Origin of the sequence: Lapidilactobacillus mulanensis, from assembly GCF_003946215.1 — a bacterium.
Taxonomy (GTDB): Bacteria; Bacillota; Bacilli; order Lactobacillales; family Lactobacillaceae; genus Lapidilactobacillus; species Lapidilactobacillus mulanensis.
Genome location: NZ_RHOW01000005.1, coordinates 1 through 86,419, shown reverse-complemented (window position 1 = coordinate 86,419; position 86,419 = coordinate 1). Strand labels below are relative to the sequence as shown.

Annotated in this window: 73 protein-coding genes, 1 pseudogene and 1 riboswitch; of the genes and pseudogenes, 4 read left to right on the top strand and 70 right to left on the bottom strand. The window is 43.7% G+C overall.

From position 1 onward, the window contains the following. Positions 1-200: 200 nt before the first annotated feature. The 11 genes from EKM67_RS02340 to EKM67_RS02290 all read right to left on the bottom strand — a co-directional run bounded on the left by EKM67_RS02340 (position 201) and on the right by EKM67_RS02290 (position 11,421). On the bottom strand, positions 201-650 hold the full coding sequence (locus tag EKM67_RS02340) for a Fur family transcriptional regulator (protein WP_125576901.1): 450 nt from the start codon (positions 648-650) through the stop codon (positions 201-203). Between the two features lie 111 nt (positions 651-761). Beyond that, on the bottom strand, positions 762-2,852 hold the full coding sequence (locus tag EKM67_RS02335; protein ID WP_125576899.1) for an LTA synthase family protein: 2,091 nt from the start codon (positions 2,850-2,852) through the stop codon (positions 762-764). 112 nt (positions 2,853-2,964) lie between these two features. Then, on the bottom strand, positions 2,965-4,005 hold the full coding sequence (locus tag EKM67_RS02330; RefSeq protein WP_125576896.1) for a lysylphosphatidylglycerol synthase transmembrane domain-containing protein: 1,041 nt from the start codon (positions 4,003-4,005) through the stop codon (positions 2,965-2,967). A gap of 15 nt (positions 4,006-4,020) precedes the next feature. Further along, positions 4,021-5,040 (bottom strand): glycosyltransferase family 4 protein, encoded by a 1,020-nt coding sequence (locus tag EKM67_RS02325; RefSeq protein WP_125576894.1) that lies wholly within the window; start codon positions 5,038-5,040, stop codon positions 4,021-4,023. Continuing rightward, complete coding sequence (locus EKM67_RS02320; protein WP_125576892.1) at positions 5,037-6,242, bottom strand: glycosyltransferase family 4 protein; 1,206 nt, start codon at positions 6,240-6,242, stop codon at positions 5,037-5,039. The genes EKM67_RS02325 and EKM67_RS02320 overlap by 4 nt, the downstream gene beginning before the upstream one ends. A gap of 388 nt (positions 6,243-6,630) precedes the next feature. Then, positions 6,631-7,122: an S-ribosylhomocysteine lyase gene (locus tag EKM67_RS02315; protein ID WP_125576890.1), complete on the bottom strand. Its 492-nt coding sequence runs from the start codon at positions 7,120-7,122 to the stop codon at positions 6,631-6,633. 78 nt (positions 7,123-7,200) lie between these two features. Beyond that, complete coding sequence (locus EKM67_RS02310; RefSeq protein WP_125576888.1) at positions 7,201-8,001, bottom strand: metallophosphoesterase; 801 nt, start codon at positions 7,999-8,001, stop codon at positions 7,201-7,203. Positions 8,002-8,121: 120 nt separating this feature from the next. Next, on the bottom strand, positions 8,122-8,961 hold the full coding sequence (locus tag EKM67_RS02305) for a hypothetical protein (protein ID WP_125576886.1): 840 nt from the start codon (positions 8,959-8,961) through the stop codon (positions 8,122-8,124). Positions 8,962-9,042: 81 nt separating this feature from the next. Then, on the bottom strand, positions 9,043-9,999 hold the full coding sequence (locus EKM67_RS02300) for an aldo/keto reductase (RefSeq protein ID WP_164506533.1): 957 nt from the start codon (positions 9,997-9,999) through the stop codon (positions 9,043-9,045). Between the two features lie 823 nt (positions 10,000-10,822). Continuing rightward, complete coding sequence (locus tag EKM67_RS10850) at positions 10,823-10,966, bottom strand: hypothetical protein (protein WP_225417281.1); 144 nt, start codon at positions 10,964-10,966, stop codon at positions 10,823-10,825. Between the two features lie 254 nt (positions 10,967-11,220). Then, positions 11,221-11,421, bottom strand: coding sequence for a hypothetical protein (locus tag EKM67_RS02290; protein ID WP_125576882.1), 201 nt, complete (start codon positions 11,419-11,421; stop codon positions 11,221-11,223). 447 nt (positions 11,422-11,868) lie between these two features. Between EKM67_RS02290 and EKM67_RS10840 the strand changes: the two are divergent. Further along, a pseudogene (locus tag EKM67_RS10840) lies at positions 11,869-12,078 on the top strand (hypothetical protein); the annotation flags it as partial. 95 nt (positions 12,079-12,173) lie between these two features. On the opposite strand, the gene sufB reads toward EKM67_RS10840, so the two are convergent. The 12 genes from sufB to EKM67_RS02220 form a co-directional block, all read right to left on the bottom strand. Beyond that, complete coding sequence (gene sufB / locus EKM67_RS02275) at positions 12,174-13,613, bottom strand: Fe-S cluster assembly protein SufB (RefSeq protein WP_125576880.1); 1,440 nt, start codon at positions 13,611-13,613, stop codon at positions 12,174-12,176. Further along, positions 13,610-14,053 carry a Fe-S cluster assembly sulfur transfer protein SufU gene (gene sufU / locus EKM67_RS02270; protein ID WP_125576878.1) on the bottom strand — a complete coding sequence of 148 codons (444 nt, stop codon included), beginning with the start codon at positions 14,051-14,053 and terminating at the stop codon, positions 13,610-13,612. The genes sufB and sufU overlap by 4 nt, the downstream gene beginning before the upstream one ends. Next, positions 14,050-15,276, bottom strand: coding sequence for an aminotransferase class V-fold PLP-dependent enzyme (locus EKM67_RS02265; RefSeq protein ID WP_125576876.1), 1,227 nt, complete (start codon positions 15,274-15,276; stop codon positions 14,050-14,052). Before EKM67_RS02265 ends, sufU begins: the two co-directional genes overlap by 4 nt. After that, complete coding sequence (sufD, locus tag EKM67_RS02260; protein WP_225417280.1) at positions 15,245-16,531, bottom strand: Fe-S cluster assembly protein SufD; 1,287 nt, start codon at positions 16,529-16,531, stop codon at positions 15,245-15,247. Before sufD ends, EKM67_RS02265 begins: the two co-directional genes overlap by 32 nt. Before the next feature lie 11 nt (positions 16,532-16,542). Continuing rightward, positions 16,543-17,331 (bottom strand): Fe-S cluster assembly ATPase SufC, encoded by a 789-nt coding sequence (sufC, locus tag EKM67_RS02255; RefSeq protein WP_125576874.1) that lies wholly within the window; start codon positions 17,329-17,331, stop codon positions 16,543-16,545. 198 nt (positions 17,332-17,529) lie between these two features. Further along, complete coding sequence (locus tag EKM67_RS02250) at positions 17,530-18,735, bottom strand: FtsW/RodA/SpoVE family cell cycle protein (protein WP_125576872.1); 1,206 nt, start codon at positions 18,733-18,735, stop codon at positions 17,530-17,532. Between the two features lie 53 nt (positions 18,736-18,788). Further along, positions 18,789-19,007: a DUF2969 family protein gene (locus EKM67_RS02245; protein ID WP_125576870.1), complete on the bottom strand. Its 219-nt coding sequence runs from the start codon at positions 19,005-19,007 to the stop codon at positions 18,789-18,791. Between the two features lie 3 nt (positions 19,008-19,010). Further along, the gene (gene yidD / locus EKM67_RS02240) at positions 19,011-19,316 is read right to left on the bottom strand and encodes a membrane protein insertion efficiency factor YidD (protein ID WP_125576868.1); all 306 of its coding nucleotides are present in this window, start codon (positions 19,314-19,316) and stop codon (positions 19,011-19,013) included. Between the two features lie 12 nt (positions 19,317-19,328). Beyond that, positions 19,329-19,514 (bottom strand): DNA-directed RNA polymerase subunit beta, encoded by a 186-nt coding sequence (locus EKM67_RS02235; RefSeq protein WP_125576866.1) that lies wholly within the window; start codon positions 19,512-19,514, stop codon positions 19,329-19,331. A gap of 14 nt (positions 19,515-19,528) precedes the next feature. Next, positions 19,529-20,518: a rod shape-determining protein gene (mreB, locus tag EKM67_RS02230; RefSeq protein WP_125576864.1), complete on the bottom strand. Its 990-nt coding sequence runs from the start codon at positions 20,516-20,518 to the stop codon at positions 19,529-19,531. 66 nt (positions 20,519-20,584) lie between these two features. Further along, on the bottom strand, positions 20,585-21,898 hold the full coding sequence (gene murA / locus EKM67_RS02225) for a UDP-N-acetylglucosamine 1-carboxyvinyltransferase (RefSeq protein WP_125576862.1): 1,314 nt from the start codon (positions 21,896-21,898) through the stop codon (positions 20,585-20,587). Positions 21,899-21,907: 9 nt separating this feature from the next. Beyond that, a complete protein-coding gene (locus EKM67_RS02220; protein WP_164506532.1) occupies positions 21,908-22,138 on the bottom strand; it encodes a DUF1146 family protein in 231 nt (76 codons plus the stop codon). Between the two features lie 569 nt (positions 22,139-22,707). On the opposite strand from EKM67_RS02220, the gene EKM67_RS02215 reads away from it, so the two are divergent. Beyond that, entirely contained in the window at positions 22,708-22,926 is a 219-nt protein-coding gene (locus tag EKM67_RS02215) for a hypothetical protein (RefSeq protein ID WP_125576858.1), read from the top strand. A gap of 25 nt (positions 22,927-22,951) precedes the next feature. On the opposite strand, the gene EKM67_RS02210 is transcribed toward EKM67_RS02215, so the two are convergent. The 14 genes from EKM67_RS02210 to EKM67_RS02145 form a co-directional block, all read right to left on the bottom strand. Further along, positions 22,952-23,392: a F0F1 ATP synthase subunit epsilon gene (locus tag EKM67_RS02210; protein WP_125576856.1), complete on the bottom strand. Its 441-nt coding sequence runs from the start codon at positions 23,390-23,392 to the stop codon at positions 22,952-22,954. Between the two features lie 13 nt (positions 23,393-23,405). Beyond that, positions 23,406-24,821 (bottom strand): F0F1 ATP synthase subunit beta, encoded by a 1,416-nt coding sequence (gene atpD / locus EKM67_RS02205; protein ID WP_125576854.1) that lies wholly within the window; start codon positions 24,819-24,821, stop codon positions 23,406-23,408. Between the two features lie 31 nt (positions 24,822-24,852). Next, positions 24,853-25,785 (bottom strand): F0F1 ATP synthase subunit gamma, encoded by a 933-nt coding sequence (locus tag EKM67_RS02200; protein ID WP_125576852.1) that lies wholly within the window; start codon positions 25,783-25,785, stop codon positions 24,853-24,855. Positions 25,786-25,833: 48 nt separating this feature from the next. Beyond that, entirely contained in the window at positions 25,834-27,342 is a 1,509-nt protein-coding gene (gene atpA / locus EKM67_RS02195) for a F0F1 ATP synthase subunit alpha (protein ID WP_125576850.1), read from the bottom strand. 22 nt (positions 27,343-27,364) lie between these two features. Beyond that, complete coding sequence (gene atpH, locus EKM67_RS02190; RefSeq protein ID WP_125576848.1) at positions 27,365-27,916, bottom strand: ATP synthase F1 subunit delta; 552 nt, start codon at positions 27,914-27,916, stop codon at positions 27,365-27,367. Beyond that, a complete protein-coding gene (gene atpF, locus EKM67_RS02185) occupies positions 27,903-28,424 on the bottom strand; it encodes a F0F1 ATP synthase subunit B (RefSeq protein WP_379894386.1) in 522 nt (173 codons plus the stop codon). The genes atpH and atpF overlap by 14 nt, the downstream gene beginning before the upstream one ends. Before the next feature lie 50 nt (positions 28,425-28,474). Further along, positions 28,475-28,690, bottom strand: a complete 216-nt coding sequence (gene atpE / locus EKM67_RS02180; RefSeq protein WP_125576843.1) for a F0F1 ATP synthase subunit C — start codon at positions 28,688-28,690, stop codon at positions 28,475-28,477. A gap of 22 nt (positions 28,691-28,712) precedes the next feature. After that, entirely contained in the window at positions 28,713-29,426 is a 714-nt protein-coding gene (gene atpB, locus EKM67_RS02175) for a F0F1 ATP synthase subunit A (protein WP_125576840.1), read from the bottom strand. Positions 29,427-29,900: 474 nt separating this feature from the next. Further along, complete coding sequence (gene upp / locus EKM67_RS02170; RefSeq protein ID WP_125576838.1) at positions 29,901-30,530, bottom strand: uracil phosphoribosyltransferase; 630 nt, start codon at positions 30,528-30,530, stop codon at positions 29,901-29,903. 68 nt (positions 30,531-30,598) lie between these two features. Continuing rightward, positions 30,599-31,837 carry a serine hydroxymethyltransferase gene (gene glyA / locus EKM67_RS02165; protein WP_125576836.1) on the bottom strand — a complete coding sequence of 413 codons (1,239 nt, stop codon included), beginning with the start codon at positions 31,835-31,837 and terminating at the stop codon, positions 30,599-30,601. A 210-nt stretch (positions 31,838-32,047) separates the two neighbouring features. Further along, positions 32,048-33,073, bottom strand: coding sequence for an L-threonylcarbamoyladenylate synthase (locus EKM67_RS02160; protein WP_125576834.1), 1,026 nt, complete (start codon positions 33,071-33,073; stop codon positions 32,048-32,050). Between the two features lie 48 nt (positions 33,074-33,121). Then, complete coding sequence (gene prmC / locus EKM67_RS02155) at positions 33,122-33,982, bottom strand: peptide chain release factor N(5)-glutamine methyltransferase (protein WP_125576832.1); 861 nt, start codon at positions 33,980-33,982, stop codon at positions 33,122-33,124. After that, complete coding sequence (gene prfA, locus EKM67_RS02150) at positions 33,963-35,057, bottom strand: peptide chain release factor 1 (protein WP_125576830.1); 1,095 nt, start codon at positions 35,055-35,057, stop codon at positions 33,963-33,965. The genes prmC and prfA overlap by 20 nt, the downstream gene beginning before the upstream one ends. Then, complete coding sequence (locus EKM67_RS02145) at positions 35,057-35,659, bottom strand: thymidine kinase (protein ID WP_125576828.1); 603 nt, start codon at positions 35,657-35,659, stop codon at positions 35,057-35,059. The genes prfA and EKM67_RS02145 overlap by 1 nt, the downstream gene beginning before the upstream one ends. A 347-nt stretch (positions 35,660-36,006) precedes the next feature. Here EKM67_RS02145 and EKM67_RS02140 point away from each other — a divergent pair, with 347 nt between their 5' ends. Further along, on the top strand, positions 36,007-37,353 hold the full coding sequence (locus EKM67_RS02140; RefSeq protein WP_125576826.1) for a Mur ligase family protein: 1,347 nt from the start codon (positions 36,007-36,009) through the stop codon (positions 37,351-37,353). Positions 37,354-37,426: 73 nt separating this feature from the next. Here EKM67_RS02140 and EKM67_RS02135 read toward each other — a convergent pair whose 3' ends face one another. The 29 genes from EKM67_RS02135 to rapZ form a co-directional block, all read right to left on the bottom strand. Next, positions 37,427-37,837, bottom strand: coding sequence for a hypothetical protein (locus EKM67_RS02135; protein ID WP_125576824.1), 411 nt, complete (start codon positions 37,835-37,837; stop codon positions 37,427-37,429). Positions 37,838-37,846: 9 nt separating this feature from the next. Continuing rightward, on the bottom strand, positions 37,847-38,050 hold the full coding sequence (locus EKM67_RS02130; RefSeq protein ID WP_125576822.1) for a hypothetical protein: 204 nt from the start codon (positions 38,048-38,050) through the stop codon (positions 37,847-37,849). A gap of 65 nt (positions 38,051-38,115) precedes the next feature. After that, on the bottom strand, positions 38,116-38,307 hold the full coding sequence (locus EKM67_RS02125) for a hypothetical protein (RefSeq protein ID WP_125576820.1): 192 nt from the start codon (positions 38,305-38,307) through the stop codon (positions 38,116-38,118). Positions 38,308-38,411: 104 nt separating this feature from the next. Next, positions 38,412-39,338, bottom strand: coding sequence for a hypothetical protein (locus EKM67_RS02120; RefSeq protein WP_125576818.1), 927 nt, complete (start codon positions 39,336-39,338; stop codon positions 38,412-38,414). Between the two features lie 22 nt (positions 39,339-39,360). Beyond that, on the bottom strand, positions 39,361-39,612 hold the full coding sequence (locus tag EKM67_RS02115) for a hypothetical protein (RefSeq protein WP_125576816.1): 252 nt from the start codon (positions 39,610-39,612) through the stop codon (positions 39,361-39,363). Positions 39,613-41,024: 1,412 nt separating this feature from the next. Continuing rightward, positions 41,025-42,047, bottom strand: a complete 1,023-nt coding sequence (locus tag EKM67_RS02110; protein ID WP_225417279.1) for a serine hydrolase domain-containing protein — start codon at positions 42,045-42,047, stop codon at positions 41,025-41,027. Between the two features lie 126 nt (positions 42,048-42,173). After that, on the bottom strand, positions 42,174-42,914 hold the full coding sequence (locus EKM67_RS02105; protein WP_125576811.1) for a hypothetical protein: 741 nt from the start codon (positions 42,912-42,914) through the stop codon (positions 42,174-42,176). Between the two features lie 19 nt (positions 42,915-42,933). After that, positions 42,934-44,823 (bottom strand): ABC transporter ATP-binding protein, encoded by a 1,890-nt coding sequence (locus tag EKM67_RS02100; RefSeq protein ID WP_125576810.1) that lies wholly within the window; start codon positions 44,821-44,823, stop codon positions 42,934-42,936. Then, positions 44,816-46,552: an ABC transporter ATP-binding protein gene (locus EKM67_RS02095; protein ID WP_125576808.1), complete on the bottom strand. Its 1,737-nt coding sequence runs from the start codon at positions 46,550-46,552 to the stop codon at positions 44,816-44,818. The genes EKM67_RS02100 and EKM67_RS02095 overlap by 8 nt, the downstream gene beginning before the upstream one ends. Then, complete coding sequence (locus tag EKM67_RS02090) at positions 46,545-47,219, bottom strand: TetR/AcrR family transcriptional regulator (RefSeq protein ID WP_125576806.1); 675 nt, start codon at positions 47,217-47,219, stop codon at positions 46,545-46,547. The genes EKM67_RS02095 and EKM67_RS02090 overlap by 8 nt, the downstream gene beginning before the upstream one ends. 686 nt (positions 47,220-47,905) lie before the next feature. Next, the gene (gene mgtA, locus EKM67_RS02085; protein WP_125576804.1) at positions 47,906-50,542 is read right to left on the bottom strand and encodes a magnesium-translocating P-type ATPase; all 2,637 of its coding nucleotides are present in this window, start codon (positions 50,540-50,542) and stop codon (positions 47,906-47,908) included. Between the two features lie 363 nt (positions 50,543-50,905). After that, positions 50,906-51,080, bottom strand: a riboswitch (M-box (ykoK) riboswitch). A gap of 196 nt (positions 51,081-51,276) precedes the next feature. Then, a complete protein-coding gene (locus EKM67_RS02080) occupies positions 51,277-53,568 on the bottom strand; it encodes a glycoside hydrolase family 65 protein (RefSeq protein ID WP_125576801.1) in 2,292 nt (763 codons plus the stop codon). A 1,082-nt stretch (positions 53,569-54,650) separates the two neighbouring features. Next, complete coding sequence (locus EKM67_RS02075) at positions 54,651-56,432, bottom strand: glycoside hydrolase family 13 protein (RefSeq protein ID WP_125576800.1); 1,782 nt, start codon at positions 56,430-56,432, stop codon at positions 54,651-54,653. Positions 56,433-56,615: 183 nt separating this feature from the next. Beyond that, positions 56,616-57,470, bottom strand: coding sequence for a sugar ABC transporter permease (locus EKM67_RS02070; RefSeq protein ID WP_125576798.1), 855 nt, complete (start codon positions 57,468-57,470; stop codon positions 56,616-56,618). A 5-nt stretch (positions 57,471-57,475) separates the two neighbouring features. Continuing rightward, entirely contained in the window at positions 57,476-58,825 is a 1,350-nt protein-coding gene (locus EKM67_RS02065; protein WP_125576796.1) for a carbohydrate ABC transporter permease, read from the bottom strand. A gap of 81 nt (positions 58,826-58,906) precedes the next feature. Further along, positions 58,907-60,127 carry an extracellular solute-binding protein gene (locus tag EKM67_RS02060; protein WP_125576794.1) on the bottom strand — a complete coding sequence of 407 codons (1,221 nt, stop codon included), beginning with the start codon at positions 60,125-60,127 and terminating at the stop codon, positions 58,907-58,909. 259 nt (positions 60,128-60,386) lie between these two features. Then, a complete protein-coding gene (locus EKM67_RS02055; protein ID WP_125576792.1) occupies positions 60,387-62,063 on the bottom strand; it encodes a glycoside hydrolase family 13 protein in 1,677 nt (558 codons plus the stop codon). 1,027 nt (positions 62,064-63,090) lie between these two features. Then, complete coding sequence (locus tag EKM67_RS02050) at positions 63,091-64,083, bottom strand: LacI family DNA-binding transcriptional regulator (protein ID WP_125576904.1); 993 nt, start codon at positions 64,081-64,083, stop codon at positions 63,091-63,093. A 226-nt stretch (positions 64,084-64,309) separates the two neighbouring features. Beyond that, a complete protein-coding gene (locus EKM67_RS02045; protein WP_125576791.1) occupies positions 64,310-64,852 on the bottom strand; it encodes a TVP38/TMEM64 family protein in 543 nt (180 codons plus the stop codon). Between the two features lie 106 nt (positions 64,853-64,958). After that, positions 64,959-65,267: a hypothetical protein gene (locus tag EKM67_RS02040; protein ID WP_125576789.1), complete on the bottom strand. Its 309-nt coding sequence runs from the start codon at positions 65,265-65,267 to the stop codon at positions 64,959-64,961. Between the two features lie 20 nt (positions 65,268-65,287). After that, a complete protein-coding gene (locus tag EKM67_RS02035) occupies positions 65,288-65,548 on the bottom strand; it encodes a PspC domain-containing protein (RefSeq protein ID WP_225417278.1) in 261 nt (86 codons plus the stop codon). 193 nt (positions 65,549-65,741) lie between these two features. Then, positions 65,742-67,259, bottom strand: a complete 1,518-nt coding sequence (gene liaX / locus EKM67_RS02030; protein WP_164506531.1) for a daptomycin-sensing surface protein LiaX — start codon at positions 67,257-67,259, stop codon at positions 65,742-65,744. 511 nt (positions 67,260-67,770) lie between these two features. After that, positions 67,771-68,664 (bottom strand): WxL domain-containing protein, encoded by an 894-nt coding sequence (locus EKM67_RS02020; RefSeq protein ID WP_125576783.1) that lies wholly within the window; start codon positions 68,662-68,664, stop codon positions 67,771-67,773. Positions 68,665-68,913: 249 nt separating this feature from the next. Beyond that, positions 68,914-69,945, bottom strand: a complete 1,032-nt coding sequence (locus EKM67_RS02015) for a WxL protein peptidoglycan domain-containing protein (protein ID WP_125576781.1) — start codon at positions 69,943-69,945, stop codon at positions 68,914-68,916. Next, positions 69,945-70,982: a DUF916 and DUF3324 domain-containing protein gene (locus tag EKM67_RS02010; protein WP_225417277.1), complete on the bottom strand. Its 1,038-nt coding sequence runs from the start codon at positions 70,980-70,982 to the stop codon at positions 69,945-69,947. The genes EKM67_RS02015 and EKM67_RS02010 overlap by 1 nt, the downstream gene beginning before the upstream one ends. Positions 70,983-70,984: 2 nt before the next feature. Further along, positions 70,985-74,236: a lectin-like domain-containing protein gene (locus tag EKM67_RS02005; RefSeq protein WP_125576779.1), complete on the bottom strand. Its 3,252-nt coding sequence runs from the start codon at positions 74,234-74,236 to the stop codon at positions 70,985-70,987. Positions 74,237-74,489: 253 nt separating this feature from the next. After that, positions 74,490-75,434 carry a DNA-binding protein WhiA gene (gene whiA, locus EKM67_RS02000; protein ID WP_125576777.1) on the bottom strand — a complete coding sequence of 315 codons (945 nt, stop codon included), beginning with the start codon at positions 75,432-75,434 and terminating at the stop codon, positions 74,490-74,492. A gap of 304 nt (positions 75,435-75,738) precedes the next feature. Then, a complete protein-coding gene (locus EKM67_RS01995) occupies positions 75,739-76,758 on the bottom strand; it encodes a gluconeogenesis factor YvcK family protein (protein WP_125576775.1) in 1,020 nt (339 codons plus the stop codon). Next, on the bottom strand, positions 76,755-77,645 hold the full coding sequence (gene rapZ, locus EKM67_RS01990; protein ID WP_125576774.1) for an RNase adapter RapZ: 891 nt from the start codon (positions 77,643-77,645) through the stop codon (positions 76,755-76,757). The genes EKM67_RS01995 and rapZ overlap by 4 nt, the downstream gene beginning before the upstream one ends. Before the next feature lie 326 nt (positions 77,646-77,971). Between rapZ and EKM67_RS01985 the strand changes: the two genes are divergently transcribed. Continuing rightward, entirely contained in the window at positions 77,972-78,556 is a 585-nt protein-coding gene (locus tag EKM67_RS01985; RefSeq protein ID WP_125576772.1) for a hypothetical protein, read from the top strand. A 131-nt stretch (positions 78,557-78,687) separates the two neighbouring features. Here the strand turns inward: EKM67_RS01985 and EKM67_RS01980 are convergent, their stop codons facing one another. The 4 genes from EKM67_RS01980 to EKM67_RS01965 form a co-directional block, all read right to left on the bottom strand. Next, entirely contained in the window at positions 78,688-79,398 is a 711-nt protein-coding gene (locus EKM67_RS01980; RefSeq protein WP_125576770.1) for a hypothetical protein, read from the bottom strand. Positions 79,399-79,551: 153 nt separating this feature from the next. Beyond that, complete coding sequence (gene uvrA / locus EKM67_RS01975; protein WP_125576768.1) at positions 79,552-82,413, bottom strand: excinuclease ABC subunit UvrA; 2,862 nt, start codon at positions 82,411-82,413, stop codon at positions 79,552-79,554. 2 nt (positions 82,414-82,415) lie between these two features. Further along, positions 82,416-84,416 carry an excinuclease ABC subunit UvrB gene (gene uvrB / locus EKM67_RS01970; RefSeq protein ID WP_125576766.1) on the bottom strand — a complete coding sequence of 667 codons (2,001 nt, stop codon included), beginning with the start codon at positions 84,414-84,416 and terminating at the stop codon, positions 82,416-82,418. 1,166 nt (positions 84,417-85,582) lie between these two features. Further along, the gene (locus EKM67_RS01965; protein ID WP_125576764.1) at positions 85,583-86,218 is read right to left on the bottom strand and encodes a YfbR-like 5'-deoxynucleotidase; all 636 of its coding nucleotides are present in this window, start codon (positions 86,216-86,218) and stop codon (positions 85,583-85,585) included. Positions 86,219-86,419 lie beyond the last annotated feature (201 nt).

The following is an 86,419-nucleotide window of genomic DNA, read 5'->3' as shown; positions in this document are numbered from 1 at the left end:
AGTCTCCTGTAATGAACCCTGCATATTACGAAACTTTGTTCAGTTTTCAAAGGCCTACAGTGTTGTTAGAACAACGCGTTGAAATCATCAATCGCTGTAACAGCAACTCAATTAGTATAGCATGTTGTTATTTTTAATGTCAACAGGAATTTCAGATATTTGGAAAAATTATCTAGGACGAATCTAGATCTATTCACAAACTACTTACGGGGCTGATCTGCCAATTGTTGCTGGCAGTCTGGACAAATCCCGTAAACTTCAATATTGTTGCCGACCGTTTCATAACCCGTCAAATTCGTCACTAAACGCTCTATCTGTGCCAGATCTGGATAAAATACATCTATTACTTTGCCACAATGCTGACAGACGACGTGAAAATGGCGCACACTTACGTAATCAAAGTGGCTGGGTTCGTTGCTGTACTTCAACTCTTGGATCACCCCGAGATCGGTGAACAGCCGCAAATTATTATACACCGTTGCAATACTAATATCTTCAACCTGATCTTGCAGCTGTTTAAATACAGCTTCTGCCGTTGGATGTGCTCGCGAATCAACTAATATTTTCAAAATGGCGTCGCGTTGTGGCGTCATTCTGATTCGTTTACTCCGCAATAAATCCCGCGCGCGATCGAAACGTGCATTACCCATGACGATCACTTCTATTTTGCGTCAGTGGTTTCACTACTAGACGAACTGCTTGAACTACTGCTTGAACTACTGCTTGAACTACTGTTTGAGCTACTACTTGAGCCACTGCTATCACCCACCATCCCCCGTTGACTCTGATTTTAACTCAGGTGCGTCAGTTTTGTACAAATCTAAGCTTGATTTATTATCATTTTGATACAATAAGCTCGTCTTCAATTGCTTCTGCATTTTCTTCAAAGTCTTTAAGGACGTACTTAGCTTGTAACTATAATCTTTCGGATCAACTTTCTTGAAACCCTTTGGCGTGTAAAAACGTAATAAATCACCGTTGATCACACTACGTGACAACGAAAGTTCCGTCGCTACATGGTTAGTCAACGTTTCTATTGTTTTCTTCGTGGCAGCATCTGGCTTCTTCACTTCTGAGCCATCACTAGTCTTGTAATTCTTGCCAGCATAGCGGGTCAATTCTGGTGTGATGTAATCACCGTTGTAAAAAGCGACGGTCTGATTGCGATTCTGTGCTAACAAATCGCTCCCAAACTGGATGTAATCTTTGTTGTCGATCCCCAATAGGTTCTCGATCGTAGGCAAGACGTCAATCTCGCCACCATACGTGTGATTGATGCCACCCTTTAAGCCATCCATGTGAATCATTAGAGGCACACGTTGCCATTGCGCGACATCAAAATCGGTAACCTTCTTCTTGCCGAGAAGCTTGGCAATTGCAGGCTTGTGATTCCCAGAGATGGCATAGTGATCCCCATAAAAGACAAGCATGCTGTTCTTATCCAAGCCAGTCTCTTTGAGCCAAGCCATGAACTCGCCGATTGCCTGATCCAAATAGTGCGCGGTCTGAACGTAACCATCGACCGTCTTATCACCAGTCGTGGTCTTAGGGATCGATTGATTCGCCTTATCCAATAAATATGGATAGTGGTTAGTAACTGTGATCAGCTTAGCATAGAAGGGCTGTGGTAACTGCTCAATATACTTCATCGAGTCTTTCAAAAAAATCTTATCTTTCAGACCATAACCAACATCGAAATTCTCGCCCGATTGAAAATAGCTCTTACTGAAATAATAATTGTACCCCCAAGACTTATAAGTGTTATCACGATTCCAGAAACTAGGCACGTCACCATGAAAAGCAGCAGAAGTATAACCTTGTTGCTGATCGAAAATTGCAGGTGCTGCCTGCCAAGTGTTAGTCGAACCAGACGTTACCATGGCTGCCCCTTCGGACAAGCCAAATAAAGAGGTCTCCAACATTAATTCAGCATCGGCCGTTTTCCCTTGACCAACTTGATTATAGAAATTATCGAAACTCAACGTATTATTTTCGTGATAGATTTTATTTAAGTTAGGCGTCACTTCTTGACCGTCAACTTTGTAATCGATCAAGAATTGCTGCAAACTTTCTAGATGAATGATAAAAACATTTTTACCTTTGGCCACACCAGTATAGGTTGGGTTTCCAGGTACGTGATTCGCCTTGATGTATTTCTGAACCGTCTTCATGTCGCTAGCATCGGCGTTGGCACGAACGGCGCTCGTCTTGGCCGACTTGACCACATCATAAACGGCGTAAGAATTCAGGCCGAGATATTTAACAATATAATTATTATCGAAAGTCCGCGTCAGCAAACCCGAACGATCCGCGTTGGCTGCGGCTAAATTAAATCCGAAAAAAATCACCGCAAAAACCGTCACTAAACCTGCAACAGCCTTCTTGATCGGTTTAATATCAACTTTTTGAAGACGAAATGCCAGTAATAAAATCAGGATCAGGACATCAATAAACACCAAAAAATCCGTTGGTTCGACGATCCCCATCACACTTTTGCCAAGATTATTCGAAACTGAGCCAGAGCCCTTGATCAAAGTGGTCGTCAAAAAATCCGAAAATTCTCGGTAATACAGGACATTGGCAAACAACCAAAAAGTCGTCAAAAAATCGATCACTAACATGATGATGTATGACTTGCGACCTTTAAAGTATAAGGCAACGCCAAAGAGTAAAATTGTCGTCGGCAATGGATTGAGTAATGCTAATAAATGCTGCATTCCGCCGGAAATACCTAGATTGAATTTCGTGGTATAAGCGTAGTACGTCTTGACCCAGAATAGAACGATAGCCAGAAAGAAAAATCCCCAGCGGCTGTTCCAGAACATTTTTAGGTTTTCAGCGAAACGTTTCATGTAAATCCTCCATGTGTGCAACAAAATTCAACTTCATTCTAGATATTCTAGCAAAAAATAGCGAGTAAGCTTACTTGCTCTTACAAAACGTAAACAATTCTTTACTGATTGTTCACATCTTGTCCTGTTCGCTTTTACGATCAAACATTCGTTTAGGCGGAATACTGGTGGCGATAATCCCTAAGATCATGCCTAAATAGAACGTGATGAAGCGCCACAAAAACATCCCCAAGATCAATAAGGTCTGGCTGGGAATGAAAAGTGAGAATAACGTTTTGAAACTGTATTCTGCACCACCAGCACCACCTGGAACTGGAAAAATCGAGGTGATCATCACGATCATGACGTGCATGCTGAAAACCGTGATCAGATCAACATGAGCAACATTAAGAGCCAATAATACAAAATAAGGAATCAAGTAATACGCCATCAACTGCACTAAGGTCAGGATGGCTGCTCGTAATACTTTTTTCTTCTCGCGTTTTAGCTGAATACTTTCTTGATGGAAAGTTTCAATTTTGAGCATGGCTTGATCAGACCACTTTTGGATTCTCGGCGTTTTGAAAATTTTACCCAGTAATTGGAAAAATCCGCGCGTTAATCCCTTCGTAAAACTGTAATAAAACATGATCATCAACAAGGTGCCGATCGTGATGACGTGAATGGTAAACCCGAACGCAATCAGCCAAGCGAGGCCATGAAACTGCATCACGACTTGGTGGAAACCAATAAACATGGTCAGAATAAAATTTATCAGCACCATTAACTGATAAATCACAAATTTCATTAAGAGCACCGAACTCGCACGACCACCCTCATAACCGATTTTCAATAAGGCAACCAGTTGTGCAGGTTGACCACCCGATGAAAAAGGGGTGATCGCGTTGAAAACGGCCTGAATCGGTGGCACGCGTAATAAATTCCAGCGTGGCTGTTTGGGTTCGCCTTTTTTTTCGAGTAATGTCTTCAATACCGCCGCTTCTGCCACGAACGAGAGGAGCATCAATAAGACCGCGACGACTAACCAGTACCACTGCAAATGCGCCAGCCCTTTTATCACTTGGTGGAAGTTGATTTCTTTGCCCTCATGCCAAAAAATCCAGCCACCCAAAAGGACCATTAGCCCTAATGCTAACTTATTTTTACGATTCATCCTGCCCCTACTATCTCATTGATTTGCTTGTTCTGTGTAAAATTGACGCCAAATAACGGCTAAATGATCCGGCGAATATTGAACCGCCGCAGAACGCGCTAATTTTTGATATTGATCATAATACTCTGGATCCGCGATCAATTGATGCAATTGTTGATCAAAACCGGTCAAATCGTCGGCACCTGCATATTTACCTGATATGATTGCCTCGTACAATTCCAGATTACGCAATAGCACGGGAACGCCGCAACTAAAGGCTTCCAGCACCGACATTGGAAACAATTCGTCATATGATGGCAAGAAAAATAGGTCGGCCAGATTCAAATAGTCGGCAATTTTCGTTCGTTCGACGATGCCTGGAAAAAGCAGATTCTTTGGCGGTTGATCCACAATTTTTTTAAAGTGGTCATAGCCATCCGTCATGGGACCAAATGAAAAACCACCCGCCCAAATAAATTGGACGTCTGGATTTTTAATAGCCAACTGGACAAAATCATCGACGCCCTTACGTTGCTGAACCTGGCCCGACCCAAAAACAATAAACTTATTTTGGGGGAAATGGTACTGTTCACGCAACGCTTGCTTGTCTTGCTCGGATCGATCCGGAAATTCTTGGGGCGAAACGAAATTAGGAATATAACTAATTTTATCATGCGCAATCCCATACGCTTCGATCTTAGGAATGAAGCTCGGATTCACCACAACTAAATGATCCATCCGTTTATAGAACTTGATCATATACCAATAGAAGATCTTCTTGGCAAACTTCGGCATCCGCAATGAGCCCTCAATTGTTTCCGGCAAAAAGTGAACGTAGCCAATTTTGCGGCCACGTTTCTTCGAAAAAGTCGAGATGAAAAATTGTGGATCGATCGTGTGATAATGCGTAATATCCGCGGAGCCATAGTGATTGATCGTCACATCAAATTCACCGGTCAATTTCTCTTTGAGCAAACTCACCAATTCCAAATAGGCACTGCCCACACCTTGACCCGCAACTTTATCTGCAGATGAAAACATATTAATATGGATCATAGTCGCTCCTCACTGCGACCAGTCAAACTCATGCGATTCAAATTGGTCAGCCGATAATTATCTGTGGCATCGTGATAGAAATTCAGAACGGAATCACCAAAATGATCCGCCGAAATCTCAAAAAGTTTACGTTGACGCGGTTGTGGATCTGAAAAAGCGTGCGGATGTAGCAAATAATTCGTGATTTGCGCCTGCATTTCATTCAAATCTCGGAAAGTGGTCCCAATATCTGGATCATCAAACACACTATCCGTATATTCGCCACTGCGAACCGTACACTTCAGGCCAGCAGCCATGGCTTCGATGTATGTCAAGCCTTGCGTTTCCGTATCACTGGAGGAAACAAACAAGTCCGCCAATTGATAGTACGGCGAAATTTGATCGTGTTTAACCTCACCGACAAAGGTCACCACATCGCTGATGCCCAGTGACTGCGCTTGTTCTTCTAATTCTTCACGCTCAGGGCCATCGCCGACGATCATGAATCGCAAATTAGGCACAGATTTGGCCAACTGTGGGAAAACCGACAATAACTGATCAATTCTCTTCTCACTGGCGAGTCGACTTAGCGTCATCATCACGGGAGTTTCGTCGGTATACCCCAATTCAGTGCGCAATTGTGCAACGCGATCGGGTTCTGGTTGATCATACAATTGTAGATCGATCCCCGTAGGAATCACGCGAATTGGAATTTTCACGCCATAACGCCGCAAACTCTCGGTCACCCGCTGACTGGGCGCAACGACACCATCCATATGATTGACAAAAGTGCGCACAAACTGTTTGACATGATAAGGCTTCAGTAAATGGCCATTCAACACATAGTGCAAATAATCCTCGTACATCGTGTGATAAGTGTGTACACAGGGGATTTTTAAATTCTTAGCAACAAACTTGCCGATCCAGCCCATCGAAAATTCAGTCTGCGTATGTACAATATCTAAATCTAATTCCTTAGCAACCTCGAGTGCATGAAATAACCCGCGCACGGCGACACGACGATCCGTAAACGAAATAAACGGCACGCTGCCGAAACGAAAAATATTTGGTTCGACTTCATCCTTGTCGACACCCGGATCGGTCGTGGTAAAAATATAAACATGATGTCCCTTGCGTTCCAAATCATCTTTCAGTGCGCGAATAGAAGTCGCAACACCACTAACCTGAGGAAAATAGGTGTCCGTAAAAATCCCAATATTCATACCTGCTAAATCCTCCATTTTTAAGCTGCGAGTGCCAACGTTTTGGCTGCGTATGCAAATCTCATCAAAAACATCCAATAACACCCGCAGCATAGCTACTTACAAAGTTTTCTTACCCAAATTATAGGGGTAATGCCCAGTTAATGCAATTAACAGCCTTAATTCTAACAATAATGTAAGTTCTGAGTAACGGACCAGAGACCGAAATAACGACGGCAAAAGTCGCTAATGTCATCAGCTAAGATGGAATTTCTTCAAAAAATCTCTCGGGTGACTTTATTTTTCCATGTGACAGTTCTATACTTGAATTACCTTGGCAGGGGCAATTTATTGCTTAAAAAAATCAACAACGCTTAAACGTTGTTGATTTTTTTGTGTTCAAATTTAATTAAATGACTCGACGTTCGAAAGGATCGGTACTAATTCCGCGGCTGAGAATTAATTTAGACCACTCTTTGGCCGACCAAAGACTGTGCCCTTTATAATTACCACAACTCTTGATCGTCGTTCCCGGAACATCTTCCCAAACGATTTCGTTGGCAATGGCTTCTAAGCTACTTTTCAAAGCTTGCGCAACTTTCTCGACGGATGGTGTTCCTAAGATCATCAAGTGAAATCCGGTTTGACAACCGAAGGGGCTGCAATCCAAAACGCGAACCTGCGCGGTCTCATCGTTTAACCGATCGCGCAATAATCCCGCCAACAAATGTTCGATCGTGTGCAGCCCAGCCATGTCGATCGTCGCCGTATTGGGTTGCACGAGTCTCAAATCGAAATTACTGATTTCATCGCCGTGATATCCTTCTTCAACCGTGATCAGGCGCACATATGGTGCCTTAACCGCAGTATGATCTAATTCAAAACTTTCAATTTTTGCCATAATTGCCTCCAACAAAATAAATATTGCATTCATTGTCCGGCAAACTGGGTAAATAGTAAAGTCTATTTCCTAAAAAAATTATAAATGAATCGTGATCGCTGCTATTTCGGGAACCACCCCAAAACGTGCGTGGATCATGGTTGTTCCGATTCCTGAATTGACATACAGTTGCGTTTGATTCGCCAATTGATACTGACCGTTCACATATTTTTTAGATAGCGCATTACGCACGCGGCCTGGCACCCAAATCTGACCACCATGACTGTGCCCCGCTAGAATCAATTGGGCGTTAAAATCGGTCAAGTCGTCCGCAACGTCAGGCTCATGCGTCAATAGCAAGGTATAATCCGCATCATAACGCATGGCCATCATCTGATCGATATCCGGCTGATCAGACAATGAATCCGCCAAGCCCCCGATGAAAATACGTTGACTATCAATGGTTAAGTTAACTCCTTCATTACTCAGCAGCCGAAAATCGCTCGCTTCTAAAACTTTGCGCGCTCTGGTCTTGGCCGAATAATGATCATGATTGCCCAGAATAGCTATTTTTTTGTACTTCGCATTTAATTGACTTAGTTTTTCGATCAATTCTGGTTCTTCGCTGGCACCGAATTTATCGTAATCATCAAACAAATCACCCGTAAAAATAATTAAGTCTGGCTTTTGGGCATTCACCTGCTCGACAACTTTTTCTAAACGCCGAGCCGTAAATGCCTTCGAGATATGAATATCGGACAACTGAACGACTTTCAATTTCGTTTGACTTTGGGCGCTGCCATATTCGACGTGTTCAACGCGCAACAAAAACGGTTCGATTCTAAATGCGTATATCACCAGCGCGACGACCAGCGCGAGTAGACCGAAGATGATCCTCATGGCATTTCCTGCTTTCTAATAAATTGAGCTTATTAAATATTATCGCACAGGCAACTCGGAAACGATAAAAAACGGCTCCGGAAAATGCAATTGATACTTTTTGAAAAAGCACATCACTACTTAGAAATGCCAAACGAATTCGAAATAACTCGGCCACGGTTCTTTTGGTGCCAGCAATTGATCAATTTGTTGATACTCACGACTGGTTTCATCCAGCATCCAAATTCCGGAGGTGACGTGCTGTTTAATTAGTTGTTGATTCAGTGCTTCGAAAACGGTTCGGAGATCTGCCGTGCTATAAGTCGCGAACACTTCAAAGATAGCTCTTTTTTCAGAATAACAGCCACCAACAAACTCGCTGACTCGTTGATGCCGTTGCAACATGAAAATTTCCCATTGCTCAAACTGTGTCAAGATCCGCCGACTATTCCAAAAAGTATCCGAAAATTCCGCATCGTACCACTGACTGATCGCTTCAAACTCGCTTCTGGTACAACTAGATAATTTTTGCGCAGTACCCTGAGAAACTTGTTCCGATTGCCACTGAACCACTTTTGCCGTGAATGCAGGCTTGTGTTGAATACTTTTCAGAAAATCCACCAGCTGGTGATTGTGACTGCGCAACGAAACGACCAGTTCATACCCCGAATATTGAATTGCGAGCCATTTCAACAAGTCTTGAAAACTTGAGACGACTGAATTGATCGCAAAAATTCCGGAGACGAATGACAATTGCCGCCCTTCCACTGAAACGCCCAGCAGCACACAACCAAGTGGCATTGCGCGCGCATCATAAAAGATCAGTGGCACCCAATCATCAAACTTAAAAGAACGCTCAAACTGATCGATCACATCCGCGCGCGTTAAGTTCGGCTGCACACACTGATCGTCGAAATCACACGTATTGATGATCTGACGCATTAAGGTCACGTCGTCAGAGTTCAATTCCCGAATTATCATCTCGATTTCTCCATTCGATTTGTATTTAAAAAGAATAGCCCTGCAATTGCGCGGCTATTCTCTTCTAGATCGAAACTATTATTATTTTGCGTTCACGATATGATCGATCTTTGCTAATTCTTCCTTGCTGAATTCAAGATTGTTCAACGCTGCCACATTATCTTTCAATTGAGATAAACGACTCGCACCAACAATCACCGAAGTCATGCGCTTGTCTTGCAACAACCAAGCAATCGACATTTCTGCCAAAGTTTGTCCACGTTGAATGGCAACTTCGTTTAACTGACGCACAATATTCAGATTCTTTTCAACCCCATCGACATTTAAAAAGACACTGTCACTTTTAGCACGTGAATCTTCGGGAATGCCATGGAGATACTTGTTCGTCAATTGACCTTGTGCCAACGGCGAATAAGCGATGCAACCAGCACCATGCTGACTCAAAATTTCTTTCAATTGATCATTGTCGCCTTGATTCAACAAACTATAATTCGTCTGGTGTAAAACAAACGGCGTCTTCATCTCTTCGAAGTAACCGATCATTTCTTTCGTATCAGCCGGCGAATAATTCGAGATACCCACATACAAGGCACGGCCACTGCGCACAATATAATCCAGCGCCTCAGCAGTTGCGGCAAGAGGAGTTTCTGGATCGCGACGATGAGAATAGAAAATATCGAAGTAATCCAATCCAGTGCGAGCTAAACTCTGATCACAGCTCGCCACAATATACTTCTTCGAACCGCCATCTCCATAAGGTCCCTGCCACATATCGTAGCCAGCCTTACTAGAAATAACCAGTTCATCACGATAAGGACGCAGATCCTGCGCATAAATTTTGCCAAAATTTTCTTCAGCAGCACCAGGACGCGGACCGTAATTATTGGCCAAATCGAAATGCGTAATTCCTAATTCAAAAGCGCCGCGGACAATTTCGCGTTGCTTATAAAAAGGTGTCTCATCACCAAAATTATGCCAGAATCCCAATGAAATAGCGGGTATTTTCAACCCGGAATTAGGGATCACATTATACTTCATGCCCTGATAACGGTTTTCGTTTGCGCGCCAATAGTCTTTTACATTTCCCAAAATATTAAACTCCCATCTTTTAAAAGTGCTCGCATTAATTCTAACAGTCTCGGCGCAATTTGAATAGAGCGTTATCATTAATGTGAAAAATAATTTGGTGCGGTGGATTTGGCGTAGTGAATTGGGTGTAATTGATTTGGTGTGGTCGATTCTGCGTAACGGATTCTGCATTTTGGATTTGGTGCGGTGGATTTGGTGTGGTTCCGGCGAAATTTGTGGTGGGAACTGGGACTGCAGTGGCAGTTTTGTTAATGAGCGTACTTTGCGAATTTACAAAAGGGGGAAATGTGAGATCTTCCCGATTTTGGAAGAGCTCACATTTCAGGCGGAAAACTTTTGGTGCACTTCCAAAAGCTTGGAGCCGTCCCCACAGCAGTTTCCCAGTTCCCACCACAAATTTCGCCTATTCTATTCGGACGAGCTCGATAATATTTAACGGTGTAGATTTAATTTGCATTTCTATTCAAAACAATATTTTTTAAACGCGTAAAACGAAAATTGGCAGTCTGGGTACACGACAAATTTAAAAATAGGCGCAAGTTTTAGCTAAAAGCCCTTGGATAAGGGATTCCAAGACTAATCCGCACCTATTTTTAAATTTGTCGTGTCTTATTTTGCTCAGATTTGAAATTCATCGCTTTTTCTTTTTAGTTATTCAGAGTAAAGGCGACCGTGATAATCAAACTTCCAGGAATCTAGCTATTCAAATCCTAAGCTAAACAGAATAAGTTTAGGTCGAAAGTGCTGAGGCAGGCAGTCGGAAAAGTGAACCCTAATTTTTGAACGTTTCAAACAACTTTGGGAATTGGCGCGCGATCCAATCAACAACTTCTTCATTCTGTGCCCAATCGGAATTCTCGGCCAGTCCAGACTCGCAAAGAAACGCATGAATCAATTCGTGACGAGTATCTTTCATGACGAGTGCTGACTTATTTTTGATTGTGTGCGAAACGCCTTCATCATCGGATTGATCATTGACGAATATTTCTTTGGTGAACTCATCCGTCTCACCATCGCAATCATCAAATCTTTTCGGTAATTCTCTTTTACTGGCATAGGTAATTGAATAAGTTATGCCAAGTATTTGAACGGCTTTTTCTCCATAAGTTCACATCCACAATTTTTGAGTATAGAAATAGCACTCACTTTTTAGTCAACAGCAAGTGCTCATCATTCAATTGAATCGATTATTGCTTCACACATTGTCCCAAGCTCCGTCGGTTCATAATTAACATCGAATCCCTCAGTCTGTAAAAGATTTGAGGCTTTTTCTTCGATATTGATATAGTCTTGGTCAGATAATTTTTTTGAGAAATGAACTTCAAATTGGTGGCTTTGCATGAAATCAATCTGACTTTTTGAGAACATCATTCGTTACCTCCTTGTTTGGAATATCTGTCCTTAATTCTCGTTTTAGTGTCATAAGTTGTAATTACCGTTTGGTTATCAGGATTAATGACCACCGTTGTATGTTCACCAATAACTTTTTGACTTTTTCTTCCTAAATTATCTATTTTAATCGGCTCTTTATGAATGGGTTCATTTAACGCAATACTGACATCTTTATCAGTAATTTTCCGTTGACTTTGTCTGATGCGACTGTGCCTAGTCTTCTTAAACCCTTTATCACTCGATTTTGGCTCGAATTTCTTTCTGGCCTCAATCTTAGCATCTTTTTTTGGGTCTCGCCACTTTTTCGACCATGCGTTTTGCTGTTTGCCACTGCCAGGATCATATTCAACAGTACACCGACAATTTTCATGTCTTCGATTGATGCCCTCTGGTGCTTGCGAATATTCAAATAAAACTGCCAGGCTTCTTACACCACATGGGTTCCGTCACACACAAGCCAGTTTACTATTTAAATGCGCACGTGAACAGAATGTTGCCGGTGAATCAATAATGAAAGACGTGAAGTACCGTTTAGGCTATAAAGGCATAAAAACGACCATGAACATCTATACTCATGTCACGAAAGATTCTGCAAACACGACGGGTGAGATGTTTACAAAGTTCATGAACTTTTGAAGGAATGTTCAAAAGGACGTTCAGCTCGATTTCTTAATAAAATAAAAAAAACTGTAAGCCATGTGTACCAAGGCTTACAGCTTATATTATTCAGTCTAACCCACAGTACCTTCCATCTCGTACGAAATCAATCGGTTCAGTTCCACCGCGTATTCCATCGGCAGTTCTTTAGTAAACGGCTCGACAAATCCCATGATGATCATCTCAGTCGCTTTCGCCTCGGAAATCCCGCGACTCATCAGATAATACAATTGCGTTTCTGAAATTTTGGAAACTTTCGCCTCGTGCTCCATGGCAACATTGCCGTTGAGAATCTCGTTAAATGGCACCGTATCTGAAGTAGACCGTTCATCCATCAAGATCGTATCACACTCGACGTGAGCAAAAGAACCGTCGCTATCGCGTTCGAAACGAACCGTCCCGCGATAATTGACTGCACCACCATCTTTAGAGATCGATTTGGAAACGATCGAACTAGACGTGTTCGGTGCTGCGTGGATCATTCGCGCGCCGTTATCTTGAATGACGCCCTCACCAGCAACCGCAATCGATAGCATCGTGCCGCGCGCACCCTCGCCATCCAAATAAACGCTGGGGTATTTCATAGTTGTTTTCGAACCGAGGTTACCGTCGACCCATTCCATTGTGGCATTCTCTAAAGCTTGCGCACGCTTGGTTTCCAGACTGTAAACATTCTTCGACCAATTTTGAATCGTGGTGTAACGACAGTAGGCGTTGGGCTTAACGAAAACTTCAACGACGGCTGCGTGCAAACTATCCGAAGAATAATTCGGTGCGGTACAACCTTCAACGTAATTCACGCTGGCATCCTCGTCAACAATAATCAATGTCCGCTCGAATTGGCCGGAATTTTCCGCATTGATCCGGAAATAGGATTGAATCGGAATATCGGTTTTAACTCCTTTAGGCACGTAAATAAACGTGCCACCAGACCAAACGGCACAGTTCAAGGCAGCAAATTTATTATCATTCATTTGCACGAGCTTGCCGAAATATTGTTTGAACAATTCCGGATATTCTTTCAACGCCGTGTCTGTGTCGATGAAAATAATCCCCAACTTCTCAAATTCTTCGCGCATATTATGATAAACCACTTCTGACTCATACTGTGCGGAAGATCCGGCGAGATATTTGCGTTCAGCTTCAGGCACACCCAAACGGTCAAAAGTCGTTTTAATTTCAGTGGGAACATCATCCCAGTCACGATATTGGCGATCAGTCGCTTTTTGATAATACAGCATGTTTTCAAGGTCTAAGGCAGACAAATCCGGGCCAAAATCGGGCATCGGCATTTTCAAATAAGTATGATAGGCCTGCAAGCGATAATCGAGCATCCATTGCGGCTCATGCTTAGCCGCAGAAATTTCACGAACGGTCTCTTCGGTCAAACCGCGGCCAGTTGAATAAACTGGTTTCACATCGTCACTGAATCCATAATCATAACTGCCTAGATCAGGTACGCTACTTTGGACTTCTTCATTATTTTTCGTATTTTTTGTTTTTGCGTCGCTCATTTTTTCTCAGCCTCCCCGATTGCTTGTTCCAATGCCTTCCAGGCTAACGTCGCACACTTGATTCGCGCCGGAAATTTAACCACCGTCGCCAAAATCGCCGCGTCGCCTAAATCATCGACATCTTTTTCATCAGGATTACCCATCAGCATCTCTAGAAACGTGGCGATTTCTTTTTTGGCTTGAGCAGTAGATTGACCTTTGACCAGATCCGTCATCATACTAGCAGACGCCTGCGAGATCGAACAACCGTCGCCGCTAAAAGCAATGTCTTTGATCTGATCATCATTGATCTCAACTGATAAATTAACCACGTCGCCACAAGTCGGATTATTCAAACTGATGGTCTGATTCGCGTTCGCCAATTCGCCCCGATGATGCGGATGCTGCGCGTGGTCAAGAATTAATTGTCGATATAAATCACTTAAATTACCTAAACTCATACTTGAAAAAACTCCTTTGCCGCCCGAACGGCAGCTGCTAAGCGTTTAACGTCCGTTAAATTATTATATAACCCAAAGCTGGCGCGAGTCGTTGAACTGACGCCCAGCGTCTCCATCAAGGGCTGTGCACAATGGTGACCAGCACGAACCGCCACACCTTGCGTATCCAACACGGTGGCAACATCGTGGGGATGGACACCATTCAAGTTGAATGTGACCAGTGCAGAACGACTCGATCCAATTTGAGGCCCATATATTTCGACACCAGGAATATCTTTGAGCAGTTGATAAGCCGCCGCCGTCACTTTGCGTTCCTGTGCTTCAATGGCTGACCAACCGATCGACTGAATATAATCAATGGCGGCACCCAAACCGATCACCTGGGCAATCGGCATTGTCCCTGCCTCAAATTTTTCTGGAGCAGCCTTGAAATCGGTCTTCTGGCGTGTCACCAGATTAATCATTTCGCCACCAAATTCGACCGGCTGCATTTCAGTTAGGAGCTCACGTTTGCCATAAAGGATTCCAATGCCAGTGGGTCCATAAATTTTGTGACCAGAAAACGCATAAAAATCGCAATCTAGCGACACCATATCGATCGGAAAATGACCCGCAGCCTGGGCGCCATCGATCACCACGTAGGCGCCGACAGCATGAGCCATTTCAGTCATTTTTTTAACCGGATTGATCGTGCCTAAAACATTGGACACGTGCGTGAACGCGACGATTTTCGTCTTGGCGTTCAACAGCTCACCATATTGCGCGAGATCCAATTCACCATCGGCGGTAATCTCGACATAACGCAATTTTGCGCCGGTCTTTTGCGCAACTTGTTGCCAAGGAACGAGATTACTATGATGTTCCATGACCGTGATCACAATTTCATCGCCAGGTTGTAAGACCTGCGCCCCGAATCCTAAGGCGACCCAATTTAAGCTCGTCGTGGTCCCGCGAGTAAAAATCACTTCGTCACTTTCGGCATGAATAAACTTAGCCACTTGTTGACGGACACCTTCATATTGTTCAGTCGCGCGTTCAGCCAGTGTGTAGACACCACGGTGAATATTGGCGTTATCAAATTCATAATAATGGACCAACGCATCAATAACGGCCTGCGGTTTCTGTGTCGTTGCCGCATTGTCTAAATACGTCAGTGGTTGATCGTTAATTTTTTGTGCGAGAATGGGAAAATCATTCCGCGCGGTCGCGATGTTTTTGACCATCAATAAGCTTCCTTTCAATGGTTGCCGTTAATTTCTCGCGGGCTTCTGCGAGTGGGATCTCTGTCAGAACTGATCCTAAGAAACCACGGATCACTAAACGCTCAGCGACATCTTTGGATAATCCGCGACTCATCAGATAATACATTTGGCTGGCATCCACGCGACCAACAGACGCGGCGTGACCAGCACGCACATCGTTTTCATCGATCAACAGAATCGGATTCGCATCGCCACGAGCCGTCTTTGATAACATCAGGACCCGGTTTTCTTGTTGCGCATCTGAATCGCGGGCGCCTTTAACAATGTGGCCGATTCCATTAAAGATCAGCGTCGCATCGGACAAAATAACCCCATGTTGCAGAATATTTCCCTCTGTATGTTGACCATAATTAGTCACACGCGTGGTCACACCCTGAATTTGCGTGCCGGCAGAAATAGCGACCGCTTTGAATTCAGTATGGCTGCCATCACCCTTTAAATCGACGTTAAAGTCGTCCAGAACGTTACTATCGTTCATCAGGCCTAACGCCCAGTCCAAACGTGAATTTGCACTGAGATAAGCTCTACGTGCCAAATAAGCGGTGCTTTTGAGCTCATCGATGGATGTGAAATGAACTTGGGCGCCCGCTTGTAAAATCAGTTCCTCGACGATATTAGCGCTGATTGCCTGTTCGTCATCAGATTGCCGTGACTCCAGAATCGTAAACCGACTCTTCTCACCCGCAATCAGCAAAACATGATGGACATACATTTGCCCTGTCGTCGTGTCTTGAGTAAACTCCCAAGTCAAAGGTTCTTTCAGTTGCACACCCGCTGGTACATAAACAAACACCCCACTATTGACTGCAGCCGCATGAAAGGCCGCCAAACGATGTGCATCTTTAGCCAAAGCGATCGTCATATAATATTTAGCAAAAAGCTCGGGAAATTGTTGTTCTGCCTCAAAAAAGTCCAGTGCCACAACACCGGCTGCTTGTGCTTCTGCATTTAATTGAATTTGAGCTGGTTGGGTTCCCTGCTGAGAAATAGTCGCCGTAGATTTTGTGAGAGGTTTCAAAGTCGAAGGTGCTGCAACCAACGGCTCGCCATTAAATAAAGACCAAGTCCGATAATTAATTTTTTGAAATTGTGGCAAAGGCAACTCAGCATACTGTTCAAAAGCGGCTGCCCGAATTTGTACCATGGCTGCTGTTTCGTGATGCTGCTGGCTAAACGCCGTCAATTCCTGTTCAGAGGTAAAAAGTTTTTTATTCACTGATCGCACCCCTAGTTCTCATCCGTCAATTGAACATCGAGTCCTAATTCATCGCGCAAGCCAGTATAACCCTCATCTTCAAGCTTAGCGGCCAAACTAGCATCACCAGATTTAACGACGCGGCCACCCATCATGACGTGGACAACATCCGGCGTAATATAGTCGAGTAATCGCTCGTAATGCGTAATGATCAGTGAGCCGAAATCAGCGCCGCGCATCGAGTTAACACCCTTGGCAACCACTTTCATTGCATCGATATCCAAGCCAGAATCGATTTCGTCGAGAATGGCAAAAGTTGGCTTGATCATCAACAATTGCAATATTTCGTTGCGTTTCTTTTCGCCACCGGAAAAGCCCTGATTCAAATAACGCTCAGCCATTTTTTCATTCATATCTAATAAATTTAAATTCTTATCTAATTCCTTGATAAATTCGCGTACGGGAATGGGATCATCGTCTGCACGACGCGCATTGATCGCCGAACGCATGAACTCGGCATTCGTCACGCCCATAATTTCAGCAGGATATTGCATCCCCAGAAATAACCCAGCACGTGCGCGTTCGTCGACAGGTTTATCTAACAAACTCTCACCGTTCAACAAAATATCGCCTTCAGTGACGGTGTAACGTGGATTGCCCATGATCGTCTCAGAAAGTGTGGACTTCCCAGTCCCGTTTGGACCCATGATGGCGTGGATCTCACCACTATTCATGGAAAGGTCGACACCTTTCAGAATCTCTTTATGTTCACTCTCATCGTCAACGCGGACATGTAAATTTTTGATCGTTAAGTTTGCCATTATATCCCTCACTATTTTACTTACTTAATATTCATTATTCTAAGCCAGTCTAAAATCAATTGCAATCAATGGTTGTCGACCGAAATTCTTAAACAGAAAAAATGTGTCACGCAATGCAACCAAATAGATTGCTAAAATCCCGCTCATTTAAGCAATTAAAAAAGTTGTAAAGTCTGACTTAGATTTGACAACTTCATTTTAGAATTTTTTATCGCGATCACGACTAAACATATAACTCTTGTAGTGGAAGCGCATCGACATGATCAACCCGATCCCAATCATATTCCCCAGCAAAGCAGAACCACCTTGCGAAATAAATGGTAACGGAATCCCCGTCAGCGGCAAGAGGCCAATGCTCATGCCAATATTTTCGAAAACGTGGAATAAAATCATCATGATGACACCCGTCGAAACGTAAGCGTAGAATTCATTTTTCGTATCGAAAGTGACCTTGATCATTTGGTAGATCAACAAGAAATATAATAAGATCAGTGTACAACTCCCAAGAAAACCAAAGTTCTCGCCGATCACGGAGAAAATCATATCCGATTCACGCACAGGCACATACACACGCGACACGTTGAATCCACGTCCAGTCATGCGCCCAGAACCAATTGCTTTCATACTTTGCCACAATTGATAACCACTATTACTCGTATCTTGCGAAGGATTCAGCCAGTTATTGATCCGCTGGAATTGATACGTCTTAAACCCAAACGCACCCAACAAACTCCGGCCCCAATCAGTGGTCACCAATAAAATGGCCGACACACCAACGATCGCGACAAAAATAATAGCAGGCGCCAAAATTTTCCAGCTCACACCAGAAACCAGCACGACTCCAGCAAAAATCGCAAAGAACACCAACATGGTCCCAAAGTCATTCTGCAATTTCAGTAAAACAGCCACAGGAGCTGTCCACACCAACATCTTACCAAGTAAAATAAAATCGTTACGAACGCTATGAACCGTATATTTCGAATTGTGCTGCGTCACTACGCGACCTAGCGCTAAAATAAACGCCGGTTTCATGACCTCAGACGGCTGAAACGTAAAGCTACCAAACTTGAACCAACTTTTGGCCCCTGTCAAAGCAGCCTGCTGCTTGTCATAGAGGATTAGAACAGCAATCAATAATATAACCCCAGCGCCATAAGCATACGGGGCAATTTTCCAAAGTTGTTCGGCATCAAATTGCATGATCACAACGACTGCAATCGCGCCGATCACGTACCAAGCCACTTGCATGATCACTGCTCGTATGGGACTCGTTGAGCTTGTATCATGAGAAGTCGCGACATAAACGGCCATCATGCTGAACAGCGCCAGCATCATGATCGAAAAGAGAATGCCATAATCAATTCGGTCTGATTTTTTCTCTTCAGAATGTTTATCTTCTGGCATTGTTAACCTACCTTTTAATCCTTAAATAAATTTAATTTGAACAACAGCATTAATTAATGTTGATGTAAATTATATTGTAACAACAGATCTTGCGTTGCTTCTGACAACGTCTTATTTCGGGTCGGTTTTGATTCAGTCCCATAAAAGCTCAAAAACCGTTTATTTTCTTCGGTAATTTGTCCGATGAGTTTCCCTTTTGTCGTCTGTAATTGCCAATGTTGATCATCTTGATCGACCAACTCAACTTGAATTGGATCAATTTGCTTAGCCATGAATTACTCCTTAACCTTAGTTGTATTTGGGTGAAACTTCGCCGTAATGATCTCATCCTCATAGTCTTCAGGATGAGGATTGCGAAATATCGTAAAGAAATCAGGGACTGGATCCACGCCACCACGCACAAATGGATTGCAACGCAAAATACGGGCGATCCCCATAATTATTCCCTTGAGCGCGCCATGTTTTTGAACCGCCTGCAAAGTGTAATTAGAACACGTTGGATAATAACGACAATGCGGGCGCGACATCGGCGAAATATATTTTTGATAAATGCGGATCAACCAAATTAATAATCGTTTCAATTCGAGTCCTCCTTAACGAAGGAAATCCAGAATATGTTCCCAAGTTTGCGGTGAAAAAACCGTCAACGGATCTCCTTTGCCAGAGATGCCATAGCCGATCACGGCACCAATTAAGATGGCTAATAAAAATGCCACGATCAACCAGCCGATTTTTTTGAATGCTGAACCCGCAAACGCACTATCCATTTTAAATTTCATTTAATCGCCTCAAACTAATATTGCTGATGATTGGCAATATTTTCTAATAACATACCCGTTCCTAGGGCGACAGAATCTAATGGCTGCTCTGCTAGCACAACTGGCACTTTTAATTGATCTGAGAATAACCGATCAATGCCCCGCAACATGGCGCCACCACCGGTCAACATGATCCCGCGGTCAATAATATCCGCAGATAACTCTGGCGGTGTTTTTTCTAAAACTGCCTTAGCTGCATCGACAATACTCATCAACGTACTGTGCAGTGCCTGTTCAACTTCAACCGCATTAATTGTCACTTCATGTGGCAACCCGTCACCCAAATAGCGACCGCGAACTTCGATTTCGTCATTTTGATCTGGCTCGTAAGCAGCGCCGATCTGAATTTTAATCGTTTCAGCAGTCCGTTCACCGATCAACAGATTATGCTTCTGCTTCACAAAATTCACGATTGCAGTATCCATTTTATCACCGGCTAAGCGCAACGACTGACTCGTCACAACCTCACCCATTGACAGAACCGCAACGTCGCTCGTACCGCCACCAATATCGACAACCATATTGCCTTGTGGTTTGAAAATATCCATGCCCGCACCAACGGCAGCTACTTTAGGTTCTAACTCCAAATAAACATGACGCCCGCCAGCCGACTGTGCTGCCTGAATAATTGCTTTTTGCTCCACAGAAGTGATATTAGTTGGGCAGCAAATCAAAATGTTAGGCTTCGACATGAAGGTCTTTACGTTTAACTTGCGAATAAAATAAGTCAGCATTGCCTCGGTAATATCAAAATCGGCGATCACACCGTCTTTGAGTGGCCGAATCGCGCGAATATTTCCCGGCGTCCGTCCGACCATCTTGTAAGCATCCTCACCGACTGCAACCACACTACCCGTCGTTGTATCAATAGCCACGACGGAAGGTTCGTTTAAAACGATCCCCTTACCCCGCACGTTGATCAATACATTGGCGGTTCCTAAATCTATTCCAATATCCTTCGCCATGATTTGGCTCCTCTCGAATCTTACCCGATCATTGATACACATTAATGTGCTCAGAAAATTTATAAATTAAGCTTCTTTAGAAATAACACTCAAAACAGGCCGCTCGGTGCCATCGGCCGCAATTTCACTCCGACGAATATCTGCACCCAGAAGACTGAGCTTCTGTTGAATCAAATGATAGCCACGATCTAAGTAATGAAGTTGCCCGACTCGCGTTTCACCTTCAGCAACTAACCCCGCTAAGATCAAGGCTGCGGCAGCACGCAAATCAGTCGCTTCCACAGCGGCACCCTTTAATTGGGCACGGCCATGTAACAATACCGTGTTGCCTTCAATTTCGATTTGCGCATTCATGCGGCGTAATTCGTCAACATGCATGAACCGATTTTCAAAAACCGTTTCGTTCATGATGCTAGTTCCATCGGCCATCAATTGGGCAATCGTCATTTGTGGTTGCATATCAGTTGGAAAACCTGGATGCGGTAAAGTCTTCACATTTACCGGAATGAGCTTCTCCGGCCCGATCACACGCACGCCTTGATCGTGTTCTTCAATTACAACGCCCATCTCCGTTAATTTTGAAATCAACGGACGATTATGTGCGGCAATCGCATCTTTGATCAAGACATCGCCCTGCGTGATTGCGGCGGCCACCATGAAGGTGCCCGCTTCAATTCGATCTTGTACAACTTGATGAACTGCGCCGTGTAATTCAGGAACACCGACAACTTTGATTGTTTCTGTACCCGCACCAGAAATCTGTGCGCCCATCTCACTTAAAAACATGGCGAGATCAACAATTTCTGGTTCGCGTGCAGCGTTATCGATATAAGTGGTTCCCTCAGCTAGGGTTGCAGCCATCATAATATTTTCGGTCGCACCGACACTGGGGAAATCCAAATAAATCGGTGCACCAATCAATTTGCGTGCTTCGGCCTCAATGAAGCCCCCGTTTTGTACGATATGAGCCCCTAATTGTCGCAGGCCTTTCAAATGGAGATCGATGGGACGAGAACCAATTGCGCAACCACCGGGCATGGCCACCTTCGCATGCCCTAAACGTGTCAACAATGGACCGAGTACAACAATCGATGCCCGCATCTTAGAAACAAGCTCAAATGACGCTTCCGAAGTTAGCGAGTCTTGAGCATCAATCAGCATTGTTGAATCATTTTCATTGAAATTAGTTTTGACATTTAATGCTTCAAGGACTGCCTTCATGGTCAAGACGTCTGCGAGAATTGGCACACTCTCAATTCGATTAACACCCTTTGTCGCAAGAATTGCAGCGGCCATGATCGGTAATACGGCATTCTTGGCGCCATCGATTTCAACTGTTCCACGCAGGCGATTCCCGCCGTTAATGATGATTTCTTCCATCGTGACCCCTTAATATCCGAATAGGACGTTCTGCAAATTCATAATAACCGACAATAAAAATGAACTGACCATGTAACCCAACGCGATTGCGATAAATAATTTCAAGATACGGCTCTTAGCTTCTTGGCGCTCTCGAAAAAAAACGTCGAAACGAACAACCGACAAAGTCTGATATGCTAAATAAACAAAGAACAAATGACTAATAATTGTAAATAATGCTTGTAAATTAACCGAGTTCATGGTCATTCCTCCGATAGTATTCTTGTCTAAGTTTATCATACCTACTAATGATTTTGCGGTTTGAAAATCTATTTAGCAAAAAAATAATGAATTAAATCGATCGGATAAAAAAATCTGTGAAGTCTGCAATGTCTAATTAAATAATTGAGTTGGATAATAATCGGAAAAGTTGAAAGACTCTTGATCTACCTTCGGCAGAAGTTGCTCCAGAAAATTGGGCTATTGCTGTGGCGGATAGCTCTCAGCCAATTAAAAACCAAATTGTCTTCGAGCACGATTTGAGCCTTTTCCGAAACCCACGCAAAAGTCTCAAATACGCCGCCTGCTGTACTGGCCCCCACGGCGCAAACGATGTCATTATCCGTAACTCACAAAGTTCGAACGGCTAAAGCAAATTCGCAAAACCCGCTCATTAACACCAGTGTCACTGCAATTGCCCAATTTTCTTCCGCAACTTCTGCCTAAACTTATTTTATTCAGTGAATAACCAGAATAACAAGGTTTCTCAAATCAATTATTTTAATTAGCATTCAAAACTTACTAGTATGCTTGAATAGACGAGGCAAAATTTGTGGTGGGAACTGGGACTTGCAGTGGTGATTTTGTTAATGAGCGGTTTTGGCGAATTTACAAAATGGGAAAATGTGAGATCCGGCGGTTTTCCGGAGCCCACATTTCAGGCGGAAGAATTTCCGTACTTTGGAAATCCTGCAGCCGTCCCCACAGCAGTTTCCCAGTTCCCACCACAAATTTTGCCGGAACCAACGAAAAAAGCAAGACAGTTTTAACTGTCTTGCCCTCTTATTTAAAAATTTAATATCTCCGATGCTTCGAGACATTGATTCGATTGATCGCACGATTCAAAGCAATCTGAGCACGATTAATTTCATCAGTATCATGTTTCTCTTCGGCAGCTTTGATTTTCTCTTCGGCCCGTTCACGCGCACGTTGAGCACGTGTTAAGTCAATATTACGAGAACGTTCAGCACTATCGGCAACAATAGAAGCAACATTATTGTTAACTTCCAAGAAGCCACCGTTGACTGCGATTGCATCCTCATGATCTGGATCATCGGTTCGTTTAACCCGAACCTCACCAATTTTAAGAGGTGCAATGATCGGTTCATGGTTTGCCATGATACCTAGATCACCATCGATCGCACACACAACAACCAAGTTAGCATGGTGATCATAGACAACACCATCCGGCGTCACGATATTAACGGTTACTACTTTTTTGGTATTTTCCGCCATCGCTCATGCCTCCTTACTTGCTTTGATGATGGTAACCCATTTTTTCAGCTTTAGCGACGACTTCTTCAATTTTACCAACACTACGGAAGGCATCTTCGGGAAGATCATCATATTCGCCGTCGAGGATTGCTTTAAATCCGGCAACCGTATCTTTAACTGGAACATAAGATCCTGGTTGGCCAGTAAAGGCTTCGGCAACGTAGAAGTTTTGAGATAAGAAGAATTGGATCTTACGAGCACGAGCAACTAAGATCTTCTCGTCATCAGACAATTCATCCATACCCAAAATCGAAATGATATCTTGTAATTCACGATATCGCTGCAAAACATGCTGTACTTCAGTGGCAACTTGATAATGTTCTTCACCAACAGTCTCAGGATCCAACGCACTCGAAGAGGATTCGAGTGGATCCACGGCTGGATAAATACCTTGCTCAACTAATCGACGTTCCAAGTTAGTTGTTGCGTCCAAATGGGCGAAAGTTGTCGCTGGCGCAGGATCAGTATAATCATCGGCAGGAACATAAATGGCTTGAATAGAAGTGACAGAACCCTTCTTAGTTGAAGTGATCCGCTCTTGTAATTGACCCATTTCTGTTGCTAATGTTGGCTGATAACCAACGGCTGAAGGCATCCGTCCGAGTAAGGCTGAAACTTCTGAACCGGCTTGCGTGAAACGGAAAATGTTATCGATGAACAACAACACATCCTGACCTTCAACATCACGGAAGTATTCCGCAATCGTTAATCCAGTCAACGCAACCCGCATCCGGGCACCAGGCGGCTCGTTCATCTGACCAAAGACCATGGCCGTCTTTTCGAGAACACCTGAACCTTTCATTTCAAAATACAAGTCGTTACCTTCACGAGTACGTTCACCGACACCAGTAAAGACTGAAATACCACCATGTTCTTCGGCAATATTATGAATCAATTCCTGGATCAAGACGGTTTTACCAACACCGGCACCGCCGAACAAGCCGACTTTACCACCACGAACATATGGTGCTAGTAAATCAATAACTTTGATCCCTGTTTCCAGAATCTCTGAACTTGTACTTAAATCCTTGAAATCTGGCGCTGGCTTATGAATGCCATCGCGCCGGAAGTCTGCTGGGAACTTAGGCCCACTATCAATTGTTTCGCCTAAAACATTAAACACACGCCCCAGAGTTTCCTTACCGACTGGAACGGAAATAGGTCCACCGGTATCAGCGACTTCAGTACCACGTTGCAAGCCGTCAGTAGACTCCATGGCGATCGTGCGCATTATGCCATCGCCAAGTTCAAGGGCGACTTCTAAGATAACCGTCGACTTATCAGGCTTGGTTACTTTTAATGCTGAGTTAATGTCAGGTAAGCCTTCGTCGAGTGGAAACTCAACGTCGACAACTGGTCCAATAACTTGAACAATATGACCAACACTCATGTGTCTTAATTCCTCCCATCTTAATCATTTATCATTCTAGAGCTGCAGCGCCACCAACAATTTCAGTTAATTCAGTGGTAATTTGTGCCTGACGCGCACGATTCAATTGGGTCGAAAGATCCTTGATCATGTTGTTCGCGTTGTCTGTTGCGCTCTTCATCGCAGTCATCGAAGACGCGTGTTCAGCGGTTTTAGCATCCATGATCGAGCCGAAGATCAAGCTTTCTGCGTACTGCGGTAAAATTGCGTTTAAGGCAGCATCGACAGATGGATCAGCTAAATATTCGGTCGCTTCTGAATTTTGAACACGATCTGTGTCTAAATCTGTGATCGGCAACATTTTTTCAGCGCGAAATGCAGACGTTAGTGAATTGACATGGTGATTGTAACAAACGTAAAGTTCATCGAAGACGCCATCATCAAACATTGTGACAATGGTCTTGACGATTCCACGGACTTCATCAAATGAAGGCATGTCACTCACACCACGGTATTCGTAAGCTAATTGGACGTCGCGGGCTTTGAAGAAATCAGCACCCATTCCACCAATCGCCATGACTGCATAGTCATCAGGGTTTTTATGATCATTTAAAATTTCCATAACTGAACGTAAAACATTACTGTTGTAGCCACCAACTAGGCCACGATCACTAGTGATCACGAGATAGCCGGTTTTCTCAACAGGGCGCTCAACTAATAGGTTGTTCAACGAGAGAACATCCTCTTCAGTTGTACCAGTCTTACTTTGAGCATGCTGACGCATAGCTGCTAGTTCTAAAACTTTGTTAGCGGCAAGATGGGTGACAATCTCACGGATTTTCTTGGCATAAACTTGATAATTCTGCGACTTATCTTCAAGCTTAATCAACTTTGAGCCGGAGACCATCTGCATGGCACTTGTGATTTGACCAGTTTTTTTCGTTGATGCGATCCGTCGTTTAATATCAATCGTAGATTCAGCCAATTTTTCACCACTCCTTGCTAACTTTTATAGTCATTCAACTATCTTCAATTACTTATTGGCAACGAAACCATCACTGAACGCTTTAACGGCTGCGCTCAGCTTTTCATCGTCGGGTAAATTGCCGGTTGTGCGGATCGTCTCGAGCAAGTCGGCATGACTGCTTTCGAAATAATCGAACATTTCGTTCTGATAACGAAGAATATCATCCACCGGAACACTATCCAAATAGCCCTTTGTCAAGGCATACAAGATAATTACTTGTTTCTCAGCAGGCAATGGTTGATGTAATGGTTGTTTCAGAACTTCGACCGTCCGACGACCACGGTTCAACTTAGCTTGCGTTGCTTCATCAAGGTCAGAACCAAATTGTGCAAAGGATTCCAACTCACGATACGAAGCCAAATCCACCCGCAAGGTCCCAGCAACTTTCTTCATTGCCTTGATCTGTGCGGCACCACCGACACGAGAGACAGAAGCCCCGGCATCCATGGCAGGACGTGTACCTGAATAGAACAGGTCACTTTCCAAGAAAATCTGACCATCAGTAATTGAAATAACGTTAGTAGGAATATAGGCGGCATTATCTCCGGCTTGTGTTTCGATGATCGGCAAGGCAGTCATAGAACCTGCACCAAGCTCATCACTCAACTTTGCAGAACGTTCGAGTAAACGTGAGTGCAAATAGAAAATATCACCGGGATAAGCTTCACGACCAGGCGGACGACGGAGCAGCAAGGATATTTCACGATATGAGGCTGCTTGCTTGCTCAAATCATCAAAGATGATCAGAACATGCTTGCCACGATACATGAATTCCTCGCCCATTGCAGAACCTGCATATGGTGCGATGTAAAGTAATGGTGCGGGTTCACTAGGTCCGGCTTCGACAACAATTGTATAATCCAATGCGCCGAATCGACGAAGTGTTTCAACTTGGGTACGAACAGTCGATTCCTTTTGACCAATCGCGACATAAATACAAATCATATTTTGTCCCTTTTGATTCAAAATTGTATCGATTGCGATCGAAGTCTTACCTGTTTTACGGTCACCAATGATCAACTCACGCTGACCACGACCGATCGGTACCAAGGCATCAATTGCCTTCAACCCTGTTTGTAAAGGTTGAGAGACTGACTGACGTTGCATGACACCTGGTGCTGGAGACTCGATTGGACGCGTCTTATCTGTCTTGATAGGACCATTGCCATCAACTGGTTGGCCTAACGGATTAACAACACGACCGATCATGGCCTCACCGACAGGAACTTCCATGATCCGTCCCGTCCGTTTGACGGTATCGCCTTCGCGAATATCATCAAACTTACCAAGAACGATAATACCAACATCATTGGTTTCCAAGTTTTGGGCAATCCCATATGAACCATTTGAAAATTCTAGTAACTCACTAGACATAACATTATCAAGCCCATGGGCACGAGCGATACCATCACCAACATAAGTGACTGTACCAACTTCTTCGACCTTGAGTTGATCTTGATAATTTGCTAGCTGTTGTTTAATTAATGCACTAATTTCTTCAGCTTTGATGCTCAACCGATTCACCTCACTTTTTATCTTATTTCACTGGCTGAGCTAATAACTCACGAATCCGATTCAGCTTAGTCCGCACACTACCGTCAATGCGACGATCTTGTGCTTGTAATATCACGCCACCCTTGATCGATTCATCGACCACGTTAGTAACGGACGCACTCTGACCAGAAAAACGTACCAAATATGCTGCACTGACCTGCTTAAGCTGCTCATCACTCATTGGTACGGCAGTTGTAACAGAAATCAACACGCGACCATTTGCTTGATCGTATAAACGCTCGAATTCATCAATGATAAATTCAATATCGTTCATGCGATGATAATCAAATACGATCTGCAAGAAATCTTGTAACGTTTGCGAAAAATTCGGTTTTATAACAACCAGAAGTTTTCGCTTATCTGGTAATGCTAAACGTGAATCAGATAAAATATTACCCAAATCAGGACAATTGACAAATACTTTTCGTAGCGTCAATAATTCTGAGTAAATACTATCTGCGGATTGTTGCTCCGTTGCGTACTCGAAAAGAGCTTTGGCATAACGTTTGCCAATTGTAAATTTATCTAGTTTCATCAGCGCTCGTCAACCCCTTAATATAGGCATCGATCAAGTCCTTTTGATCTGAAACACTCAATTCTTTGCCAATCAACTTTTCAGCAATATCTACAGAAATCTGGGCAACATCATTACGTGCGCTATTCAATGCTTCAGTACGAGCCTGCTGTGCATCCTCGCGCGCTTTAGTCTTGACGCTTTCAGCATCACTTTGTGCAGCATCCAAAATCACTTGACGCCGCTTCTCACCATTGACTTTCGCCGTGTTCACGATCTGAATTGCTTCAGATTTTGAATTTTTCAATTCTGATTGACGTTGTGCTGCCATTTTTTCTGCTTGTGCACGTGAAGTCTCGGCGCCATCTAAATCTGCATTGATTTTTTTGGCACGATCATCCATCATCTTCGTTACTGGTCCCCAAGCAAAGTGCTTAACGAGAAGCAACAACAGAATAAATACAACTAGCAAAAATAGCGAATCGCCTAAGCTAGCAACATCAATTGCAGCAATGACTGATCCATTCATCATGAATAACGCTCCCTTCTTCTAAGATTTGAAACAAAACTTTCTTGGTCTTAGACAAAGAGAATTAAGAAAGCAACAACGATAGCTAAGATAGGAACGGCTTCAATCAAACCAACACCAACAAACATTGTACTTCTCAATGTGCCGGCGATTTCTGGCTGACGTGCCATACTTTCAACAGTCTTTGAAATAACTTTGGCGTTACCATAAGAAGTAGCGAGTGCAGCGAGCCCTGCGGCAAGTGCTGCGGCAATATATTTAGACATTTATAAAATTCCTCCTAATTTTTTACTCTTCACGTTCTAATTTACGTGAAAAATAGACACACGATAGAATCGAAAATACGTAAGCCTGAATGGCCCCGATAAAGACAGAAAATCCTTGCCAGATCATTGTCATTGGTGCCGCAAGAACGACACTAACAACGCCCATACTGTTTGCCACCATGATCAGTAACCCGATCAACACTTCACCGGCATAAATATTACCGTAAAGTCGTAATGACAGTGTCAAAAAGTTGGTAAACTCTTCGATCAAGTTGACTGGCAACAAGAAACTGACCGGGCTTGCAAAATTATGCAGATAACCCTTGAACCCAAACTTTTGCACCGAGAAATAATGTGACATTAGTAAAGTGATCATTGCTAATGGCATCGTCACCATTGGATCGGCGGTTGGTGACTTCGTAAATGTGAACCCATTGACCCTGACTTGGAAGAATAATCCCAAGATATTTGCAAACAGGATAAAGGTAAACAATACAAAAATGTAAAAATAAAAGGGCTTGCCCTCATCACCAGGCATGATCGACTTCACAATACCATTCGTAAAATCAATCAAATACTCTAAGACATTCTGTCCTTTTCCCGGTTTAACTGTCAATTTCCGTGAAAGCAGAAATGTAAACAGGAAAACTAATAATGCCGTGACTAAAATTGAAAGACAATTGGCAACATTGAAACGTAGGCCAATGAATGTTAGGTATTGATACTTGCTCTCCAAAGCGCGCCTCCTTCCCAATCAATTCGAACATTTAGAGCCAGTATAACGAGGCTAATCCTTGATAAGTGTCCTGAAAAAGCGACGCCAATCAAAAATTAATCGTACCTTATACCAAACCCAAAACTGTGTCTCAACCAATAAACATAGTTACAAAAACACAAAGTCCATAGTATCACCATTAAAAGTAAAACTCAAAGGAAAGTTTTCAGAGTGCGAAGTGCAACGGGTGAAAATGAGGATTAACGCGACTCATTCAAAAATCCGCTTTTGGATTTCTGAATGAGTTCGTTAACCGGAATTTTCAGTTGCACTGAGCACGTTTCAGCCAGAATGCGAACGACCATGGGTTGAAAATGAGGATTAACTTCGACTAACACTGAAATCTGGTTTTAGATTTTAGTGTTAGTCAAGTTAACCGGAATTTTCAATGGTCGCATGCACGTTTCCTCATAGACTTCGGTGAATTGAACTGATTTATTTGGTCCCGAACAATCGATCACCGGCATCTCCGAGACCTGGGAAAATATAGCCGTTGTCAGTCAGTTTCTCATCGAGCGCTGCTGCATAGATATCAACGTCCGGATGAGCCTCTTGAACTGCACGAACGCCTTCTGGAGCGGCAACTAAGACAACCAAGCGCATATTATGTGCACCACGTTTCTTCAGCGCATCAATTGCCATGTTGGCAGAACCACCGGTTGCAAGCATTGGATCGACGATAAACAAATCACGTTGGTCGATATCTGGTGGCATTTTAACGAAGTATTCATGAGGTTCCAAAGTCTTCTCATCACGATACATCCCAATATGACCAACTTTTGCGGCTGGAATCAACTCCAACACGCCATCGACCATACCAAGACCAGCACGTAGAATTGGCACAACAGCCAGCTTCTTGCCTGCCAACTGCTTTTGGACCGTCTTGCCCATTGGCGTCTCAATTTCAACATCATCTAAGGGTAGATCACGAGTGATTTCATAGACCATTAATTCGGCGATTTCATTTGCAACTTCACGAAAAACCTTCGTACCCGTTGACTTATCTCGAATAATTGTCAATTTGTGCTGAATCAAGGGGTGATTCAAAACGGTAAATTTCCCCATACTTTTGCCACCTTTCATTTTTTAAATCATATCAATGATAATCTAGTTTTCAGTAAATTGCTACTAGATTAAGACCAATTTATCGGAAAACTTTCTGCAAAAGCCGTGATTTCGTGATGAAGCGCATTTATTCTTGTTTCATTGTCGCGTGACTTGATCACGTCGATAATGAATTCAGCAACTTTTCGCGAATCATTTTCTTTCATGCCACGCGTTGTGATTGCTGGCGTACCAATACGCACACCACTGGCTTTAAACGGCCCGTTTTTCTCAAAAGGAATCGTGTTCTTATTCAAGGTGATCTGCACGCTGTCTAGCAATTCTTGAACGTCGCGGCCGAATAAGCCGGTCTTGGTGACATCAAGTAAGAAAAGATGATTATCGGTTCCACCCGCCACAACTCGGAAAGTTGGATCCGCTTGAAAAACGTCAACCATAGCTTGGGCGTTCTGAACGATTTGCTGAGAATAAGTGCTAAATTCAGGCTGCAGATCTTCGCCAAACGCAATTGCCTTCGCCGCGATCACGTGTTCTAATGGGCCACCCTGCGTGCCCGGGAAAACCGTCGAATCAATTGCCTTGGCATATTTTGCCTTAGCCAAGATCAAGCCGCCACGCGGACCGCGCAAAGTTTTGTGCGTCGTGGACGTGACCACATCGCAATACGGAATGGGGCTGGGATGAACACCCGCCGCAACTAAGCCAGCAATGTGCGCCATGTCGACCATTAACAATGCGCCAACACTGTCGGCAATTTCACGGAACTTTGCAAAATCGATGGTGCGACTATACGCGGACGCACCGGCAACAATCAGTTTTGGCTGAACTTGCTGGGCAATCTTGGCAATTTCATCGTAATTCAACTGTTCTGTTTGGGGATCTACGCCGTAACTGTGAAAATCATAAGTTTGACCACTGAAATTCACCGGTGAACCATGTGTTAAATGTCCGCCGGCAGTGAGATCCATACCCAAAACGGTGTCACCTGGTTTCAACAGCGAGCGATAAACTGCCTCGTTAGCTTGGGATCCAGAATGTGGCTGTACGTTTGCATATTCGGCGCCAAATAGTTGCTTCGCACGATCGATGGCCAGTGTTTCCACCTGATCGATATACTCACAACCGCCATAAAAACGGCGACCAGGATATCCTTCTGCGTATTTATTCGTCAAAACACTGCCTTGTGCACGACAAACCGCTTCAGAAACAACATTTTCAGAAGCAATTAATTCAATGTTCTGGCGTTGGCGTTGTTCCTCTCGATGAATTGCTTGCCAAACTGCTTGATCTTTCTCGATGAATGTCATTGACAGACCCCCTTTTGCCCCATTATACCGATTATGCTGGCCGTTCGAAAGTAAAATCGACTATTTGCCAATTCTAAAAGCAAGCCTGATAACGGGGCTTATTTTACGATAAAAAAAGTCTGAATCGAACGGCTCAAAATCACCTTCGATTCAGACTCTTGATCTATTCATATTTTTAGTGAAACTGCTTGCCCTATCTTGAATTCGAATCTAGCGGGTCGATTCGCCGTAATATTGACCGCCCGCAGATTTCTTCAGGCGATTCATATAAGCGATTCCTAAGCCGTCTTCGTCAACCCCGGCCGCCAAAATCAGATCGATCTCAGGTTGATCATCGAACCAACGCAATCCTGAGAAAAGTTGATGGCTGGCAGTGCTGATGTCAGTTCCCAATGAAAATGTAACCACTTGATCACTCGCCGCAATTGATGCCAACTGATCGTCAAATGCCAGCACGCCAAACTTGGTAGGATGTTGTTGCTGCGTTTCTCGAACAGCATTCGCAAAATCAACGGTTGGTTTAACAATGAGAACTTGCGCAGCTGGCGCGTAGTGTTTGTATTTCATTCCCGGAGCCTTGGGCGTTTCATTCGCACCAACGTGATGCTGCTCGGTATCGACAACGCCCAGAACCGGCGTCAAATCTGCGGCATCGTAATATCCGGGACGCAAAATTGCCGCGGGTGTGACACTTAAGTCCACTACTGTCGATTCCAAGCCGACTTGAGTAGGACCATCATCCAAAATTCCAGCAATTTTCCCGTTCAAATCATGATAAACGTGTTGCGCCAAAGTTGGGCTAGGTTTCCCCGATGTATTCGCAGAAGGACCGACGATCGGCGTTCCCGTTTCTTTGATCAGTTCCAACGTCGCCTGATTCTTCGGCATCCGAAACGCAGCCGTGTGCAACCCACCAGTCACAGTCGCAGAAAGTGACCCCGGTTGTAATGGCAAAATAATCGTCAAGGGACCCGGCCAAAAATTTGTCATTAACTTCTCAGCTAATTCATTTTTTAGTGCATATTTCCAAACCATTTCCGGTGAGCAGACCGTTACGATCAACGGATTATCACTTGGACGCCCTTTGGCTGCATAAACGCCACGAACCGCCGCTTCATTATCGACGATCGCGCCCAGTCCATAGACCGTTTCTGTAGGGAAAGCAACCAAATTTCCGGCCCGCAATTGTGCGGCAGCTTCCGGAATATCTTGCTGCGTATAAATTTTTGTTTCCATAATATATATTCGCCTCTGAAGTTTCCTATCTGATTAATTGATGCCCATTTATATAGAAGAAGATGATAACGACACGCGCACCATTCGCGGCCAATCCGCCATGTCGTGACGAATCTCCACTTGAGCTTGTGGTAAGGACGCCTGGAAAATCTGCTGGATCGCAGGTGCTTGTTGATAGCCAAATTCCATAAACAGGCTGCCCGACTTAACTAAGTATTCACTAACAGTTGTCGCAATCTGCTCATAAAATGCTAAGCCGTTATTCTTGGCAAACAACGCCGTCGCCGGTTCGTAATGTAGCACCGAATAATCCATCACCGCTTTTTCACTCTCGGCAATATACGGCGGATTCGAAACGATCACGTCGAATTTTTGTGGCTGCGTTAACGCTGCCCACAAATCGCCTTGACAAAAAGTGATCGGTAAATTTAAATCCTGCGCGTTTTGCTGAGCCACGGTCAAGGCATCCGCACTAATATCGGTGGCGGTTACGGAACTATTTGGGAATCGTCGTTTCAATGCTAAGGCAATCGCGCCACTGCCCGTGCCAATATCGAGGATTTTCAATGGTGCTGGTGCGTCATAACTCTCGCTGATCCACGCAACTAATTCTTCGGTCTCCGGCCGCGGGATCAACGTTGCCGAATTGACGCGCAATTGCAGCCCGTCAAACCAGGCATGCCCTAATAAATATTGTGCTGGTAACCCCGTCGCTAATTTCTCGACGTCTTGTTGAAATTGTTGCCAAACTGCAGTCGGTATTGCCTGACGTTCGTTCAGCAATAGATTGGTCTTGCGCCAATTCAAGCGCTCCATCAGCACGTACTCGGCCGATTCGGGATCTAATTGATGTTCTTTTAACAATAAAAAAGCCCATTGCAGGGCCTGATTATAGTTGGTTGGCGTCATCGGAAATTTGCTCCAGCTTCTTGGTCTGATCGGAAACGATCAGCGCATCGATAACTTCGCCTAAATCGCCATTCATGATCCGATCTAATTTGTTCAAAGTCAACCCGATACGATGATCTGTGACCCGGTTTTGTGGATAATTATAAGTTCGGATCCGTTCAGAACGATCGCCCGTACCAACGGCTGATTTACGGTTGGCATCGTATTCGCTTTGATTCTGACCTTCATAATAATCATAAACACGTGAACGCAAAATTTGCATTGCTTTTTCACGGTTTTGTTGCTGCGAACGCTGATCCTGCATGGCCACCACGATTCCAGAAGGCAAATGGGTCATCCGGACGGCAGAAGAGGTCTTATTAATATGCTGACCACCAGCACCAGATGAACGATACACATCGACACGAATATCTTTCGGATCGATATCGATATCGACCGAATCATATTCAGGCATCACGGCGACCGTGGCAGTTGACGTGTGAACGCGGCCTTGCGATTCCGTTGAAGGGATCCGCTGAACGCGGTGCGCCCCATTTTCGTACTTGAGTTTCGAATAAACGTTGTCACCGGTGATCATCACGGCCACTTCTTTAAAACCGCCAACTTCAGTTCGGTTCTCATCGACGATCTCGAATTGCCAGTTTTGTCGTTCGGCGTAATGATGATACATATCTAATAAATCGCTGGCGAACAAAGAAGCCTCGTCACCACCGGCAGCCCCGCGGATCTCCATGATGATATTCTTATCATCGTTGGGATCTGTCGGCAGCATCAGCACTTTGATATCTTCTTCTAATTGATCGCGTTCAGCCGTCAAATCAGCCATGTCTTCCTTAGCTAAATCCGTCAGTTCTTTGTCGTCACTCTGGCGAATGATCTGATCATTGTCTTTGATGCCTTGGCTGACTTCGCGATAATGTTTATATTTATTGACGATTTCCGCCATGCTGGCTGCTTCTTTAGAAACTTCCAGATAACGTTTCGTGTTGCCAATGACTTCCGGATCGGCCATCATTTCGGTCAATTCATCGTAACGATCGATCAAGCCATCTAATTGTGCTAAAATCTTGTCCATTATTGACCTTCTTTCTCAGTATTTTGAATATCTTTAAGTATTGGATGATTATAATGCTGACGACAAACGGGATAGTAAGATTCATTGCCGCCGATTTGAACTTGGGCGCCTTCATAAACCGGCTTACCATCATGGATCCGCAAATTCATTGTCGCTTTACGATGACAAAACCAGCAAATCGTCTTGATCTCTTCGAATTTATCTGCATAAAGCAATAAATAATGGGAGCCTTCGAATAACTCATTGCGAAAATCGTTCTTGAGCCCAAAAGTCATCACCGGAATATTCAAAGCGTCCACGATCTGTGCAGCTTCCAACACGTGATGTTTCTGCAGAAACTGGGCTTCATCGATCAACACACAAGCGGCGTCAGGATTTAATTCTTGAACACGATCAAAAATATTGGTCTCCGCAAAAATGGGCTCAGCTTTCCGACGCAAGCCCATGCGGCTCGAAACGTAGCCAACACCATCACGAGAATCGACGCCGCTGGTCATGAGGATCACTGATTTATTTTCTTCTTCATAATTATGTGCGACTTTCAAAATATCAATTGTTTTGCCTGAATTCATCGCACCATAGCGAAAGAATAATTGCGCCATTCTATTCTGCCTCCAAATTTTGATTACCGCTTTTTAGTATAACCGAAAAATGACCAATTGCCTAGTTGTAGCTCGTTAGATTTAGAGTTGAGAACGCGAATTAACGGCTGATTCTGTCTCTACGCTTGAAGTTGCGCCTTTGAAAATATGGCCGTGAATAAGTTGGTAAAAATTAACCACACGCTCGCGATGACCAATCGGTTCTGGTAAATCGATGACGCCAAATCGACTTTGCTAAATCCATTACACTAAATTGTGTTTCCAAGGTTTCCCGAAGAATTCCGTCGATTTGCAAAGTATGGTAGAATATAGCAGTACTAATTCTGAAAATGATCGAGGTTAATACCATGTCAATAAAGGCGGCCTTTGCAAGTTTTCTTGGGAAAAGTAGCTACTGGTTCCTGCACAACTTCCGCAGTGGTGGCAGTTCTTTCCCCGGCAAACTCGCCACACGCATTGATCCAGAAATTCTGCAACACCTTGCCAAAAATTACGACGTGATCATTGTTACCGGCACCAACGGTAAAACGATGACCACCTCCTTACTCACAAAAATTATACAACAAGAATATCCAGATGTGCTTACCAATCCCAGCGGCTCAAATATGTTGCAGGGAATTGTGACCTCATTTCTGGCAGCTGGTCGCAAACATCAAAAGGGCTTGGCAGTTCTAGAAGTCGATGAAGCTAATGTTGAATCCGTTTGTCGCCAGCTGACTCCCAAGGCTTTCCTATTAACGAACATCTTCCGTGATCAAATGGATCGCTACGGCGAAATATATACCACCTACAGTAAAATCCTCGCGGGAATCAAACTCGCGCCAGAAGCGACGATCATTGCCAATGGCGACGCGCCGATTTTCAATTCGAAAGACTTGCCGAATCCACAGATCTATTATGGTTTCGCTGCTGATACCAAGACTGACGCCGATTTACGTGCCAGCTTCAACTCTGATGGCGTCTTGTGCCCCGTCTGCAATCACATTCTGCACTATCACAGCATCACTTATGCGAATTTAGGCGATTACTTCTGCCCTAATTGTGGCTTCAAGCGGCCAGAATTAACCGACCAAGTCACCGCGATCCAAGAATTGCGGCCAACTTTTTCTAACTTTATTATCAACAAGCAATCCCTGACCGTTCACGTTGGCGGCGTTTATAATATTTACAACGCCCTGGCTGCCTATGCAACCGCGAACTTTCTTAAGATCGATCATGACCAAATTGCCGCGGCTTTTAACTTCGACGAGCAAGTTTTCGGTCGTCAAGAAGTCATCAAGCTCAATGGCAAGCACGCCACAATTATCCTAGTCAAGAATCCAGTCGGTCTCAATCAAGTCTTCGATCTAATCAAAACCGACCCACATCCCTACTCACTTGCCTTCCTGCTTAATGCCCACGCGGCCGATGGCAAAGATACCAGTTGGATCTGGGATGGTGAATTCGAAAATTTACCGTATCAAGAGATTCCTGAAATCGTCCTTGGTGGCGAAAGGATGAAAGATATCCAGCTCCGATTCAAAGTTGCCGGCGCCACAGCCGAGCAAGTGACCCTATCTGATTCGCTCGAAGACTTTATCGAAAAAGCCGGTAACGTCCCAGACGAACACCTTTATATCCTGACCACATACACCGCAATGTTAGCTTTGCGGAAACAATTGGCAGCACAGGGCATTATTGCCGCAGGATTCTAGCACACCAAAAATACGCAACCAAAATCAAATCCGATTTTGGTTGCGTATTTTTTAATGGAAACTTCATATCAACTCAATCGGAAATCTCATCCGCTGCTAATTGACTTTTCCGACGATGCCCTAACAAATATCTTGCGAATAGAAATAACCCAATAAGACTGCCTAACAGCGCCCCAATATCGTGACCGAAATCAGTTGCTGTCCAAACATAATTAGCGTTGGAAATTATTTCAAGAACTTGCATATGAAGAAAGCTACCCAGCAGTATGATCACGATCAAAAATCTTGACCACTTCGGAAAACTATAAGCCTGTTTGGGTTGCTTCCTGCCCAACCAAGAAAAAATAAAGGCAAACAAGATCCCAAACCCAACAATTGATCCGCCATAACTATAGCCTAACATCTGCCCATAGTCGTACCAAAGCAAAATCTCTGTGCTCACCATTGCGGCATGTAGCAGATGATCCATCAGCAACAAATTCAACAATGCACCCTAATAAAAAGTGAAGATTCCGATACCAGCAATAAGCAAAAAGATAGCGATAATAAACCCAAACGCATATGCAGAAATTATAAATGGAGACGTCCCTGCGTTTCCACTTGTGTGTAGACGCTTGAATGAACGCACAACCGAGTATGCTTCATACCCCGCAGCTAGAATTAAAGCGAAGCCAAAGACAATTGCCCAAATACCCATGATCTCACCTCCCACACTTCCGGCGAGTATAAACGCCAAATTTTGATTCTTAGTTAGTCATCTTGCTAATAGAATAGCAAAAAGATGCCCCCAGCCATTAAAGCAACCGCAAAAACAATTGCGCCCCAGATACCAAAACCGACTAATGGTGGCGTATCCTTATTTCCGTGGTCGCGGATCAATTTAAAGTAACGCCAAGCTTGCCAAGCCTCAAATAGTGCCGCTAAAATTGCGATAGCACCAAATAATTTTGTCATTATAATCTCTCCTTTTACTTCAATCATCATGATTCTAAAGTGCTTAATCTAACGGAAACGCTCGTTTTAGAGAGGAATCGCTTCAACCCGATCGATTGCCAGGCCTAGGCAGGAATGAAGAAGGCGCGATTACTGATCACCGAAATCGCTGCCATTTCACCGAACACCCTTTTCATCTGCGACTCGATTTCTTGCCCATTGGTAAAAGGTTCAACGTAAAAATAATACGTCGCATTTCGTTGTGCCAATAATCGATACGCTCCTTGGTTTGCTTGCATCACGTCAACGACCTTTTTCATAATTGCTTGATCTGTCAGCGCAGAAGGATCAACGAGCTTGATGGTTAAAATATAATGTAAACTCGACGAGAAATTCTGATGCAACTTTGGAATTGTCGAGACTGCCAACGAATTTTTATAACCTGCATGAATCAAGATGCCACCCAAAATCAATAATAAGCCGCTAATTATAAATAATAGTGAATAAAACCAACCTGCGTTTAGAATATTGCTCTGCAACAAGATGATCAACACAAAGAACAGTAGAATGCCTGCCAAACCGATTAATTCCTGCCGCAAAGAATACTTTCGCATGACTTGATGGAATTGACCAAGGAGCTCTGGATCGTTTCTAACGGCCATTTGCGTCGGTTGTGTGGTAGGGACGTATAAAAGTGCCCCGTACAAATCCGGCGCAACTTGGAAATAAGTGACCTGTGTGACCAAATCGCCAACAGCCACGTCTTGCTGGTGGACCAATAATAAATAAACTTGATAGGCTTCGGAAGTTCGCTTAAACGTCAGCCAGCTACCATGACGCGCCACGAGCAAATAGCGTTGTTGGCCCATCTTAGTGAGATAAGCTTCCTCGAGCTGAGGATCTGCATTTAAAGGATGATAACGGATCACACGATCAACTTCTTTCTTAACGACTAAGTTATATGCGTATAAGTTCTTTAGTCTGATATCCGCATTATGAATCATGTGCTGAGTAGAGTCACCAGGATTTGTGAACGGATAATCAATTTTCACGTGTGACCTCATTCAGTTATATTTACGCGGTCTTAGCAGCAGTCAGAAACTCGATCCTAGGTGATAAATCGAATGATAACACATTCCTTGCACAAGTGAATATTTCTTCGATAAACGTCGTATTTTGCAGGATTAACGTCTGATCTGCCTTCTCGGTCGGAACATGAACGACTTTATTACTCTCGAATTCTGCATGGATTAAAAAATCGCCATCCGGATTGTGGATGACGATTTTTGGCGTGGCGACGGATTTTAAAATTACTAACTGATTCATGAAGGTCTTGTTTACGTGATGTGGGATTTAGTTTGGTTCCGTCAGAACGCTCCAGAAAATAGTTGCGCCTCGCTGTGGGGATGACTTCAAGCCTTTTGAAGCCCACAAAAGGCTTGAAGATCACCCTTGTTCTAGCGGGACTTGGGTTTGGTGGATGACTGCATTATTGCGCAACTTATCCGAGAAAATTTAAGAAATCATCTGGTCCCGCAAGAACAATTTCACTGCGAGTCGCAACTTTTTCTTCCGCGTTCTGACTCATCTTGGCTGCTTTATAGTTGTGACTCTAGTTAACGTCTAGCCCTGTACGACTGATTTTAAGCGCAACATAATTTAGTAGAGGACGAAAGGCGGACTTGATTATCAATCCGACTTTTTAGTTCGACTATGCAAAGTAAAAGCAACAATGTCAATCAAGCTTGAGGAACCCTGCTATTCAAATCCTAGCCTAGCCAAAATACGTTTAGGCAGAAGTTGCGGAAGAAAATAGTGGGATTGCAGTGGTATTTCTGTTAACGAACGGTCTTTGTGAGTTTACAGAAAGGGAAAATATGAGATCCGGTGTTTTTCCGGAGCTCATATTTTAGGCGGAAGAATTTCCGGTCTTTGGAAATCCTGCAGCCGTCCCCACAGCAATTTCCCACTATTTTCTGGAGCAACTTCTGCCGGAGGTAGATTAAAGCTTTTAATTGCTTCAATTAAGCCGGAAAAAACTCCACACAGACATACGACCTTCCAAAAAATCTATTCAGAGTAAAGGCAACGATGTTAATCAAATTTGAGGAACCTTGTTATTCCAATCCTAGCCTAAACGAAATAAGTTTAGGCAGAAGTTGCGGAAGAAAATAGTGGGATTGCAGTGGTATTTCTGTTAACGAACGGTCTTTGTGAGTTTACAGAAAGGGAAAATATGAGATCCGGTGTTTTTCCGGAGCTCATATTTTAGGCGGAAGAATTTCCGGTCTTTGGAAATCCTGCAGCCGTCCCCACAGCAATTTCCCACTATTTTCTGGAGCAACTTCTGCCGGAGGTAGATTAAAGCTTTTAATTGCTTCAATTAAGCCGGAAAAAACTCCACACAGACATACGACCTTCCAAAAAATCTATTCAGAGTAAAGGCAACGATGTTAATCAAATTTGAGGAACCTTGTTATTCCAATCCTAGCCTAAACGAAATAAGTTTAGGCAGAAGTTGCGGAAGAAAATAGTGGGATTGCAGTGGTATTTCTGTTAACGAACGGTCTTTGTGAGTTTACAGAAAGGGAAAATATGAGATCCGGTGTTTTTCCGGAGCTCACATTTTAGGCGGAAGAATTTTCCGTACTTTGGAAAATCCTGCAGCTGTCCCCACAGCAACCTCCCACTATTTTCTGGAGCAACTTCTGCCGAAGGTAGAATCGCATTTTAAAACCCTACTTCCCACCAACCAAAGAAATTGGCAATTCGCGCATAAATTGCTGCACGATTTCATGCCGCTTTTCAAGAAAAAGGTCATTTTTCTCGACGGGATGCACGCGATTGGTCAAGACGACCAACCCCTGCTGCAACTGCTCGTCCAACAACATAAACGTCCCCGTGTAGCCACTGTGGAAAATCAAGGAATGCTGATCTTGCGGGGCAAACTTTAACGCCCACGACAATGACCGCTGTAACTGATGACGAGTGCGATCCGCAAAGAGCTCATGGATAAATTCTGGCGAAATCACGGCCGGCAAATCCGGTCGCTGGCCTAAATACCACTGACTAAATTGCACTAAGTCAGCCAAAGTTGCAAACAAACCAGCCGAACCACAATGTTCCCCTAGCGTGTGCGCTTTCGGATCGTGAACTGTTCCTTGCAATAAGGTGCCGTCGCGACGATTCGTCGGCACACAATTCGCAGGAGCAGGCGTAAACGTTGCGCCGCGAAGTTGCAACGGACGCAGCACCTGTTGCGAAATAACTTGTTGAACAGGCAGCTGATAGATTTGTTCAATGATCCAGCCTAAGTATAAGAATCCCACGTCGGTATAAATCATTTCGTGCTCGAAAGTTTCTGTCACCGGAAATTTTAGCAAAGCTGCTTTCAATGCCGCTGCAGATAAATCATCACGATGCGGAATATATCCGGCGATCCCAGAAGTGTGCGTCAGCAAATGCCACACTTGCACCCGCGGATCCGTGAATTCGGGCAAGTATTTCTGCACCGGATCAGCCAGTGACAGCTTGCCTTGTTCCACCAATTGGAAAATCACCGTCGCTGTGCCGATCACTTTCGTTAGACTGGCTAAATCATATTGTAATCCCGGAATTAATTTCTGCCGTTCAGGCATCACCTCACGCCAACCAAACACATCAGTCAACACTTCCGACTGATTTAGAATCGCGTAACTGACGCCAGGAACAATTTTATCTGAAACTAAATTGGCTAATAACTGCTGCGTCTGCGCATACATGAACTCACCTCTCATATCAGCTTAGCATTTTTCAATTGGAAAAGACAACCAGTGTTGTTTTTAACGTTCAATACAATTTATTCGACAAAAAAACTGCGATGTGAATCGCAGTTTTTGTTGGTGGTTCTATTTTTTAACCAAGTACATATACAATGCCTGATCTGAGAAGCTGGTTTCAAACGTGACACCCTTGCTGTTGATATTATCAACGGTTGTCTGTCCGTTTTCGGCATCCTTAGCTAACTTTTGATAATCTTTAAGCACTTTTTGACCATCGGCACCTACCGCAGTCGCCAGGACAGTGAGTCTCATGGCAAAGTCTTTCATCTTTGTCTTCGACTTCATCGATTTCACTGGGAAAATATAGGCGATGCTGACGACATTCTGATTTTGAACATTTGCACGAATGCGTACGCCATCAGCAGAATAAAGATCGACTAGCCCATCTTTTTGAGTCATAGGTAAGGCTGGTGCAGTCAGTTTCATTTGTTGATTGACCATATTATAAGTCATCGCAAATTTTGGATAAGCTACCAAAGTCTTACTTGGATTGACGGTCACCTTTTTGGTGGTCGTCTTGCCAGACTTGGTTGCTTTTAAAGTCACTTGCGTTTTTTTGGTTTGACTTGGGACTTGAATGACGAAAGAACCATCATTATTAGTCGCCTTTTTGCTAGCAGCCGAGCCAATTTGGTAAGTGACCTTGGCATTCTTGCTCACGGTCCCTTTGACCGCAGCAACCAAGCCGCTAGCATTGTAAGTGCTCTTGCTAGGCTTCAAGCTTGGCGTGCCACTTTGACAGCCGGCTAAAGCGACGGCACTCCCGAGTACCACCGCGAGACTGGCAATTATTTTTTTAATTTTCATTGAAAAATTCCCTCCAGTCTTAAATAGCCACATTGCCAGAAAATTGTGAATTGTATAGATCAGCATAGAAGCCATTCTTAGCCATTAACTGATCGTGATTCCCAGTTTCCACAATTGAGCCGTGATCCATGACCAAAATATTATCTGCGTCGCGAATTGTCGAAAGTCTGTGGGCAACCACGAAACTTGTCCGGCCTTTCAACAAACGACCCATGGCATGCTGAATCTGCAATTCGGTCCGCGTATCAACAGATGACGTGGCTTCATCGAGGATCAGAATTTCTGGGTCGGCGACAAATGCACGTGCAATCGTTAATAATTGACGTTGACCTTGCGAAATATTCGATGCTTCTTCGTTTAGAATCGTGTCATAACCCTTAGGTAATTGACGAACGAATTCGTCCACATGAGCAGCCTTAGAGGCCTCGATAATTTCGTCATGGGTCGCATCTTCGCGTCCATATTTCAAGTTATCATAAATCGTCCCCGTGAATAGCCAAGTATCTTGCAAGACCATTGCGAAATGACGACGCAGATCTTCGCGATTCATATTTTGAGTGTCGGTACCCTTCAAACGAATCGAACCACCACTCACATCATAGAAACGCTCGAGTAAATTGATGATGGTTGTTTTGCCGGCACCAGTTGGGCCAACGATTGCGACCATTTCACCAGGTTTAACACTCAAGTTGTAATCCGTCATCAATAAATCTTTGCCTTGATAGCCGAATTGAACATGATCCATCGTTAAAATATCTTTCGTGTCCGGATCATCCGCAACATCTACGTGCGTATCGATCATGTTTGGTTCATCAAACACTTCAAAGATACGTTCTGCAGAAGCGACCGTTGCCTGAATCGTGTTAGCTAAGTTGGCCAACTGCGAAATAGGTTGAGAGAATTGCTGCGTATATTGCAGGAAGGCTTGCACATCACCTAACGTCATATTCCCGGTAGAAACTTTGATCCCACCAAGAACGGCGACGAAGACATAACCTAAGTTGTTGACGAAGGTCATTAATGGCATGATAATCCCAGAAATCAGCTGTGCTTTCCAAGCTGAGGCGTACAATTTCTCGTTCTCTGCCGCAAATTCATCCATGGCAGCTTGTTCATGGTTAAAACTCTTATTAACAATATGACCGGCATAATTTTCTTCGACTTGGTCATTCAACAATCCCAAGCTCTTCTGTTGTGAAGCGAAGAATTTCTGCGAACGCGGTGCGACCACACCGACGACGATCAAACTCAATGGAACTGTTGCCAATGCCAGTAAAGTTAACTGCCAACTAATGGTCAACATCATCCAGATAGTCCCAACCAGCATGACACTACTTGTGATCAGCTGGGTCAGACTTTGTTGCAAAGTTCCGGCAATGTTATCCATATCGTTGATCGCACGCGACATGATATCACCATTGGAATGCGTGTCGTAATAATTGATCGGTAAAACTTGCATTTTTTCTTTAAATTCTTTACGTAAACGATAAACGGTATCCTGTGAAACCCGCGTCATTACGAATTGCATGACGAAGCTCAACAATGCGGATGCCAAATACATAAAGATAACCGTGATGACGATTTCTTGGATCTTGTCGAAATCAACGGGATAACGTCTCATGGCGATCCCGGCTTTTTGCATGGCTTCACCACGCATGACACCCTTAAATAATTCCGTCGTTGCTTCACCTAAAATCTTAGGCGTTCTAACTTGCAGAATTTGCGAAGCAATGGCAAAAATCATGACCACGACTAAGGCAATCCAATACTTGCCCATGTAACCAAATAGACGTTTCGTCGTTCCCCAGAAGTTCTTAGGCTTCTCACCAGGCATAGACATGCCACCAGGTCCGTGACCGCCGCCCATTGGACGAGAACTATGACTAGATCGACTTGATTTCTCACTCATTCATTTCGCCCCCTTGCTTAATTTGTGATTCAACGATTTCGCGATAAGTTTCATTATTTGCTTTCAATTCTGGATGGGTCCCAATACCGACCATCTTACCTTCATCAAGAACGATGATCTGGTCTGCATCAGCAACGGTTGAAACACGCTGGCCGACAATGACGACAACCGCTTTTTGAACAGTTTCATCTTCAAGTAAAGCCTTGCGCAAATTCGCATCCGTCTTGAAGTCCAAGGCAGAAAATGAATCGTCGAATACGTAAACAGATGCTTTTTTAACCAAGGCACGCGCAATGGCTAGTCGTTGTTTTTGACCACCAGAGAAGTTGTCCCCGCCTTGTTCAACGAAAGTATCCAAGCCGTCATCGTCTTTAATGAAGTCTGTCGACTGGGCAATTTCCAGAGCATGCCATAATTGATCGTCTGTTGCATCTGGATTACCATAACGCAGATTATCACGCAAACTCCCCTTGAAGAGCAGTGCCTTCTGAGGAACCATGGCAATCTGTTCTTGCAACGTTTGCGCGTCGACATCTTTGACATTCAAGCCATTGATTCGAACCGACCCAGATTCCACATCGTAAAAACGCGGGATCAAATTGATCAGCGTCGATTTGCCAGAACCAGTCCCACCAATAATGGCTAAAGTCTGTCCCTGTTTAACGTGTGCATCCACACCAGTCAAAGCAGGATTTTCAGCACCTTGATAACGGAAAAGAACGTCGTCAAAGTCAAGACTCGATGGTGTTGTCTCAGAGAATTCTTTTGGCTGCTCTGCAGGTTTGATCGTTGATTGTAACTTCAAAACTTGCGCGATACGGTCTGCCGAAGCTTGTCCACGAGGAACCACAACGAACACCATTGATAACATCATAAAGCTCATTAAGATCTGCATTGCGTAGGTCATAAAGGCAATCATATTCCCAACGGCCATCGATTGATTGGCAATCAATTGACCACCATTCCAGATAATGGCAACGTTTGTCCCACTCATGATCAAAGTCATGACCGGCATCATGACGGCCATAATTGAGAATACCTTGCGTGCATTACGGGTGTAATCTAAATTGGCATCGTCGAAACGGTTCTGCTCGAATTTATCACGAACGAAAGCCCGAATGACCCGAACACCAGTCAAACCTTCACGGAAAACCAAGTTCAAACGGTCGGTTTTCGTCTGCATCGCTTTGAATAATGGCACTGCGAAGTACATGACGATCCCCACAAAAACGATCATGATCGGAATAACAACGACGAAAATACTCGTTAATTGCGCATCCTTCTGATAAGCCATGAAGCTGGCACCGACCAACATAATTGGCGCCATGATCATCATTCTTAATGCCATCATCGCCACGTTCTGAATCTGAACAACGTCATTAGTTGTCCGGGTAATTAATGAAGACGTGCCCACTTGATCGAATTCATCATTCGACATGTAAAGCACTTTATGATAAATATCTTTACGCAGATTTCTACCGAGTCCCTGCGAAGTCTTTGCAGCTAAGTAAACATTCCCAAAGGAGAAAATCACCGACAAGACGGAAACGGCCAGCATCTTCATCCCAGCGCTCCAAATATAATTGGTATCTCCTTTAGCAACCCCATAATTGACCAAATCAGATGTCAAATTGGGTAAATATAAACTCGTGAAAACTTGGCCGACCATAAACATCACGGCAAAAAATACGGCCCAGCCAGAAACGCGCTTTTTAGCAAGCTTAATCATTTGATTCCCTCCCTGTTGTCTCTTTTAAAACACCATACTCAAACCAATTGAGTAACTCAGAAAATTTATTTGCGGCATGGATGGTTGATGCTTGTTGTGCTTCTTCTGGTGATTGGAGAATATGATGGGCTAATGATTGCCCCATAAATCCGAATAACATGTGCAGCAACAATCCAAACTGATCATCCGAAATGCGCAACTTACTCAAATCGGTATTATCTCGAATATCTTGTTGCCACTGTAACCAATCCGGTTTGTGATGCCGGGCAGCAGGTGGCCCACCACTTTTTAATAAGTGCTGATACCCACGATAATCCATTTCCATAAAGATATTCTTGATCAAGCGCTGATCGATCCCATGGGTCAAATAATCGGTGATATCATCATAAGTCGCCTGTAACGCAGCAAACAAATCACCATCATGCTGTTGAAGATCAGATAGAAAACTAGTTTTAAATTTCTCGCGGAAGGTTTCTAGCAAATAAAAGTAGATATCATCCTTGTCTTTGAAATACTGGTAAAAACTACCACGCGGAATTTCCGCCAAGCGAATAATATCGGCGACCGTCACTTCAGAATAAGGCGCATCCGAAAAGGCAGCCCGCGCAGCAGAAATAATCTTGGCTTTTTTATCTGACGGTAAGCCTAAAAACGTCTTGCTAGGCATATGAAACCTCCTTTTTATATGTTGTGAGAGCTGACGGTTGGCTGCGTAGAATAAGTCTATCAATAACTAAATTCGGTCTTTGAATTCAGTTATTGATAACTTATTCATAGCAGACAGTCAGCTCGAACACGATTATGTTGTGAGTAGCCATGGGTTGAAATTGAGCATTAACTCTGAGAGAACATTAAATCTGGTTTTAGATTTAGTGTTCTCTCAAGTTAAGCGGAAATTTCAATGGCTACGAACACAGTTAAGTTGTGAGCCATCACGGGTTGAAATCAATGGCTAAGTCGACAATAACTCAAATCTTGGTCTTAAGATTTAAGTTATTGTCACTTAGCCAGTGATTTCAGTGATGGCGAACACATTTATGTTGTTCGATCTGGCGCATCAAACTCACCCGCCAAGCTTTCACAACCATAATAACTATTTAAAGCAAGTGAGACTTACATCCATGAAAACAATGAGTCTTTCATAAAACAGGGCTAACTCAACAACTAGAATGAGCCGTTAATTCAGGGTTTCCACAATAAATCTAACAAGCTACAAAAAAATGACACGATGTCATGTGACAAGGTGTCATTATAGACGCTTTTATTTAATTAATCAAGAATGCTGTTACTTTATTTTATAGTTATTTAGAAAATTGTCAATTTTTTGAAACGACAGTCCTGTTTTCACAGTGCTCAGAGTAGTTCCACAAATTTCTTTAGATAAATTTTCTTCGCAAAAGTTACGACAACTAAATACGCGACCACTGTCAATAATAACCATGGCCAATAGCTCATTGGCAAATTAGTCAGGCCAATATCATGTCCGATGGTTGTGAATGGTAACAATGAACCGAAGCTAATTTCAACAGCTGAGGCAATCAACAACGCCTTTGCTGCGGTGCTCTGAATAAACGGGATCTTCGGCGTCCGCAACGCATGCAAGACCAGCGTTTGTGTCCACAATGATTCCACAAACCAGCCCGCATGAAACAAAGCGATAAAAACAACTTGCTGTGTCGCGGACAAAGTATGATAACTACCCCCAACAATACCAGGGCAGATTACAAAATACAGTAACAAATAAGTCGTGATATCAAAAATCGAGCTGGTGGGTCCAAACCAAATCATAAACTTGCTGATGCTGTTGGCCGTCCATTTTTTCGGCTTCTCTAAATACTCTGGATCCATTCGATCCCACGGAATTGACATGCAGGCCAAATCGTAAATCAGATTGAGCAATAAGATCTGAACCGGCAACATTGGTAAAAATGGCAGGAAAATACTTGCACATAAAACCGACAACATATTACCAAAGTTAGAACTCGTCGTCGCCTTGATGTATTTCATGATATTACCGAAAGTCTCGCGCCCAACTAATAGTCCAGTAGCGAGCACATCCAAATCTTTATGAAGCAAAATTACATCGGCCGAATCTTTCGCCACGTCTACTGCAGTATCTACAGAAATCCCCACGTCAGCTGTTTTCATGGCTGGTGCATCGTTAATGCCATCACCCATGAAGCCGACGGTGTGACCATTCTCTTTGAGCAAGCTCATAATATGCTTTTTTTGTTGCGGATTCAGTTTGACGAAGACTTGATTGCGTTCGACTGCGGCTGACATCTGCGTCTCATCTAACGAATTCAGTTGTTCGCCGGTAATGAGTTCCGCGTGATCTAAACCGACTTGATTGCACATGGCCCGCGTTACTAGCTCGTTGTCGCCAGTGAGGACTTTGACATTCACCTCAAGTTTTTTCAACTTTTGTAAGGCAGCCTTCGCACTCTTTTTAGGTGGATCCAGAAACGCCAGATAGCCAACTAACGTCATGTCATTTTCCTCAGCCACAGAAAAATTGCGCGGTGCAGTTTGGTAAGTCTTCTGCGCAACACCGATCACACGCAAGCCCTGGGCGTTGAGTTGCGCAACACGCGCCAAAACTTGTTTTTTCTCGGAAGCCGCCAGTGGTTCGACTTCGCCATTTTGTTCAACGTAATGAGTGACTGCCAACATTTCTTCGATGGCACCCTTCGTGATCAATTGCGCGGAACCAGTTTGATCACGGACAACAACGCTCATGCGCCGCCGTTGAAAATCAAACGGAATTTCATCGAGCTTCTCATAGTTAAAACTTTCAGTAGCGAATCGTGCTTTGGTGGCGTTAATAACTGCCACATCCAGCAAATTTTTCAATCCGGTCTGATAGAAACTATTCAGATATGCGGTGCGCAAAACACGCTCGTCTGTCTGGCCAGCGCAATTCAGATACTGCGACAAAACAATCTTGTCTTCAGTCAACGTGCCGGTTTTGTCAGTACACAAAACATCGATCGCACCAAAATTTTGAATGGCATTCAAATGTTTGATCAGCGTACCTTTCTTCGCCATGCGATTGGCGCCGCGAACCAGATTCGTAGTCACGATCATCGGCAACATTTCCGGTGTCAGTCCCACCGCAACCGACAAGCCAAACGTGAGTGCCTGCATCCAATCGCCTTTGGTAAAGCCATTGATGATAATGACGGTTGGTGCCATCAAAGACATGAAGCGGATCAATAACAGCGACGTCTGTTGCACACCGGTTTCAAAATTCGTCGGCGTCGGTTTCGCACCTAAATCTTTGACTACATCCCCGAAAACAGTCCGGTCACCTGTGGCGATCACAATTGCTTCCGCGGTGCCACTGAACACATTGCTGCCCATGAAGACTAAATTCTGATAACTTGTTTCAGAGGCTGCCTCAGTCACGTGCGCGTCGGCATTTTTCTCAACCGGATAACTCTCACCCGTTAATGCCGCTTGCGAAACCGACAAGTCTTTACTCTCTAGTAATCTTAAATCGGCTGGAATCATGGCACCCGCTGACAACTGAACGAGATCGCCACAAACAATGTCATCTGGCGAAATATCACGGATTTGACCTGCACGTTTAACCGAAACGGTCGACGTGACCATCGACTCCATTCGATCTGCAGCTTGGTCAGACTGAACGGTTTGAATCAACGACATCGTCCCGCTGATCAGCACCAAGACAATGATGATCAAGACGCCGAACAGACTACGATCTTGTGGCGCCGCCTTGACGTAATCCGTGAAAAAAGAAATGACCGCAAGCAAAATCAACACCAACGTAAAAGGCGTTAAGTATGCTTTAATCGCCTCGACGATCAAAGGTGTTTTTTGATGATAAGTTAATTTGTTGTCGCCATTTTTGAGACGCGACGCTTCGACTTGTGCGGTTCCTAAACCGGTTCTTCTCGTTTGAAATTGGCGCCGAACTTGAACCGAAGTTGCCCGCGCAAATGAATCATAATCAATTTTTTTCTTCATTGTTATTCCTCTCTTCTCTCAAAAATACAGAGGGAAATAACGTGATATCTTTAGAGTTGCGTCTAGATCAATGTCTGCCACACCCGAACATCACGAAATTCCCTCGGGCTATGGCCATCATCCATCTACGCTCATCTCCTTAAAATTAAAGCAATTTAAAATGAAGCCTACGATATTTTTACCAAACAACTCAACCCCTTCATAAATCTGTTCAACTTAAAACCAGCATCTTCAGACAATCTGCACTAACTCAAAACAAACAAATGAGCCACCGTTTCAAGTTTATAGGCAAAAAAATAACAAGCCCCCAAAACTCACCACCAAAACCACAGCGAAAAGTTAAAAGAACTTGCTAAATAAGCTCAATTGATCTAGTCGTTGGGCTTTAGCACTATACAACGTAGGAATCTGATCAGATCCCAGCTACCTTATGGAAAGCCTTGTATTCGACAATCCCTGTTCTACCCATTGGTGTCTCTCGACTTTTTCTGGGCAGTAGCCTGTGTTCGTATAGGAGCCTCACCTAACAAATCATATTTAATTCTATCTACCATTCCAATTTAAGGCCTATCCTGCGTAAAGTCAAGGAAGAGCCTCCTGACTCAGGTAGGTCACATTTCAGAATGCAAACTGCAAGAACCCGCCACCATGATCTATGTATCAAAAAAGCGTACCAACTCAACAGCACCCATAAAAATGGTGTCATTGAACTTGTACGTTTACTTTTAAATGAATTAGTTATTGATCAATTGGGTCTGATCTGGTTGTAAATTAACTTTTTGTTGATTCACAGTCAATTCCAAATCGTCACCAGCCAGCAAAGTGATCTCACTCTGACCGTGGCCAACCTTAACAGCTAATGAGCGACCGCGAAAATTAACTTTGAATGAATAGCCTTGCCAATTTTTGGGACAGAATAACTTGAATGACAATTGACCATCATGATGGCGCATACCAGCAAAGCCTTGAACAATTGCCAACCAGCCACCACTCATGGATGTGATGTGCAATCCATCGTCGGTATCATTATTGTAATTATCCAAGTCGAGTCGAGCTGTCCGTTCGTAAAGGTTGACCGCTTTTTCTTCTTCACCGATTTCTGCGGCGAGAATACTGTGAATGCAAGCAGACAATGAAGACTCATGAACTGTCAGTGGCTCATAGAAATCAAAGTTGCGTTTCTTTTGCTCTGGTGTGAACTGGTCATTCAAGAAATAGATACCTTGCAAAACATCGGCCTGCTTAATGAATGGCGAACGCAGAATTTTATCCCAAGACCAGTGTTGATTAATTGGCCGTTCTTTCGGATCGATCGAAGATGCCGGACGAATATCTTTATCCAGAAACCCATCTTGCTGCAAGAAAATACCTAACTCCTTGTCTTCAGGGAAATACATATTGTCGATAATGTCTTGCCAGTGAGCAGCCTCATCAGTGTTAATGGCTAAGCTTTCAGCCTTGCCAGTAGAAATCTGTTTCAGGATCGACAAGGTATACTTCAGAACCCAGACGGCCATTTGATTAGTGTACCAATTATTGTTGACGTTATTTTCATATTCATTGGGGCCAGTCACACCGTGGATCATGTATTTCTGAGCGTGCTTCGAATAATGAACCCGATCTGCCCAGAAACGTGAAATCGCAACCAGCACTTCGATTCCATGATCCAATACATAAGTCATATCGCCGGTATAATCGGTGTAATCATAGATCGCATGAGCAATGGCGGAGTTACGGTGAATTTCTTCAAACGTAATTTCCCACTCATTGTGACATTCGATCCCGTCAAAAGTGACCATCGGATACAATGCGCCCTTAAGACCCTGTTGTTGCGCATTATGAAAGGCACCAGGTAATTGACGGTAACGATATTCCAACAATTGACGACTGACTTTCGGCTCAGTGACCGCCAAATACATCGGCACAATATAAGCCTCAGTGTCCCAATAAGTAGCGCCACCGTATTTCTCGCCAGTAAAGCCCTTTGGTCCAACATTCAAACGTGAATCTTCGCCATAATAAGTCATGAACAATTGCAAAATATTAAAGCGAATACCTTGTTGGGCAGCTGGATCGCCATCGATTTGAACATCTGATTGTGCCCAACGTTGCTGCCAAACTTGATCTTGATCTGCTAAGTGTTCTGCAAAAGGCTTCTGACTCGCAGCCTGCAAAATTTCGGTTGCCTTAGCTTGTTGCTGACTTTCTTCGACATCGCGACTCGTCACGACGGCAACTTGTTTGAGCAAATCAACAGACTGACCAGTAGCTAAAGCCACGGTAATTTTTTCTGCGACCGCTTCTTCAGTCACATTAGCTTCGCGCGTAATTTCAGTCGGAGCGCTCACCAGACTTTGCATTTGTTCAGTGACGGTAAAACGTGGCGTGCCAAAAGGATTCGGTTTCGTTTCGACAGTGAGACTGTAACGATTATTGGCCACAGCGGCATGATTTTTTAATTCCCAGAAATTTTCATCATAATTCGAATCTTCGTTATGCACGTTGCTATTGATCAGCGGTTGAAAGACTAATTCGGCCTGACCAGCCAGAACAGTCGCCTTAACCGAAATCAATCCCAATTCTTGCGTTTTATTACTCATGAAACGCGCAAACTCGAATTTAACTTGGACGCCATCTGCAAAATCGCCCACGAAACTCCGGCGCAAGACACCATCATGCATATCTAGAGCTAACGCAAAATTCGTATAGTCGATTTTAGCAAGGTCAACGTCTTCACCATTGACGGAAATCGGAATACTGAGAAAATCGGGCGAGTTGATGGCCTTCCCGAAATACTCAGGATAACCATTTTTCCACCAACCAACACGCGTCTTATCTGGATACCAAACACCAGCAAGATAGAGGCCTTTAAGCGTATCGCCGCTATAATTCTCCTCGAAATTGCCACGCATGCCCATATAACTATTTCCGATCGACGTAATACTTTCCTGCAATCGTTTATCAGCAACTGCCAGCTTGTTTGTTTTGATCACCCAAGGATCAATGTCAAATAATCGTTTTGTCATGATACTACTCCTCTTGTTACTGAATAAATTAATCTTTAAAATGGATTTAATTCGCTTACATCAGTCATTATTGCAACATCTTAGTCGTTAATCAAGGCGAAAATGGATGTTACCGATATCAGAAACGCCACAACACAACAAGTGAACTGGCTAAACATTTGTCTTCAGTCGTGGTGGCGTACTATGAAAAATATTCTAGGTTGCTATTAACTGCAGTTTGAATTTGCGGAAGAGAACGAACTGCTCCGAAATTTCCGAAGTATAGCTTCTTCATGAACTTGAATGACTTAAAATGCATGATTGCGGGTAATGGCGGTATGAATTTGCTCCAGAGAATGAACAGCTCACTTGTGGGGACGGCTCCAGGATTTCCAAAGTACGGAAATTCTTTCGACTGAATCTGAATAGTTTGAAAAGTGTAGTTATTGGGAAACTGCAGCTTGAATTTGCTGCAGAGAATGAACAGCTCACTCGTGGGGACGGCTGCAGGATTTTGGAAGCCCGTCAAAATTCTTCCGCCTAAATTTGGAGCTCTTGCCAAAACCGCAAGATCTCCGAATTTCCCATGCTCTAAGCGACGGTGAACCATATCGCTAAGAGCATTATCACAGTGTGCTGTTCATTCTCTTCCGCAAATTCTGCGGGTCTATTCTAGTAAACAGATTTGGATTCTAAACTGGGCTTTCTCCCCTACGAATCTTTTCTGAGCAACATAAATATTTAGTAGCAAAATATCAAGCTTGATCATATTTCTCGCAGTAAAGTTGTTGACCATGAAATAAACTCATGCACACAAACCCAGTTCTTCCCAGTTCACCACTAAACCAATTCCAGTTTAGGTCGCGGCTGCGCGGGGCAAGTGACGACACTGTGAAACTGCTGTTGCGACATGGTCCATCGTCGCTTACAGCAGGGGCGCATTTCGAGATTTTTCTCAGAGCGGGTTTGGCGATTGAGAAAAAGCTCGAAATCGAGGTGGAAGACTTTTCCCCGAACTTGGGAGAAGCCTGGAACCGTCCCCACAGTAGTCAGTCACTTGCCCCACGCAGCCACGACCGAAGGTAGATAAAATTTTTAACCGGCTAATCAGTCCAAATAGCAAATCCCTTAGCTGCAAGTTGCCCATTTTCGCAATTCTGGCTAAGCAACGTCTGACCTGTTACGGAAATCTGGCAAGGTTGATCACCTAAATTGAAAACAGCTATCAACTTTTTATCTCCCTGTGCACGCGTGAATTGAACAATTTTGCGATCATCATCAACCACATCCCAAGTAAATTCACCTTGCGTCAATAAATCGGCGTTTGCTAACCGGAGTTGGATCAATTGCTGATAGAATTTAAACAGCGAACGATCTTGCGTGGCTTCGTCCCAGTTCATCGGCTTGCGGCAATCCGGATCATTGCCGCCATCCATGCCAATTTCATCGCCGTAATAAACGCAAGGCTCGCCTTCTTGTAAGAAAGTGAAGGCCAAAGTTTGACGCATCAAGACTTTATCATCATCACAGACCGTCAATAACCGGGCTGTATCGTGTGAATCTAAGGTGTTGAGCATGACTTCATTGACCTGCCGTTGATACAGTGTCCGTTGATAATTCAGCCCATCCACCATGCGCGTTGGTGTCAGCGTGTGATTAACAATGCCATTGATCAGTGTTTCCGTGTAGGCATAATTCATGACCGCTGAGAATTGGTCACCAGACAGCCATGTCTGCGAGTTATGCCACACCTCACCTAGAATATAGAAATCACTTTTAAGTTCGCGACAAGTGCTGGCAAAACTGCGCCAGAATGCATGATCGACTTCGTTGGCAACATCTAAGCGCCAAGCATCGATATCGAATTCTTTGATCCAATATGCCGCGACATCCAACAGATATTGTTTGACTTCAGGATTGGCAGTATTTAATTTCGGCATATGCGGTGTGAATGCGAAAGTATCGAAAGTTAGCTCCTTAGCGTTTTCGAAATTATCTGTTGCTTCATACGTCACTGGGAATTTATTAATGTGGAACCATTTCGCAAAGCGAGAATTTTCACCGTTGGCAATAACATCTTGCCACTGAACAGATCGGTCACCAATATGGTTGAAGACGGCATCCAACATGACTTTTATGCCGCGTTGATGGGCCGCTTCAACAACTTGGCGGAATAATTCTTTATTTCCAAAATCGGGATCAATTTCTAAATAATCGATCGTATCGTATTTGTGATTGGAATAAGCCTTGAAGATTGGGCAGAAATAAATACCGTTGACGCCTAATTCTTGCAGGTAATCCAAATGATCCAGAACCCCTTGCAGATCGCCCCCATAATAATCTGTCCGGTTGGGACTCAGATCACTACGCCATGGTTTAACGCCAGGTTGGTCATTATTTTTATCACCATTGGCAAAACGTTCTGGAAAAATCTGATACCAAACAGTGTGTCGTACCCAATCTGGCTCCTTAAACCGATCGACTTCGTGTAGATATGGCATGCGGAACGGATTGCCGTTAGTGCCGATCATTTCGGTCGAGAATGGGAAGACCCCGCGATCGCCATACAAGACTTTTTGATCATCTTTGCCGATCACTTCGAAATCATATTGTGCACGCTTAAATGGTAGTTTTAAAGCAGCTTCCCAGTAATCAAAGTCTTCTGTCGTCGCAATGATCCGCATTGAAGCGGTCTGATAATCCCAATGAGAACTACCAGAGTTATTGGTCAGATCGTCTGTCGTACTTGCGTAAGGATCGCCATAAAAGCAATTCACTGCGGCAACGTCGCCACGCTTGGTCCGTAAACGAACACGAAAATCATTTGGTTGATATAAATAGGCAAACTCGCTTTCAGGGCGATGATAAATTGCGGCTGTTTCCATGAATTAAATACCTCTCTTTAATTAATAACGAATTAACTCTATCTTAAAAAAGCGATTCCAAAACAGCAAGCCTTATTTGAGTTGTTATCGGTAACAGAATCCAGCTTGCTGTGAACCCTTCAAATTACCCGGTATGACTAAATAAAAACCACCCGTCAAAAGGGTGGTTTTTATCGGGAAAAATTAACCTTTGTCTGCACCAGCAGTAATGCCACTGACGTAGTAACGTTGCAAAATAATGAATAAAATTGTGATCGGGATCGCGATGATCACACACCCAGCGACGAAGGCAGTGAAGTACTGACTGCTTAAGCCCTTGGTGTTTGACATCATATTGTAAAGTCCATACGCCACAGTTTTATTCTTGGCACTATCCGTCGATAGAATAATACTTGGGAAGATGAAATCCGTCCAAGGTGCCATGAAGGCTGTTAACGATGTGTAAATAATCATTGGCCGATCCATTGGCAAGATGATGTGGATAAAAATCTGCCATTTAGTTGCACCGTCTAATTCGGCGGCTTCGTCCAAAGACTTAGGAACTGTATCGAGGAACCCTTTCATGATATAGAACCCAAGTCCAGCACCACCAATATAGACCAAAGTTAAGCCAGCCAAGTTTGTCATACCAATTGCCTTTAGCATGTAGTACAGGGCGATCATCGACATGAAGCCTGGGAACATACCCAATACGAGTGCGAACTGCAAGAATGGTTTACGCAGTTTGAAACGTAGACGTGATAAGGAATAAGACATCACCGTCGTTGTAAACGTATTGACAACCGCACAAATCACGGCAATAACGAACGTATTTAGGACCCAAGAGCCGAATGGATATAACTTGTTATTGAAGATTTTCGCATAGTTACTGAGTGTCCATTGTTTGGGAATGAATGTTGAGACGAACCCTGATAAGTTAACTGAGAAACTCGTCATGATGATCCAAGCGATTGGAAAGATCCAAACGATGACTAATGCAATCAGCAGAAGATATCTTAACGATAAAGAAAGCCGTTGTTGACGTTTATATGAATGCATAGAATTTAGCCCTCCTTAAACGCATTTGTACGACGATAGGCCAGCAGTGAGAAGACGGCTGAAATGATGAAGATGAAAATACCTAACGCAGCTGCGATATTATAATTAGGTACCGATTGCATCGTCAATTTGTACAACCAGGTGACCAGTAAATCTGTAGAACCCGCTTGATAAAACTTGGAGTTCAATGGTCCACCACCCGTTAACAGGAAAATCACGTTAAAGTTATTGATGTTACCAATAAACTGTTGAATCAAAGCAGGTGTCATCACAAATAGAATCTGTGGGAATGTAATCTTGTTGAAGACTTGGAAGGCATTGGCCCCATCCATTCGCGCTGCCTCGATCTGATCTTGGGGCAAATTCTGAATAATGGCGGTGACAATCAACATAGTCACCGGAATCCCGATCCACATGTTGGTCACAATGACGGTCAATTTAGCCAAGTTGGCGTTCTGCAAGAATTGAATTGGTTCTGTGATCCAGTGCATACGTTGTAACCAGCTGTTGACTGGGCCGGCATTATCCCAGAACATCGACATCATTAGTAATGAAACGAATTGGGGAACGGCGAAGACAATAACGAACAACGTTCTGAACACGCCTCTAAACTTAATGCCTTTAGATTCAATCAAGAGCCCCAACAAGACACCGAAGACGAATGTTGTTGCAGTTGCGGCAACAGCCCAGACCAAGGTCCAACCTAGAACAGGGAAGAATGTGCCGGCCATGCTACCTGTCAAGATCTCACCGAATGCTTGAAAACCCGTCCAAGAAAACCCAATGGGATGATATTGGTTAAAGTTCGTGAAGGCCATGGTGATCATATAGATTGTTGGCGTCACGGTGAAGGCAAAAATACCAGCCAATGGTAAGAACATCAAGAGTTGATGCAGCCGCGTATCCAACAAGGATGCGAGGTCCTCTTTTGTCGTTGGAATATGCTTGCCATCACGATTCAATGCATAGAGATGACGCGTCGACTTCAAGCTGACATAGTAAAGAACTAATAACAAGGCGATTAAGATGATCGAAATCAACCCAAAGAGCAAGATCACCATCGAAGAATCCGGTTGTTTAGTGACCCAAATACCCTGGTTCTTATCAAATACTCGAGTCAACTTTTTGATTTTGCCTAAACTGCCTAATAAACTGATGGCACTAATGCCATTGTAGAAAAACCAGACTAAGAAAATAACTTCACTCAATAGAAAGACAAGGCCCTTGAGCCATTGTTTATTCTTTAGCTGACTGATTCCCATGATGATGAAGCTAAGTTTCGTAGCCCAATCTCCTTCTTGCCAAGTTTCTTTAAACGTGGCCTCAGGCGCGGTGTGTGCTTTCTTTTTAAACATACGTTTACGGTCCTTTTCCTAATCTAATCTTAAGACAAAGAGGTCAGGCTCAGCCCAACCTCCCCACAGATCATAACAACATTACTTAGAGCTACCAGAAATTCCTTTTTCAAACGATGCAAGTTGTGTCTTGTATTGTGAAGCTGGTGTTTTACCTTTATAGGCATTGTCGATCAGTGGTGCGGCTAAATTCCAGAACGACGCCATCTGGTCCATCTTTGGCATTACAGTACTGAGATTTGCTTGTTTGATCACCGCTTTAGCCACTGGATCAGCTTTAATTGCCTTATTCTTTTGTGCTTTCTTAGAAACAGGAATGGCATTTGTGCCTTTATAAAGCGCAACCTGAGACTTATGGTTCGATAGATATTGGGCTAAGGTTGCCGCAGCTAATTGATGCTTCGATTTTGCATTAACGGCTAAAGTACCGACACCGGCGAATGCCTTCATTTGTTTCTCTTTACCTGAGCCGAAATCGATCTTAGGAAGAATTGAAACACCAAAGTCATCACCTAAGATCTTCTTAACGCTTTGACCATCCCAAGGACCATCAAGAATTGCGGATGTCTTGCCTGCTTCTAAATCACTCAACAGTGCTGAACCTGACTGACGAACGCCCTTGTTGGACTTTTGAGCAGCCAACCAAGTCATGACCTGAACACCTTTAGCATTGTTAACCTTAGTTCCCTTTAGTTTTTCACCATTCTTGCCATAAAGGTAAGTCCCATTTGATAAGAAGGCTGGATACCAGTTATAGGCGTTAGTAAAGTCAGTCCCGATCACACCTGTTGCCGTTAGACTCTTCCATGTTTTGACTTGAGTTGCATTTAATTTTGACTTGTTATAGTAAATGATGTTTGCTTGCTCATCTTGTGGATAAGCTAAATATTGACCCTTCCAAGTCACAGCTTTCCCTGCCAACTTCACATCATTCTTCTTCACCCATTTCTTTGCGGATGGCGATAAGGGATTGATGTAGCCTGCAGCGAACATTGCGCCTAATTGGTCGTTAGGTGCTTTGAAGACATCAGCAGCCTTGGATGGATCTTTGGCCAAATCGGTTTTTGCAGAAGCAGAACCCGATGGACTCGTTGAAACCTTAACTTTAACTTTTGGATACTTCTTCTCGAATTTCTTAACTAATTTCTTGTATGATGGCACATTGTTTGTATCGACCCATAATGTGATGTTACCCTTTGGCTTAGCCGTCGCAGCTGAAACGCTCTGGCTATCAATAGAGGCGACTGTCGCTAATGCTAAAACTGAAGCACCCGCAACCACGATCTTCTTCCATGACTTCATTTCTCTGGTTCCTCCTAGAATTAAAATATGATTTCGCTTACAAGGGTCATTATTACAGCCTCTAGTTTTTTAATCAAGGCAAATACCGATGTTACCGATAACAGAAAAGCGCCAACACTTGAAATGTCAGGCCCATCTGACTTTAGCGCTTGATGCCGCCATCGTTTCCTCAAAGCCGATCGCAAGAAGTTTGACCATTAAGAGCCCTCTTTTTTCAGTAAAGATGTTTGAAATCTAAATTCGTTTCACCGAATCGGATTTAAAGATGCTGACTCACGAAAACGATACTCGACCATGCACCCAAGCTTAATTCTTGGCCAGTCAAATGCCACTCGCCTGTTGCCAATTGCGATTGACCAACGGTGCCTTCTGGCAATTGCACCTTTTGTGCTTGGCGCGAAAGATTCGTGACGACAACAGCAACCTGTTGATCAGAGTTACGTTGATACATAATCACCGACTCCGGCGAATTGAGCAACTGAAAACTACCAGTTGCAAATAACGGTTTCTGTTTCAGCTTCAATAATGCCCGATAAAAGTTAAGTATGCTATCAGGATCCGTCTCTTGCTCTGCCACCGTCGTTTGTTTCTGTGTCACTCTTAACCAAGGCTCGTGTTCAGAGAAGCCGTTGTTGGCACTCTGATCCCAAGGCATGGCTTGTCTAGCTGCTGTCTTATGAATTTGCGACAGGCTTGTTAAAACAGCCTCTTTTTGATCGGCGGGAACTTTTTTACCCAGTTCTGCAACGGATTGATCTTGAAATGCAGAAAAGCGGGTGAGTTCAGCGCTCTTCAAGCCTAATTCTTCACCATAATAAATAATCGGAACGCCTTTTTGCAAATACAACATCGTGGCTAGCGTCTTGATACTTTCAAGCGGATAATCTTCGTCGCCATAAACCGTCGCCATTCTCGGCAAGTCGTGATTACTAAAGTAGAGTGTTGGTTGGGTCGTCTGCGCCAAAACCGTCTGCCATTCGACAATAGAAACTGGCAAGTTGGCGACGTCTAACGCTTCTCGCTGCGGCAACTTGAACTGGTTCTGGACAGCTGTTGCAGGTACCCTTTTTTTCGGTAGATTACGGAAGCTGACAATTGCATCACACAGTTTATTACCGCCAGTCTCACGCGTATACAGCGCGGCTAAATTAGGATCAGCAGAGGCACCCTCGCCCAAAATAAACAGATCAGGATTGATCTTGCGCAACTCGTTAATGAATTCTTGTAAATAAGTCACCACATTAGGCAAGTTTGCAAACATCGGTTCAGCTACAACTGGCTCGTTGGATTGCGTTGGATAATTTTGAGTCAACGTGCCTTTAGCGATGTGAATAAAGGCATCTAGTCGTAACCCATCCACCCCTTTTTCAACCCAGAACTTAGCGACCTCGATCATCGCCTCACGTACTTCTGGATTCTTCCAGTTCAAATCAGGCATGTGCTGATCGAAAAGGTGGAAATAATAGGAACCAGGTTCACTAGGATGCTCTGTCCAAACGGAACCGCCGAAGAATGAGCCCCAATTGTTGGGTGGCAAGCCATTCTCCGTTCTCTCCCAAATATAATAATCACGGAACAGACTGTTCGGTCCTTTCAACGCATCTTGAAACCAAGGATGCTGATCAGATGTATGATTCAAAACAAAATCCATCATCACATGTAATCCTAGCTGATGGGCTTTCTCAATCAGCTCGTTCATGGTGCTCATGTCACCAAATTTCGGATCGATGGTGTAGTAGTTCGATACATCATAGCCATTATCAACTTGGGGTGACGTAAATACGGGATTGAGCCAAATCGTGTTCACACCCAACGCCTTGATGTAATCCAGTCGATCGATGAGGCCGCGCAGATCACCGATTCCATCATTATTACTATCTTGAAAACTACGAGGATAGACTTGATAGACAATTGCTTGGTCATACCATTCTGTCATGTGATTCATCCTTTCCTGTTGCCTGAGTACGCTAGATTAATTGGCTCAGCACAACAACTCAATACCTATCATAGAAAAGCGATTACAGAACAGCAAGCACTTTCGTTGATGTTATCGGTAACAGAATTGTTTTGTCGGTTTTAAATGAGTATGGCGTTTCCGAGTTTACAAAACCTCTGGTTTTTGCTTAACTGCAGTTTGAATTTGCTCCAGAGAATGAACAGCTCACTTGTGGGGACGGCTCCAGGATTTTGGAAGCCCACCAAAATTCTTCCGCCTAAATTTGGAGCTCTTGCCAAAACCGCAAGATCTCCGAATTTCCCATGCTCTAAGCGACGGTGGACCATGTCGCTAAGACCATTATCACAGTGTGCTGTTCATTCTCTTCCGCAAATTCTGTGGTCTATTCTAGTTAGCAGAGTTGGATTCTGAACTGGACTTTCTCCCGTACCAAGCTTTTATGCGCAACTTGATTTTCCTGGTGGCAAAATATTCAACGTGATCATATTTCCAGCAACAAAACAATCGACGAAGGAATAAAGTCCTTCCACCTAAATCCAGTTCTTCCCAGTTCATCACTAAACTAATTCCAGTTTAGGTCGCGGCTGCGTGGGGCAAGTGACGACACTGTGAAACTGCTGTTGCGACATGGGCCATCGTCGCTTACAGCAGGGGCGCATTTCGAGATTTTTATCAGTAGCCGCACCTGCGACTGAGAAAAAGCTCGAAATCGAGGTGGAAGAATTTTCCCAGAGTGTGGCGCAACATGGGTTGAAATCAACAGCTAAGACGTCAAGACACAAGAATTGGTCTTCATTCTTCGTGGCTTGATCTCTTAGATGCTGATTTCAATGTTGCAGAACACGTTTCGGGAAAAGTCTGGAACCGTCCCCACAGTAGTCAGTCACTTGCCCCACGCAGCCACGACCGAAGGTAGACTAAGAATTTTAACACTCCCTAGTCATCGCCACTCATGCGAACAAACTCGCTCATTAAAAAAGCCCACCAAGTATGGTAGGCGAATAATTTAAGTCAAATGATAATTACGAGTGGTTTGTCGCCGAATCAATTCTGGTGAAAAGGCAATTTCCATCCGGTGCGTCCGCGTGGGTTGATGATCTTCTGTCAACGGTAGACCCCAGTTAATTTTTTGTAGCAGTAATTCCGCACTCTTACTGCCCATATCCATTACCGGTTGTTTCACCGTCGTCAGCTTTGGCTCCGCAATTTGATCAAGGAACACGCCATCGAATCCGATAATGCCGAAGTCTTCAGGAATGTTTCCGTTCATATGTTGGATACCACGTTCGACGCCGATTGCTAGACGATCACTCGAGCAAACAAAGCAAGTATTTTTTTCAAACTCCTGCCAATGCTCCTGAATATAATTCTGTGATTCAGATGAATGATTGCCGAAACGCACGATCTGCGGATCACGGCCGGCTTTTTGCATGGTGCCCATGTAGCCACGTTCCCGCGAATACTCGAACGACTCCTTTAACTCGATTCCGAAATAAATAATGTGCTCATAGCCGTCGGTAATTGCGGCGCTAGTCGCTAGAAAAGTGCCATATTTATTATCCGAATCCACGAAATCATAATTATGGCGGTTCTCGCCAAAAAGAATCGTCGGTCGATTTAACTCTTGGATCCATTCGAAATCACTCTGACGTGCACCAGTAATAATATAGCCATCGCAATCACCGATGCCGGCATTTTTTTGCGTGACCACTTGTAGCGCGTATTGGTGACCATTCAAAAATTGAGCGACGCCCATTAATAGCGTCGCGTAATAAGGTTCTACTGTGTCCACTTTTTCTAAAATGATCAACTTAATGATCCGCGTTGTGTTTGCCGCAAGCGCCTTGGCCGCAAAGTTAGGTTGATAATTCAATTCTTTCATAGCTTTGAAAACCAATTGTTTCAGTTCATCCGTGACTTGTTCGGGATGATTGATCACCCGTGAAACCGTCATTTTGGAAACATTCGCCAATTTGGCCACATCATTCAGTGTCGCGATCGAACTCACCCTCTCCTATAAAACAGCGTCGGTATAGTTTAATTATAAAAGTTACGCGAAGGTTTAACAAGCCGAGATGTTTTCTAGACCTAGATACCTTGATACAGGCTAGAATTCTAAGACTCTGATGTCGAAAAGTTTTGGCAAAATTGACTTTAACACTTTCTTGCTATTCTAAGCCTTTGCCAAACAAAACGCCCACCTGCATTTGCAAGTGGGCGTTTATTTATTTAAGAAATTGAAATAGCCATTGGCTGCCATACAATAGCACAAAACTATAGGCAGCAATCGTGAAGGGTTTCAGCAAGATGATGATGGCGCTGAACTTTTGCCAAGACATCTTGGTTAATCCCGCAATCAGCACCAAAACATCATCTGGTGCGACTGGTAGAAAAATCGCGGCGGCGAAAAACCAATCGAAGGCTTTTTGATTCTTGGTTTTGTCAATATAGCGATTGTAAACCTTCTCCGGAATCACGTGGAGAATGAAATCTTGTCCGTAATGTCGCGCCAAGAAAAAGTTGATAAACGAGCCAGTCACAATTCCGATATAGTTGTAAACAAATCCCCACAATGGGCCGAAAATAACGACACCAACAGCAGTACTAATGCCACCAGGAATAATGGGAATGACCACTTGGACGATCTGAATACCGATAAAAATCAACGGACCTAATAATTGACGGTGAGCAACGTAACTTTGTAGCGCAGTTTGGCTACTAAACAGTCCCATTTGCCACCAATAGATAGTCAAGCTAATGATTGCCATCAGCGATATCACTGAAGAAATGTTGATTAGTTTTCTACTAGCTTGCGCATTCACTGCTTAACCCCCTAAGTCAATTCTAGATCATTAATTCGTAAACAGATCCAGATTAAAAATCGCTCCACTCATCATGATCATCGTGTTGACGCTTAGACACATCTTTTTCTTTGACATCATAAATTTCCTTACGGATGTGTTGAGATGAAGATGAAGTCGGATGTCGCTGGTAAGTTGAACGGGTTGTCCATGAATCACTTCGATCAGAACGACGCGCGAAATAATTCACGATCGCCGCAATGATAATCAGGGGCAGTAAGAATTTCAAAAGCCCGAAGAAAATCCCAATAGCACCGGCGATCAACGCGAAAACGATGATCAATAAAATGGGAATGAAAAATAAAAATAAGATAAACGGCAATGCAAACACCTCTCAACTAATTAGAAATTACTCCAGTTACTATCATGATCGCGATTAGGACGACTCGTTGTAGAACCATCATTGCGGTTGGACGCTGACTCTTCTGGTATGATCAACCAGAGTGCCAAATATATCCAGAAACCACTTGATGCGAGTAATACCATTAGCGCAAAAGCCACACGTACTAATGTTGGATCAATATCGAAATACTGGGCGATCCCACCGGCAACACCGGCAATTTTTCGATCAGTTCTAGAACGGTATAAACGCTTTTTCATCATTAACTCCTCCAAAATAAACAAGTATCGTACAAAAACCTATCTTACGCAGCCAAAACCATGGCTCCTCACAGCTTGAATTGCGCTCAAGTTAACTGTCTGCTATAGATAAGCTATCAATCACTGAATTCACAAACCGAATTGAGTGATTGACGAGCTTATCTTACGCAGCCAACCGTTAACTTTCGCAGCTTGATTATTGGTTATCCTTTAGATAAATGGTGCCTGAGGTGCTGCTTAGGTTTAAATCGGCGCCTTCTGTGTCACCGCGTTTAAAGTTTAATCGTTTGCCTGTGGTTGTCTTTTCATCCATAATTTCTAAATTAGCCACACGGGTGTTGACGGTGCCGAGGCGTGTTTTGGCCACGCCGTGAAAATCAAGTGTGTTTTCTACGGCAATTTTAACGGTGCCATGAACAGATGAAGCATCTAAGCGATGAAGATCATCATTGTGCAACGTTGCCTTGACACTGCCATTAACGGTTGAAAGGTCGCCAGCTTGAACGTTGGCATTCAACGTGACGTTCCCATTAACGGTGCTGAATAAAGCCTCACGCAATTTGCTATCGGTCAATTCGACGGAGCCATTAACACCCTCGAATTCGATCATCGTCGCGTCAATGTTGCTCAGAGAAGTTTCACCATTAGTTGTCTTCAGATAAATATCTTTACCGGAAAAATCTTTGATCTCAATGTTGCCGTTTAAAAGATTCATGGTGACGTGATCATAAGTGCGTTTTGGCAGGTAAATTTGTAAATCTGCTTGAACCCGTTTGTTAGGCACTTGGAAAACAAAACGATCATCAGTCACTTCAATGTGGCTGCGCTTCAAGAACGAAGTCAGTTGATCTGCTTCTTCCATTTTGCCATATAGCTTGATGTTCGCGGCAACTTTAATATCCTCTTTATCCCAGCTAGTCAGCTTAACTGCACCGTTGGCATTTTTGATATCAAGAATCGTGGCTTGAGCATCCTCATAGACAAAATCGTGCTTGAAACTTGATGAAACAATGCCAGGCACTTTGATCGTGACATCATTCCAATCGATATTATCGACCACATTCTTAACGGTATCGCGAACGAAGCCGCCGATCGATGTGCTAAAATCAGAAACCTTTTCGCCAAAATCGTTGAATGTTGACGTCGTGTTGTCGCGGATCTCGTCGAAATGAATGCTTTCTTTGATTCGTTCACGCGTTAACTTACCGATTTCTTTATTTAAGCCGCTAATTTTATCCGCTAATTCTGACTGAGCAAGTTCTAGATTTTCAATGGTTTGTTGCAATTCAACCACACGGCCCTTAGCTTCAGAGCGTTCTTGAACTTTCTCTTCGGTCAGGCTGTCAAGGTCTTCCATGGCATCGATGACTGTAATATGCTCTTGGTCACGGTCGATTTGACGTTGAACGGCAGAAATTTTTGTTTGCGTTTCTGCCAGTTTGTCATTTTCTCGGGCCAAGTCAGCCTTAAGCTCACTCAATTGTTGCTCGTATTTGTTTAAAACTTCATCTTCTGCTTCATCTTGATCATCTTGATCTTGATCGGCTTCAGGTTGTGCTGTCGTTGACTGTGATTGTGTGTGAGTTGTCTGTTCTTTTGTAGCATCAGTAGCAGTGTCTCGCTTCTTAGCCAGATTTTCTAATAATACCAAACCTTCTTCGGAAGTGATCACACCTTTTTTAACAAGGTCTAAAATTCGTTCGCGTTCATTCATGTTATTAACCTCCATTGGTCTTCACATCTGTTGATTACATAGTTCATTATGGACGGTTCGGCGTGATAAGTCATAGGTCAAAGGATGGATTTTCACATCAGTCTCTGGTGAAAAATAGACCCAGTTAGACTGATCATCATTTCTTTTATTTTGTCGGAAAATAAAAAAGCTAGCAACCACGACGTTCTTCACATCGATTGATCACTAGCTTTCTATACAAAAATGGGCCCCCTCGGAGTCGAACCGAGATTTCAAGAACCGGAATCTTACGTGCGATCCATTACACTAAGGGCCCATAACATTACTAGTTTATCGAAAACTACGACAAATAGCAAGAGCAAAATAGCTAGCGAATCAATATCTTAACCAATTAATTCAACCGACCACGTAAAGAGACCAGGCATGAAATTCATGTCTGGTCTCTTTTGGGTTAGTTTTTTATTTGTGAGTCCCTTAAATATTTCTAGGCTACCACATCAAAGGGGGATTTGATGTGTTTGGAGAGCCTAGACTATTTAATACCTGTTGATAATTGCCAAGTCAATGTCGTTGTGTAAATTGCATTTTCGACAACGGCTGTCGTTGGTAAAGTTAATTGAATATCTGTCTTGTTCCAGCCAAAGACGTTAGCACCCTTACCGTAACCATCTCCTGCTGTTGCAACAGTATGATAAACATCTGTTGATGACAATGGTAATACTATTTTAGTTGAAATTGCTGTAACATCTCTATCAGAGGTACCGATTGAAGCATCGTAACCTTGATCTTGTTCTTCTGCTGTTAACGCAAAGATATCTTGTGTACGACCGTATGCAGTCTTGTCAAACGATAAAACCGCATCGTTAATAGGAACGCCTGCGTTATTACCTTGGTCTGTTTGTTTCTGTAATGAATCGTCAGCTTTAACACTCAATGTCCAAGAACCAGGTTCTGAAGTGTTCTTATCATCGTCTGGATCTTGGATTCGAGTGGCTTGTTTATCAACAACTGTTGCCCAAGCTTTACCTGCAACCTTAGTCAATTGTGTATCTGACGTATTCAGAATAGCAGTTTGGTTGGTGTCGCCACCTTCATAGTTAGGGTGACGATTGTTGTCATCCTTGCTCATATTCTTACCATCAGCCATGAAAATAGGATACTTAGCATAAAATTGTTCATGGTTACCAAAATCTAAAACGTGAGGGACCATTTGTAGACGAAGGTACCCAGTATTACCGTTAGAACTGTTATCACCAAACGAAATACCGACAGTAGTGTTGTCTGTCTGTGGTAATGCAACTCCACCGTTTGCTTCTGCATTGCCTTCTTGCGTGGCCGCAAATGATGCCCCAATTGGCGCCATTGCTAATGCTGATAATACTGTTGCCCCCGCAAGCAGTGTTCCTGTTAATCTCCCGAATTTCATAAGAAATTCCTCCCTTAATTTTGCGCACAAGCGCGTTTTTTATAACTCGCCTACGTTCGTAAGCTGGTTATACAATAGTGATGGGTAGTGCGTCTGGCGATCAATTACATATTGATCGTCTTGAAAGTATTGAAATCCTAATACGTGAGAATGGTAAAAACTATCGTGATCGCGAAGATAATGGCTAGGCAACTGGTAATGCCGATGACGCCCCATTTCACTCGCTTGTATCCGAATTTCTGAATCAGTTTATTCATCATGATCGACTTCCTTCTTCTTGTGCTGATAATGCTTGATCAGTGTGATGATGCAGGCAATTAAGGCCACCGTAATGGCACCTGCGAGAATTAAACTCACTTGTTGGTGTTGCTGATATTGCTTCTTCGAAACGAGTTGAGCTTTTCCTTGTTTGACCAAGAGATAGCGTACCCGCTGCTCGCGATAATCATTTGTCTTAAAATTAAACGTCAATTGATGATAGCCACTAGTCAACCGATAACCTGACAGATCCCAATTCAATTTGAAAGATGAGTCTGGCGCAATTTTCAGTGATTTTTTAGTGACTTGATAATTTAAGAAACCAAATAATTGATGTCGTAATTTTAATTGTGCTTGGCCATCCTCGATCAATAGTGGATCAGCATTGACAACTCTGAATTCAAATGATCTCGGTAATTTCTTTTTCTGGACCAGCGTGACTTTCGTCAGTGCGAGTTGCTGCAAGTTTGCCGGAACCAACTTTTTCCCGTTTAAAACCAAACCAACCGTATAGACGAATCGATTCTCGACTGCGCCTATGCTAGTATCTGCTGCGGAATAAATGTTAATTGCGGCTAGCTTGGTGCCAGCGAACAACTGCTTCTTGGTATGAATATTAATCGGCACATTCTCGGCTTGACCTGCGGCAATTTTCACAGATTCCGGAATCGAAACATATGAGCTACCTGGCTGTGGTAATAATTGCCGATTCGTTTTGGTGAGTGGTTGATAGCTGATACGGCCATCTGTTTCGGTTTGACCATTCACAACTGCTAATTCAACGGTGATCGTTTGTTTGGTCGGATTATAAATTTGAATACTTTCACTGCGTACCTGACCAGCTTTAAGTTGGAGATTGAAATAACCTAGTGATGAGCCGCCAATATTATCCGTTGGCAGTTGCGGTCGAATCGTGAAAGTTGCTGCTTCAGAAGTCGCATCCGTTGCGGCGTTGACCTTGCTCGTCGTTGCTAGAAACAAGCTGAGACTACCAACGGCGAGCATTCTAGTTAGCCAACGCATTAGTGCTTCAACCTCACGACGTAAACGAGAAAGCCACTCGAGATCGCCAACAAGGCGCCACTGACAATTGCCCCGTAAAACCAATGATTGATCGGTTTTTGCATGGCTTGTTCGTTGATTGTTTTCACAGCGCTATCGGCAACGGTAAACTTCTTGTTGAACTGCCAAGTGTGCGGAAACTTGTTGAAAAAAGTGAGGCCTTTGACTTTCACCTGAATCTCATAATCGCCTGGCTTCAAGGCATCGTAACTCCAAGAAATCGGAATGTTCAACAAAGAATTGGGTGCGATGCTGAGATTAGTTGCTTTGTAAACGTGTTTGGAACCATTGAATCCTTTTTGCAGAATCGTCGCGTCCACACTCGCCTTCGTAATTGCCATGGGCTGTGTGTTGCGCAGTTTAATTCCCATAGCTGGATGACGTCGATATAGAATTGGTGCCGTTTCGCCATAACTCAGCTTGGGATAAACTTCATAATCTGTCCCGCGCAGAACCACCCCCACAGAGTAGGAATAATTACTGGTCGTGGCGGTTGTTTTTGTATCTGGTTTCAACCGTTCGAGAAAATGCCAGTCGCCATAAATCATACCTTTGTAGCCGGCTTTGGGCATTTTGATCGTCGTCGACAACATCTTCGTCTCGCCAGCTTTCAGAACAATCTTTTGATCACCCTTAGTCAGCGTGGCAATTTGCGTGAATGATGTTTTTAAACTCTTGTCGAGCAACGAACTATCTGTAGTGAAATCGATATTGCCACCCATTTGCGTATAAGCATTACGCAGGGAACTTTCAACCGTAATTTTCTTGTTGGAAAAATTCTGGATCCGCATCTGAATCACACGAGTGCTGTCCGGTTTCAAAAGTAAATCGAAATAATTAAGGCTGGCATTGACCTGTTCCTCCGGTAAAATCGGTTGAATTTCAAAATCAGCAGTTTGCGTTTGCACATCTGCATGCACAATTGTTTGTTGACCGAGAATAATTCCCAGAAATAGGCTGAGACCGATCATCCAACTGAATACGCGTTTCTCCATCATAATTATTCCCCCCCAGGAGCAAGTATTAATGACCAAGTTAAGACTGACTTATACTCGGTTTTGTAGCGCTTAGTTGTTGCGGGTACATGCAAGCCAATGCTCTGACTTGCGGTTGCATTTTCGCCAAATTCATAACGCCAAATATGATAACCTGAATTATCGTATTTCGTATTTTCTGGATCGGCAACGCCGTTTTCTATCGCGTCGAAATAGTGTCCGACTTTAGGCATGGTCAAGATCGACGTTGCCTCGGCTTTTGGTGTTAAGCTAAACGCGTCTTTTAAAACTACGCCGGTATCATTGGTCGTTGCACCACTTGTATCTGCATCGGTTGGAAAACTCGGATCCAGATCATCATCTGTGGTGAGTGAGGTCGTGGATTTGAAAGTGCCATTTTTAAAATTCAATTGCGCATCCGTGAGCTCGTGTGCAACTTGTAAATTCGCATCAGCATTAGTTGGATCGGCTTCTGATTTGAACTGATCTTCTTGTTGCACGTTCAAAGTCCAGCCATCGATTCCGTAATAGTCCGCAATGGTGATGCCGTGCGGAATCGACTCACCGGTTTCGGACTTGCCTGCGGGCAGATTATACGTTTTATCGATATTCTGCGCTGGAAAAGTTCCGAAATTCCACGTTTTTTCCGTCCTCAGTCCGATCATCGCGCGTTCATATCGATAAGTAATAATTTGCGTCTCCGCAGTGATTGCAGGATTATATTTTTCTGCTTGACTATAGGTTGCTTGCGTCAAGTCGCCGTCGGTTGTGTAATCAACCACCGCCCAACCAGGAACTGTTTTAGGACGGTAATTTTCTGCTGACAATTCACTGACCGGCGTTCCGACTGGACCCTCGACGGTTGCTTCACTAGCGACGGTTGTAGGATCACTCATCTCAGATTGGCGATCGACATAGCGGAAAATAATTTTGCCAGAAAGCGATTGGCGCGTGATCGACGTGATATTCGAGGTAATTTCATCACCAGTCGCCGGTTTAATCGTAGCCTGATTATCGATCGTGGCCGGCGCATTTTCTGGCGCAGTTTTATCGTTCACGGTTGCTTTGAAACGGATTTGGAACTGAGCGCCTAACTTAATTGCTTCCGGGAATGAAATCGTCTGATCTGCTTGAAATTCGGTGTCATCATAATCGCGGAACGTCCCGTTATCACTAGGTCCAGAAACCTGTAGCGAACCCGCAACATAATCATGACGAATATCTAACAAGTCGCTGAGCTTCCCAGTATAAATCCCGGTCATATTCTTGTAAGTCAACTGGTAATCGATCGTGTCACCAACGTCGGCTGTGGTCGTGGTCGTCCACGTCGCGTCCGTTTCTTTTTCGTTCTTCAATTCTTTGGTCAGCGCCAATTTTTCGGGCTCGTCGATTTTTTGGTAGTAATAATTAACGTGATAAGTCTGCGTTCCCGAAAAAGTGCCTTGATCTTTCTGATCCGCCGTATCGGCATCGAACTTTTCAATATAGTGGTATAAATTACCATCTTTTTGAATCCACTCCGGACGATCAGTCGCCGCATTCCACGCCGCCCCGATTTTACCCGTCAACTTCTGCTGATCCGCAATAACCGCATTAGTTCCGTCTTCAAGAAAATTAACTTCAACCGGCATTGGCATCAACCGATTGATCGTCGTCGTGTTCGAGGTGATCGAAGTTCCAGTTGTCGGAATCACTGTGGCCTGGTTCGGAATACTTTGCGGATTAGTAGTCGTCGTTAATTTATCATTGACTGTTGCTTGAAAACGCACTTTGAAACTCTGACCAGATAAAATATCATAAGGAAAATCAATCAGGTTATTGGTTACAAAACCCGTATCCGGTAATGTGACAAATTCCCCGTTAGTATCAAGCGTGGCGATTTGGAGCGAATTCTTAACGTAATCATGACGTGCATCTAAGGTATCTTTGATTTGACCCTTGCTAATGCCAGTCAAGTTGGTGTAAGTCATTTCATAACTGACCACGTCGCCCACATTAGCTGTCGTTGTCGTCGCGTAATTAGGATCTGGCGTCGTCATATTTTTAACTTGTTTAGTCAGGACATAATTTTCTGGTGGCACTTTTTTCTCATAGAGGTACGTGATCGTTCGCGTAGTTGCGTCGAACGTCCCTTTATCCAGCTGACCAGTCGGCGTCGTCGTGTATTCACCGGTGTAGTGATACCAGACACCGCTAACTTGAATCCAATCTTGCCGACGCGTCGAACCATCCCAAGCCTCGCCAAGTTCCCCGTTCATAGTAACTGGCGTGGTTAAAACGATGTTAGTCCCTTTTTCCACAAAGTTTAAAGTGACCGGTGCAGCCGTTTGGGGAAGCTTGTCAACACTGACAGCCTGAAAAGTTGCATATGCACCCGTGGCACCCGTATAGCCAAAGTAGACATGATCACTCTTGAAATAAGTCTGCACATTATCTACGTGGAAGGTTTGAGTTGGATAAGTACCTTGCCCATCGACCTGTTCACCGAAGGTATAGGTCAAATCGCCACCTAAAACACGAATCCCATTTGTGTAAGTTATTTTTGGCATCCAAGAAACTGAAAACTTCCGCCACTTGTTATTCGCTAATGGAAAAGATAAATTTCCGAGTAAATACTGGAGATGTTTCAGGTCTTTCGAATTGTTCGAAGAAACCAAACGTGGCTGTACAACGGCAATATGACCAACTAACGATGGATCCACTGTCGTCCAAGGAATATCGACATCAAAAAGATCATCGGCTTTACCAGGAATGTTATTCCACCAATCATCCATTTCAATTGCTAAAGCATTTTGAACATAGTTGGTATCGATCTTCCCGCTATTGATCCAACCGTAAGGATAGACGCCCAACCCACCAGCCTTCGAGCCATATGCGCTTTGCCCACGTGAATCATTTTGAAGAACAAAAGCCATACCATCCGCAACTGATCCCTGCTTATCGCCAAGGTAATGCCAGGTGTTATACGTGAATGATTGGTTAAGATCAATCTTATTCTTTGACCAAATACTACCTGATTGTTGCGATTTACTTGGTGTAACGACAATTGCTTGTTGATAATTGGTCATGAAATCGGAATTACCGAATCTGGGATTGATAACAAACTGGTCTTTGATGTTCAGCGTCGATGCCGGTGGTGCTGGAACACTACCGGGTTTTGCAACTGCGGCTGAAACACTATTCACTGGAAAAAGTGTAAACAAAATAAAGATAACTAATGTTTGAACTAGCGCACGAAAAATTTTACTGCGAGTCATTGACTTCTTCCCCCGTCATGCTGAACGAACAAGTAATTAGGTCCCCCAACCATTAATACATTACCTGTTAACGTTTTATTTATCTGGTTTGATTATACTTCATACACCACATGTTGTGGTGGTCAGAAATTAACCACTACTGGTCAATTTCTGACTACAGTAAGCGTCATCATTGATCTATTAGCCTTTTAGAATATAAAAATAACATCCACAAATTTCTATGGATGTTATTTTAAGGGTTGCTTTTTTAATTCTAAGCGGATTCGGCTTGCATTTTCTCAGCCATCTCGTTTAATTTACGTAAGCGGTGATTGATGCCTGACTTGGAAATCGCGCCGCTGGGGACGAGCACGCCTAATTCACCTAGTGTTTTTTCTGGGTAAGTTAGCCGCAACTCGGCAATTTCTCGCAGCTTCTGTGGCAGCGATTCGAACCCGATCGTACCGGCTAAATACTTGATGTTTTCAATTTGCTTCGTTGCCGCATCGATGGTCTTATTCATATTCGCATTCTCGCAATTAACCAGTCGATTGACCGAATTGCGCATGTCACGAACGATCCGAATATCTTCAAACTTCAACATCGCATTCGTCGCACCGATCACTTGCAAAAAATCGGCGATCCGTTCCGCTTCCTTGAGGTAACTAATGTAGCCGCTGCGCCGTTCGGAAGTTTTGGCGTGCAAGTCGAAATTATTCATTAACTGCAAAATATCGGCATTGTGCGTCTCGTACAAAGAATAAATTTCCAGATGATAACGACTGGTCTCAGGATTGTTCACACTCCCCCCTGCCAAAAACGCACCGCGCAAATAAGAACGGCTCAATTGATCATCGGTCATGATCCAACCGGGAATGTGGGCATTGATCGTCAACTGATCACCGCCCATAATATCCAAATCCTGTAAAATCATCATCGCTTGACGATTGATCCGCACAATATATTGATTATTTTTTTTGAGTTTCATTTTACGCTGAACAGATAATTCAGCTTCGACTTTATAAACAAGCTTGATCAACGAATAAATTCGCCGCGCCGTCGCCGGATTTTCAGTTTGCACATTGAGCGTAAACTGATGATTACCGATCGACAGCGACCCATTCATCCGCAACAAAGCCGCCAATTCAGCACGGGCATGTGCAGGATGAACCTCTAAGAGCGTCAACTCTTTCTTAACATCACTCGCATAAGATGCCATTGTGCACATCCTTTCTAAGTTGTGAGAGCAGACAGTCAGCTCGAACACGATTGTGTTGTGAGTAGCCATGGGTTGAAATTGAGCATTAACTCTGAGAGATGATAAAATCCGCTTTTTGGATTTCATCATCTCGCAAGTTAAGCGGAAATTTCAATGGCTACGAACACGTTTAAGTTGTGAGCCATCACGGGTTGAAATCAATGGCTAAGTCGACAATAACTAAAATCTTGGCCTTAAGATTTTAGTTATTGTCACTTAGGCAGTGATTTCAGTGATGGCGAACACATTTACGTCAAAAGTAATATCATTTATTGATATGTTGAAACGCGCGATTCAGAATTTCCGTCGCAACTTTATCCCCATCGTGGAAAACCCCGTGGTCATGCAACGAGAGAAAATTATCGGAAATAATACAATCACATTGTTTTTGTAACCCAGCAAAATCATGCTTGACTTGCAGTAGGTATTCATCGTATTTATGGTAATCTAGATCGCCCGGTTTAACTTTTTCTGAATTGATCAGTACGGTGTTCACAAATTTACCGCCTAAATGCTCGTTGATGACGCGCACATGTTCGGCATCTGTGAAGCGTTCCGTTTCGCCCTTCTGGGTCATGATATTGCAGACATAAATTAATTCGGCGTGGCTCTGACAAACTGCTTCGCCGAGATTTTTGATCATTAAGTTTGGTAAAATACTCGTGAACAAACTCCCTGGTCCTAAAACGATCACGTCCGCTTCTTGAATCGCATTGATCACGGGTGGAACCGCCTGGGGTGTTTCTTCGGGTGTGTCTGTATCCGTCACCCACACATGCTTGATCTGCTTGCGTTGACCGGAAATTTCCGTCTCGCCCGCCGCAATCGTGCCATCCATAAACTCCGCGTTTAGCGTCAACGGTTCGTTGGAAGCGGGGAAAACATGCCCATCAACGTTCATCATCGTGGATAACGTCTGGACGGCATCGAAAATATTGCCGCGCATTTCTGTCAGCGCCGCAATAATTAGATTACCAATCGCATGCCCCGCGAAAAAAGCATCCTTACTGTCAAATCGATATTGAAAAATATCTAAAAACGACGGCGAAGAATCAGACAGCGACACTAGAACATTACGGATATCTCCAGGTGGCACAACGTTGATATAATTGCGGATAATGCCTGACGAACCACCATCATCTGCGACGGTCACGATTGCAGTCACATCCGCATTTTGTTTGCGTAAGCTATTTAAAATAACCGGTAATCCAGTTCCGCCGCCGATGACGACGACTTTAGGACGGCGGCCCTTGATGACTCGAACAATTCGATTATCTGAACTCATGAGCGATTCACCGTTTCCTTCCGCTTATCCAGATCACGGTGCGTAATATCGACTGGATATTTTTGTTCGATCAAATCTTTGCCTAGTCGTTGCGCTAATGCGACCGAACGGTGTTGACCGCCCGTACAACCGATAGCGATCGTTAGACTGGTTTTGCCTTCTTTGACATAGCCCGGCATCGCGGTTTGCAACAGGGCAATCAATTGTTGATAGAAAGTTTCGGCGGTGGGCTGATCGAACACATATTTAGCAACGGCAGGATCAAGACCCGTCTTCGGTTTGAATTCAGGCACATAATAAGGATTCGGCAAAAAGCGGACGTCCAAAACAATATCGGCATCAATGGGCAGTCCATATTTAAATCCGAAAGACATTACTTCAATATGAAAAGTGGGAACGTTAGCGATTTTAAAGTTATCGAAAATTTCTTCACGTAATTGGCGCGGCGACAAACTGGTGGTGTCGACGATCAACTGGGCGCGATTTTTCATTTCTTGCATCAGTGCGCGTTCTTTGACGATACCATCCATTAAGCGGCCTTCCATGGCCAAGGGATGTGAACGGCGTGTCTCTTTATAGCGGCTGACCAATTCTTCGTTAGAAGCGTCGAGAAACAGGATTTTAGTGGTGACAAAATTCGTGTTCTCCAATCCAGACAGCATGGAAATGATCTCGTCGTAAAAAGCGCGCGACCGAATATCGATCACCAACGCGATCTTGGTGATTTTACCAGATTCCTTCACCAATTCCCAAAACTTGGGCAACAAATTCGGTGGCATATTATCCACACAAAAATAACCTAAATCTTCAAAGGACTGGATGGCAACTGTTTTCCCGGCGCCACTCATCCCAGTTATGATCACTAAATTTAATGTATCAGGCTTCATTGCATTGCTCCCTCGTTTAACTCAAACCGACATTAGCCACAAATAATTTTTAAAACAATCCGGGCGTTTCATTTATCATTCTATCCTAGTCGTGTTCATTAAGCAACTAAATAGAAATCAGCCTCTTTCAGAACCGCTGGGAAAAATATTCAATGAAAAATAACACGCTGATATTTTTATGCCACATTATGTCGTCTAGATTTGTTAAACTACGAATAGTTACCAAATCGGTAAGAAAATTGTCGATCGGTCACCACAACTAACCGATGGAAAAGTAACAGAGGTTTTAAGGTCATCCCATTTTAAAAGCATAGAGGAGAAATCAAATGTCAATAAATTATCGAGATTTAGATAGTTGGGCTTACTGGCAAGCGCCTGCAAATGCCGACGAAATTTCATCAATTGAAGCATTACAGCAAGCCTTTCATCAAGCTTACGTCCCCGGATTTCCTGCTGGAATCGATACAGCTGCCATGGATGCAAAATTACCCGAAGTTAAATATGTTTTTATCGGCTTGAATTCTGGTAACGCCGGACCAATACCAGAATTATTCGGCAATTTCCACGGTAAAGCGAATAGTGGCGATTATCGTTTAGCAACAATTACTTACGGCACGGCAGCCTGGGGTGCTTTCATGACTGATCTGGTTCCGATCCGCGAGAGTAAATCGAGCGCAGTGACCATCGAAGAAGCCAGTGCACAGAATTTATTATCACATTTGGCTAAGCTCGGCATTCCCGAATCTGCGACGTTGATTGCTTTAGGCAAGGCTGTTTACACGGCACTTGACGGCCACATCCCCACGACACGTCACTTAGAACAACTCATGCATTATTCATTGGTCAATGGCCACTGGAATGCGGCTGCAGAATCCGCGAAAATACAAGCTATTATTGCTAAAAGCAACTGATTTCAAATTACTAAAATTTTAGCATGAACATGATCAATTAAGAGAAACAAAACAAAGACAGCCAACAAAATAAATTGTTGGCTGCCTTTTTGCATCGTTCAGGTTGGGACAATTATGTGATACTTAAAAAATTAACCGTTGAAAACATCGTTGCTCCGTTCGCGCATCAACCATTCAGGAACATTAGCCAGTTGTGCGGCTAAATTCGTGGAAAGATTCAACCGAGCTGCTTTGACCAAAGTTTTCTGATTGAGTGGCTCAATGACGTCGAGTCGTTCTTGATTGAGATCGATTGCTAATGAAACCGTTCTTTGCACAAGGTCATCAGGCAACAATAACGTCGCTGCCATTTTGTCGACAGTCCATTTCTTCATTGTTTCCGTGTTTTCGCTGAAGTCAGGAACATATTCAGCAATGTGCAAAATATAAGTGGCTAATCCCTGGCCGACTAGCCAAGCTTGCTCTTGAGCAGTGACCCGGTGATCCTTAACGATCAGCGAAGCCGCCACTGCACGCCAAGATCGACCGACCACTTGTTTTTGCGGAACTAGCGCGAAGTCTTTTTGTAATTCACTACTGTAATTGATGCGGATTTGTAAACTTGCGGCCAACGCCTGAAGATCGACGTAGGTGCTGGTGCTCGACAACCGCACCCGACCAAGATAATCAATCATCGTGGGGAAATCCCGAATGATTTCGGGGTAAATGTATTGACCGGAAATCAGCACATCTTCATCGGGTTCATTGACTTCGCTCCCAGATGAGGACGGCGAATCGTTTTGTGCTGGCTGTACCGCGTGACGCTTTGCGATTTCTTCATCGGATTCTGTTTCTCGACTCATTTTTTTAGCCCCCGCTTAAATGTCATTTCATCAATTCCATTTTAACAAAAATAAACGTCATAATGTGGCTAAATTAAATTGATCCCGCGGAAAATCTGCAAGAAAAAAGTGAGCTTCAAAATTCGAGGCTCACTTCAAGACACGCTTTAATCACTATTTATTTTTAGCAGCCGCTTCGATCGTGCGGGCACGATCTCGTTCGAGGACCGGCTTCAAATACTGCCCCGTATAACTAGCCTTAACTTCGGCAACTTCTTCCGGCGTACCAGTGGCGACGATCTCGCCACCGCCCTCGCCGCCTTCTGGCCCGAGGTCGATCAAATAATCGGCCGTCTTGATCACGTCCAGATTATGTTCGATGATCAAAACCGTGTTACCATCATCCACCAAACGATTCAGAACCACTAGCAAACGTTTGATATCATCGGAATGCAGTCCCGTTGTAGGTTCATCCAAGATATAAAAATTATGGCCTGGAGATTGTTTGTGTAATTCTGAAGCCAGCTTCATGCGTTGAGCCTCACCACCAGATAAAGTCGTTGCCGACTGTCCCAATTGTACATAGCCTAAGCCGACATCAACGATCGTTTGTAATTTCCGCCGGATTTTGGGAATGGCTGAGAAATAACCTAACGCTTCGGAAACGGTCATCTTCAAAACATCGGCAATATTTTTGCCTTTGTAGGTGACTTCCAATGTTTCTGAATTATAGCGCGTGCCGTGACAAACCTCGCAGGGCACGTAAACATCGGGCAGGAAATTCATTTCGATCTTGATGATCCCATCGCCCTTGCAGGCTTCGCAGCGACCACCCTTCACGTTGAAACTGAACCGACCCTTCGCATAACCACGCAATTTTGCTTCATTCGTTTGCGAAAACAAACCGCGAATATCATCGAAGACGCCAGTATAAGTTGCAGGATTACTTCGCGGTGTGCGACCGATCGGGCTCTGATCAATATCGATCAGGCGATCAATATTTTTCCAGCCTTGAATACCTTGATATTTACCCGGCTTATTAGAATTACGATTGATTTTCTGTGCTAACGCACGTTTCAAAATCGAATTCACTAACGTTGACTTACCTGAACCGGAAACGCCGGTGACGACGACAAACTCACCCAGCGGAAACTCAACGTCGATATCTTTCAAGTTATGCTCTGCGGCACCAAGAATTTTAACCGTTTTGCCATTACCAGGCCGACGCGTTAATGGTACCGGCACAAATCGCTTACCTGATAAATATTGGCCAGTCAAAGATTTGGCCGTTCTGGCAACTTGCGCGGGCGTACCAGCAGCCATTACGTGACCACCATCATCGCCAGCGCCAGGGCCGATATCGATCAAATAATCGGCAGCCCGCATCGTATCTTCATCGTGTTCGACGACGATCAACGTGTTCCCAAGATCGCGCATTTTTTTCAGCGAGCCGATCAAACGATCATTGTCGCGTTGATGCAAGCCGATCGAAGGTTCGTCTAGAATGTACATGACCCCAGAAAGGTTCGAACCGATTTGAGTCGCCAACCGAATTCGCTGTGCTTCACCACCGGATAAAGTAGCGGCAGCCCGCGACAACGTCAAATAATCGAGACCCACGTTCAACAAGAAAGTTAAACGGTCAGTGACTTCTTTCAAAATTGGTTTGGCAATCGTTTCGTTTTGTTCAGAAAAATTAACTTGTTGAAAAAATGGGAGTGCATCTTTGATGGCATAAGTAGAAACTTGGGCAATATCTTTCTGTCCCACTTTAACCGCCAGTGCTTGCCGATTTAAACGCGCACCATGACAAGTTTGGCAAGTGAGCTCGGTCATATATTGGCGCATCACTTGACGAGTGAAGTCGCTATTTGTTTCCTTGTAGCGGCGTTCGACGTTATTCATGACGCCTTCAAATTCAACATCGACATCGCGAACACCGCCGAAATCATTTTCATAATGGAAATGGAACTTTTTATCGCCATTACCATATAAAACGATGTTGCGTTGGCGTTCAGTCAATTTACTGAACGGTTTGTCCATATTGATCTTAAATGCATGCGCTGCTTGCGATAATAATTCCGGATAATACTGTGAACTAATTGGATTCCAAGGCGCAATTGCTCCTTGATTTAACGTTAAGCTTGGATCAGGTACGACCAAGTCAAAATCGACTTCTAATTTAACGCCGAGCCCATCACAATCTGGGCAGGCACCAAATGGCGCGTTGAATGAGAATAACCGTGGCTCCATTTCGCCGACGGTAAATCCACACAATGGGCAGGCATAATGCTCGGAGAAAATTAACATCTCGCCACCGATGACGTCCACATTGGCATAGCCTTCAGATAAACGCAATGCCGCTTCCAGCGAATCAAATAAACGTGAACGGATCCCATCTTTGATCACTAATCGATCGACGACGATATCAATGTCATGCTTTTTATTTTTATCTAATTCAATGTCATCAGTTACTTCATGAGCTTCACCGTCGACACGCATCCGCACATAGCCTTCGCGCTTGATCTTATCGAAGGCTTTCTTATGCTGACCTTTTTTACCGCGAACGATCGGTGCAAAAATTTGCACGCGAGATTTTTCGGGTAACTTCAAGACGCGATTGACCATTTGATCGACCGTTTGGCTGGAAATCACCGTGCCATCGTTGGGACAAATCGGCGTTCCGACTCTAGCCCAAAGCAGACGCAAATAGTCGTTGATTTCCGTCACGGTTCCCACCGTTGAACGCGGATTTTTCGACGTGGTTTTCTGATCAATGGAAATTGCCGGGCTCAATCCATCGATCGAATCGACATCGGGTTTATCCATTTGGCCAAGAAATTGACGGGCATAGGCAGATAAACTTTCAACGTAGCGACGTTGGCCTTCTGCATACAGCGTGTCAAAAGCTAACGAGCTTTTTCCTGAACCTGATAAACCAGTGACCACCACCAATTTATCACGCGGAATGGTGACATCAATATTTTTTAAGTTGTGAGCGCGTGCGCCATGGATGACGATTTTGTCGTTAGCCAAATTTATTCCACCTCAGTTTTTAATTCGAGCAATGCATCACGTAAGTTGGCGGCATTCTCGAAATCGAGTTTCTTCGCCGCTTCTTCCATTTGTTGGGTCAGACTCTTGATCAAAACTTTCTTCTCGTCTTTGGTCATTTCGTCGAAGTTGACCGACTCTTCGGTCAAATCATCGGAATTATCCGCCTTCTTCGTCGCTTGAATCGCGGCGCGAATTGGCTTGATGATCGTTGTCGGTGTGATGTGATGCTCTTCATTGAATTTCTCTTGAATATCACGACGACGTTGCGTTTCATCGATGGCAATTTTCATTGAATCGGTCATTTTATCGGCGTACATAATCACCTTACCGTGTGAATTACGCGCTGCCCGTCCGATTGTCTGGATCAGAGGCCGTGCCGAACGCAAGAAGCCTTCCTTATCCGCATCCAAAATCGCAACCAACGAAACTTCGGGCACATCGATCCCTTCACGCAACAAGTTGATCCCAATCAAAACATCGAACTTGCCTAAACGCAAGTCGCGCAAAATTTCGGTCCGCTCCAATGTCTTGATATCACTATGCAGATACTTGACTTTAATGCCTAAATCTTTCAAATAATCGGTTAAATCTTCAGCCATTTTTTTCGTCAAGGTGGTGACAAAAACACGTTCATTCTGTTCGGCGTGTTGATTGATCTCACCGACTAAATCGTCGATCTGACCCATGATCGGCCGCACTTCGACTTTCGGATCCAATAGACCAGTCGGACGAATAACCTGTTCAATTTTTTCATCGGTTTGCGCCAATTCATAAGGACCAGGTGTCGCCGAAACATACAAGATCTGCTTGACATGTTGCTCAAACTCTTCCAGCTTCAACGGACGATTATCCAAGGCGCTGGGCAGACGGAATCCGTAATCTACTAACATTTGCTTCCGTGCGCGGTCACCATTATACATCCCACGAATCTGTGGCATCGTCACGTGCGATTCATCGATCATGATATTAAAATCTGGTGGGAAGAAATCGATCAAGGTAAATGGTGGCTCGCCTTCCGCGCGGCCTTCCATATGACGCGAATAATTCTCGATACCAGATGTATAACCCATCTCTTGCATCATTTCGATATCATAAGTCGTCCGCTGTTCCAACCGCTGTGCTTCTAGCAACTTGTTCTGCGACTTCAACTCTTTCAAACGACCATCCAATTCGGCTTGGATCCGTTTAACGGCCTCGGTCATCTGCACATCGTTGGTCATGAAATGCGTCGCTGGGAAAATTGACACTTGTTCGCGCTCGCCGATCACTTCACCAGTCAGTGCATCCACTTCAACGATCCGATCGATTTCGTCACCAAAGAGTTCAACGCGCAAGGCATGATCATCACGTGATGCTGGGAAAATTTCGACCACATCGCCGTGCACACGAAAACGACCACGTTGAAAGTCAATATCATTGCGGTCAAACTGCAAGCTGACTAACTGACGCAGTAAATCATTACGCTCGATCTGCATGCCTTCTCGCAACGAAAGCACACTATCCTGATACTCACGCGGATCACCTAACCCGAAAATAGAAGAAACTGAGGCAATCACGACCACGTCATTGCGTTCCAATAATGAACTAGTCGTCGAATGACGCAGTTTATCGATTTCATCATTGATCGACGAATCTTTTTCGATATACGTATCACTTGAAGGCACGTAAGCCTCTGGTTGATAATAATCATAATAACTGACGAAATATTCCACACGATTATGCGGGAAAAATTCCTTAAACTCGCCATATAATTGACCAGCCAAAGTTTTATTATGAGAAATGATCAACGTGGGTTTATTCAAGTTAGCAATCACGTTGGCCATGGTAAAAGTTTTACCAGTCCCCGTGGCACCTTCCAAAATCTGATATTTATTGCCCGACTTGAAGTCATTGGTGATCTGTTCGATTGCCTGACCCTGATCTCCAGCTGGCTTATATTTAGAAACTAATTCGAAATGATGATTTGTTTCGCGATTAAACAAACTATTTCTCCCCTCGAAATTGCACGGTAACTTGACTGATTAGGATAAAAACAAGCGTCACAAAACGGCATAATGAACACAAAAACCCTTTTCGAGCCACAGGGGCTAAGAAGGGCTGTTCAAATTATTCTAATCATAAAAATGTTGGTTTGGTGTGTTTACTTATTGGTTTATTTGTTTTGAAAATACAACTGTAATTTTAACATAGCGAACATATTTTCGCTATAATTTTGTCTAGGAATTTCTTGGGGTGCTTTGGGGGATTTTGTTGGTTTTATTTTATGTAGTTTTATGGTGGAAAAACTTGGGATTTTCGATTGAGTGGATTTTTTGTGGTTCCGGCGAAATTTGTGGTGGGAACTGGGAAACTGCTGTGGGGACGGCTCCAAGCTTTTGGAAATACGCCAAAAGTTTTCCGCCTGAAATGTGAGCTCCGGAAAACCGCCGGATCTCACATTTCCCCATTTTGTAAATTCGCCAAAACCGCTCATTAACAAAATTGCCACTGCAGTCCCAGTTCCCACCACAAATTTTGCCTATTCTACTCCGAAGAGCTCGATATGTTTGGGTTACAGATTTAATTTGTCATTCTAATTTGAACAACAATATTTTTTTCAACGCGTAAAACAAAAATTGGTAATCTAGATACACGACCAATTTAAAAATAGGCGCAAGATATAGATAGAAGCCCTTTGTTACGGGATTTCAAGGCTATTCTGCGCCTATTTTAAAATTTGTCGTGTCCTATTACGCACAGATTTGAAATTCATCACTTTTTTTATTTTGTTATTCAGAGTAAAGGCTACATTGTAAATCAACTTCCAGGAACCCAGCTGTTCATTTCCTACGCTAAACAAAATAAGTTTAGGTCGAAAGTGCTGGGGCAGGCAGTCGTGGCAGTGACAACCATGTTGGCGGGCCGTTTTTGCCCGCCTTACATGGTGGATCGATTCGAGATTTTGCCGGTTTTGCAAAAGCTCAAATCGAAGCTCGGAACTTTTCCCGAACTTGGAAAAGTGGAGAGCGGTCCCACAAGCCAACGTACTGCCTGCCCCAGCACTTTCGACCGAAGGTAGATTGTTTTCAAGATGTCACATTTTCATCGTAAAAATTTTCGCACTTGGAAAAGCGGAGAGCTGTCCCACAGCACTTTCGCCGAAAGACGCCTAATTATTTTTCAATAATTCCTGCGTCAACGCGACCAATCGTTCTTTATCCGCAAACTCCTCGTTCAACAGATCTGGCAAAATATCACTCAAGAAATATTGCACCGAATTCAATTCCTTGAAGCGGATGATCGTCGTGATACTTTCGCGAAAGATATCCAAATAAACGGTTTGTGGATTGCCCTTCTGAATTTCGCCGAATGACTCATACAGCAGATCAACTTTATCGGACACCGACAAAATTTTGCCTTCCAATGTGTCATCTTTGCCTTCTGACAAACGACGCGCATAACGTTTCTGCAGAAATTCTGGAATTTCATTGTCGATAAAATTCTGCGTCATGCGATCTTCAACGCCTGCAAGTTGTTTGCGTAATTCGTGGGTCGCATATTTGACTGGCGTTTTAATATCGCCGATAAAACGCTCGGTATAGTCATGATTCAGGGCCTTTTCGTAGAGTCGCTGCCAATTCACCGACTCGCCATTTTCCTCTTCGATATCCCCCAATAGTTGGGCGATTTCGGCAACTTTGAATGAGTGTGCAGCCACCGTGTGCTCTTGATATTTAAAAAATCCCGGTGCGCGGTTCAATGTTTCCAGATTAGACAAACCTTGAATATATTCATGCATTCCCATAGAAAAATCCCCCTGCCGGTTTAAAATAGAATTAAAGCTAAATTTTTTCTATCTTATCACTTTCGAGGAGGATGTACAAAGATGAAGCTATCAAGATACTAAATATTACTATTCTGATATCCTGAATTTTAGTCCGGCTATACTCCTACTTAAGTAGACAAGCAAATAATCAAAGCTTGTACACTTAGGAAGGAGTTTTTT

What these genes read in the sequence shown, in the direction of transcription:
- EKM67_RS02340 (WP_125576901.1), bottom strand. Translation starts at nt 650, where the DNA reads ATGGGTAATGCACGTTTCGATCGCGCGCGGGATTTATTGCGGAGTAAA.
- EKM67_RS02335 (WP_125576899.1), bottom strand. Translation starts at nt 2,852, where the DNA reads ATGAAACGTTTCGCTGAAAACCTAAAAATGTTCTGGAACAGCCGCTGG.
- EKM67_RS02330 (WP_125576896.1), bottom strand. Translation starts at nt 4,005, where the DNA reads ATGAATCGTAAAAATAAGTTAGCATTAGGGCTAATGGTCCTTTTGGGT.
- EKM67_RS02325 (WP_125576894.1), bottom strand. Translation starts at nt 5,040, where the DNA reads ATGATCCATATTAATATGTTTTCATCTGCAGATAAAGTTGCGGGTCAA.
- EKM67_RS02320 (WP_125576892.1), bottom strand. Translation starts at nt 6,242, where the DNA reads ATGAATATTGGGATTTTTACGGACACCTATTTTCCTCAGGTTAGTGGT.
- EKM67_RS02315 (WP_125576890.1), bottom strand. Translation starts at nt 7,122, where the DNA reads ATGGCAAAAATTGAAAGTTTTGAATTAGATCATACTGCGGTTAAGGCA.
- EKM67_RS02310 (WP_125576888.1), bottom strand. Translation starts at nt 8,001, where the DNA reads ATGAGGATCATCTTCGGTCTACTCGCGCTGGTCGTCGCGCTGGTGATA.
- EKM67_RS02305 (WP_125576886.1), bottom strand. Translation starts at nt 8,961, where the DNA reads ATGATAATTCGGGAATTGAACTCTGACGACGTGACCTTAATGCGTCAG.
- EKM67_RS02300 (WP_164506533.1), bottom strand. Translation starts at nt 9,999, where the DNA reads ATGAAGTATAATGTGATCCCTAATTCCGGGTTGAAAATACCCGCTATT.
- EKM67_RS10850 (WP_225417281.1), bottom strand. Translation starts at nt 10,966, where the DNA reads ATGAAAGATACTCGTCACGAATTGATTCATGCGTTTCTTTGCGAGTCT.
- EKM67_RS02290 (WP_125576882.1), bottom strand. Translation starts at nt 11,421, where the DNA reads ATGATGTTCTCAAAAAGTCAGATTGATTTCATGCAAAGCCACCAATTT.
- sufB (WP_125576880.1), bottom strand. Translation starts at nt 13,613, where the DNA reads ATGAGCGACGCAAAAACAAAAAATACGAAAAATAATGAAGAAGTCCAA.
- sufU (WP_125576878.1), bottom strand. Translation starts at nt 14,053, where the DNA reads ATGAGTTTAGGTAATTTAAGTGATTTATATCGACAATTAATTCTTGAC.
- EKM67_RS02265 (WP_125576876.1), bottom strand. Translation starts at nt 15,276, where the DNA reads ATGGTCAAAAACATCGCGACCGCGCGGAATGATTTTCCCATTCTCGCA.
- sufC (WP_125576874.1), bottom strand. Translation starts at nt 17,331, where the DNA reads ATGGCAAACTTAACGATCAAAAATTTACATGTCCGCGTTGACGATGAG.
- EKM67_RS02250 (WP_125576872.1), bottom strand. Translation starts at nt 18,735, where the DNA reads ATGCCAGAAGATAAACATTCTGAAGAGAAAAAATCAGACCGAATTGAT.
- EKM67_RS02245 (WP_125576870.1), bottom strand. Translation starts at nt 19,007, where the DNA reads ATGGCTAAGCAAATTGATCCAATTCAAGTTGAGTTGGTCGATCAAGAT.
- EKM67_RS02235 (WP_125576866.1), bottom strand. Translation starts at nt 19,514, where the DNA reads ATGAAATTTAAAATGGATAGTGCGTTTGCGGGTTCAGCATTCAAAAAA.
- mreB (WP_125576864.1), bottom strand. Translation starts at nt 20,518, where the DNA reads ATGGCGAAGGATATTGGAATAGATTTAGGAACCGCCAATGTATTGATC.
- murA (WP_125576862.1), bottom strand. Translation starts at nt 21,898, where the DNA reads ATGGAAGAAATCATCATTAACGGCGGGAATCGCCTGCGTGGAACAGTT.
- EKM67_RS02220 (WP_164506532.1), bottom strand. Translation starts at nt 22,138, where the DNA reads ATGAACTCGGTTAATTTACAAGCATTATTTACAATTATTAGTCATTTG.
- EKM67_RS02210 (WP_125576856.1), bottom strand. Translation starts at nt 23,392, where the DNA reads ATGGCGGAAAATACCAAAAAAGTAGTAACCGTTAATATCGTGACGCCG.
- atpD (WP_125576854.1), bottom strand. Translation starts at nt 24,821, where the DNA reads ATGAGTGTTGGTCATATTGTTCAAGTTATTGGACCAGTTGTCGACGTT.
- atpH (WP_125576848.1), bottom strand. Translation starts at nt 27,916, where the DNA reads ATGAAACTAGATAAATTTACAATTGGCAAACGTTATGCCAAAGCTCTT.
- atpF (WP_379894386.1), bottom strand. Translation starts at nt 28,424, where the DNA reads ATGAATGGATCAGTCATTGCTGCAATTGATGTTGCTAGCTTAGGCGAT.
- atpE (WP_125576843.1), bottom strand. Translation starts at nt 28,690, where the DNA reads ATGTCTAAATATATTGCCGCAGCACTTGCCGCAGGGCTCGCTGCACTC.
- upp (WP_125576838.1), bottom strand. Translation starts at nt 30,530, where the DNA reads ATGGGGAAATTTACCGTTTTGAATCACCCCTTGATTCAGCACAAATTG.
- glyA (WP_125576836.1), bottom strand. Translation starts at nt 31,837, where the DNA reads ATGACATTCATCGAGAAAGATCAAGCAGTTTGGCAAGCAATTCATCGA.
- EKM67_RS02160 (WP_125576834.1), bottom strand. Translation starts at nt 33,073, where the DNA reads ATGGAAACAAAAATTTATACGCAGCAAGATATTCCGGAAGCTGCCGCA.
- prmC (WP_125576832.1), bottom strand. Translation starts at nt 33,982, where the DNA reads ATGACGCCAACCAACTATAATCAGGCCCTGCAATGGGCTTTTTTATTG.
- prfA (WP_125576830.1), bottom strand. Translation starts at nt 35,057, where the DNA reads ATGGACAAGATTTTAGCACAATTAGATGGCTTGATCGATCGTTACGAT.
- EKM67_RS02145 (WP_125576828.1), bottom strand. Translation starts at nt 35,659, where the DNA reads ATGGCGCAATTATTCTTTCGCTATGGTGCGATGAATTCAGGCAAAACA.
- EKM67_RS02140 (WP_125576826.1), top strand. Translation starts at nt 36,007, where the DNA reads ATGTCAATAAAGGCGGCCTTTGCAAGTTTTCTTGGGAAAAGTAGCTAC.
- EKM67_RS02130 (WP_125576822.1), bottom strand. Translation starts at nt 38,050, where the DNA reads ATGGGTATTTGGGCAATTGTCTTTGGCTTCGCTTTAATTCTAGCTGCG.
- EKM67_RS02125 (WP_125576820.1), bottom strand. Translation starts at nt 38,307, where the DNA reads ATGACAAAATTATTTGGTGCTATCGCAATTTTAGCGGCACTATTTGAG.
- EKM67_RS02115 (WP_125576816.1), bottom strand. Translation starts at nt 39,612, where the DNA reads ATGAATCAGTTAGTAATTTTAAAATCCGTCGCCACGCCAAAAATCGTC.
- EKM67_RS02110 (WP_225417279.1), bottom strand. Translation starts at nt 42,047, where the DNA reads ATGTATGCGCAGACGCAGCAGTTATTAGCCAATTTAGTTTCAGATAAA.
- EKM67_RS02105 (WP_125576811.1), bottom strand. Translation starts at nt 42,914, where the DNA reads ATGAAAATTAAAAAAATAATTGCCAGTCTCGCGGTGGTACTCGGGAGT.
- EKM67_RS02100 (WP_125576810.1), bottom strand. Translation starts at nt 44,823, where the DNA reads ATGAGTGAGAAATCAAGTCGATCTAGTCATAGTTCTCGTCCAATGGGC.
- EKM67_RS02095 (WP_125576808.1), bottom strand. Translation starts at nt 46,552, where the DNA reads ATGATTAAGCTTGCTAAAAAGCGCGTTTCTGGCTGGGCCGTATTTTTT.
- EKM67_RS02090 (WP_125576806.1), bottom strand. Translation starts at nt 47,219, where the DNA reads ATGCCTAGCAAGACGTTTTTAGGCTTACCGTCAGATAAAAAAGCCAAG.
- mgtA (WP_125576804.1), bottom strand. Translation starts at nt 50,542, where the DNA reads ATGAAGAAAAAAATTGATTATGATTCATTTGCGCGGGCAACTTCGGTT.
- EKM67_RS02080 (WP_125576801.1), bottom strand. Translation starts at nt 53,568, where the DNA reads ATGACAAAACGATTATTTGACATTGATCCTTGGGTGATCAAAACAAAC.
- EKM67_RS02075 (WP_125576800.1), bottom strand. Translation starts at nt 56,432, where the DNA reads ATGGAAACAGCCGCAATTTATCATCGCCCTGAAAGCGAGTTTGCCTAT.
- EKM67_RS02070 (WP_125576798.1), bottom strand. Translation starts at nt 57,470, where the DNA reads ATGCATTCATATAAACGTCAACAACGGCTTTCTTTATCGTTAAGATAT.
- EKM67_RS02065 (WP_125576796.1), bottom strand. Translation starts at nt 58,825, where the DNA reads ATGTTTAAAAAGAAAGCACACACCGCGCCTGAGGCCACGTTTAAAGAA.
- EKM67_RS02060 (WP_125576794.1), bottom strand. Translation starts at nt 60,127, where the DNA reads ATGAAGTCATGGAAGAAGATCGTGGTTGCGGGTGCTTCAGTTTTAGCA.
- EKM67_RS02055 (WP_125576792.1), bottom strand. Translation starts at nt 62,063, where the DNA reads ATGACAGAATGGTATGACCAAGCAATTGTCTATCAAGTCTATCCTCGT.
- EKM67_RS02045 (WP_125576791.1), bottom strand. Translation starts at nt 64,852, where the DNA reads ATGGCAATCATTAGCTTGACTATCTATTGGTGGCAAATGGGACTGTTT.
- EKM67_RS02035 (WP_225417278.1), bottom strand. Translation starts at nt 65,548, where the DNA reads ATGATGAAAAAGCGTTTATACCGTTCTAGAACTGATCGAAAAATTGCC.
- liaX (WP_164506531.1), bottom strand. Translation starts at nt 67,259, where the DNA reads ATGAATGAACGCGAACGAATTTTAGACCTTGTTAAAAAAGGTGTGATC.
- EKM67_RS02020 (WP_125576783.1), bottom strand. Translation starts at nt 68,664, where the DNA reads ATGAAATTCGGGAGATTAACAGGAACACTGCTTGCGGGGGCAACAGTA.
- EKM67_RS02015 (WP_125576781.1), bottom strand. Translation starts at nt 69,945, where the DNA reads ATGCGTTGGCTAACTAGAATGCTCGCCGTTGGTAGTCTCAGCTTGTTT.
- EKM67_RS02010 (WP_225417277.1), bottom strand. Translation starts at nt 70,982, where the DNA reads ATGATGGAGAAACGCGTATTCAGTTGGATGATCGGTCTCAGCCTATTT.
- EKM67_RS02005 (WP_125576779.1), bottom strand. Translation starts at nt 74,236, where the DNA reads ATGACTCGCAGTAAAATTTTTCGTGCGCTAGTTCAAACATTAGTTATC.
- whiA (WP_125576777.1), bottom strand. Translation starts at nt 75,434, where the DNA reads ATGGCATCTTATGCGAGTGATGTTAAGAAAGAGTTGACGCTCTTAGAG.
- EKM67_RS01995 (WP_125576775.1), bottom strand. Translation starts at nt 76,758, where the DNA reads ATGAGTTCAGATAATCGAATTGTTCGAGTCATCAAGGGCCGCCGTCCT.
- rapZ (WP_125576774.1), bottom strand. Translation starts at nt 77,645, where the DNA reads ATGAAGCCTGATACATTAAATTTAGTGATCATAACTGGGATGAGTGGC.
- EKM67_RS01985 (WP_125576772.1), top strand. Translation starts at nt 77,972, where the DNA reads ATGTCAATAAATTATCGAGATTTAGATAGTTGGGCTTACTGGCAAGCG.
- EKM67_RS01980 (WP_125576770.1), bottom strand. Translation starts at nt 79,398, where the DNA reads ATGAGTCGAGAAACAGAATCCGATGAAGAAATCGCAAAGCGTCACGCG.
- EKM67_RS01965 (WP_125576764.1), bottom strand. Translation starts at nt 86,218, where the DNA reads ATGGGAATGCATGAATATATTCAAGGTTTGTCTAATCTGGAAACATTG.